122 protein-coding genes and 4 pseudogenes (1 of these 126 running past the window's edge) are annotated in these 109,508 nt (G+C 62.0%); 78 read left to right on the top strand and 48 right to left on the bottom strand.

Going from position 1 to position 109,508, the window contains the following annotated elements; translation table 11 throughout:
• On the top strand, positions 1-656 hold the 3' portion of the coding sequence (locus ACMGDM_RS16935; RefSeq protein ID WP_496047873.1) for an EAL domain-containing protein. The gene continues 97 nt to the left of window position 1, outside the view; 656 of the gene's 753 nt are visible here — the last part of the coding sequence; its start codon lies beyond the left edge, outside the window; it ends in the stop codon at positions 654-656.
• A 53-nt stretch (positions 657-709) separates the two neighbouring features.
• Here the strand turns inward: ACMGDM_RS16935 and ACMGDM_RS16930 are convergent, their stop codons facing one another.
• Positions 710-1,096, bottom strand: a complete 387-nt coding sequence (locus ACMGDM_RS16930; protein WP_436805301.1) for a type II toxin-antitoxin system VapC family toxin — start codon at positions 1,094-1,096, stop codon at positions 710-712.
• Entirely contained in the window at positions 1,093-1,371 is a 279-nt protein-coding gene (locus ACMGDM_RS16925) for an AbrB/MazE/SpoVT family DNA-binding domain-containing protein (RefSeq protein ID WP_436805370.1), read from the bottom strand. The genes ACMGDM_RS16930 and ACMGDM_RS16925 overlap by 4 nt, the downstream gene beginning before the upstream one ends.
• 246 nt (positions 1,372-1,617) lie before the next feature.
• Here ACMGDM_RS16925 and ACMGDM_RS16920 point away from each other — a divergent pair, with 246 nt between their 5' ends.
• From ACMGDM_RS16920 to ACMGDM_RS16905, 4 genes are all read left to right on the top strand, one after another.
• The gene (locus ACMGDM_RS16920; protein ID WP_436805300.1) at positions 1,618-2,235 is read left to right on the top strand and encodes a recombinase family protein; all 618 of its coding nucleotides are present in this window, start codon (positions 1,618-1,620) and stop codon (positions 2,233-2,235) included.
• Between the two features lie 787 nt (positions 2,236-3,022).
• Positions 3,023-3,982: an ABC-three component system protein gene (locus tag ACMGDM_RS16915; RefSeq protein ID WP_436805299.1), complete on the top strand. Its 960-nt coding sequence runs from the start codon at positions 3,023-3,025 to the stop codon at positions 3,980-3,982.
• Between the two features lie 40 nt (positions 3,983-4,022).
• Positions 4,023-4,217 carry an ABC-three component system middle component 8 gene (locus tag ACMGDM_RS16910; protein WP_436805298.1) on the top strand — a complete coding sequence of 65 codons (195 nt, stop codon included), beginning with the start codon at positions 4,023-4,025 and terminating at the stop codon, positions 4,215-4,217.
• Positions 4,204-6,000: a DUF2326 domain-containing protein gene (locus ACMGDM_RS16905; protein ID WP_436805297.1), complete on the top strand. Its 1,797-nt coding sequence runs from the start codon at positions 4,204-4,206 to the stop codon at positions 5,998-6,000. Before ACMGDM_RS16910 ends, ACMGDM_RS16905 begins: the two co-directional genes overlap by 14 nt.
• 32 nt (positions 6,001-6,032) lie before the next feature.
• On the opposite strand, the gene ACMGDM_RS16900 is transcribed toward ACMGDM_RS16905, so the two are convergent.
• Complete coding sequence (locus ACMGDM_RS16900; RefSeq protein ID WP_436805296.1) at positions 6,033-7,244, bottom strand: hypothetical protein; 1,212 nt, start codon at positions 7,242-7,244, stop codon at positions 6,033-6,035.
• Between the two features lie 422 nt (positions 7,245-7,666).
• On the opposite strand from ACMGDM_RS16900, the gene ACMGDM_RS16895 reads away from it, so the two are divergent.
• Positions 7,667-8,158 carry a hypothetical protein gene (locus tag ACMGDM_RS16895; protein ID WP_436805295.1) on the top strand — a complete coding sequence of 164 codons (492 nt, stop codon included), beginning with the start codon at positions 7,667-7,669 and terminating at the stop codon, positions 8,156-8,158.
• 158 nt (positions 8,159-8,316) lie between these two features.
• On the opposite strand, the gene ACMGDM_RS16890 is transcribed toward ACMGDM_RS16895, so the two are convergent.
• Entirely contained in the window at positions 8,317-9,018 is a 702-nt protein-coding gene (locus ACMGDM_RS16890; RefSeq protein WP_436805294.1) for an SOS response-associated peptidase, read from the bottom strand.
• Between ACMGDM_RS16890 and ACMGDM_RS16885 the strand changes: the two genes are divergently transcribed.
• Positions 9,017-10,051: an IS110 family RNA-guided transposase gene (locus ACMGDM_RS16885; protein ID WP_436805293.1), complete on the top strand. Its 1,035-nt coding sequence runs from the start codon at positions 9,017-9,019 to the stop codon at positions 10,049-10,051. The genes ACMGDM_RS16890 and ACMGDM_RS16885 overlap by 2 nt on opposite strands.
• A gap of 298 nt (positions 10,052-10,349) precedes the next feature.
• Here ACMGDM_RS16885 and ACMGDM_RS16880 read toward each other — a convergent pair whose 3' ends face one another.
• Positions 10,350-10,733, bottom strand: a complete 384-nt coding sequence (locus ACMGDM_RS16880; RefSeq protein WP_436805292.1) for a hypothetical protein — start codon at positions 10,731-10,733, stop codon at positions 10,350-10,352.
• A gap of 437 nt (positions 10,734-11,170) precedes the next feature.
• The gene (locus tag ACMGDM_RS16875; RefSeq protein WP_183925468.1) at positions 11,171-11,440 is read right to left on the bottom strand and encodes an HU family DNA-binding protein; all 270 of its coding nucleotides are present in this window, start codon (positions 11,438-11,440) and stop codon (positions 11,171-11,173) included.
• A 270-nt stretch (positions 11,441-11,710) separates the two neighbouring features.
• Between ACMGDM_RS16875 and ACMGDM_RS16870 the strand changes: the two genes are divergently transcribed.
• Positions 11,711-11,965: a hypothetical protein gene (locus tag ACMGDM_RS16870; protein ID WP_436805291.1), complete on the top strand. Its 255-nt coding sequence runs from the start codon at positions 11,711-11,713 to the stop codon at positions 11,963-11,965.
• A gap of 78 nt (positions 11,966-12,043) precedes the next feature.
• Here the strand turns inward: ACMGDM_RS16870 and ACMGDM_RS16865 are convergent, their stop codons facing one another.
• From ACMGDM_RS16865 to ACMGDM_RS16850, 4 genes and pseudogenes are all read right to left on the bottom strand, one after another.
• Positions 12,044-16,507 (bottom strand): SPM autocatalytic domain-containing protein, encoded by a 4,464-nt coding sequence (locus tag ACMGDM_RS16865; protein WP_436805290.1) that lies wholly within the window; start codon positions 16,505-16,507, stop codon positions 12,044-12,046.
• A 1,039-nt stretch (positions 16,508-17,546) separates the two neighbouring features.
• Positions 17,547-18,029: pseudogene (locus ACMGDM_RS16860) on the bottom strand (type IV conjugative transfer system protein TraE); the annotation flags it as partial.
• Between the two features lies 1 nt (position 18,030).
• Entirely contained in the window at positions 18,031-18,321 is a 291-nt protein-coding gene (gene traL, locus ACMGDM_RS16855) for a type IV conjugative transfer system protein TraL (RefSeq protein ID WP_183926451.1), read from the bottom strand.
• Between the two features lie 59 nt (positions 18,322-18,380).
• Positions 18,381-18,701, bottom strand: a complete 321-nt coding sequence (locus ACMGDM_RS16850) for a TrbC/VirB2 family protein (protein ID WP_436805289.1) — start codon at positions 18,699-18,701, stop codon at positions 18,381-18,383.
• 405 nt (positions 18,702-19,106) lie between these two features.
• Here ACMGDM_RS16850 and ACMGDM_RS16845 point away from each other — a divergent pair, with 405 nt between their 5' ends.
• From ACMGDM_RS16845 to ACMGDM_RS16830, 4 genes are all read left to right on the top strand, one after another.
• A complete protein-coding gene (locus ACMGDM_RS16845) occupies positions 19,107-19,568 on the top strand; it encodes a hypothetical protein (RefSeq protein WP_436805288.1) in 462 nt (153 codons plus the stop codon).
• A 107-nt stretch (positions 19,569-19,675) separates the two neighbouring features.
• On the top strand, positions 19,676-20,173 hold the full coding sequence (locus ACMGDM_RS16840) for a hypothetical protein (RefSeq protein WP_436805287.1): 498 nt from the start codon (positions 19,676-19,678) through the stop codon (positions 20,171-20,173).
• Positions 20,174-21,030: 857 nt separating this feature from the next.
• Positions 21,031-22,386, top strand: a complete 1,356-nt coding sequence (gene repC, locus ACMGDM_RS16835) for a plasmid replication protein RepC (protein WP_436805286.1) — start codon at positions 21,031-21,033, stop codon at positions 22,384-22,386.
• A gap of 476 nt (positions 22,387-22,862) precedes the next feature.
• A complete protein-coding gene (locus ACMGDM_RS16830; protein ID WP_183945741.1) occupies positions 22,863-23,756 on the top strand; it encodes a replication initiator protein A in 894 nt (297 codons plus the stop codon).
• A 10-nt stretch (positions 23,757-23,766) separates the two neighbouring features.
• Here the strand turns inward: ACMGDM_RS16830 and ACMGDM_RS16825 are convergent, their stop codons facing one another.
• A complete protein-coding gene (locus ACMGDM_RS16825) occupies positions 23,767-24,771 on the bottom strand; it encodes a lytic transglycosylase domain-containing protein (RefSeq protein WP_436805285.1) in 1,005 nt (334 codons plus the stop codon).
• Between ACMGDM_RS16825 and ACMGDM_RS16820 the strand changes: the two genes are divergently transcribed.
• Positions 24,770-26,062 (top strand): DUF8535 domain-containing protein, encoded by a 1,293-nt coding sequence (locus ACMGDM_RS16820; protein ID WP_436805284.1) that lies wholly within the window; start codon positions 24,770-24,772, stop codon positions 26,060-26,062. The genes ACMGDM_RS16825 and ACMGDM_RS16820 overlap by 2 nt on opposite strands.
• A 4-nt stretch (positions 26,063-26,066) precedes the next feature.
• Here ACMGDM_RS16820 and ACMGDM_RS16815 read toward each other — a convergent pair whose 3' ends face one another.
• Positions 26,067-26,336: a hypothetical protein gene (locus ACMGDM_RS16815; RefSeq protein WP_436805283.1), complete on the bottom strand. Its 270-nt coding sequence runs from the start codon at positions 26,334-26,336 to the stop codon at positions 26,067-26,069.
• A 236-nt stretch (positions 26,337-26,572) separates the two neighbouring features.
• On the opposite strand from ACMGDM_RS16815, the gene ACMGDM_RS16810 reads away from it, so the two are divergent.
• The 3 genes and pseudogenes from ACMGDM_RS16810 (at position 26,573) to ACMGDM_RS16800 (ending at position 31,916) form a co-directional block, all read left to right on the top strand.
• Complete coding sequence (locus ACMGDM_RS16810; protein ID WP_436805282.1) at positions 26,573-26,794, top strand: hypothetical protein; 222 nt, start codon at positions 26,573-26,575, stop codon at positions 26,792-26,794.
• Positions 26,795-27,087: 293 nt separating this feature from the next.
• Positions 27,088-27,666 carry a DUF7146 domain-containing protein gene (locus ACMGDM_RS16805; RefSeq protein WP_436805369.1) on the top strand — a complete coding sequence of 193 codons (579 nt, stop codon included), beginning with the start codon at positions 27,088-27,090 and terminating at the stop codon, positions 27,664-27,666.
• Positions 27,667-27,701: 35 nt separating this feature from the next.
• A pseudogene (locus ACMGDM_RS16800) lies at positions 27,702-31,916 on the top strand (strawberry notch-like NTP hydrolase domain-containing protein).
• Between the two features lie 646 nt (positions 31,917-32,562).
• On the opposite strand, the gene ACMGDM_RS16795 reads toward ACMGDM_RS16800, so the two are convergent.
• Both ACMGDM_RS16795 and ACMGDM_RS16790 read right to left on the bottom strand, forming a co-directional pair.
• Positions 32,563-32,883, bottom strand: coding sequence for a hypothetical protein (locus tag ACMGDM_RS16795; RefSeq protein ID WP_436805281.1), 321 nt, complete (start codon positions 32,881-32,883; stop codon positions 32,563-32,565).
• Between the two features lie 254 nt (positions 32,884-33,137).
• Complete coding sequence (locus ACMGDM_RS16790) at positions 33,138-33,635, bottom strand: Ros/MucR family transcriptional regulator (RefSeq protein WP_436805280.1); 498 nt, start codon at positions 33,633-33,635, stop codon at positions 33,138-33,140.
• 188 nt (positions 33,636-33,823) lie between these two features.
• Between ACMGDM_RS16790 and ACMGDM_RS16785 the strand changes: the two genes are divergently transcribed.
• From ACMGDM_RS16785 to ACMGDM_RS16755, 7 genes are all read left to right on the top strand, one after another.
• A complete protein-coding gene (locus ACMGDM_RS16785; protein ID WP_436805279.1) occupies positions 33,824-34,003 on the top strand; it encodes a hypothetical protein in 180 nt (59 codons plus the stop codon).
• On the top strand, positions 33,927-34,319 hold the full coding sequence (locus tag ACMGDM_RS16780; RefSeq protein WP_436805278.1) for a zincin-like metallopeptidase domain-containing protein: 393 nt from the start codon (positions 33,927-33,929) through the stop codon (positions 34,317-34,319). Before ACMGDM_RS16785 ends, ACMGDM_RS16780 begins: the two co-directional genes overlap by 77 nt.
• Positions 34,320-34,333: 14 nt before the next feature.
• Positions 34,334-34,972 (top strand): DUF6927 domain-containing protein, encoded by a 639-nt coding sequence (locus ACMGDM_RS16775; RefSeq protein ID WP_436805277.1) that lies wholly within the window; start codon positions 34,334-34,336, stop codon positions 34,970-34,972.
• A 73-nt stretch (positions 34,973-35,045) separates the two neighbouring features.
• Positions 35,046-35,171, top strand: coding sequence for a hypothetical protein (locus tag ACMGDM_RS16770; protein WP_436805276.1), 126 nt, complete (start codon positions 35,046-35,048; stop codon positions 35,169-35,171).
• Complete coding sequence (locus tag ACMGDM_RS16765; protein WP_436805275.1) at positions 35,162-35,695, top strand: thermonuclease family protein; 534 nt, start codon at positions 35,162-35,164, stop codon at positions 35,693-35,695. The genes ACMGDM_RS16770 and ACMGDM_RS16765 overlap by 10 nt, the downstream gene beginning before the upstream one ends.
• Positions 35,696-35,802: 107 nt before the next feature.
• Complete coding sequence (locus ACMGDM_RS16760) at positions 35,803-36,060, top strand: type II toxin-antitoxin system ParD family antitoxin (protein WP_436805274.1); 258 nt, start codon at positions 35,803-35,805, stop codon at positions 36,058-36,060.
• 205 nt (positions 36,061-36,265) lie between these two features.
• Positions 36,266-36,502, top strand: coding sequence for a hypothetical protein (locus tag ACMGDM_RS16755; protein WP_436805273.1), 237 nt, complete (start codon positions 36,266-36,268; stop codon positions 36,500-36,502).
• Between the two features lie 112 nt (positions 36,503-36,614).
• Here ACMGDM_RS16755 and ACMGDM_RS16750 read toward each other — a convergent pair whose 3' ends face one another.
• The gene (locus tag ACMGDM_RS16750; RefSeq protein ID WP_436805272.1) at positions 36,615-37,175 is read right to left on the bottom strand and encodes a hypothetical protein; all 561 of its coding nucleotides are present in this window, start codon (positions 37,173-37,175) and stop codon (positions 36,615-36,617) included.
• A gap of 265 nt (positions 37,176-37,440) precedes the next feature.
• Here ACMGDM_RS16750 and ACMGDM_RS16745 point away from each other — a divergent pair, with 265 nt between their 5' ends.
• Together ACMGDM_RS16745 and ACMGDM_RS16740 are read left to right on the top strand one after the other, a co-directional pair.
• Positions 37,441-37,782, top strand: coding sequence for a hypothetical protein (locus ACMGDM_RS16745; protein WP_436805271.1), 342 nt, complete (start codon positions 37,441-37,443; stop codon positions 37,780-37,782).
• A gap of 62 nt (positions 37,783-37,844) precedes the next feature.
• Positions 37,845-38,390, top strand: coding sequence for a hypothetical protein (locus ACMGDM_RS16740; RefSeq protein WP_436805270.1), 546 nt, complete (start codon positions 37,845-37,847; stop codon positions 38,388-38,390).
• 10 nt (positions 38,391-38,400) lie between these two features.
• Here the strand turns inward: ACMGDM_RS16740 and ACMGDM_RS16735 are convergent, their stop codons facing one another.
• From ACMGDM_RS16735 to ACMGDM_RS16720, 4 genes are all read right to left on the bottom strand, one after another.
• Positions 38,401-38,607 carry a hypothetical protein gene (locus tag ACMGDM_RS16735; protein ID WP_436805269.1) on the bottom strand — a complete coding sequence of 69 codons (207 nt, stop codon included), beginning with the start codon at positions 38,605-38,607 and terminating at the stop codon, positions 38,401-38,403.
• Between the two features lie 132 nt (positions 38,608-38,739).
• Positions 38,740-39,708: a magnesium/cobalt transporter CorA gene (corA, locus tag ACMGDM_RS16730; protein ID WP_436805268.1), complete on the bottom strand. Its 969-nt coding sequence runs from the start codon at positions 39,706-39,708 to the stop codon at positions 38,740-38,742.
• A gap of 45 nt (positions 39,709-39,753) precedes the next feature.
• Positions 39,754-40,032: a metal/formaldehyde-sensitive transcriptional repressor gene (locus ACMGDM_RS16725; RefSeq protein WP_436805267.1), complete on the bottom strand. Its 279-nt coding sequence runs from the start codon at positions 40,030-40,032 to the stop codon at positions 39,754-39,756.
• An 846-nt stretch (positions 40,033-40,878) separates the two neighbouring features.
• On the bottom strand, positions 40,879-41,040 hold the full coding sequence (locus tag ACMGDM_RS16720; RefSeq protein WP_436805266.1) for a hypothetical protein: 162 nt from the start codon (positions 41,038-41,040) through the stop codon (positions 40,879-40,881).
• 67 nt (positions 41,041-41,107) lie between these two features.
• Here ACMGDM_RS16720 and ACMGDM_RS16715 point away from each other — a divergent pair, with 67 nt between their 5' ends.
• The 12 genes from ACMGDM_RS16715 (at position 41,108) to ACMGDM_RS16660 (ending at position 46,804) form a co-directional block, all read left to right on the top strand.
• Positions 41,108-41,410 carry a hypothetical protein gene (locus tag ACMGDM_RS16715; protein WP_436805265.1) on the top strand — a complete coding sequence of 101 codons (303 nt, stop codon included), beginning with the start codon at positions 41,108-41,110 and terminating at the stop codon, positions 41,408-41,410.
• A 151-nt stretch (positions 41,411-41,561) separates the two neighbouring features.
• The gene (locus ACMGDM_RS16710; protein ID WP_436805264.1) at positions 41,562-41,924 is read left to right on the top strand and encodes a hypothetical protein; all 363 of its coding nucleotides are present in this window, start codon (positions 41,562-41,564) and stop codon (positions 41,922-41,924) included.
• A 24-nt stretch (positions 41,925-41,948) separates the two neighbouring features.
• Complete coding sequence (locus ACMGDM_RS16705; RefSeq protein WP_436805263.1) at positions 41,949-43,025, top strand: M4 family metallopeptidase; 1,077 nt, start codon at positions 41,949-41,951, stop codon at positions 43,023-43,025.
• Complete coding sequence (locus tag ACMGDM_RS16700; protein WP_436805262.1) at positions 43,025-43,363, top strand: protealysin inhibitor emfourin; 339 nt, start codon at positions 43,025-43,027, stop codon at positions 43,361-43,363. The genes ACMGDM_RS16705 and ACMGDM_RS16700 overlap by 1 nt, the downstream gene beginning before the upstream one ends.
• Before the next feature lie 101 nt (positions 43,364-43,464).
• Positions 43,465-43,737, top strand: a complete 273-nt coding sequence (locus ACMGDM_RS16695; RefSeq protein WP_436805261.1) for an antitoxin — start codon at positions 43,465-43,467, stop codon at positions 43,735-43,737.
• A 14-nt stretch (positions 43,738-43,751) separates the two neighbouring features.
• On the top strand, positions 43,752-44,141 hold the full coding sequence (locus ACMGDM_RS16690) for a type II toxin-antitoxin system VapC family toxin (RefSeq protein ID WP_436805260.1): 390 nt from the start codon (positions 43,752-43,754) through the stop codon (positions 44,139-44,141).
• A gap of 589 nt (positions 44,142-44,730) precedes the next feature.
• Positions 44,731-45,195 (top strand): Rrf2 family transcriptional regulator, encoded by a 465-nt coding sequence (locus tag ACMGDM_RS16685; protein WP_436805259.1) that lies wholly within the window; start codon positions 44,731-44,733, stop codon positions 45,193-45,195.
• Positions 45,185-45,358, top strand: a complete 174-nt coding sequence (locus tag ACMGDM_RS16680) for an FAD-binding protein (RefSeq protein WP_436805258.1) — start codon at positions 45,185-45,187, stop codon at positions 45,356-45,358. The genes ACMGDM_RS16685 and ACMGDM_RS16680 overlap by 11 nt, the downstream gene beginning before the upstream one ends.
• The gene (locus ACMGDM_RS16675; RefSeq protein WP_436805257.1) at positions 45,355-45,765 is read left to right on the top strand and encodes an NAD(P)/FAD-dependent oxidoreductase; all 411 of its coding nucleotides are present in this window, start codon (positions 45,355-45,357) and stop codon (positions 45,763-45,765) included. Before ACMGDM_RS16680 ends, ACMGDM_RS16675 begins: the two co-directional genes overlap by 4 nt.
• Positions 45,747-46,091, top strand: coding sequence for an FAD-dependent oxidoreductase (locus tag ACMGDM_RS16670; RefSeq protein ID WP_436805256.1), 345 nt, complete (start codon positions 45,747-45,749; stop codon positions 46,089-46,091). Before ACMGDM_RS16675 ends, ACMGDM_RS16670 begins: the two co-directional genes overlap by 19 nt.
• Before the next feature lie 14 nt (positions 46,092-46,105).
• Positions 46,106-46,582: a class I SAM-dependent methyltransferase gene (locus tag ACMGDM_RS16665; protein WP_436805255.1), complete on the top strand. Its 477-nt coding sequence runs from the start codon at positions 46,106-46,108 to the stop codon at positions 46,580-46,582.
• Between the two features lie 72 nt (positions 46,583-46,654).
• Positions 46,655-46,804, top strand: a complete 150-nt coding sequence (locus tag ACMGDM_RS16660) for a hypothetical protein (protein WP_436805254.1) — start codon at positions 46,655-46,657, stop codon at positions 46,802-46,804.
• A gap of 181 nt (positions 46,805-46,985) precedes the next feature.
• On the opposite strand, the gene ACMGDM_RS16655 is transcribed toward ACMGDM_RS16660, so the two are convergent.
• On the bottom strand, positions 46,986-47,351 hold the full coding sequence (locus ACMGDM_RS16655; RefSeq protein ID WP_436805253.1) for a cupin domain-containing protein: 366 nt from the start codon (positions 47,349-47,351) through the stop codon (positions 46,986-46,988).
• Between the two features lie 615 nt (positions 47,352-47,966).
• On the opposite strand from ACMGDM_RS16655, the gene ACMGDM_RS16650 reads away from it, so the two are divergent.
• The 3 genes from ACMGDM_RS16650 to ACMGDM_RS16640 are packed head-to-tail and all read left to right on the top strand — an operon-like array spanning position 47,967 to position 53,187.
• Entirely contained in the window at positions 47,967-50,939 is a 2,973-nt protein-coding gene (locus tag ACMGDM_RS16650) for a TonB-dependent receptor (RefSeq protein WP_436805252.1), read from the top strand.
• Positions 50,939-51,979 (top strand): phytase, encoded by a 1,041-nt coding sequence (locus tag ACMGDM_RS16645; RefSeq protein ID WP_436805251.1) that lies wholly within the window; start codon positions 50,939-50,941, stop codon positions 51,977-51,979. The genes ACMGDM_RS16650 and ACMGDM_RS16645 overlap by 1 nt, the downstream gene beginning before the upstream one ends.
• A 32-nt stretch (positions 51,980-52,011) precedes the next feature.
• Positions 52,012-53,187: an alkaline phosphatase gene (locus ACMGDM_RS16640; RefSeq protein WP_436805250.1), complete on the top strand. Its 1,176-nt coding sequence runs from the start codon at positions 52,012-52,014 to the stop codon at positions 53,185-53,187.
• A 108-nt stretch (positions 53,188-53,295) separates the two neighbouring features.
• Here the strand turns inward: ACMGDM_RS16640 and ACMGDM_RS16635 are convergent, their stop codons facing one another.
• Positions 53,296-54,246 (bottom strand): LysR family transcriptional regulator, encoded by a 951-nt coding sequence (locus ACMGDM_RS16635; RefSeq protein WP_436805249.1) that lies wholly within the window; start codon positions 54,244-54,246, stop codon positions 53,296-53,298.
• A 91-nt stretch (positions 54,247-54,337) separates the two neighbouring features.
• Between ACMGDM_RS16635 and ACMGDM_RS16630 the strand changes: the two genes are divergently transcribed.
• The 5 genes from ACMGDM_RS16630 (at position 54,338) to ACMGDM_RS16610 (ending at position 57,567) form a co-directional block, all read left to right on the top strand.
• A complete protein-coding gene (locus ACMGDM_RS16630; RefSeq protein WP_436805248.1) occupies positions 54,338-54,787 on the top strand; it encodes a DoxX family protein in 450 nt (149 codons plus the stop codon).
• A 43-nt stretch (positions 54,788-54,830) separates the two neighbouring features.
• Complete coding sequence (locus ACMGDM_RS16625; protein ID WP_436805247.1) at positions 54,831-55,511, top strand: FMN-dependent NADH-azoreductase; 681 nt, start codon at positions 54,831-54,833, stop codon at positions 55,509-55,511.
• Between the two features lie 130 nt (positions 55,512-55,641).
• Positions 55,642-56,349: a pirin family protein gene (locus ACMGDM_RS16620; protein ID WP_436805246.1), complete on the top strand. Its 708-nt coding sequence runs from the start codon at positions 55,642-55,644 to the stop codon at positions 56,347-56,349.
• Between the two features lie 49 nt (positions 56,350-56,398).
• Positions 56,399-56,776: a nuclear transport factor 2 family protein gene (locus ACMGDM_RS16615; RefSeq protein ID WP_436805245.1), complete on the top strand. Its 378-nt coding sequence runs from the start codon at positions 56,399-56,401 to the stop codon at positions 56,774-56,776.
• Positions 56,777-57,072: 296 nt separating this feature from the next.
• Complete coding sequence (locus tag ACMGDM_RS16610) at positions 57,073-57,567, top strand: cupin domain-containing protein (RefSeq protein ID WP_436805244.1); 495 nt, start codon at positions 57,073-57,075, stop codon at positions 57,565-57,567.
• 212 nt (positions 57,568-57,779) lie between these two features.
• Here the strand turns inward: ACMGDM_RS16610 and ACMGDM_RS16605 are convergent, their stop codons facing one another.
• Positions 57,780-58,658 carry a LysR family transcriptional regulator gene (locus ACMGDM_RS16605; RefSeq protein WP_436805243.1) on the bottom strand — a complete coding sequence of 293 codons (879 nt, stop codon included), beginning with the start codon at positions 58,656-58,658 and terminating at the stop codon, positions 57,780-57,782.
• Between the two features lie 108 nt (positions 58,659-58,766).
• Between ACMGDM_RS16605 and ACMGDM_RS16600 the strand changes: the two genes are divergently transcribed.
• On the top strand, positions 58,767-59,858 hold the full coding sequence (locus tag ACMGDM_RS16600) for a YeiH family protein (RefSeq protein ID WP_436805242.1): 1,092 nt from the start codon (positions 58,767-58,769) through the stop codon (positions 59,856-59,858).
• Positions 59,859-59,973: 115 nt separating this feature from the next.
• On the opposite strand, the gene ACMGDM_RS16595 is transcribed toward ACMGDM_RS16600, so the two are convergent.
• Positions 59,974-60,573: a TetR/AcrR family transcriptional regulator gene (locus tag ACMGDM_RS16595; protein ID WP_436805241.1), complete on the bottom strand. Its 600-nt coding sequence runs from the start codon at positions 60,571-60,573 to the stop codon at positions 59,974-59,976.
• A gap of 80 nt (positions 60,574-60,653) precedes the next feature.
• Between ACMGDM_RS16595 and ACMGDM_RS16590 the strand changes: the two genes are divergently transcribed.
• Positions 60,654-61,601, top strand: a complete 948-nt coding sequence (locus ACMGDM_RS16590) for an alpha/beta fold hydrolase (protein WP_436805240.1) — start codon at positions 60,654-60,656, stop codon at positions 61,599-61,601.
• A 257-nt stretch (positions 61,602-61,858) separates the two neighbouring features.
• Here the strand turns inward: ACMGDM_RS16590 and ACMGDM_RS16585 are convergent, their stop codons facing one another.
• The gene (locus ACMGDM_RS16585) at positions 61,859-62,719 is read right to left on the bottom strand and encodes a GNAT family N-acetyltransferase (protein WP_436805239.1); all 861 of its coding nucleotides are present in this window, start codon (positions 62,717-62,719) and stop codon (positions 61,859-61,861) included.
• A gap of 474 nt (positions 62,720-63,193) precedes the next feature.
• Between ACMGDM_RS16585 and ACMGDM_RS16580 the strand changes: the two genes are divergently transcribed.
• From ACMGDM_RS16580 to ACMGDM_RS16570, 3 genes are all read left to right on the top strand, one after another.
• Positions 63,194-63,538 carry a hypothetical protein gene (locus tag ACMGDM_RS16580; protein ID WP_436805238.1) on the top strand — a complete coding sequence of 115 codons (345 nt, stop codon included), beginning with the start codon at positions 63,194-63,196 and terminating at the stop codon, positions 63,536-63,538.
• A gap of 304 nt (positions 63,539-63,842) precedes the next feature.
• Positions 63,843-64,910 (top strand): hypothetical protein, encoded by a 1,068-nt coding sequence (locus ACMGDM_RS16575; RefSeq protein ID WP_436805237.1) that lies wholly within the window; start codon positions 63,843-63,845, stop codon positions 64,908-64,910.
• A 113-nt stretch (positions 64,911-65,023) separates the two neighbouring features.
• Complete coding sequence (locus ACMGDM_RS16570; protein ID WP_436805236.1) at positions 65,024-65,491, top strand: hypothetical protein; 468 nt, start codon at positions 65,024-65,026, stop codon at positions 65,489-65,491.
• A 38-nt stretch (positions 65,492-65,529) separates the two neighbouring features.
• On the opposite strand, the gene ACMGDM_RS16565 is transcribed toward ACMGDM_RS16570, so the two are convergent.
• Complete coding sequence (locus tag ACMGDM_RS16565) at positions 65,530-65,727, bottom strand: hypothetical protein (RefSeq protein WP_436805235.1); 198 nt, start codon at positions 65,725-65,727, stop codon at positions 65,530-65,532.
• A gap of 204 nt (positions 65,728-65,931) precedes the next feature.
• Positions 65,932-66,141, bottom strand: coding sequence for a hypothetical protein (locus tag ACMGDM_RS16560; RefSeq protein WP_436805234.1), 210 nt, complete (start codon positions 66,139-66,141; stop codon positions 65,932-65,934).
• 28 nt (positions 66,142-66,169) lie between these two features.
• Between ACMGDM_RS16560 and ACMGDM_RS16555 the strand changes: the two genes are divergently transcribed.
• The gene (locus ACMGDM_RS16555; RefSeq protein WP_436805233.1) at positions 66,170-66,526 is read left to right on the top strand and encodes a DUF3768 domain-containing protein; all 357 of its coding nucleotides are present in this window, start codon (positions 66,170-66,172) and stop codon (positions 66,524-66,526) included.
• Positions 66,527-66,546: 20 nt separating this feature from the next.
• Here ACMGDM_RS16555 and ACMGDM_RS16550 read toward each other — a convergent pair whose 3' ends face one another.
• Together ACMGDM_RS16550 and ACMGDM_RS16545 are read right to left on the bottom strand one after the other, a co-directional pair.
• Positions 66,547-66,825 (bottom strand): hypothetical protein, encoded by a 279-nt coding sequence (locus tag ACMGDM_RS16550; RefSeq protein WP_436805232.1) that lies wholly within the window; start codon positions 66,823-66,825, stop codon positions 66,547-66,549.
• A 50-nt stretch (positions 66,826-66,875) separates the two neighbouring features.
• On the bottom strand, positions 66,876-67,595 hold the full coding sequence (locus tag ACMGDM_RS16545) for a CPBP family intramembrane glutamic endopeptidase (RefSeq protein ID WP_436805231.1): 720 nt from the start codon (positions 67,593-67,595) through the stop codon (positions 66,876-66,878).
• A 39-nt stretch (positions 67,596-67,634) separates the two neighbouring features.
• On the opposite strand from ACMGDM_RS16545, the gene ACMGDM_RS16540 reads away from it, so the two are divergent.
• The 8 genes and pseudogenes from ACMGDM_RS16540 (at position 67,635) to ACMGDM_RS16505 (ending at position 72,295) form a co-directional block, all read left to right on the top strand.
• Complete coding sequence (locus ACMGDM_RS16540) at positions 67,635-67,883, top strand: hypothetical protein (protein WP_436805230.1); 249 nt, start codon at positions 67,635-67,637, stop codon at positions 67,881-67,883.
• Positions 67,884-67,966: 83 nt separating this feature from the next.
• A complete protein-coding gene (locus ACMGDM_RS16535) occupies positions 67,967-68,278 on the top strand; it encodes a hypothetical protein (protein ID WP_436805229.1) in 312 nt (103 codons plus the stop codon).
• Positions 68,275-68,865 carry a hypothetical protein gene (locus ACMGDM_RS16530; RefSeq protein WP_436805228.1) on the top strand — a complete coding sequence of 197 codons (591 nt, stop codon included), beginning with the start codon at positions 68,275-68,277 and terminating at the stop codon, positions 68,863-68,865. The genes ACMGDM_RS16535 and ACMGDM_RS16530 overlap by 4 nt, the downstream gene beginning before the upstream one ends.
• Entirely contained in the window at positions 68,862-69,404 is a 543-nt protein-coding gene (locus tag ACMGDM_RS16525; RefSeq protein ID WP_436805227.1) for a hypothetical protein, read from the top strand. Before ACMGDM_RS16530 ends, ACMGDM_RS16525 begins: the two co-directional genes overlap by 4 nt.
• A gap of 31 nt (positions 69,405-69,435) precedes the next feature.
• Positions 69,436-69,693 carry a type II toxin-antitoxin system Phd/YefM family antitoxin gene (locus ACMGDM_RS16520; RefSeq protein ID WP_436805226.1) on the top strand — a complete coding sequence of 86 codons (258 nt, stop codon included), beginning with the start codon at positions 69,436-69,438 and terminating at the stop codon, positions 69,691-69,693.
• 2 nt (positions 69,694-69,695) lie between these two features.
• Entirely contained in the window at positions 69,696-70,133 is a 438-nt protein-coding gene (locus ACMGDM_RS16515) for a hypothetical protein (protein WP_436805225.1), read from the top strand.
• Between the two features lie 594 nt (positions 70,134-70,727).
• Positions 70,728-70,955: pseudogene (locus tag ACMGDM_RS16510) on the top strand (IS3 family transposase); the annotation flags it as partial.
• Positions 70,956-71,785: 830 nt separating this feature from the next.
• Entirely contained in the window at positions 71,786-72,295 is a 510-nt protein-coding gene (locus tag ACMGDM_RS16505; protein ID WP_436805224.1) for a VOC family protein, read from the top strand.
• 174 nt (positions 72,296-72,469) lie between these two features.
• Here the strand turns inward: ACMGDM_RS16505 and ACMGDM_RS16500 are convergent, their stop codons facing one another.
• Positions 72,470-72,793 (bottom strand): hypothetical protein, encoded by a 324-nt coding sequence (locus tag ACMGDM_RS16500; RefSeq protein ID WP_436805375.1) that lies wholly within the window; start codon positions 72,791-72,793, stop codon positions 72,470-72,472.
• Between ACMGDM_RS16500 and ACMGDM_RS16495 the strand changes: the two are divergent.
• Positions 72,725-72,984, top strand: a pseudogene (locus ACMGDM_RS16495) (transposase); the annotation flags it as partial. The gene ACMGDM_RS16500 and the pseudogene ACMGDM_RS16495 overlap by 69 nt on opposite strands.
• 714 nt (positions 72,985-73,698) lie before the next feature.
• Here the strand turns inward: ACMGDM_RS16495 and ACMGDM_RS16490 are convergent.
• The 4 genes from ACMGDM_RS16490 to ACMGDM_RS16475 all read right to left on the bottom strand — a co-directional run bounded on the left by ACMGDM_RS16490 (position 73,699) and on the right by ACMGDM_RS16475 (position 77,337).
• Positions 73,699-74,772 (bottom strand): ISNCY family transposase, encoded by a 1,074-nt coding sequence (locus ACMGDM_RS16490; RefSeq protein ID WP_436805223.1) that lies wholly within the window; start codon positions 74,770-74,772, stop codon positions 73,699-73,701.
• Positions 74,773-75,563: 791 nt separating this feature from the next.
• Positions 75,564-75,974 carry a cupin domain-containing protein gene (locus ACMGDM_RS16485; protein WP_436805222.1) on the bottom strand — a complete coding sequence of 137 codons (411 nt, stop codon included), beginning with the start codon at positions 75,972-75,974 and terminating at the stop codon, positions 75,564-75,566.
• 77 nt (positions 75,975-76,051) lie between these two features.
• Positions 76,052-76,531: a hypothetical protein gene (locus tag ACMGDM_RS16480; protein WP_436805221.1), complete on the bottom strand. Its 480-nt coding sequence runs from the start codon at positions 76,529-76,531 to the stop codon at positions 76,052-76,054.
• A gap of 680 nt (positions 76,532-77,211) precedes the next feature.
• Positions 77,212-77,337 carry a hypothetical protein gene (locus ACMGDM_RS16475; RefSeq protein WP_436805220.1) on the bottom strand — a complete coding sequence of 42 codons (126 nt, stop codon included), beginning with the start codon at positions 77,335-77,337 and terminating at the stop codon, positions 77,212-77,214.
• Between the two features lie 319 nt (positions 77,338-77,656).
• On the opposite strand from ACMGDM_RS16475, the gene ACMGDM_RS16470 reads away from it, so the two are divergent.
• The gene (locus ACMGDM_RS16470) at positions 77,657-78,268 is read left to right on the top strand and encodes an AlbA family DNA-binding domain-containing protein (protein WP_436805219.1); all 612 of its coding nucleotides are present in this window, start codon (positions 77,657-77,659) and stop codon (positions 78,266-78,268) included.
• Between the two features lie 453 nt (positions 78,269-78,721).
• On the opposite strand, the gene ACMGDM_RS16465 is transcribed toward ACMGDM_RS16470, so the two are convergent.
• Both ACMGDM_RS16465 and ACMGDM_RS16460 read right to left on the bottom strand, forming a co-directional pair.
• A complete protein-coding gene (locus tag ACMGDM_RS16465) occupies positions 78,722-79,084 on the bottom strand; it encodes a hypothetical protein (RefSeq protein ID WP_436805203.1) in 363 nt (120 codons plus the stop codon).
• Between the two features lie 161 nt (positions 79,085-79,245).
• Positions 79,246-79,485, bottom strand: coding sequence for a hypothetical protein (locus tag ACMGDM_RS16460; protein WP_436805218.1), 240 nt, complete (start codon positions 79,483-79,485; stop codon positions 79,246-79,248).
• Positions 79,486-79,642: 157 nt separating this feature from the next.
• Between ACMGDM_RS16460 and ACMGDM_RS16455 the strand changes: the two genes are divergently transcribed.
• From ACMGDM_RS16455 to ACMGDM_RS16445, 3 genes are all read left to right on the top strand, one after another.
• The gene (locus ACMGDM_RS16455; RefSeq protein WP_436805217.1) at positions 79,643-80,386 is read left to right on the top strand and encodes a PEPxxWA-CTERM sorting domain-containing protein; all 744 of its coding nucleotides are present in this window, start codon (positions 79,643-79,645) and stop codon (positions 80,384-80,386) included.
• 97 nt (positions 80,387-80,483) lie between these two features.
• The gene (locus ACMGDM_RS16450) at positions 80,484-81,113 is read left to right on the top strand and encodes an SOS response-associated peptidase family protein (RefSeq protein WP_436805216.1); all 630 of its coding nucleotides are present in this window, start codon (positions 80,484-80,486) and stop codon (positions 81,111-81,113) included.
• A 13-nt stretch (positions 81,114-81,126) separates the two neighbouring features.
• Positions 81,127-81,321, top strand: coding sequence for a helix-turn-helix transcriptional regulator (locus ACMGDM_RS16445; RefSeq protein ID WP_436805215.1), 195 nt, complete (start codon positions 81,127-81,129; stop codon positions 81,319-81,321).
• A gap of 258 nt (positions 81,322-81,579) precedes the next feature.
• Here the strand turns inward: ACMGDM_RS16445 and ACMGDM_RS16440 are convergent, their stop codons facing one another.
• The 3 genes from ACMGDM_RS16440 to ACMGDM_RS16430 form a co-directional block, all read right to left on the bottom strand.
• Positions 81,580-82,335: an SDR family NAD(P)-dependent oxidoreductase gene (locus tag ACMGDM_RS16440; RefSeq protein ID WP_436805214.1), complete on the bottom strand. Its 756-nt coding sequence runs from the start codon at positions 82,333-82,335 to the stop codon at positions 81,580-81,582.
• A 101-nt stretch (positions 82,336-82,436) separates the two neighbouring features.
• Positions 82,437-82,655 carry a tautomerase family protein gene (locus ACMGDM_RS16435; RefSeq protein ID WP_436805213.1) on the bottom strand — a complete coding sequence of 73 codons (219 nt, stop codon included), beginning with the start codon at positions 82,653-82,655 and terminating at the stop codon, positions 82,437-82,439.
• 4 nt (positions 82,656-82,659) lie between these two features.
• Complete coding sequence (locus ACMGDM_RS16430) at positions 82,660-83,070, bottom strand: (R)-mandelonitrile lyase (protein WP_436805212.1); 411 nt, start codon at positions 83,068-83,070, stop codon at positions 82,660-82,662.
• A gap of 216 nt (positions 83,071-83,286) precedes the next feature.
• Here ACMGDM_RS16430 and ACMGDM_RS16425 point away from each other — a divergent pair, with 216 nt between their 5' ends.
• Positions 83,287-84,195, top strand: coding sequence for a LysR family transcriptional regulator (locus tag ACMGDM_RS16425; RefSeq protein ID WP_436805211.1), 909 nt, complete (start codon positions 83,287-83,289; stop codon positions 84,193-84,195).
• Positions 84,196-84,663: 468 nt separating this feature from the next.
• On the opposite strand, the gene ACMGDM_RS16420 is transcribed toward ACMGDM_RS16425, so the two are convergent.
• Entirely contained in the window at positions 84,664-85,407 is a 744-nt protein-coding gene (locus ACMGDM_RS16420) for a Crp/Fnr family transcriptional regulator (protein WP_436805210.1), read from the bottom strand.
• A 408-nt stretch (positions 85,408-85,815) separates the two neighbouring features.
• On the opposite strand from ACMGDM_RS16420, the gene ACMGDM_RS16415 reads away from it, so the two are divergent.
• Complete coding sequence (locus ACMGDM_RS16415) at positions 85,816-87,342, top strand: ATPase domain-containing protein (RefSeq protein ID WP_436805368.1); 1,527 nt, start codon at positions 85,816-85,818, stop codon at positions 87,340-87,342.
• Complete coding sequence (locus tag ACMGDM_RS16410; RefSeq protein WP_436805209.1) at positions 87,329-89,023, top strand: ATP-binding protein; 1,695 nt, start codon at positions 87,329-87,331, stop codon at positions 89,021-89,023. Before ACMGDM_RS16415 ends, ACMGDM_RS16410 begins: the two co-directional genes overlap by 14 nt.
• A gap of 112 nt (positions 89,024-89,135) precedes the next feature.
• On the opposite strand, the gene ACMGDM_RS16405 is transcribed toward ACMGDM_RS16410, so the two are convergent.
• Both ACMGDM_RS16405 and ACMGDM_RS16400 read right to left on the bottom strand, forming a co-directional pair.
• Entirely contained in the window at positions 89,136-91,988 is a 2,853-nt protein-coding gene (locus ACMGDM_RS16405) for a PAS domain-containing protein (RefSeq protein WP_436805208.1), read from the bottom strand.
• A gap of 247 nt (positions 91,989-92,235) precedes the next feature.
• Positions 92,236-93,243, bottom strand: a complete 1,008-nt coding sequence (locus tag ACMGDM_RS16400) for an IS30 family transposase (protein WP_436805207.1) — start codon at positions 93,241-93,243, stop codon at positions 92,236-92,238.
• Positions 93,244-93,569: 326 nt separating this feature from the next.
• Here ACMGDM_RS16400 and ACMGDM_RS16395 point away from each other — a divergent pair, with 326 nt between their 5' ends.
• Together ACMGDM_RS16395 and ACMGDM_RS16390 are read left to right on the top strand one after the other, a co-directional pair.
• Positions 93,570-93,959, top strand: a complete 390-nt coding sequence (locus tag ACMGDM_RS16395; RefSeq protein WP_436805206.1) for a hypothetical protein — start codon at positions 93,570-93,572, stop codon at positions 93,957-93,959.
• A gap of 74 nt (positions 93,960-94,033) precedes the next feature.
• Positions 94,034-94,786: a hypothetical protein gene (locus ACMGDM_RS16390; protein ID WP_436805205.1), complete on the top strand. Its 753-nt coding sequence runs from the start codon at positions 94,034-94,036 to the stop codon at positions 94,784-94,786.
• A 1,198-nt stretch (positions 94,787-95,984) separates the two neighbouring features.
• Here the strand turns inward: ACMGDM_RS16390 and ACMGDM_RS16385 are convergent.
• The 6 genes from ACMGDM_RS16385 to ACMGDM_RS16360 form a co-directional block, all read right to left on the bottom strand.
• Positions 95,985-96,992: an IS30 family transposase gene (locus ACMGDM_RS16385; protein ID WP_436805204.1), complete on the bottom strand. Its 1,008-nt coding sequence runs from the start codon at positions 96,990-96,992 to the stop codon at positions 95,985-95,987.
• An 867-nt stretch (positions 96,993-97,859) separates the two neighbouring features.
• The gene (locus tag ACMGDM_RS16380) at positions 97,860-98,222 is read right to left on the bottom strand and encodes a hypothetical protein (protein ID WP_436805203.1); all 363 of its coding nucleotides are present in this window, start codon (positions 98,220-98,222) and stop codon (positions 97,860-97,862) included.
• A 100-nt stretch (positions 98,223-98,322) separates the two neighbouring features.
• Entirely contained in the window at positions 98,323-98,805 is a 483-nt protein-coding gene (locus ACMGDM_RS16375; protein WP_436805202.1) for a HEAT repeat domain-containing protein, read from the bottom strand.
• Positions 98,806-99,621: 816 nt separating this feature from the next.
• The gene (locus tag ACMGDM_RS16370; protein ID WP_436805201.1) at positions 99,622-100,221 is read right to left on the bottom strand and encodes a hypothetical protein; all 600 of its coding nucleotides are present in this window, start codon (positions 100,219-100,221) and stop codon (positions 99,622-99,624) included.
• 494 nt (positions 100,222-100,715) lie between these two features.
• Positions 100,716-102,134, bottom strand: a complete 1,419-nt coding sequence (locus ACMGDM_RS16365; RefSeq protein ID WP_436805200.1) for an ISNCY family transposase — start codon at positions 102,132-102,134, stop codon at positions 100,716-100,718.
• Between the two features lie 176 nt (positions 102,135-102,310).
• On the bottom strand, positions 102,311-103,006 hold the full coding sequence (locus ACMGDM_RS16360) for a DUF1003 domain-containing protein (protein ID WP_436805199.1): 696 nt from the start codon (positions 103,004-103,006) through the stop codon (positions 102,311-102,313).
• Between the two features lie 148 nt (positions 103,007-103,154).
• Here ACMGDM_RS16360 and ACMGDM_RS16355 point away from each other — a divergent pair, with 148 nt between their 5' ends.
• Positions 103,155-103,343: a hypothetical protein gene (locus ACMGDM_RS16355; RefSeq protein ID WP_436805198.1), complete on the top strand. Its 189-nt coding sequence runs from the start codon at positions 103,155-103,157 to the stop codon at positions 103,341-103,343.
• A gap of 10 nt (positions 103,344-103,353) precedes the next feature.
• Here the strand turns inward: ACMGDM_RS16355 and ACMGDM_RS16350 are convergent, their stop codons facing one another.
• Positions 103,354-103,818, bottom strand: coding sequence for a hypothetical protein (locus ACMGDM_RS16350; RefSeq protein ID WP_436805197.1), 465 nt, complete (start codon positions 103,816-103,818; stop codon positions 103,354-103,356).
• 165 nt (positions 103,819-103,983) lie between these two features.
• Between ACMGDM_RS16350 and ACMGDM_RS16345 the strand changes: the two genes are divergently transcribed.
• From ACMGDM_RS16345 to ACMGDM_RS16310, 8 genes are all read left to right on the top strand, one after another.
• Positions 103,984-104,307 (top strand): hypothetical protein, encoded by a 324-nt coding sequence (locus tag ACMGDM_RS16345; protein WP_436805196.1) that lies wholly within the window; start codon positions 103,984-103,986, stop codon positions 104,305-104,307.
• Positions 104,308-104,398: 91 nt separating this feature from the next.
• Positions 104,399-104,806: a response regulator gene (locus tag ACMGDM_RS16340; RefSeq protein ID WP_436805195.1), complete on the top strand. Its 408-nt coding sequence runs from the start codon at positions 104,399-104,401 to the stop codon at positions 104,804-104,806.
• Positions 104,807-104,878: 72 nt separating this feature from the next.
• Positions 104,879-105,112: a hypothetical protein gene (locus ACMGDM_RS16335; protein ID WP_436805194.1), complete on the top strand. Its 234-nt coding sequence runs from the start codon at positions 104,879-104,881 to the stop codon at positions 105,110-105,112.
• A 102-nt stretch (positions 105,113-105,214) separates the two neighbouring features.
• A complete protein-coding gene (locus ACMGDM_RS16330; protein WP_436805193.1) occupies positions 105,215-105,397 on the top strand; it encodes a hypothetical protein in 183 nt (60 codons plus the stop codon).
• Positions 105,398-105,629: 232 nt separating this feature from the next.
• Positions 105,630-105,932, top strand: coding sequence for a hypothetical protein (locus ACMGDM_RS16325; RefSeq protein ID WP_436805192.1), 303 nt, complete (start codon positions 105,630-105,632; stop codon positions 105,930-105,932).
• 8 nt (positions 105,933-105,940) lie between these two features.
• Complete coding sequence (locus tag ACMGDM_RS16320) at positions 105,941-106,762, top strand: hypothetical protein (protein ID WP_436805191.1); 822 nt, start codon at positions 105,941-105,943, stop codon at positions 106,760-106,762.
• Positions 106,763-107,662: 900 nt separating this feature from the next.
• Entirely contained in the window at positions 107,663-108,124 is a 462-nt protein-coding gene (locus tag ACMGDM_RS16315) for a DUF736 domain-containing protein (RefSeq protein ID WP_436805190.1), read from the top strand.
• A 78-nt stretch (positions 108,125-108,202) separates the two neighbouring features.
• Entirely contained in the window at positions 108,203-109,312 is a 1,110-nt protein-coding gene (locus tag ACMGDM_RS16310; RefSeq protein ID WP_436805189.1) for a DUF2493 domain-containing protein, read from the top strand.
• Positions 109,313-109,508: the final 196 nt, after the last annotated feature.

Genomic DNA, 109,508 nt, shown 5'->3' with positions numbered 1-109,508 from the left:
GACGAGCGTTCGCCTATGAGGCGTTGATCCGCGGAGTAGACGGCTCGGGCGCTCTCTCGGTCCTGGCCCGTGTGAATGAGACCAACCGCTACGCCTTCGATCAGGCGTGCCGCGTCAAGGCAATCGAGGGTGCGCTGAACGCAGGGCTGCTCGACGCCGACGCGCGTCTATCCATCAACTTTCTTCCGAATGCGGTCTACTCACCGCTCGCGTGTATTCAGCTGACGCTACGCACTGCCGAGCAGGCGGGGCTGCCGCGTGACCGGCTGATCTTCGAGTTCACCGAGAACCAGGAGATGGGCTCGCCCCAGCACGTCATGAGCATCATCGAGACATACAAGAGCGTTGGGTTCTCGGTCGCGATCGACGATTTCGGCGCAGGTCACTCCGGCCTCGATATGTTCGCCCGGTTCGCTCCGGACGAGGTCAAGCTGGACATGAGCCTGATCCGCGGGATCGACACGGACCTGCGTCGCCGCGCCATCGTGCGATCGATGGTGAGAATGTGCGAGGAACTCGACACTCTCCTCATCGCGGAAGGGATTGAAACGGAGGCGGAGGCCCGTGCGCTTCGCCAACTAGGCGTACGCTTCCATCAGGGCTTCTGGTACGCTAGGCCCGAGATCGCCCGCCTGCCTGAGATCACGAAGACGTAAGGCGTCCCCTAGCGAGCACACACGAAGGCGGCAACATAGCGCACGACCGATCGCTAGCGGATGTGCTCGACCTTGAGTCCCTTGACCTTCACCTTCTTCCACTCGCGATCCGCGGTGAGGGCAGGCACGCCCAGTTGCATCGCCAGTGCGAGGCACGACCGATCGCCGAGCCCACGTCCGAACTCCCGTGTATAAGCGTGGAGCTCGGCAGCCGCGAAAGCGGCTCCCACATCATGGGACCGAACGTCTAGACGAAGCTCGTCGAGCAGCTCCCGGATAGTGCCGGCATCTAAGCCGCTCAGCAGCAGCTCCTTGACCACCTCCTGGAGATTGACAGCCGAGATTGCAGCCCGACCAACATGAGGGCTGACCTTGTCAGCGCCGGGTTCGTCCCGAACCAGCGCCAGCACGGCTGACGCATCGAACACCACGGATGTCATGCCGGATCTAGGTGCGGGTCCGACGAGCCAGCCTCACTTGCCTCTGTGGCAGCCTCTGCCTTGCGATCAGCAAGGAAGTCATCGATCGTACGGGGCTGCTTGGCATGCTCCCGGTAGAGCGCCTGCGCGCGTGACACCCCGTGGCCGATAGGAGACAATCGGACCTGGTCGTTCTCGACCGTCAATATGACCTTTGTGTCTCCATGCAAGCCCATCGCCTGGCGGACTGATGCTGGCAGAACCATACGGCCGTTTCCAGCCACCCTTATGTCCATGGACTGTGAGGCCACGTGCATGCTCCTTCTAAGCGCTACGCTGACTACATATGACATCGTCGTCGTGGTGGCTCAAGCGCAGGAGTGACACTCTTTCCAATCAAGCGCATCGCGAGCGTTCATCTGAGCATACCCTGGCGGTACACCGCCGCTAGAACAGCTTTGCCGTTCAATCAGGGTTGTTCGCAGCTATATTGGACAGTTGGCCGAGCGGGTCTAGAAGCTGGTCGAACAGAAAGGGGTATCATGACGCTGTTCGGCTACGCGCGGGTCTCAACGATCGATCAGGACCTCGGCATCCAGGTTGCGGCGCTGCGCGAAGCGGGATGCCAGACGATCCGATCGGAGAAAAAGTCCGGCGTCGAGCGTGGGTCACGACCCGAGCTCCAGATCCTGCTCGACTTCCTCCGCGATGGCGACACGCTCGTGGTGACGCGCATCGACCGGCTCGCCCGCTCGATGAAGGACCTGCAGGATATTGTTCACGAGCTGAAGGGCAGGGGAGTGTCGCTGAAGGCGACAGAGCAGCCGATCGACACCGGGACGGCAGCTGGGAAGGCCTTCCTCGACATGCTCGGAGTCTTCGCCGAGTTTGAGACGAACTTGCGCAAGGAGCGCCAGGCGGAGGGCATACAGGCAGCGAAGGCGAGAGGCGCCTACAAGGGAGGCAAGCCGCGCATCGATCCGGAGGCCGTGCGCAGACTGGCTGCTGAGGGCGTTCGACCGTCGCACATTGCGCGTCAGCTCGGGATATCCCGCGGAACCGTGTACCGCTTCATGCGAAGCCAACCGCCGCAGCGATCGAGCGCGGGCGAGGCGCCGGCGGCCGGTGCAGGGGAGGGGACGGCTGCCGATCCGTCCTGAGCACGCCTTCCTCTACCCAATGGACTGGCGGCACATATGGCGCGTCATAGCGTAGGCCGCGTCCGCAGACTCCAGCATCCCTGTTGCTTCGTCCGTCCCAGGCGGCGATCATCATTCCGGCGAGTTTATCGCGGGAGGTGTTGTGGCACGCACGTGAACTCAGAAGGTGAAGACACCGAGTCAGAGAGCGCGGAGGTTCACTTTTTGGCCGCCCTTCTGGACGAGCTTATGCGAAAGGTTCTCGCCGCTGGCGTACTGACGCAGGCCGATCTGAACGACGTGGAAGCGGCCGCAGCTAAGAGGGTCGGGGGAGCCCCGCGCGCTTGGTGAGGCTGCCGACCACCAAACTGTGGCAGGAAACCGGAACGGCCGCTTTCGGATAGCGAGGCTGCAAAACGCTGATTCGTTCACGTGATTGAGCAAGAGGCCTGACTGCTGGTTGCTGGTGAAGAGCGGCTCGCCGCATCGACGCGCGGCTGGCACGTAGCCGCCGTCCAATCATGACCGTCCGGCTAATCAGCGCGAGGTCACGAGCGGGGCCAACTTATCTATGTCAGCGCAGTCCTCCTCGCTCACCTCGAAGCGGCCGTGTCTGGGCCTCACGCCGCGTCTAGCCTGCTCCACCCGTCCAGCGAGGCTGGTGTGGGCCGAGCGGCGCTACACTCGCCTGATTTCCACGCTTGGCGCAGCGTGAGGTTCAGATAGAAGGACGATCTATGGATAGCGCGGGCCATCATTTCTGCAAGGCGGGCGAGCTTGAGAAGCCGCACCGGCTGTACGCGTCGGTATGATGTACCGTTATGAGGATCTGGGCGACGATCAATTCGAGGCGTTGATCGTCTTCTTGTGTCGCTACCTGCTCGGCGCCGGCGTCAAGGGCTTCGCGAAGGGCCCGGACGGCGGCCGTGACGCGAAGTTCGTCGGCACTGCGCAGCTTATGCCGAGCACCGCGGCTCCCTGGACAGGCACGGTCATCGTCCAAGCAAAGCATACCAACGGCTACAACAAGAGCTTCTCAGAAACGGAATTCTATAGCTTGAAATCCGAGAAGACGGTGATCGGCGAGGAGGTGCTGCGCGTCAAAAAGCTGCGTAATGCCAAGCAGCTCGACCATTACATGCTGTTCTCAAACCGACGGCTCGCCGGCAATGCCGAGCAGACGATCACCACCTACCTCGCGAAGAATACCGGCCTACCCGAGGGCTCGATCTATCTCTGCGGCATCGAGCAGCTCGAGTCCTGGCTGAAGCAATTCCCGGAGGTCGCCAAGCTCGCCAAGCTCGATCCTATCGATTCTCCGCTTATAGTCTCGCCCGACGAGTTGGCCGAAGTCGTCGAGGCATTCGTAGCTCATAGTGCGCTTGTCACCGAGGCGGTTGACGCGCCACCCGAAGCGCGAACGCCCTATGAGGTGAAGAACGTCCTCAACCAGATGACACCGGAATACGCGAAGCTGCAGCGGAGGCTGTATCTGAAGGACACCGCCCAGATCCGCGCCTTCCTCGCCGCGCCGGAAAACCTGCACATCCTCAAGCGGTACGAGGCGGCAGTCGAAGAATTCGAGCTCAAGATTATCGCGAAGCGGAAAGACCATCAGAACTTCGACGCGGTGATGAACTACCTCGTCGATCTGCTGTTCGACCGCGACCCGGTGCTCCGCCAGCACAAGCGGCTGACGCGCGCGGTCGTCTTCTACATGTACTGGAATTGCGACATTGGGCTGGGAGCAGACGATGTTGAGGCCTAGCAAACATGCCCACCCCGATCGGACGGTCGTCAACGTCGCCATGCTTTTGCTCAAACGGCTGAAGGACAAGCGGCTGGCGGACTACAGCTCGCTGCTCGCCTATGCGCGCAAGGCCGTCTCGGGGGGCGACGTGCTGTTCCTGCCCTCGCTCAACTTCCTGTTCCTGCTCGGGCTGGTCATCTACCATCCGAAAACAGACTCGTTCGAATATGTTGGCCTGAATGAAGCCGTCTAAGCTCTACACCGATCAACCGGATCGCTTCGCGGCGATCGAGTTTACGCCCGAGCTCAACGTGGTGCTCGCCGAGATCCGCCTGCCGGAGAACCAAAACCGCGATACGCACAACCTGGGCAAGACGACGCTAGGTCGGCTGCTCGATTTCGGCTACCTCGCTGGCAGGGACCCCAAATTCTTCCTGTACCGGCATGAGGACCGCTTCGCAGATTTCGTGTTCTTCCTCGAGATCGAACTGCTCGACGGCACCTACGTGACCGTGCGTCGCGGTGTCGCCGACCAAAGCCGGATCGCCTTCAAGAAGCACGCCGCTCGCCACCAGGATTTTTCCGACCTCGCCGAGCGCGAGTGGGATCATGTGAATGTGCCATTCGAGCGGGCAAGGGAGCTTCTCGACAGCTATCTGGACTGGCGGGCGCTCAAGCCATGGCGCTACCGCAAAGGCCTCGGCTATTTCCTTCGATCGCAAGAGGATTTCGGCGACGTCTTCCAACTACGACGATTCGCGAACTCGCATGCCGACTGGAAGCCGTTCCTGGCCCACATCCTCGGGTTCGATGCGGCGCTGATCAGCCAACATTACGCCAAAGAGTCAGAACTGATGGACCTGGAAGCGAAGTCCGTCACCATCCGGCAGGAGCTCGGTGGCGGAGATATCGAGGATGCGGGCAAGATCGATGGCATCCTTCTGTTGAAAACGCAGGAGGTCGAGAAGAAGCAGGCGCTGCTCGATGGCTTCGATTTCCGTAGCGAAGACAAATCCGAAACCAAGATGCTCGTCGACAAAGTGGACGAGCGGATCGCCGTGCTGAACGCGCGCCGCTATTCGCTGATGGCCAACCGCAAGAAGATCGTGGCTTCGCTGCAGGACGACCAGATTCTCTTCAACCCCGACGAGGCCGCCGAGTTGTTTGAGGAGGCAGGCGTGCTCTTCGGCGGGCAGATCAAGCGCGACTTCCAGCAGCTGATCGAATTCAACAAGGCGATCACCGAGGAGCGCCAAGGCTATTTGGTCGAGGAGCGCGCCGACATCGACGCCGAGCTGAAGGCGGTGAACGCCGAACTCAACACCGCCGGCAAACGCCGGGCCGAGATGCTTGCCTTCCTGAGCGAGACGGACACCTTCGCCAAATACCGCCGCTTCACCAGCGAGCTGGTTACCTTGCGCGCGGACATCCAGTCGCTCCAGCGTCAACGGGATTTCGTCCACCGCCTGCAGCAGCTGCGCACCGATATTCGTTCGCTGCAGGAGGAAAAGATCCACCTGCAGAGCGCTATCGAGGCCGATGTCGAGACAAAGAGCGCGAGTCCTGACAGCCTGTTCTCAGCGATCCGGCTCTACTTCAACGAGATCGTCGAGGAGGTCATTGATAGTAAGGCCCTGCTCAACGTCTCAGTCAACCGGCTGGGGCATCTCGAGTTCAAGGCCGAACTACTCGACGAGGCTGGAAACGCCACCAGCGCCGATCGCGGCCACAGCTACCGAAAGCTGCTCTGCGTCGCGTTCGATCTGGCGCTAATCCGAGCGCACCTGGGCGAGGCCTTCCCACGCTTCGCCTATCATGACGGAGTGCTGGAATCGCTCGACGACCGCAAGAAGGAGCTGCTGATCTCCGTGCTGCGGCGCTACACCGGGATGGGGATCCAATCGATCGCCACGCTGATCGATTCCGATCTGCCGAAGCGCCCGGCCGACCAGCCATTCTTCGAAAAGGAGGAAATTGTGCTGCTGCTCCATGATGAGGGCGAAAGCGGCCGGCTGTTCAAAATGGCGCCCTGGTAACGGGCGATCACCGTTCGCCTGCTGACGCGAGTTCAGATTGGCAGCCGTGCGCCAAACTTGTTCGCGATCAGTATTTCCAGCCTGAAGACCAACATCAGCTGGATGAACAGCCGGGAGCTGCGCGCCAGATAGGCCGCGTAGCTGATGTTCTCGGCGTCGGCCTGTGCACCCTTGCCGGCGCGATACTCAATCAGGCCCGATGCCCGGTCGAATGTCATGCCACCGTGGTGCGACGCATTGCGCAGCCGATTGTCGAACTCGGCTGCGACCGCCGAAAGCGCCGGATTGTCGCCGAAGGCGCGCGTGCGGCCGGCTTTGTCGGTCGACCGGTACTTCTCGAATGTGATCGATGCCAGTTGGTCGAACGGGCGGTCCTCGATCAAATTGTTAATCGCGGTCAGGATCTCCACGTTGTCGCCAAAGGCTTCGAAAGCATTGCCGTAAAACATTCGCGTCAGGTCGAAGTTCGACGACGCGGCGACGTGGCCGTTGTCAACGGGAATGTCGGAGGCGACGAGCTGATGGACCTGCGAGAATTCGGAAAAGGCCCCGAGATAAGCCTTGCATATCTCGAAGTAGCGGCGGCTATGCGCCGTGCTGAGTTCGGTATCGTAAAACGCGACAAAGCGCCGAAAGTCGGCCTTCTGGACCGCCACGCGAAGCTGCTCAAACAATCCTTCCCAGAGCCGTTCGAAATAAGGACGCGTCAGGTCGCCGATAAACTGGAAAAGCCAGTCCTGGATGGACGTCGGTGTGTCCTCATAGCCGGCGGTGCTGACGAAGGAGTCAATCCGCTTTTGCGCCAGTTCCGCCTTGCCGTTTCGGGATAGGGACCAAGCCGCACGCAACGGCGGCCATTCCTCGGTGACACGAGCGCGCTCCGGCAATTCAGGGCGAGGTGGAAGCTCCCCTGGCAGCCCTACCCTTGCGCGTGCCTCGAGCATGGCGCCCACGAGCTTGCTACCAAGCTCGACGCTAGGAAAGGCATCGGCGCGTCCGATGTCCTCCTTTGTGAATACGAAGCTCGGGTGAAGATTGACGACGGGCCCACTATCATCATGCGTGGCCCTAGTGGCATTCGGACCAAACGTCATGCCAACCTTGTCTTCGAGCGTGATCCCCATTTCCTGCCCGCAATTCCGGCACTCGAAATGGTGCGCCTGGATCGGCTCACCACTCATCCCGATGCGCAGCACGTGGACGGTTCCGCACTCATCGCATGAAGCATATTCTCGAACGATCATGCTTCAGCCGATAAATGGTGCAGACTGCAAGGTCACTAGCTTGATGGAACTGCCTTCACGCGGGTGAACGGACGACCGCAGTTCGGCGAGGCAATTATGGGTTTGGCGTCCGGGATTGGGCGTGAGCGGCCGTTTGCCGACGGTCCGAGCTCGTTGCTGTCGCAGCGGGTCCATGGGCGCAAGAGGCACGAGGTCAGCGTTGTCGTCACACGGCGCTGCTCAGCGCACCAAGCTGAGGCAGGCACCCATTGATGACGCACCGGCGGGAACGGACGCATTGATCGGTACATCGTCCTCGCGCTACTCGCCGGAGGAGTTCGTCGGGCCCATCTTGCCCGCAAGCTCACGATTTCCCGTGCCAACGTCTACGGCTTTGACCAGGAGAGCGGCGATCGGCTTCTCGCGAGTTAGGATCAGGATCGATGACGTGGTATCAATCGCTAATAGTTGCCGTCCTCAGCGGCGTGTCCGCAAGCCTCGCGACTATGTGGCTTTCCTTAAAGCGATTTTACAGGGAGCGGTGGTGGCAAAGACGTTTCGACGGCTGTGCAGCGGTCATAGAGGCGATCCACGATATGCAGCGCCTATCGGAGATACACTGGCGTGAGACCTTCCTAAAATCCAGATATGATGAAGATTGGCGAAAACGGGCTTCAGATCGCGGCGCTGACGCTTCTCGCTTATTGAGACGCTACGCCGACCTTGGCGAACTAGCCTTGCCTCCTGAGGTCGCGAGATTGCTTTCGTCCTACGTCGCAGAGACAGATCGAAGCCGTGAGCAGAGCCATCCGGACTCTTACGAAGAGATGATTGAGGAGGACAAGGATCGCGAGGAACGTCTGCTTCTAGCAATTGTGCCTGCAGCGATGAAGGGGCTGGGCCTTTCACGGTGGCAGCTGTTCGGAGACGAGTGAACGTCACCTTCCCGTTTGCGAAGGTAGCGTCTTGGTATCCTTGGTCACGCCCTTAGCCGGATGGATCTCGTTATGTTCCTGCGCGCCCGCGTCTTAGGGAACCGGTCAGTGGTGAAATCGACGGAGGGACCATAAGCACGTTAGCCAACCTCCTGACGCTAATCACACGAGATAGTCATCAACTGAGAAGGATAAGGGGAGACAAGCTTGCTGAGCTCCTCCCAGGGTGCGGTCAACCAGCGATCGTAATCGTCGTCGTGCAGGATCACCGGCATGGCTTTAGGGTGGATAGGGGCCACGATCGCGTTCGGCTCAGTCGTCAGAAATCCATAGGCGTTGCCGCGCTCAGTTGGCCGCCAGATGCCCGCGAACGCGAAGATCGGGCGGCTCGGCACGTCGAACCAGTGCAGCGGCTTCTTGCCGTCCTCCCCGGGCGCGATCCCGTACTCGGAGAACGACGTGACCGGCACGAGGCAGCGACGCGCCGGCGTGGTCAACATCGATCGCCAGAAGCTCGAATTGAGGTTCCGGACGTTGGTCACGTACTTCGTCAGCTTCACCGCTGGATCGCGTTTGCTGGGCACCTGGGTCGGTACGCCCCACTCCATGCGCTCGAGGCGGCGATCGTCGCCGTCCTTCACGATCACAGCACCGTAGAAGGGCGTCTTGTTGCCCGTCGGGAAGATGTCACCGACGGGGAAAGTTTCATCGGGTTCATAGGGCGGCCGGATGCCGAACGTCGCCATCACCTCGGCCTGCTTGGCCGTGAGCCGATAGATGGGATGATTGCGGTCCACACTCTTCGACGCGCACCGTTGATCTGGGCCGGCATGGGGCCGGCAGACGCGGAGTGGTGCCATGTTGCAGTATGTTGGGCTCGACGTCTCGCTGGCCGAGGTGGCGATCTGTGTGGTCGACGAGGATGGAACGATCGAGTTTGAAGGCACGGCGCCTTCCGAACCCGACGCCATCGCCGACTGGCTGCTCGAACGCGACGTTCATCCTGAGAAGGTCGGCCTGGAGATCGGTGGCTTGGCGCGCTGGCTGTACGCCGAGCTGACCGCCCGTGGGCTGCCCATGATCTGCATCGACCCGCGCCGACTTCGCGCGCTGACCAAGACCATGCCGGTGAAGACCGATCGAAATGACGCGCGTGCCATCGCTCAGGTGATCCGCGTCGGCTGGTATCGCCCGGTCCACATCAAGAGCCCGGTAGATCAGGAGCTGCGGATGCTGCTCGCCAACCGCAAGACCCTTCTGGTCAAGTACGGCGACATCGAGAACGAGGTTCGCGGTACACTCCGCGCCTTCGGGCTGAAGCTGTCAGGGCGGATCGCGTCGCGGCAGTTCGAGCAGCGTGCCATGGAGCTGGTCGAGAACCGACCGAGGCTCGCGGCCATGGTGAGGCCCATGCTCATCGCGCGATCCGCGCTTCGCGAGCAGTCCGCCGTGCTGCACAAGATGCTGCTCGATGCGGTCGCCCGTGACGACACCTGCCGACGCCTCATGACCGTGCCGGGCGTTGGCGCGGTCACGGCTGTCACCTTTCTCGCTGTCATTGACGACCCAAGCCGCTTCCAGCACCCGCGCGACGTAGGTGCTCACCTCGGCATGACGCCGAGGAAGTATGCCAGCGGCGAGACGGATCGGAACGGCTCGATCTCCAAAACAGGCGACGCACTGATGCGCACGACGCTTTACCAGGCGTCGCTGGCGCTGCTTACGCGATCGAAGCGGCGGTCGACGCTGAAGGCGTGGGGCATGGCCGTCGCGAAGCGGCGCGGGCTGCGCAGGGCCATCGTGGCAGTCGCGCGCAAGCTGGCGATCGTCATGCATCGCATTTGGACGGACGGCACTGAGTTCCGGTGGACGCGTGAGGAAGCCGTCGCATGACGGGCTGACCTCCACACCACCTTCACCAGCTCCGCCGCAAGGCGGGGGCAGCCGAGAGAACGAGGTCGAGGCGACTGCGCTGTAATCGGAGTGCCACCAGAGCCCGTCCAAGATAGATAGCAGCCCTCGATCAGCCATCGAACGACCCATAATGAGGCGGCTTCGCGCCGACCTCGAACACAAGCTCGAACCTCGGAATGCCCAACCATCGCGCTGAGATCAGGTCCTCACCTGGTCACGCCGTTGTGCGCGTGCGGTCTAAGATGACAAGGAATGGTGGACTGCGAATAGTCAGCTTTTAGCTGCAAGTCCTTTCCTTGGGACATTCCGTTAACGAGATCAAGCGATCGACAATGATCTCCTGTCCCGACATCCCCATGTGGCCATAGTTTCCGGGGAACATAGTCTTGCGGCCAATAAACTCGATGAGCGCCGTTCTTCCGCCCTGCTGCCATTTGTGACCTAGTTTAGCGCGCTCGACATCAAGCCAGATTGTAGCTGCAATAGCTCGGTCCGCTTCCTTCCTCCATTCGGAGGTTCCTGGGCTACTGCTTGGCCATTCGGGCGCCTCCGTTCCCTCCGGTATGAACTGCTGGCCCTCAAACGCGTCGATCCAAGTGCCACGGTAGCGGCGTGCAGGTTCCATCTTGTAGCATTGATCTGTAGGCAGCGATCCGATCACTCCGGTATCGATATGATACGTGCAGGGTGCTTTCCGTATCAAACGGCCGTCGTGACGGTAACAACCACGGCCCACGTCAGCCTCGGCGCATGCCTTCGTGAGCAGGCGTGCGCGCTGCTGGTCTTCTGCGCGTGCAAACACTTCGGGCTTTGGGAGAGTAAACTGCCCAAGTGCGGGAGGGCTGATCGCCAATGTCGCACAGCCCAAAGCTATACTAAGGCGAGTTCCTAACATGCCCGTCTCCCCCTACTGGGCGCTCTCGTAGACAGGTGCCTGCTCCTGCAGTTTACAGGCATGCTGCCGTTGGCGCCAACGCCCCAAGTGGGCGCCTATCGACAGGCCGCTTTTCGCTTGTGGCGGGGACCGCAATCACACAACCGATTGCACATCCGCGCCTCCTAAAGGCGCCGGCGAGCTAACCCGCCGGCGCGTATGCGTCAGAGCTTGTCCTTCAGGCCCTTCGCGGCCGTGAACGCGACCTTCTTGGACGCCGCGATGGTCATGGTCTCGCCGGTCGCTGGGTTGCGGCCCTCGCGCTCCGGACGATCCTTGACGGTGAACTTGCCGAACCCATTGATCGAGACCTCTTCGCCCTTCGCGGCCGCAGCCGCGATCTGGTCGAACACCGCGGTAATCGTCTTCTTCGCGTCCGCCTCGCTCGTACCCGTCGCAGCCGCGACGCCCTTGGCCAGCTCACCAACGTTCATGGTAATCGTACCTCCCTGAAAAACGAAGCGAACCATACTCATGCCGGATGTTGAGGCAACGATCGTGCTGGACGATGCCAGCACCAACGCGATCCGGCTGATGCTCTCGAAGCTGGAAGAGCACGACGTCGCGGCCATTTTCGAGATGGTCGAGGCACCGGTCCGATCGGCGGCCTACCGAAGAGGCGATGAAGGATCGCAATGTGGATCTATAATCACTAGCTCGATCCAGAGCGGCAGGGGAGGGGGCGCTCGGTCGGACGGAGAGCTATGATGGTAGATCGTAGGAAGCGGCCGCAGGGCGGCGCCGAGGTCCTCGTCTTCCTTGACCATCACCGGCTTGCTCACACCCCAGACCATTATGCCTTCGCCCACGAGTACCTGAGCGGCGAGGACACGCAGCTGCGGGAGCGGATCGACGGCGGTGTCCGCCTGACCGAAGAGCAGGTCCTGCAGCTACGGCCTGCCGCGCCCGCGAACGTTCTCTGGATATACAACAAAGAGGAAAAAAGAGGGCGGGCTTAGGCCCGCCCCAAAGCAGTCTACGTTATAGCTAGATCTAAGCGCGGCGGTTTACGCACCTATGTTGAACGAGTGGGGTTGTCAGATGAACGGCTGGATATCCCAACCGCTGGGAACGGAGAAGGAAAAGCTGTCATCCACTTGAAATGAGACCTGATCGGACCTCCAAAGTTCATAGCTTCCGCCGCCAGATTGAACGATGATATCCGCTAAGCGATCTCCATCGTAATAGCCGACCTGAGCGACGCGGCCACCTTCTACTGCCTTGGAGAAGGATTGATCAACGACGAACCCACTAGCTTGAGATCGCGCGACGGTTATTGAGCCGCCAGCCTCAAGAAGCAGATCATCCTTCCTGTCACCGTCGAAATCGCCTACTCCAAGGACCTTGCTGCTGAAAGAAAGGTCTGTGACAATCGCGCCTTGCTTATAACTTACATCGTTTCCCGAAAACCAAACCTGGATGCCACCAAGTGAGTTCTGCCAAACAATGTCCGCCCTATCGTCGGAATTGAAGTCGCCTTCAGCGGCAAACCTCCACTCAGGAGCAACAAGAGCTTGATTGCTATCATCAGGCGTAAAGCTTTTTCCGTTGCCGAGCCATGAGGCAAATCGCCCGTCTTGGTTCCGCCAAGCGAGATCCGAGAGGCCGTCACCATTAAAATCCGCCGAGCCAATCAAGTTCCAATCTAAGGATACATTGGCATAAAAGTTACTGTCGTTCGAGCTAAAGCCTATTCCGGTGGACAGCCAGTTTGCTGTGTGTCCCTCCGTTGAGCGCCAAAGAATGTCGCCTTTACCATCGCCATTGAAGTCGGCAACGTCTATAACCTGCCAGCTAGAAACAACATTAGTATAAAAAGCCGCATCATTGATCACGTAGCCGCTTCCGCTCGACGTCCATTTCGTAACGTCGCCAGCGAAGTTTCTCCAAAGAATATCGCTTTTGCCGTCGCCATCAAAGTCGTTCGAGGGATTTTGAGGGCGCGACAAGGCTAGGAGATCGGTACCTGCCCAGATTGTTCCATCGGCGAAGCGCACCTGCTCAATGGCGAAGGTGGGTTCGCTGAGCATGTTCGTGATGGTGATCTGGTCCGTGGTGCCGCGGATGCGCAGCGCGAGGTCACTGGCCGACAGCTGCACGACCTCGATGTCGTCGGGGCTGATGCCCTCGCCGAACTCGATGCGGTCGTTGCCGCCATGGATCAGATCCTGGAACTGGTTTCGACCGCCATAATCCTCGAGGCGGTCCTGTCCGTCGCCGCGGGCAAAGCGGTAGACATCGTCACCAGCGCCACCACCAAGGATGTCGTTGCCCGTCCCGCCGGTCAGGATATCTGCTCCAGGGTTGGCATATAGCGTATCATCGCCGGTCCCGCCGGAGAGGATATCCGCGTCGCCGCTGCCGAACATCGTGTCGTTGCCCGCTCCGCCGTCGATGTTCGAGGCGGTATAGCCGGAGTAGACCAGGTCGTTGTCACCGGTCGTCGTCTGTGAGCGCACGACAACATCACGGTAGCTCCACGTGGTTCCATCGGCGAAGCGCACCTGCTCAATGGCGAAGGTGGGTTCGCTGAGCATGTTCGTGATGGTGATCTGGTCCGTGGTGCCGCGGATGCGCAGCGCGAGGTCACTGGCCGACAGCTGCACGACCTCGATGTCGTCGGGGCTGATGCCCTCGCCGAACTCGATGCGGTCGTTGCCGCCATGGATCAGATCCTGGAACTGGTTTCGACCGCCATAATCCTCGAGGCGGTCCTGTCCGTCGCCGCGGGCAAAGCGGTAGACATCGTCACCAGCGCCGCCACCAAGGATGTCGTTGCCGCGGCCGCCTGTCACGACATCATTACCGCCTCGGGCGTCAATTATGTCAGGAGTGTCAGCGGCGATCAGCACGTCCGAATAATGACTACCCCATACGTTCCCACCCAGGTGGGCCTCAGCCTCGGCCGCCGCAGACAGGATTTGAGCCAAGGATGATTTAGTTCCATTGGCAAAAAGAAACTCCGAAATCATCATTGACCTGTCATCGAAGGCCGCCTTTGTTTTGATAGAACCAGATTTACCCAAAACGTAGATAGTTAGGTCTCTACCCGAACTTCTATCAATGCTAAAATGCAAGTCATCCCTGCGAACGTCATCTGAAAACCGGAGTTGGTTGTATCCGCTGCCTTGACCGAGCAGCTCGTCGGTCCCCTCGCTATGAGACCAGAAGTAAAGATCATTTCCGTCGGACTCGACGAAAACATCAGTGCCTTCGTTTCCAGAGAGGATATCGTCACCTAGACCTCCATCGATGATGTCGTCTCCGGCTCCGCCCTCTACGAAGTCATCTCCGCCACCGGCGACGATATGGTCATTGCCACCCAAGCCCGAGATTGCCTGCCCGCCATTCCAGCCTACTACCCGATCATCATCCGAAGTTGCTTCGCTCGCCAGGGCGAGCGTTCGGATGTCCTTACTGATTAAAACTGTCCCATCCGCAAACGAAATCTTCTCAACCACCGGATGTCCGGCGCTATCAAATGCATTAGCTATAAGTACGGAGCCATACTTGCCCGCTAGTAACAAAGTGTTTTCAGTTCTAATGTACTTAATTGCGATTTCGGAGAAACTGGTGTCCCAAAAGGCAAGTTCGTCTGAACCGCCGTTATCCACTAAGATGGAATTACCGTTGAGCTTGTCGACCACAATTATTGAATCGGAGCTGTTAGCTAAGATTCGATCCGAGCCCCCGCCTGTTACCACCATTGCCGACCCCGAGAGCGACAGCGCATCGTCAGCCGCGGTGCCATTAAGCGCATGCCTCATGGTGTCGATTGAAAACGCCTTGTTGCCCGTAGCGATACGGAAGGCTTGCCGAAGCATCGACTCGCGATCCGGATCAGGGGACATCTGGTCCGATAATTGCCACAGCCAAACATCATTGTCGTACTGCGCTTGTAGTCTCTCCCACGAAAGCTCAATAGGTGTTGACCGGAGGTCACCGAGTTTTTCGGCTAGCAACGTCGAGAGGTCACCTGAGTATGCGCCGTCAAGTACGTTGTAGCTTACCTTGGACAGGCCCTTTGCAAGCGGTCCGATCGCGTCGATAGCATCCGCGAAATCGTCCGCATGTTTAGTCGCGATACCAGCGATCTCCTGCTCGGTCGCGCTGGATACGTTCGGACCAAAGGTGGCAATCAAATCTTGGGCGATTGTCACCGCGGTAGCTCGCGCTGGCGCGATGCCAACTTGCATTAAGAATTGCATTGCAAGCTTTGCAACAAACAAGTCGCAAAGATAAAGAAAGTTTGGCTCTGTAAGGTCGGCGCGAGTCAGCTCCTCTCCAATAAAGCGCTCTACCGTGTTGACCATCAACGCAGCGTCATCTTCGCCTTGAGCGCCAGCCCACCCGGCCAAGAAGAGCGCGAACGGAGACAAGACGAACGGTGCGTGTGGATCGCTAGAACGGCCTCCAGCGACAAGCTCGGTTAGCGTCTCGGCGCGGCCGAACTGTGCAGCAGCCGCTTTCAGAGCACTCAAATTGGATTCGCTCCGTGCTGCCCATTCCCACAAGGATGGAACCCGACCCGACCCGGGAAGGTCTGGAAGCGCCAGCATCTCGTTCGACACAATTGTTCCGGGTGGCAAAGGAGAACCGACCGTTGCGTCTGTCGCTAAGGCCACGCTATAGGCGTCGCTAACCCGGCCAGTGTTGAATAAAATCTCGCCCTTGTTTATAACAAGGCTGTCACCGACAGAAGCATTAACAGGAGACACAGCTACGCTAACAGATCTAACGCCGACTTTCTCTAGAGAAAGCAACTCGCTGTCGGCGGCAACGCCATCTGCGTTCGCATCAATCCAGACACGAAGATCAGAGAATACCTGATCATTTGAGTCGATTTTGCCGTCGCCATTTTGATCAAATGTGGACAAGCTCGCGAAAGCATCTGAAGGGCCTGCGCCAAAGAGGTCGACCGCGCTTGCGATCACGCCATCCTTATCGAGATCCGCAACTAAGATACCGTCGGATGGTTCAAACCAGCTTACCTTCTCACGGACGCCATCGTTCCCGAAGTCATAATAGGCATTAGAAAAGTTAAGTGATGTCAGATTTGCGCCGTTCCCGTTTAGATCTATAACAATCGGGTCGCGCAACCTAGCAAAGTACTTTCTTAGGTCACCCAAGTCCAGTCGTCCCCCAAACCGGATTCCCGATGAGAGGTTGTCCTGTCCTAACGGAAAGTTTAAATCCAGATCGGCCTGTCCAACGGGACCATGAGAAGAGTGCCATCCGCCTCCGATGAAAGCCTTGCCCTTGCCGACATTGTATGGTGTTTTGACGTTGAGGCCTACGCCGCCCAGCATGTTCCAATTGCCTTTGAGATCCTGACCGTACCTCAAGGTGAAACCATCAATTGATACAGAGGCTCCTACGCCGCCGCTTAGGTCGCCGCTGGGATTATTTTCATTGAACCCAATGCTAAACGAGAAGAGGCCGATACCAATCTCGTACTTGCGGCTGCTGAAGTTCTCTCTCAATCCCCAGTAAGTAGTCATATCTTTTCCCCCGTTAGGCCAATACAACGCTTTAGCATGTTCGTGTTTGTAGCTGCAGGTAGCTCCAGCTGATCCGCTGTGATTCCTTCGGAAGCGGAGGTTAATCCAGCACTAAAAATGCAATCTAAGACGTCGTTTGATCGAGCCTTAAATCGAACACCTTTGATATCACTTCGATATGCGTATCGGATGACCGAGCCTGTCTTAACCAGAATACGGGTATTGGTAACTATGTACTCGGAGCGTGCTATTGTTTTCAAGCGCCATAGGAGAGAGTACAATGTAATAGAGGCAAGGAGAGCAAAGAAGGCGTAAAATCCAGAGCCTGGAGTGGAGCCTGAGTATAGCGAGGTAAGCACACCTAAAACTAAAAACAGTGCTACAGGAGTGATCGATTGGATAAGACAGTACTTGGTGTATTCGTGCCTGTCCGGATGGCATCGCCACTCTATAGACTCATCACTGTGAAGGAATGAGTCATGGGGAGCGCCTAACCGTTCCGTCTGTATCTTCGACATGATGGCCTGCTAACTCTTGCTTAATAATAATTAACAATATTCTCATTCATGGCTGTTTTTAGGGTGGCGTAAGCGTTCCTCGTGCCAGCAATCAAGATGCATCTGCACTCGCTGTAGCTTTTTGTTTCCTGTGTTGTAGATTTGCAAGGTGGCTGGTCGTGTGGAGAAGCCGCCAATGGTCAGGATCCATCGACGTGATGCGAGAGTCGTGGGTTGCCGAGAGGCATCTGCTTGGTTAACTGCGGGAACCCCTGCTAGATCACTTAGCGATTAGGTATCCCGCATCCCTTTGACGGATAAGGCGTAACGATGTCGTGCTGGATGGCGGCATCATCGCAGCCCTCCGACACATGCTCTCGAAGCTCGCCAACGAGGACATCGCGTATGTGCTTGAAATCGCCGCAGGGTAGGGATCGATCAGCTCTCTCGCGATTGAGCGGGTGAGGCTGCGCAATACGCCGATCGGGATCGTTAATGCCGCTGAGCCTCTCGCCCTCGTCGCGGCGCGGTTGCGATAAGCCGAACTTTGCCGGCTTGACCGACACGACCTTCTGGCCGACCACCGTGCTGAGCTTGCCCGTAACAGTCGACTTCAGGTGCTTGGCGTCGATCTCCATGCCCTCGAGCGTGAAGAACTGGCTCATGCTGGAGCCGCGCTGCTCACTGACGATCTTGAGGAGGTCGGCCTTGATGGCGCCCTGCGCCTTGGGAGAGACGATCGCGAGGACCGACTTCATCCAATAATCGAGGCTGCCCGGCGACCGGTTGAGCGTCAGCACCGCGGTGTCGCGGGTGACCAGCTCGAGATACTCGCGCGACACGCCCGAGCTGGAGACCGTCACCGGCGATCCGAGGACCGGCTGCAGGACAATCTCGCGACTGCGCGTCGCCGACATGAGTAGCAGAAGCGCGACGGCGCCGGCCAGCACGAGGGCGGTCATGCCGAGGAGATTGCGCTGGCGAAGGACGCGCTGGCTCTGCGCGTGCTGGTAGGAGAAATCCATGTCAGCCCACCATCAGTCGGAGGTAGGAAGGTGGCGTGGCCTTGAGCGACGGGAACCCGCCGGGCAGGTGCCAGTACGCCAGGTGGATCAGCCACGAAGTCGCCCGTCCCGCCTTTGCACGGCGCAGTGCCCACCATCCCAAGATGGCCAAGCCAATCCCGATGACGATGTGTTGGGACAGGATCCCCCAGGTGAAGGGGATGACCATCGCGAGGAACTCGTCCAGCGTCCAAAAGCCGATGAGCTCAGGATCGTCGAGGTGCGATGGGATCACGTACTTGTCGGCTGACATCACGCCACCTTCAGTGACGGCGCCGGCGGAGCTGCTATCTCCGCCGGCCCCGGGTCGAGTCAGATTGTGGCGGTGACGGTCGAGGTGACGATCGGAACGCCAGTGCCGGCGCCGACGCCCACGCCGACCGGGATTGCGACCTGGCCGAGCGAGAAGCGGCCCGAGGCGAGGCCGACGACACCACCGGCCAGCGACAGGACGGTGATGATCTTGCCGCCCGAACCCTCGAGAAAGCCGGTGAAGGCATCCAGCGCGGTGTTGAACGTGCCGTCGGCACCGGCGAAGGCCGGCGAGGCCATCACGGCCGCCGCGGCCGCGACGCCGAGAGTGGCCAGCGCGGCCGTCTCGGCGCGACGTCCCATCTTGAGAAGGGTCTTCATAACAGAGTCTCCTTTGACTGAGCGCATTTCAGCGCGCCCAAAGGAAGGCTGGCTTGGCGTTAGGCAGGCTCGCAACAACGAACGCCGCGGAACCCTGTCGTGGCCGGTTTATTGAACTGCTCGGCTCAAATTTCCTCCTTCGCTTTGAGGCGCTGACCCATATCTGGGTCAGGATAGCCCGGATGTGGGTCAGCGTGGCTCACATGTGGGCCAAATTGGCTCGGATCTGAGCCACGCCCATCGGGACGCGATTAAGGGTGGAATCAGCTCGTTGCCTCACGTGAAATCGACAGGAGACATGCGTGGGAGGCTGCGCAACGCCGTTGATGAGCGTAGGGGGTACTTTCAGGGGGCCAGCTCGGGATCGGAACCTGAGCAGCTTGGGAAAAGGGATGAGGCGCGAAGATGTCGGCCGGGGAAAGAGAGTGCAAATTCAAGGTTTCCGACTACTACTTCCGGCTGACGACCGAAGGTGTGCGCCTTTTCTCTAACAAAACCTGCGTTCATCAAACCTTTAGGCAGGTAGTGGACGAGCGTGCCGAGTGCGCCAAGTCATTGCCGGATTTTTACACGGCTGAAGATATGAAAGAGCACTTGGCCATCATACCATCCGAGGGAAACATCGAGTTCGAGTTCACTATCTTTGAGACCAGTGCTGCCTCGATTGAATCGGCAGCTGAAATCCTTAAGGAAGCTCTTGGTGCTTCAGTGGCCTTCAGTGATACCGTATCCTTACTCCTGTACGACCTGGTTGTGGAGGAAAACAAGACAGAGGTGCTCACAAAACTCGGCCTTACCGCCGAAGCCGCTTCGCGATACAAGAAATCGCTCAAGAGAACCAAAACGAATGTTTTTCCGATCCGGTAGCTAAGAGCGCTAAGCGCCTGAATAGGTTAAAATGACGTTTGCGGCAGGTTTGCAAACCCGGCTGATGTGGTTATCCCTGTACGCGGTCATCCGGGAGGGATAGGCAAATGGAGGTACTTCAGCACGAAGTCGACCCGCCGTCGAGTAGACCCTACACGATCGCGGACTTCATTGTCTCGAAAATGAACACTATTGGCGTCAGTCAACGAAGTTTGGCAGCGCGCACCGGGTACAGCCGCAGCCGTATTAACCGCATTTTGAGGGAAGGGGATCGGCTCCCAATCACTATGGTCGAGGCTCAAGCGATCCTCGCCTCGCTCGGCGTCGGCGAGCTTGAAGCTGCGCTTGCACAGGAAGTGATCCGGGACAAGGCTCCGGTCACAAGCCGAGAAATGGAGGTAGTCGTAAGCCTCATCGCCGTTGTATTCGGCGGCCTCGCGACGAAAATAGCCTCGCTTGTGGACGTCGTCGAAGGGCTGGAGTTTGGTGATATTCGCCGCGAGCATGGCTTGAAGGTGCAGAAGGCCATCTTCGAGATGCTGAAGGACCTCTACACTGACCTCATGCAGCGCAAAGACGACCGCATTGATCATACCAGATACTAGTCCAACATCTTAAGTTGGCCAGAGAATGCCGCGCTAGCAGAGTTTCTTTTCTGAACTCATCGGCACGATAATAGCGGGTCGAGGGGTACGCTGCTCGCCTTATTGAGGCCAGCGCAGACCGTACATGCGAAAAGCACCGGCGCATAGCGATTGGCCGTCTCTCGTGTTGGAGCCAAACCGGTTTCCTCCGCTGGTTAGGATATCCGGCGCAGCGTCCCAGAACCGGCGTGATTAGGTGACCTACGCGGAGTTCGATAGATCGGGTTCCTCAGAACGCGGCGGCGTTCAGCAAGGCGAGTCCCGGGAGCGTAGCCAACAGAGTTCCCAAAAGCACGACGAGCACTCGCATCCCAGCTGTCGACGCCGAGCAGGGTTCCCAAAAGCACGAGGCCGAATCGAAGCGCCATGCGACTCGGTGCGGGGCACAGTTCCTAAAGGCACGAGTCGGCGACTGGACTGGGTTCCCAAAAGCACGTGTGCCCGTCGAGACGCGGTTCCTGAAAGCACGAGCCGCTCCCGGACAGGGTTCTCAAAAGCACGAACAAAAGTAGCACACGGTTCCTAAAAGCACGAAACTCGCTTGGCGACGGCCAAGTGCGCTGCCGCTAACTTCGACTTCCGCGAGATTTCCCGCGATCAGCACCTCGCTGCCGTCCGCTTGGCCGGTAAAACCGAAGATAAAGAGGAGACCCGTGCAAACAAGAAAGGCCCGACACTAGGCGGGCTTTCCGAGAAGTCGCTAGGAGGCGTGTGGCAACTCTTCCTTAGCCGGCTGCTCCCGACATCGCAACGCCACCGCGCGCCGGTTCGCGCCACCGCTTTGCTTGTCCGCACGGGCTCCCGTCAGGGAGAACCGAATGACCGCTTGCGCCCAACGCCCAGGGGCGGGCCTGCGCCGCTTCGATCAGCACAACGCCGCCGCGTTGGCCGTTGCTGACCAATTTTCTGGCCTAGAAAAGGACACCACGCCGGCGCACGTCCTTTCTGCGATGAAACGGGCCGCCGTCTATCTTGGCTTCCCAAATCGCGTTGTTCAGGTAATCGACCTGATGTTCAGCTGGTCGATGCCTCAGGACTGGCGTGCCGGGCACATTCCAACCGTCTGGCCGCGCAACGATAAGCTGTCACACTTGCTCGGCATCTCAGTTCGCCAGGTCCAAAAAATCCTCAACAAGGCGCAAGAGCTCGGTCTCGTCACCTTTCGAGACAGCCCCAACGGCAACCGCGGCGGTCACCGCGACCGGAATGGTAACATCGTCTGGGCTTACGGCATCATCCTCAGCCCGTTGGGAGCCCGGTATCGCGAGTTTCTCGAAGTCGCCGCCCGAGGCGCTGCCGAGGACAAGCGCATTGACGAGCTCGCCCGACGCCTAGCTTCGGCCCGACGCGGCATTCGTTCGATAGCGCAGACCGCGCTCGACGTGGCGTATCGCGGCTTCAGACCGGAGGACGAGATCGCGCTGGCACGCATGGCGGCCGAACGGATCAGAGGCAGCCGTGACATTCCGATGATCGAAGCTTGCGTCCAGCAGCTTGAGGAACGTCGGCGTGCTCTCGAGACTGCTCTCCACGAGGCTCTAGCCGGACAAACGACGTCTCCGAATCCGGATAAAAATTCATGGCCGGATGATCCGGATGACACCCTTTCTACAACTACAACCCAACTCCAATCTGCTATCGCAGACCACAGTAACGGCTTAGCGATGAAGAGTAGTGAAGATTACGACGTCCGCCTCGCCCAGCCTCAGACCGAAGTGGAAAGCGACCTCGAGAAACACGGTGTCGATCCGATCTTCATCCGGGAGGCGGCGCCCGAGCTACTCCAATCGCTCGATTACGCGCCGGCGACGTGGGGCAACGTGATCGCGCTGGCCGAGCGTCTAAGCGGTCAGCACCGGATCGCCTCATCGGCATGGCGTGACGCCTGCCGCGTGATGGGGCAGCGCGGCGCAGCGGCCGCGGTGATCGCGACCGTCGAAAAGTACCGGTCCGGGGAGGTGTTGCAACCCGGCGCGTACCTGCGCGGCATGACCAAGAAGGCGACGAACGCCGAACTCCGGCTAGGGAAGACCATGTTCGGCCTGAAAGACCGAACACGAAGCGACGGTATGCGCTCGCTTGCCGCCGGCGCTCCCGAAGGAAGCATCGGACTGATCGCGAATCGGTTGCTCCGCCGCGCGACGGAAGCTCGCCGACCGGATTCGTCGCGGTAACGTGAACACAGTCCGGGACGGCCGCGATAGGGTTCCTAAAAGCACGAGCCACCAGCAGTTCTCGAGCGTCTGGGAGCGCTGCAGCCCTCGCGATATTGCCGTTCCTCACGGAAAACGGCCAAATTCCCTCGTGCTTTTGGGAACCGTGTCTGCCCGCCGAGGAGACGGCCCCCCGACACGCCGCGGCCAATCACCGGACGCCTAAAACGATCGGCCGATCCGCAGGTCGCGCGGGGAGGCATCGTTGTTGGAGAAGCGGCCGATTTCCACGGGTTAGGGCCCGATGTGTGGTACGGTTCCTAAAAGCACGAGCCTGCGTTAGAAATGCGCATTTAAGGCTCCTTACGCTGGAGAACCCGTCGATTTCGCCCCGCAAGGGCTCGAATCTTCGTGCTTTTAGGAACCCTGTGGCCTCGACCCTCCCCTCAGGCGCAGCTTCGGGCTATAACCACGACCGTCGACATGCGAGGAATGCTATGGGCGCGCTCACCACAGCCGATAATGCACAACTCAACCTGCTCGACCTAGACAGCCCGCTTCAGGGCAAGGTCCGGGGCGAGCGAAGCATCATGGATTATCCGCTCTTCTCGCTTGCGAAGAAGCCGCAGACCGAGCCGCAGGTTCACGAGATCGAGGGTATAAGCATCGAAATTCGGCCTAGCGGTGGCGGTATCGCGACCATGTACGACAAAGAGATTGTTCTTTACGCGATCTCGCACATCAACGCTCGCCATCGGCGCGGCGAGCGGGTCGACAACGCGGTCGTCTTTGCGGCGCACGACTTTTTCCGAGCAACCGGAGTGTCGCGTCCCTCAAAGCGGGATTATGACCGCTTTCAAGAGGCACTGGGTCGACTGCAAGGCACCCAGATCAAGACGAACATTCGAACTGGCAATGCTGGCAGTAAGGGCTGGTTTTCCTGGTTCTCGGAAGCGGTTTCGACGACCCGTCGGATGCCCGACGGCTCGGACCAACTGGAGTTCGTTAAAGTCATCCTCTGCGAGTGGCTTTATCGCGCGATCACGAGAGACCGCGAGATTTATCAGTACCACGACGACTATTTCCGCCTGAGCCTCTATGAACGCCGGCTCTATGAGCTTGCACACTGCTACGCCCGAGAGGACGAGCATGAAATGCCTATCGAGCGTTTCGCTCAGAAGATTGGATCCAGCGCGACAATCAAGAAGCTGAAGAACACCTTAAAGGAGATTGAGGCTGAGGATCGCATCCCTGAGTATCGTGTTGAGCTCCGTGACATCATCGAGGACGAGCCCGCGATCGATAGCCTTGGCCGAAAGCGAAAGAAGGTCCGTAGCGTTGTTGTGATGCGGCCTCGTAAAGGCGACAGCACGCGTATGCTCGCAGCGTAAGTTGGGAAACTCAGAATTGTGAAACCGAGATCGATCGGCGAGGTGACTGCGAGAGGGGTGAGCGGAGCACAGGGGATCCCGGCGAGGCGGTCAGCCGCGACCAGTTGGCAATGATCTCGGTGACATAGGCCTGGGTTTCTGAAACCCGGGGCACCAGGCCGTCACGTACGCGACCAGGACCGGCATTGTAGGCGGCGAGGGCTAGTTGGACCCGGCCGAACTTGTCGAGTTGCTGCCGCAAATAGCGGGCCCCGCCGCGCATGTTCTGGTACGGATCAAGGCGATCTACCCCGAGGCCAGCCGCTGTACCGGGCATCAACTGCGCGAAGCCGAACGCGTTTTTCGGTGAGACGGCGAGCGGATTGTAACGGCTCTCCCGAATGATCATCGCATCGAACAAGCCCGTCGGGATACCATGCTCGCACGCGATCGAGCTCATCATGCCGTAATAGGCCGCGCGTCGACCTTCGGCCTCTCGAGACAGGAATCCCGACGGTCGGTAAGCCAGTGGCGCGCAACCTGGAACGAAGGCGGGTGCGGCGACCGTCTGGATGTTCGCTCGCATCCAGCCAGGCACTGTAATCGAGGATGAGGTAGGGATGGCAGCAAACGTGGCCTGAGACACAGGAGCGGCTTCTACGAGACCCGCCAGCTCGCGCTTCATACGAAACTCGACGTACCGTCGACTGAGATCGTGGACGGCGAACTCGGCAGGAAGGGCCGCATCTACCCCGGCGTCCGACGATGGAGCGGCGACGCCGTCGCTCTCGACAGTCGGTAAAGCAGTCATCGAAATCAACTCGACACGTCTGGACGACTGCTGCTTCCGGTTCGCTGCCTGCGCCGTGCCGGTCAGCACCACACCTATTAGGGCCGCTCGAACGATCGTTCGCCGCACAATATCCTCCTGAAATCGTCGCTTCAAAGGAGTGGGCAGAAGCTGTTCGAGCTTGTCAAGACGGCCAACGGAGCCGAAACTGCCCTCTAAACCGTGCCGGAAGGTCTCTTCGAGCATGTGGTTGATCCATCGCGATACTGACGGACAGGGCCCAAATCGCATCCCACTTCCGCCTCAACTCCGCGAGGCGCTGCTGCGATGGTACGTGGGAGAGGGCTCGTTCCACGATGAGCAGGCCGGTATCACGCTGGTCCAGAACGCACGCATCGGCCATCGCTGGATTGCTTGCAGCTGCCTCGGCGCAGACAAGCGCCCGCCGATCCTCACTCCCGCGTTCCTGTCGGAGGCCGAAACCTACTATCTGCGGCGCCTGACGAGCGAGAAGCGGCCGGAACATCGTCCGGAGTGCCCCTTTTTCCGCGACCAGGTGACCAACCGCATCAGCGAGGTGCGCTCCCACAACACGCCAAAGGATCCACCGGCGGGATTCTTTGAGGTGCTGCGGCCAGCACCGGAGAAGCTCGCCCAGCGTCCCGAGGAAGACAGCAACGACGACCGGACACGCAACGCCTCGACCCCGCGGCTTGCTCGTCTCCTCTGGCGGCTGATGGACACCGCCGGCTCGAACAGCGTGCCTCCGCTAGGCGCCGGCCCTGACTGGTCGATCAAGGAAGGGTTCGCCGCCATCATGCGGGCGGCGGGAAAGATCGAGATTGCGCCCGGGATCGAGCTGGCACGCGCGCTATGGACCCACGCCCGCCCGCTCGAGGCAAATGTCGTTTATGCGACGCTGCGTAGCCTGGCGCCGAATTGGCCTAAGGCGCACGCGCCGCAGGGTTTCGTGCTCCTCTACGCGCCAGCCGTCCAAGGTCACGAGATCCACGTCCCAGACGGATTGCCAGTCCACATTGCGAACCGCGTCCAGTCGCCCTTGATCCGCGGCAACCGCATCAGCGGGCCTTTCCTCGTCCTGGTTGTCGCCGGCGAATACCCGGAGGCGCATGGTTACGCACCGCTCCGCGCCTATGCGCAGCCGATCTACAGCGGGCGCCTGTTCGTACCGGTCGAGTCCGACTTCGAGCGGAAGGTGCTGAAGCGGATCCTCGAGACGCAGCGGATGCTCCGCCGCAACGGCATCGACCTCGCGATCGGCAAGCCGCTTTTCGACACGATGACGCCGGACGGCCCGTGTCGGCCTGACTTCGTGCTTGAAGGGCGATCGCGGATGACGGGCGAGTTGCGCACGATCGTGGTGGAGGCAATGGGCTTCGACACCGATGAGTATCACGCCGCGAAGGCAATCACGCATCCGCGGATGCGCCACATGGGCGAGCTGCTAAGCCTCACTCCCGCTGACATTGAGGATGACGCAGCGCCGGCCCGGATTGCCGCGGTACTCGCGCTTTAGCGGATCAGGACCAACTCATGGTCGCGGCGAAGGAACCGACGATCCCGAGTGTCACTGGCGTCGATAACAGATACAGCTTCTGCCATCGCCACCAAGCCTTCGGAAGAAGAAGGGCGGCGCCACGAACAGTACGGGCATCCTGCCAGACCTTGTCGTTCCAGAGCCCCTGCAAGGTCACTGTGACCGACAGCACCATCGCGATGGCGCAGCAGATGCCGGCCGCCAGGTAGATTGCGATCCAATTGGCAATCTCGTCGGCCGAAAACTGCGACATCCACACCTCTTTTGAAAGCGCGCGTCGACAAACAGGCGCCGGTCGATTTTAGTTCCAAGGCAGCTTACGAGCACAGGCTTTAGCACCCGGTAAACGGACCGGCACTAAGTAACCCCCAATCCTACAGGGGTAGAAGTGGAGCGAAGAGGGAGGGGAGGAGCGGGCTGCTCGGGTGGCCTTGCTCTCCCTTCAATACGGGCTGCGTCACCGCCGCCCAGGCACGGGGTCTCTCCACCATGCAACGTATCGTGCTTGTCATCCGCGACCGTGGCCGAAAGAACATCGTCGCCTTCCATCCGACCGAACAGGCCGCACGTGAGGCGCTCGCGGACTACGTCCGTGAGCAAACACCCGAGGCATCGAACAGCGACAACGACGCTGAGCTGATCGCAGCCTATTTCGCTGACGAGTCCGTCGCCGCCTATACCATCGCCGGCGTTTCCGCCGCGAAGCGCTGATGGAGGCAAGCCATGGCCATCATTGCCAACCGTCCGTCGCAGAAGCTGGTGGATCTCGTCGGGGCGCTCGGAGGATCCTGGCACGGTAACGTGGCAACGTGCCGTTGCCCTGCGCACGCAGATGGAACACCCAGCCTCTCGCTCCGGCAGGGCGATCGCGGGCTGCTCGTCACCTGCTTCGCCGGTTGCGACCCGATCGATGTGCTGCGTGAGCTCGACCGCATCCCGCTTGGTCGGCGCTATGTGGCCCCGGAACCGGCCCGGGCGACGGGTACTGCGAACATCGACAGGCTCTGGAACGAGGCTCGGCCTGTGCCAGGGACCTGCGCGGAGCTTATCTTGCCTCGCGCTTCCTTCTGCCGCTGCCGACCGACGTCCGCTTCCATCCGCGATGCCCGCTCGGCCCCAAGCCCCGGACCGTGTTCAAGCCCGCCCTCCCTGTGGCGGTTCGTGAAGCGCAGCGCCTAGTCGCGTTTCAGCGGATCTTCCTTGATCCCGCCACTGCGGCCTACACCGAAAAGGCGACGCTTGGGACGCTCGGCACCGGCGCATGGCGCGGGGGTGGTCTGGGTCCCACTATCGGGCTTGCTGAAGGTTTCGAGACCGCCCGCGCCTGGTCGCTGCTGCGCGGGCTGCCGTGTTGGGCGTCGCTCGGCTCGCGCCGCCTAGACGTACTGACGATCCCGTCCACGGTGACGAAGCTGATCCTCGCAGGCGACAACGACCTGGCCGGACGGCGCGCGGTCGCGCGTAGCGCACCCCGTTATGTGACTGACGAGCGCGTCATCGAAGCAGACTTTCCTCCCGCGCCGTTCAACGATTGGGCCGAGGCGCTCGAGGCGGGAGAAAGGGGAGGGGGAGGAGGGCGGTGAGCTGCCGGATGGCAGCCTGACCGAGGGAGCCTTCCATGTCCGACCTTCTCGATCTGCCGCCGGTGAGCGATCGCCCGGCCGCGCTGACGATCGCCGAGCTGCTCGCCGGCGAAATGCCGATTACGCGGCGAGACCTTAACACCGCCATGACCGCGGCCCTCGGGGGGAGCGACGCGGACGGCCGCTGGACCCAGCGCGCCAGCTTCGAGATGCTCGAGCATGCGCTCGCGCTGCACGTTGCGCGCCAGCCATACCCGCTCGCGACCCTCGCCGGCGTGCCGCATGCCGCAGCTCTGATGGAGCGGCTGCCGACGCAGACGGTCCGTAGCGAAGAGCAGATCGAGCTTCAGCAATTCTCGACTCCGATCGATATCGGCGCGCTCGCGGCAGTGATGGCGTCGATAGGGCCGGACGACATCGTGCTCGAGCCGAGCGCGGGTAACGGGCTGCTTGCGGTGCAGGTGCCGTCTCACGCCGGGCTGCAGCTCAACGAGATCGATCCCAAGCGCCGCGAGCGGCTGGCGCACGTTTTTCCGCAAGCCATCATCACCGGCCACGACGGCGCTGCCCTCGTCAGTCTGCACGCTGCGCTGGAGCGCCCAACCGTCGTGCTGATGAACCCTCCATTCTCGCGCAGCGTCGGCCGCGGCGCTGACAACCTGGCCGCGTTGCGGCATCTGCAGGCCGCCATCCGCCGGGTCGCGAAGGGCGGCCGCGTTGTGGCGATCATGCCGGATTGGTTCGCACCGAGCGCTCAGCTCAAGGCTGCCTATGAGGCGGTGCTGACAGGCTGCACGGTGCGTACCTCGCTGCGGCTCGAGAGCTGCTATCGCAAGCACGGCACCAATATCGCGGTCAGGCTCTACGTCATCGACAAGGTCGCGGGCGGTACGTCGCACACGGTAATCCAGCGACGCGCCGTTCTGGACTTTCTCGACGCGATCACCGTGCCGGCCCGAGCCGAGCTCGTGATCGATACGCCCGTGGCGAGGCCGGCGCCGACCGTCGTCACCCTGTTCGGCTCCGCACGCGCAGCGACGCCAGCTGTCGCTCGCACCTACCATGCTCCCGTTCGCAACGCGGTACTGCCGGTCGGCTATACGACGCTGGCCGCGCCGGCGCCGCTGGCCGATCAGGTTGGTGTCTACCTCCCATACCCTCCGAGCCGAATCGTCTTCGAGGCGGCGGGCGAGCACCCGACGGCGCTGGTGGAGTCGGTCGCGATGGGCTCGATCCCGGCGCCGATCCCGTCCCACATTCCGCACCTACCCGAGCGCACTGTGTCCGAGCGCCTGCTCTCCTCCTCGCAGCTGGAGACGGTGATCCACGCCGGACATGCCTGGAACCAGCTGCTGCCGGGCACCTTCAAGCCCGCCAAGGAAGGTGTCCGCCTCACCATCGACGAGCAGGGCCGCCGCTACCGCAAGGGCTTCTTCCTTGGCGACGGCACCGGCGCCGGCAAGGGCCGTCAGGTCGCCGCCTGCATCCTCGACAACTGGCTGCAGGGCCGGCGTCGCCACATCTGGGTGACGAAGAACGAGCCGCTGCTCGAAGACGCGCGGCGCGACTGGTCGGCGCTCGGCGGTCTCGCCGGTGACGTGCAGCCGGTCTCCAACTGGAAGATCGACGAGCCGATCCGCCTCATCGAAGGCGTGCTGTTCGTCACCTATCCGACGCTGCGCTCGATGCGGACCGACAACAGCCGGTTGCAGCAAATCCTCGACTGGGCCGGGCCCGACTTCGACGGCGTTATCGCGTTCGACGAGGCGCACGAGATGGGTGGCGTGGCGGGCGGCGAGGGCGCGCTCGGCAAGAAGGACGGGTCGCAGCAGGGCATTTGCGGGGTTCTCCTGCAGAACCACCTTTCCGACGCGCGCGTGCTCTACGCCTCTGCGACAGGCGCCTCGGACGTCAACAACCTCGCGTACGCGGTTCGGCTCGGCCTGTGGGGACCGGAGACGGCGTTCGCCAACCGCGAAGCGTTCATCTCCGAGATCCGCAAAGGCGGGATCGCTGCGATGGAGCTGGTCGCGCGTGACCTTAAGGCGCTCGGGCTCTACACCGCGCGCGCGCTCAGCTTCGCCGGCGTCGAGTACGACGTGCTGAAGCACGAGCTGACCCCCCAGCAGATCGAGATCTACGACACCTACGCGAACGCCTGGAGCGTGATCCTTCAGAACATGGAGGAGGCGCTTAAGCTCACCGACGTCGTCGACGCACTCGAGGGCGGCACGCTGAATAGCGGTGCCAAGGCGGCGCGATCGCGGCTGCAATCGTGCAAGCAGCGCTTCTTCGGCCAGGTTCTGCTCGCAATGAAGCTGCCGACGGTCATTGCCGCGATCGAACAGCACCTGAAGGCTGACCAGTCAGTCGTGCTGCAGCTGGTGACGACGGCCGAGGCGATCCTCGACCGCAGGCTCGGGCAAATAACGGCCGACGAGCGCGCCGATCCGACGATCGACCTGTCACTGACCGAATATATTGCCGACTACCTGCAGCGCGCGTTCCCTACGCGCCAGATGGAGACGTACAGCGACGACACCGGAGCCGTACGTTCGCGCCCCATGACCGACGAGGCGAGACACCCCGTCTACAACCCGGACGCAATTGCGGCGCGCGACGTCATGCTCGAGCACATCTGCGGCTTGCCTCCGATCAAATCGGCGCTCGACGCGCTGATCGAGCATTTCGGCACCGACGACGTCGCAGAGGTGACCGGTCGCTCCGAGCGGCTCGCGCCGACATCCGACGGACGCCAGAAGGTCGAGACTCGTTCAGCGCGCTCGAGCCAGGTCGAGGCCGCGGCGTTCATGGCGGGCACCAAGCGCGTGCTCGTCTTGTCCGACGCAGGCGGGACCGGGCGCTCGTACCACGCCAGCCTGGACGCCAAGAACCAGCAGCAGCGCGTCCACTTCCTGCTCGAGCCGGGCTGGCGCGCCGATCGCGCGATCCAGGGGCTCGGCCGTACCCATCGAACCCATCAGGCCTCCATGCCGCTGTTCCCATCGGTGACCACCGACTGCAAGGGCGAGCTGCGCTTCACCTCGACGATCGCCCGCCGGCTCGACAGCCTTGGTGCGCTCACCCACGGGCAGCGCCAGACCGGCGGGCAGAACCTGTTCGACCCGGCCGACAACCTCGAGAGCGAATATGCCAAGGACGCGCTGGTCACCTGGTTCAACCTGCTCGATCAGGGAAAGCTCACCAGCACCACGATGGATGACTTCTGCGCGCGTACCGGGCTGGAGCTCTACGACTACGACGGCAACATGAAGGAAGAGCTGCCGCCTATCCAGCGCTGGCTTAACCGCCTGGTGGCGCTGCCGATTGGGCTGCAGAATGTCATTCTCGACGAGTTCCTGTCGCTGGTCGAGACGCGCGTCGCCGCAGCGCGCAAGGCGGGCACGCTCGATGTAGGGGTCGAGACGATCGCGGCCGATACTGCGACCGTGGTCGACGACACGTTACTGCGAACGGACCCGCTGTCGGGCGCGACATCGCACCTCCTCACCATCGAGATCGCGCGCAAGAAGACGCCGATCCCGCTCGAGGACATCCTCTTCACGGCAAAGTAGGCACGGGACTCCGCCTTTGTCATGAATGCCCGCTCGGGCAAGGTCGCGCTGCAGCTGCGCGCGCGGCCGTGGATGGATCAGCAGGGCGAAGCCATACCGCGACTTGAGCTGCAGCGACCGTGCCGGCGCGAATATATCGGGGAGGCGGACCTACTCGAGTCCGCCTGGGACAAGATCGATCGCGCCACGTTCGAGGCGAAATGGGCCGAGGAGGTCGCTGAGCTTGCAGGTCAGACCGAGATCGAGACCATCCGTCTCGCGACGGGGCTGCTCCTGCTGATCTGGTCGGCGCTGCCGTCAGACCACCTCGCGGTGAACCGCATCGTCGACGCGCAGGGCAACTCCTGGCTCGGCCGTCTCGTGTTCGACCAGCACGTCGCCCAACTCTACACCAAGCTCGGCATCGCCAAGAGCGAGGACCTGCCGGTCGACGCCATCGCGCACTCGGTCATGTCCGGCCGCAGCGTCGATGTCACGCGACCTTTCCCCATGACGATCCGGCGCGCGTTCGTGAACGGCACCCAGCGCATCGAGATCGAGCGCGCACCGGCGCAGCAGCTCGCCTATCTGAAGTCGCTGGGCTGCTTCACCGAGATCATCGCCTATCGCACGCGCGTCTTCGTGCCGGTCAGCGAGGCGAACGCAATCCTCGAGCGGCTGCTCAAGATGGTGTGATTTGGAAGAAAGCGGACCTAGCCGTCTCCGACTAGCGGCATAGCTCCGGCGAATGACAATCCGCATCGTCGCTCAACAGATTGGTTCGCCCGCGTGAGCAAGGGAAGCACTCTGCGCTGCTCATCCGCTGATACTTTCGTCCCGATCTTGCCCCATTCGTGCCAGTAGTGAGTTATCCCGTCTTGCTGCGCGGCAACGTCAAGCGAGTAATACCCGCGTGCTGACGGGTCGGAGTATCCAAACTGTGTGACCACGCTTCCGCTCAAAAAGCCCCGCGGGCCAAATCCGTCAGCTTGGTAAGTGCCTCGTCGCACCTCCGGGACAACAGCCCGCAGCGCTGCTTCTATGCAGTTGTGATCGACCCTGCCGCGGAAGTCCTTCTCGAACGCAACATGGACCGCCGGGTCGCCTATATAGCACCCCCCAAGCGGGAGCGCGGTCGCCAACGTGGCTAAGAGACGGCGCATAACCTGACTGGATCAGGAATTGCGAAAGTCCGCAAGTGGGTGCTTTCGGCCTGGCCGCTTCTGGGCGTCAGCGGTTGCGGCGCAGATAGCAGAGCAAGGCATTGATCGCCGCCCTCGCTGTAACGCCAACGATGCCCGAGATGGCTGCGGCTGCTGCAATTATCTTCCAGCTGGGCCGCTTAGCAGCGTCCCTGGGACGTCATCTGGGCCCGCAACTCACGCCCCTTTCTGCCGATCCATGCCTGCGCTGCCTGGTTGCCAGAGCGGCGACGAACCTCCAAAAACTCGGCATAGATCGCGTTCTTCTCGGCGTCTGACAGCGCGTCGATCGAGCATTCGTCGAGAGGTGCAGCTCTAGATGACGCTCCGCGCTCACGCAATGTGGTGCCGAGCGTGTCTGTGCCGGTAATCGTCGGCAAGGTGTTAGACCAGAAGTCCTGCGCCTGGGCAGCGGATGTGGCCATGACTAGCGCGGCAGCGAGTGCGTGAAGCTTTGTCACCCGAGAGATCTCCTAATCTCACCTAGATTGAAGGATCTGAAGAGGCCTTGGAAGGGGAAAAAAGCCCGGGGGCGACATAGAAGCGATAGGGCGAGAACTGTTCTTTTTGATTGTTCACGTCGGTTCCGCTTAGCGTCGGCTTCCAGGCATCGTGCCCACAGGGCCGGTGACAGAAATTGCGGGTAGCGGACATCGCAAGCGCGCAGTGTCCGCTACCAGCCAAACGCTTTTAGCGAGAAGCACAGGCCGAAAGATCAGGCCTGGGCGGCCTCGGACGCCTTCGCCTTGGAGCGCCGCGGCTTAGGTGCGGGCGCTTCCGGAGCCGCCTCGGCGACCTTCTGGCCGGGCTTGCGGCCGAGACCGATCTTCTTGGCCATTGTGCGGCGTGCCTCGCTGTAGGTCTCGGCCACCATCGGGTAGTCGGGCTTCAGCTTGTAGCGCTCGCGATACTCGTCAGGTGTCAGACCGTTGGTCGAAAGATGGCGGCGGAGCGTCTTGTACGGCTTGCCATCGATCATGCTGATGATGTGGTCCTTGTTCGCGAGCGACTTACGGACCGATACCGCGGGCGTGTACTCCGTCTGCGACTGCTCAGAGCTGGCCTCGGGAGCGCTGCTCAGGTTTGCCACGGCATCGTGCATCGTCTTCAGAAACGCCGGCACATCGTCGGCCGAGGTGCGCGTATTCGGGTTCGACAGCCACGCGATCGTCAGCTCGGTCGCCAGTTCGACGGGGTTCGATTCTTCGGTCATATTAGATCCCGGTAGTCAGGGGGGACAGTCGCGGACGCGACGCATCGTCATACCTAAAAGCGCGTCCGCAGCAACACTGAACGGGCAAGCACATGTCACGTTCCGAGGCGGCTCCGAGCAATGGAGAGAAGGGGAGGGGAGCTGGTGTCCGGAAGAACGTCGGATGCGCAAGCTAAGGGTGATTTCCCATGATCCAGTCCGTCAAGCTGTCGAAGCTGGTCCTTCCCGACGTCAACGTGCGCAAGCGTCGCGCCGACAAGGCCGAGAGCTTCGCGATCAGCATCGCCGCCAATGGCATCCTGCAGAACCTCATCGCACGCCGGCAGCTTCAAGTCGGCCGACGCGCACGCGTCCATCCTCACGCATGAGCATGCCCATTGGACCGGGCACTCGTCGCGACTGGATCGGACCTTCGGCAAGAAGTTCGGTGACAAGGCGTACTGCGTCGAGGAGCTCGTCGCCGAGCTGACCGGCGCGATGGTCTGCAGCGATCTTGGCCTGCCGTCCGAGATACATGACAGCCATGCCAACTACGTCGCCGACTGGCTGCGGGTGCTGCGCGCCGACAAGAGCGCGATCTTCGTCGCCGCCACCAAGGCAGAGCAGGCCTTCGCCTATCTGCGTGCATTTCGGCCGAGGCCGAGACCCGCGACGTGGAGAAGCTCGCGGCATGATCCACGATAATAGGAGAGCCCGACATGGGTTGGCTTTCAATGCCTCGCAGCAGCATGGGCAGGCACGCCACGCCCAAGGCCTATCTGGACGACCAATACACCTACTCGCGCGAGCAGGATGGTGGCGGCACGCGCGGTGCGCGCGTCATCGCAAGCGCGTGCCTCGGAAACCGCGCCTGGTATGCCGCTGTCGAGCTGCTCGAGAACGGTGTCGCCACCTCCGTCATCGCCGTCATCTATGAGGTGCGGTGGACGCCGAACGCCGCGGACGGATACGTCTTCGTCTATAAGGACATAACCGAGAACGCGGGGCCGTGCTCGGACGAATGCCCGGAACGCATCCTTCGCGTCCTGCCGGCAACCGACAACGAGGGGGCGCTGGACTGGCGTCGACGCTGTCTCGCGCGGCTGCGCCAGCGCGCGCGGCGGATCGACGATGGCATGCGCGTCCGCTTCCCCGTGCCGATCCGCTTCGAGGATGGGCATTCCGGCACCGAGTTCATCGTTGTGAAGCGGGGCAGCCGGATCACCGTTCGCTGCGCCTCAGGCTTCGGCCACTACCGTATCCGCAACTTCCGCGACCTGCCGTGGGCCGTCGTGCCGGTGACGAAGGTCCACCCAACGGTCTTCGCGAAGCCGTCCGCATCTGCAATGCCCGCCTGATGGAGCCTGAGATGGATAACGCGCCCCTTCCCCGTTTCGTTGGCGACTGTGCAGCGCCCTCCACGCTCGCCGCGTGGCACAGCGCATGCAGGCCGAAGGCCTAGACGTCGTACTGCTGCTCACCGGCGACCGGATGCAGCCGTGGCGCGTGATCGAGCGCGCGGACGCACCGAGCGAGGAGGTGCGGACATGCGCCTGATCCTTGCGCTCGCCCTCATCGCGGCTGCCTGCAGCGGTGCGGCTCGATCCGACCAGAGTAGCGCGATCACTGCCGATGGCCGCGCGACCGACGGCGACACGGTGTCGATCGACATCCGCCTGTTCGGCGCGGACGCCTTCGAGAAGCGTCAGATGTGCCGCACGACGTCAGGCTGCTGGCCCTGCGGCAAGGCCGCCCAGGATTATGCGTCCAAGCTGCTCAAGGCGAATCCCGCCACGATTCGGTTGACGGGCAAGCAGAGCTACGGGCGCCTGATCGGCACCGTCGACGTAGGCGGGCAGGACCTTGGCGAGGCGATGATCGCGGCGGGGCTTGCTGTCCCAGCCACCAGCTACCTCAAAGGCGATCCTACGCGCGCGCAGCGGTACGTCGCCGCCTACGAGACGGCGGAGCGCCGGCAGCTCGGCGCGCACGCCGGCTACTACATCGACCCCGCAAAGTGGCGGCGCGGCGAGCGCCTATCGTGCGAGGAGGGTAACGCACGCGAGCCGGCCTCGCGTTAACCCGGTTAATTAGGTAATCCGGTAAATGGCAGAGATGGTTTGCCTAGTTGCGCGACAAACGCCCGAAAAGCTGATAACTGTTGATAACGCATCGTGGAGACGGGCAGATGATCAGCGCGGAGCTTGGCCAGCAGCTGGAGGCGTTCGTCGCGCGCCTCGTTGAAACGGGCCGCTACAACTCGAAAAGCGAGGTACTGCGCGAGGGCGTCCGGCTCGTGCAGGATCGTGAGGCGCGGCTCGCAACGCTCGATGCTGCGATAAGCCGAGGTCTCGACGACGCCGATCATGGCCGGACGCAGGATGCAGCTGCGGTGTTCGACCGGTTGGAGGAGCGATTCGCACGGACGACTGAAGCGCAGCGATGAACGTCCGACTGACGGACGAGGCAGAGCGAGCTCTCATAGCTCGGGCACACGCCTGACTTCGATCCCGTTAACGCCTACGAGGTGTTCGCGTACAAGTTGGCGATCATCGGCCGCTACGGGCAACCGCTCGCCGGATGCCGGCTGAGGCCCTTCGCCAATCGCCATGACTTCGGCGTTTACCGCACGCTGTCGCTCCGCATCGACGATGCCTGCTCACGCCGAGGCGCTCGGCAGGGCCTGGCGCGACTATCCCGACCTGCCGCCCAGCTCGCAGATCGCGACGCGCGCGGCCGCGCGCGTAATCGCCATCCGCCTTGTCTTCGAGGAGATGCGCCTCGAGGCCGAGGCCGAGCGCCGTGCCACCAACATCGCCTTCACCGAAAACAAAAGCGAACGAACGAGACTGGCTATTCTGAACGGCCGCAATCGCGCTTCTACCTAGCGGGCGCGCTGGCCGCCTACCGCTACGACGGGCACCTCAACTACCAGATCCAGCTCACCCGCCGGCGCGAGGTGCTGCCGATCACGCGCGACTATATGATGCCGCGCGGCGGTCAGCCCGCGATCGCCGCGTCGGGCTTGTAGCCGGCGGTGGCAATGACGCTGCCGTCGGGGTTGCGGCCCTCGCGGTAGAAGGCGCTGACCTTCTGCCGCTCGGCCCAGGTGAGGCTGTCCCAGTCCTCGCGGTCGTTGCTGGGATGGCGGCCGGGAAGGCGCTGGCGCTGCGCCGGCTCGGGGCTTCGCGACGGCCGCGCGCGCTCGGCCTGGCGCGCGCGCAGCGCGTCGTCGAGCTCACCCGCCTCGACCGCCTGCTCGAGCGCATCGAGGAAGGCGGCGAACACGCCCTCGGGCAGATGGTTGGTGGCGGCGCCGTTGAGCGGCAGCACGTCGCCGCCGATCTTGACGGTGAGCGCGACCACGCCGTTCTGCAGCTGCCACCAGCGGCTGCCGACGCGCGCGCCGTCGCCCGCGCGCGCGGCGAACTGCTCGCGTGCGCGGCGGATGCCGTCGAGCAGCGGGCGGCGCGCCTTGGCGAGATCCTCCGCTTTGGCGGCGAAGGCCTCGGCCAAACCGTTATTGTCGATGAAGCCGGCGAGTGAGTCCAAGATTGCCAAGTGCGCCTCCGTGCCCCGGAGCGCCAGCTAGGCTGCGAACCTTACCGAGAGGTCAACGGATCGGGGGTCATGCGCGCCGTTGCGACGAGCCGTGACACGGCTACGACTTGGACGTCGCCAACCGCTACGCTGATGGATTGTACGCGGCGCATGTCGGGTGGCCCCATCATTACTCCGACAAGAGCCCCTGCAATGCGCCGCTCGATACCCGCCGCGCCGGGTCGACGATAGCGACAGCCCGGGCCGGATCTAAGCGACCGGCTTCATGGAGCGGAGTGGCGAACGGTGGATCGTCAACGTTGGCAACTCCAGCCAGGCCTTCGACGAGCTCTTCGATGCGGAAGCGCACCTCTGGAGCGTCCATGCATCCACCGAGAGCCGACCCGAGGTGCGCCAGCCGCTGCGGTTGCCGCCTCCGCCTTCCGCCATCCACTTCACCGTCGACGAGATCACGGTAACTGCGGACGCGATCGATCGTCGGCTGGCCGAGCGAGCCAAACGGCTGAAAACCGTCTCGGAGCTTGAGTCGGAAGGGCTCTTTCTGGCCGAGAGCGTGCGTCGGCTGAAAGCCGCCAGGGTCAAGCTGACCGAGGCCGCTCAGCCCTAAGTGACGAAAGAGGAGAGGGGAGCAGGTGGTCGCGGGATTGGACCCGCGAGAAGGAGACCGCCATGCTCCCCGCCTCGATCGCACCCACCGCCGCGCCAAGCGCGGTCGCTACGGTGCAGGAGCTGTTCGCCGACAGCATGACCGACGTCCTACTCGAGCTTCTACAGGCCGCTCGCGCCACAGGCGCTGCCCGCGCCGACGTCGCGGTGATCGGCGCAGGCGGCGAGCAGCTGCTACAGCTCAGCGACGATGGCCAAGGGCTCGACGAGCCCGGCGCGATCTTTGCTCACCCACTGCCGCGCTTCGGCATCTTCAGCCTCGCCGGGCGCGACGTGATCGTCCGCTCCTGGTCACGTGCCGCGCATCAGGGTTGGAGCGCACACATCACCGCCGCGGCGTGGACCGGCAGACGACCGATCGCGATCTCACCCGACCCGATCGGTCGTGGCACCTCAATCACCTTCCGCATGCCGGCGATCGCCGAAGCCGTTGTCCGGGCTTCGCTGGCCGAGGCCGCGTGGCTTGCCGGCGTCGTCGTTACCTTCGATGGCCGAGAGATGTGGAGATGCCACGCTCCCGCCGCGCCAAGCCGGCGAACCCCCGGCTGATCAATTGGCACTACTTATCCGTAATCCAGACCTGGTTCACGGTGACGAGTCTGCTTGTCGTCAGGCCCACGAGCGTGAGCCCCATCAAAGTCAGCAGGATGCTGGAGGCGAGCGCGAGCAGCGGGCCCACCGGTATCACGCCGCGACGGTAGAGCAGCACCATTCCCTCGAAGGCAGCCGCGCCGACCAGCGCCATGAGGATCGCGAAGACCTCCATGCCACTCAACGACCGAACGGAGCCGACATGGACACCGTCGTTCGACCCTCGCGCACGGAGATCATCGCTACGCTCAACGATCGTTGCCGGTAGGGGATCGGTGAGAAAGGGCCCAAAAACGTGCGCCTAGGTTCAAAGCCATCCCACACGCTTGAACCTCACATACAGCGCTGTGCACACAACCGCGATCACGCCAAGCACGACGAAGTAGCCGTATTGCGTCTTCAGCTCGGGCATGTGCTCGAAATTCATGCCGTATATGCCTGCAATGGCGGTCGGTACTGCGAGGATCGCTGCCCAAGCTGCAAGTTGGCGGGTGATAGCGCCGGTGCGCTGCTGCTCCAACAGATTGCTGAACTCGAAGACCGAGATGACGATCTGCACAAGCCCGTCGACCATCGTCTGCACACGGCGGACGTGATCGAGAACGTCGCTGAAATACGGTCGCGTTTCGGGATCGATGCACGGCAGGTCGAGCCGGACGAGCTTGCCCGCCACTTCAGCCATCGGCCCGAGCACGCGCTGAAATTTGGTGAGCTGGCGGCGTAGCGTAAAGATGCGGGTGATCTCGTCCCGTCCAAGAAAGGCGTCGAGCGTCTTTTGCTCCATCGCGAGCACGCTGTCTTCAATCTGCTCGACGATCGGCAGATATCCGTCGACGATATAATCGAGAATCGCGTGAAGGACGTAATCTACGCCGTGCATCAACAGCGTCGGTGCGGCTTCCAGTTGCTCGCGCAGTGCCTTGTGCGTCCGGGCCGACCCATGTCGGACGCTGATGATGTGGCTATGGCCAACGAAGATAGCCGTCTCGCCATAGTCGATATGGTCACCATCTAGCGTCGCGGTGCGCGCGACGACAAAAATCTGGTCTCCATAAACATCAATCTTGGGTAGCTGATTGGCGTTGACCGCATCCTCGATTGCGAGAGGATGAAGGTCATATTGTTCTTTCAGTGTCCGCATCTCCTCGTCGGTTGGATCGCAGATGCCGATCCAGACGAACTCGGACTTGTCGCTGGGACAATCGACCTTCTCGTCAATCGCGACCTCGCGGACCCGCTTGCCGTTGCGGTAGAGATAGGCGGCAACAACCGTCATGTTGACCTCGGTTTGTGATTTGGGGCGTGAAAACGGGAGCGGCTGTCACGTTAGATAGGCGTGAACAATTTCGACCAGTTCCTCCGCGGCCTGGGTGCGCGGATCATTCTTCGGCGCGGCGGGGTCGATCATGCGTTCACGGACATGATCCTCGATCACCTCGGCGATGACACCGTCGAGCGCGCCGCGGCAGGATGTGGCCTGCTGGAGAACGCGCGCGCATTCCTTATCCTCCTCGATCGCGCGTTCCAGCGCTTCGATCTGGCCCTTGAGCCGCTTGAGGCGATTCAGCAGCTTCTTTTTCTCTTTTTCGACCTGGCTCACGGCCGGAGCGAACACCTGCCGATTTATACTCCCCTAGGGTATAGCGAGCGGGTGCCGAAAGGCCAAGGATGGCGGATCGCTGCCGGTTGCTCGGTGGGAGCGACGAACAGGAAGGCCTTAAAACCCGATCTAACCCCTTGTCCGGCGATGGCGACAGTCGAGGCTTGACCTCGCTGACGAACATGGTTGGCAGCACGAGTTCGGGAAGACGGGCGGGCAGCGCTGACGCGCACCTGATCTTGCCTTCGTCCTCGGGCTCGACGATAGCGACCGAGAGGGAAGACCTATGATTGATTCGCATGTCCGCGCCGCAGGGCGCATCCATGCCTTTCGCGTCTTTCTTACAGCGGTACCGCTACCTCGGGGTCAGCTGCTGCGCGGCTCGGCAGCAGCCTCCGCACAGTAATGATGCGGGTTCGTCAATCTTCACCCTGGTGGGAGCCGATGCTGCCGGGCGGCTTTTGGCTCTCAGCAGCGAGTTGCCTGCTCGGCGCTGCGCGAGGCCTTCGCCGCCTCGGTATCCGCCGATCGCGCCTAACGTTCAAACTGCTGCGCTGGTCCGCACGGCTGTCGCGCGCTGGGTTCAATTCATGGCGCTTCTGGGGAGGGAAATGGCGGTGAGCGAGCTTATGACGATAACGCCAAGGTGCCCGCCTTCCCCGCATCCTGGGGCTGACGCGCCCCAATCAAGACGATTTCGTTGCATCTGGGCTGCTGGCGAGTCTGGCGGTGCTCGTCGTGCGTGGCGTGGAGAGTGCGGTGGAGCCGCTATCGCGGCTGCGGTCGAGCCGGTGACACTCCCTCCGGCCTATCTGCTCGGAGCGCGGCGCTGGCGTATCGGCGCGTCTAGATGACGACGTTGCCGGCTGGTCGAGCGTGATAGGTCAGTTTATCCTCAACCTTCTTGGCGTATCGGCGAAGCTCTAGAGCAGTCTCGTCGTTTGTGATCGTAGACGCTACCCTGACGGCTATCTCAAGCTCGTCCTTCAGCTTCTCTCGCTCGTTCACGCGCGCACCTTCGATCAGCTGGCGTCGCGAACTTGACGGGGCCATCTTACCGAAAGGTTAACGCCCGGTGGTTTTCGCGACGGAGCCCACTCGCGAAATCCCGACGACGAATCTGGCGGCCAATCCCGGCGTTTCTCCGCTGTCCTACATGGAACGTTTATGGAACATGGGCTGTCGCAACGACACTTGGAGTCGCGACATGACCGGCCAGATCGATGGTCCCATGCTGATGGGCATCGCTGCAATCATCTCGAGCACCGCCAGCCTGATCACTGCCTTTCGTGCGCTTTCGCGTGCCAAGGAGGCGGAGGAGCGTGGGACCGCGGGCGCGTGTGAGGAGAGAAGGGGGAAGGGGTGTTGGCGGACGTGAGCTCGGAAAAACAGAAAGAGGAGATGGCTCCGTGCCCCAAAACACCCGCTTCTTCGCCCCCGGCAGGACAGTTCGCACCAGTGGCCTGCGTGGATCGCTTCGGCTCCGCGTCAAAGGCGGACCTCGGCAAGGTATCCGGCCAGGCCCCTCGATGCAGGCTCCCGAGCCGTACTACACCAGCCTGGTCAAGCTCTTCCCAGTCGAGGCCGTGACGCTCTACCCGCTGGCGATCGGGATCGCGGGCAGCGACGTCGCCCTTCGGCTGATCCTCATCGCCGTCATCGCCCTGTTCGTGATCGCGCTGCGCTGGTTCGGAACACAGGAGGAGAGTGGGGGAGGAGCAGACAGGCTGGCGATCATCGTCTCAGTCATGTCGTTCCTGCTCTACGCCGCAGCGCTCGGCGGCTTCGGCCACCTGCCCGGCGGTCCCGAACAGACCCGGCAGCTGCTCGCCTTCCTGACCATCATGTGGGTCGCGCTCGTGCCTTCCGTGCTGCGTCGCGCCCGCCGCTAGCCCCCTCACCAAGGAGCTACTGTCATGTGCAAGTCTTCCCGCCACTCGCTCGGCTGCATCCTCCCACCGTACATCCTCTCGAGCATCGCCGAGAACGGCTCGCCCGAGCTGCGGGTCAAGGCGATCCAGCACCTGCTGATCGATCCTTCGATCCGCTTGATCCGCGCCAGCACCGCAGGGCCGGTGATGGGCGCCACGGCACGCCTTCGCGCTGCGGCCGGCAACATCCTTGTCCCGAGCCCGCAGCGCACCATCCGCGATGCCCGCAACGCGCCTCAGGCGCCGGGCGCTACGATCGTCCGTCGCGAAGGTGAGGGACCAACCGGCGATCTCGCGGTCGACGAGGCCTATGACGGTCTGGGGGCGACGTTCGCGCTGTTCTGGGATGCCTTTCAGCGCAACTCGATCGATGACGCCGGCCTGGCGCTCGATGCAACGGTCCACTATGATCGCGACTACGACAATGCGTTTTGGGACGGTACGCAGATGGTCTTCGGCGACGGGGACGAGCAGCTGTTCAACCGCTTCACCATCGCGGTCGACATCATCGGCCACGAGCTCACTCACGGCGTCACCGAGAAGGAGGCAGGCCTCGCTTACTTCAACCAGTCCGGCGCCCTAAACGAGAGCATCTCGGACGTGTTCGGCAGCCTGGTGAAGCAGAAGCTGCTCGGCCAGAGCGCTGCGGAAGCCGACTGGCTGATCGGCGCCGGGCTCTTCACCGAGGCTGTGAACGGCGTCGCTTTGCGCTCGATGAAGGCGCCGGGAAGCGCCTACGACGACAAGATCCTCGGCAAGGACCCGCAGCCTGCACACATGGACGCCTTCGTTCGGACCAACCAGGACAATGGCGGCGTCCACATCAACTCGGGCATTCCTAACCGCGCCTTCTATCTCGCGGCGACTGCCATCGGCGGCAAAGCGTGGGAGGGTGCTGGCCGGGTCTGGTACAATGCGCTGCTCGATCCCGAGGTGAAGGCGAACACCGACTTTGCCGATTTCGCCCGCGTCACTATCTCTGTTGCCGGTCGCCTTTTCGGCCGCGACAGCGTCGAGGCAAACGCGGTCTCGGAGGCGTGGGCAGCGGTTGGAGTGGTGTGATGGACAACGGCGAGGCCAGCAGCGATCCTTCAACGGGTGAGGCCCGGATGACGATTGAAGGCGGTCTCGCCTACTTCCCTGGTCTGGCCCAGCAGCGCGTGCTTTCGTTCGACAGACTGACTGCGCCAGAGCGCCAGGAGATCGCCACCCTCGCCGAGGACGCGCATTTCTTCGACTGCACGCCTGACGGACGCCGACCAGGGCCGGATGCGCGCACTTATACCCTCGGCCTTACCATCAACGGGCGCAGCCGTGATCTTTGTGTTGCAGAGCCGATTAGCGATCCCTCGCTAGCTCGCCTCGTGACAACCGTACGGCGGCTTGCTTCACAAGGTTGACCACCAGAAGTCGGGTCAGGCCAGGGTGCGCTACGCCTGACCTAGGATTGTCTTCAACCGACATGTGATGTATATGCCAGCCATATACAAGGAGAGCTCCCATGGCTCATGCTGCTCCGATTTCCGACGGTCGTGAGGCGAAGCTCTTCCGGAACAATCGCAGTCAAGCGGTGCGCATCCCGGTGGAATTCGAGCTCCCGGGTACGCGCGTGTTGATCCGCAAAGAGGGCGGCAGGCTCATCATAGAGCCGGAGCCGAAGCCTGACCTGATTGACGTCCTTCGTGGGCTTTCGCCATTGAAGGCTGGGGATGACTTCCCGAGTCCGAGCGATCTCGACGCTACGCTGAGGCCGCTAAGGTCGATCGATCTATGAGCTCGTCGCGCTACATGCTCGACACGAACATCGTGTCGGACCTGATGCGCAATCCGCAAGGCCAGGTTTTCGATCGCATCCTGCGGATCGGTAGCGACCGGATCTGCGTCAGCGTCATCACGGCGGCAGAAATCCGCTATGACTGCGCCAAGAAGGGCTCGACCCGCTTGCTCGACCAGGCCGAAGCAATCCTAAGCGCTATCGAAGTTGTGCCCTTCGACGTTCCCGCGGATGCCGAATATGGTGGCATCAGATCGGAGCTGGAGGCTGCAGGCAAGACAATCGGCCCCAACGACCTGCTGATCGCCGCGCATGCCTATGCGCTTGGCCTGGTCCTCGTGACTAACAACGTTGACGAATTCAGACGCGTTCGCGGTCTTACTGTTGAAAATTGGCTCGACTAAGCAGGTGTCAGCCGCCGCCTACGTTGACGTGGGCTGTGACATTTATAACTTGCAGGCGGGTGACATTTGTACGTTGCGTCTACACAATAGCGTCACGCTCTGTTGCCGCCAGTTAGAAAAGACACATTCTCCGCCAGATAGAAATGGCACTCGTGGTGGCAGCGGGGGCAGCGTGGAGCCCCCCACGCAGCGCAGCGCTGCCCCCGCTGGGGCGATGGGCTCGCGGCTCTTGCGCTCTCGGACCCGCTGCGCCAGCAGCGGGCTCGGTCACCCCGGTGGATGGCCGATTACGCCCAATCGTCGTCATTTAGCTGGCACCGACGCCTTCCCGAAACCGGTCGTTCGTTCATGTGACCCGCAGAGGCCGACATTGAGGACTTTCCAGTCTGTCGGCTTTTGGCGATGGGGACCCAGGTAGCTGCCGCCTCGCGCACCATGTGGGTCCCGGAACCGCCGTCAGTGCATTTCCGCTCAATCAGCTGCGTTTGTCGCAAATGTCCTAAGTTTCGGCTGTAGCGAATGTCGTCGCTTTCGCGACACAGGCTCTCAACGGGTTGACTTCTCTCCGTTACGCAACATATTGGGTTGCATGAGACGAGACAGCAAACTGTCTGGCGTGTTGCACGTCCTCCTCCACATGGCCGAGGTGGAAGGGCCGGTGACATCGGAAAGAATGGCAAAGGCCATGCAGACCAATCCGGTGGTCATCCGCCGGATTATGGCTGGTCTGCGCGATGCCGGCTTCGTCCGTTCGGAGAAGGGGCATGGCGGCGGGTGGACCATAGCCCGCGAGCTTGCGCTGATCACATTGCGCGATGTCTATGCCGCGCTTGGGAGTCCCGAGTTGTTCGCGCTGGGCAACCGCACAGAGGCGCCCGGATGTCTCGTGGAGCAGGCAGTCAATGCCGCGCTGGACGGCGCCTTTCGGGATGCCGAGGCGCTGCTGCTCGACCGCTTCGGTGCGGTGACGCTCGCCGAGCTGGGCGCCGACTTTCACGCTCGCATGGTCGCGAGCGGAAAATTCATCGATCTGGAGACTGTTCATGCAGCATGATGCGATCGTCATCGGCGGCAGCTTTGCCGGTTTGTCTGCCGCAATTCACATCGCCCGCGCGCGCCGCTCCGTCTGCGTGATCGACGTCGGAGCACCGCGCAACCGGTTCGCCGATGCCTCGCACGGCTTCTCGGCCAGGATGGCGCGGAGCCGCGTGCCATGATCGCCAGAGCGCTGGTTCAGCTTCAGCGCTATCCCACCGTACGGACCTTGGCAGGCGAAGTGGTCGGCGCGTCGGCCGTCTCCGGCGGGTTCGAGGTAGAGCTTGCTGACGGCGAGACGCTTACCGCGGCCAAGCTGGTGCTGGCGTTCGGCATCTCCGACGTGCTGCCGGAGCTGCCCGGCCTCGTGGAGCGCTGGGGCAAGAGCGTGCTGCACTGCCCTTACTGCCACGGCTTTCAATATGGCGGCCAACGACTAGGCGTTCTCCAGACGATGCCAATGTCAGCACATCAGGCGCTGCTCATCGCCGACTGGGGACCAACGACCCTGTTCTCAACGGCGGCGATACGCCGTATGCCGATGTCCAGGCGAAGCTGGCGCGTCGTGGCGTGGCGATCGAACCGGTGAAGATCAGGGCACTTCGCGGTGAGGGCACAGCCTTGTCATCGCTCACGCTCGCGGACGGAAGGGAAATCCCGATTGATGCGCTTTATCTCGCACCGCACTCCCGGCTCAACAGCCCGATCGCCGAGCAGCTCGGCTGCGCGCTGGATGAGGGCCCGTTCGGCCCAGTGATCCGGACCGACGCCGCCAAGCTGACCAGCGTGACGGGCGTCTATGCTGCCGGCGATGCCGCGCGCGCACCGCACAACGCCAGTTGGGCGGTAGCGGACGGCGTGACCGCTGGTGTCTCGCTTCACCAGTCCTTGGTGTTCGAGCCGCTCGCAGCCTGACCGAAGGCAGAGGCATGATCCAGAACAGTCCGTTTACGAACCCGGCCGCCGTCGCATCCTACGCCCTGGAAACCCCGCGCAAGGTGCCGGGGCTGGCCGACCTCCATCACATGGCGATGCTGCTCCTTGTCGAGCAGGCGCAGGGCGCGGCGCATATGCTGGTTGTAGGTGCCGGAGGCGGGCTGGAGCTTAAGGCCATGGCTGAGGCGCGGCCAGACTGGTGCTTTACCGGCGTCGACCCCTCCGATGCCATGCTGGACCTTGCGCGAGACGCCGTCATACCGTTTGCGGATCGTGTCGACCTCCTGATGGGCACAGTCGATCGGGCGCCGGAGGGTCCTTTCGACGGTGCCACATGCCTTCTCGTGCTGCACTTTCTGGACCGCAGCGAGCGGTTGCGGACGCTGCGGGAGATACTGCGTCGCCTTAAACCGGGCGCGCGCCTGGTGGTGGCCCATCATGCACCGCCCGGGGACGAACCCGTAAACTGAATGGTGCGCTCGGTTGCCTTTGCTGATCGGACCGATCCCGACTGGGCGAGGGCCAAGGCCGTGGGAGAGATAATGGCCGATCGTCTGCCGCTGCTAACCCCGAACGACGAAGAAGCGCTTCTTTACGAGGCAGGCTTTGTTGATGTCAGGCTGTTCTACGCCGCGCTTTCCTTTCGCGGTTGGGTCGTCACAGCGGGTACGCTTGTTCGCTCTCCCGAGTGACCCGCGCGTTTAGAGTACAACATCAATGTCTGCGCCTGCCTTAGCAGCGGTGTGTCGCAAATTCGCTGAATTTCGGACGCCGCATATATTGCCACTTCCGCAACAGCGGAGCTGTTGAAGTAGTGGACAGCGGAATGACTGCCTCCGGGAGCCACTGTGAGAAAGGCAGCCGTACGCCTGTTTAACTGAGCTGCTCCTCCAAGCTGCGGGTGCGGGATGTCATTTCCTCGCCGGTATGCTTTGTCGAAGCGGACTCGATCAGCAGCACCCAGCATTCTTCTTGCGCGACAGGATTGTGGCGCACGCCGCTGGGTACGGTAAGGAAATCGCCCCTCTCCAGATCGACGGTTTCATTCTCGAACTCGATCCGCAGCGATCCTTTGACGATGTAGAAGAGCTCATCCTGCCCCTCGTGCGCGTGCCAGACGAGTTCGCCCTTCAGCTTCGCGGCTTTTAGAAGCTGATCGTTGACCTGCCCGATCACCTTCGGCGACCAGTAGTCAGTCACACGATCAAACGCGGCAGTGAGCGTGATTGGCGATAGCACCTGAACCTCCAGATAATCCGCGGCCGAATTAGATCCCGCTCTCGATCAAATCATCATACACGCCGGCCGTATGGCGGCAATTTGACGGCCGCCTCGGTGATAGCGCCGTCCGCAAGTGGGCGACTGCCGACCGGCCGCTTGGCTGCCACAGCCATGTCGCCAATATCCGGATTTTCGGACGTCGCGTATGTCGCCGCTTTTGCGACATCGGCATGTCCAAACCTGGTCGTTAGGCGACATGCGGTACCTGGCGCACTGAGGTGAGAGTTAGCCCTAAGTTCAATATGAGGGACTTCTCGTCCGGCACATGATCCACAATTGTCGCAGGCTTCGATAGCTCGCACGTCGGGCACAATCGCCCTAATTCCACGACATCAGCATTGCCGCCCCAAACTGGGCTCGTGCACTGGGTAGAGGTCATCAAACACCTGTAACACGTCCTTCACCAAACCGTCATCCCCACGACACCTCGCGCCCGTAACCGCCGCTGCAGCGAACATGCCGGGAGCGGCTGTCGCTTCCAAGGGGACCACCATCGTGTTTAAGACTCTCTCGTGCCGCACCCGCGGCCGGTCGTTCACGCGCGCAATGCTTGCAGGTTGCGGATACGCGGCAATGATGACCGGCTCAGCCGCTGCGCAGACCCCCGTCGCGCTCAGCACCGCACCGTCTGCTGCAGCAGGTAGTGTTACCGGCACCGTCACGCAGGCTAATGGTGAGTATCTGGACGGCGCGTCGGTCGCCATCCCGGCGCTGGATCGTGCCACGGCGGCCGATCGGTCGGGCCGGTTCACGATCTCCGACCTGCCCGCCGGGACGCATGAGGTCGTGGTCCGCTATGTTGGCTTCCCAGACCAGCGCCGGACGATCACCGTCGTCGGAGAACCGGTAACGCTCGACGTGCGCTTTGCTGCGGTGCCCGATGCCGGCAGCACTGCGGATGCGAGCGACATCGTCGTTAACGGCGCGCGCCCGATCGCGGAGTCGGAGGCGGCCGCGCTTCAGATTCAGCGTACCAGCCCGTCGCTGGTGTCGGTGGTCGCGTCGGATTCGGTCGGACGCTTGCCCGACCAGAACATCGCCCAGGCGGTCAGCCGGCTACCCGGCGTCGCGGTGCAGCGCGACCAGGGACAGGCGCGCTACATCAACCTGCGCGGCGCCCCGATCAACTGGACGACCCTGTCGTTCGACGGCATCAACGTCGTCAGCCCGGAAGGCCGTGACGCGCGGTTCGATTCCATCCCGTCGGCGATCGCGTCGCAGATCATCGTCCGCAAGGCGGTGACCCCCGACATGACCGGCGAAACGATCGCGGGCAATGTCGACATCATCACGCGGTCGGCGTTCGACTATCCCGGCTTCAAGGTGCAGGCGAAGGCCGGCGCGGGCCATGTCGAACTGGGCGGCAAAACCGAATATGAAGGCTCGCTGGTCGTTTCGGACCGTATCGACACGGGCATCGGCGAATTCGGCGTCGTGTCCTCGGGCAGCTACTATCGTCGCGGCATGGTCACCGACAATTTCGAGACCGACTTCGAGGCGGTGGGTGAGGATCGCCGTCCCGGCTTCGAGAACCGGATCTGGGGTCGCGAGACCGAGAACAAGCTCTATCGCCTGACGCGCAAGAACTATGCGCTGTCGACCAGGCTCGATTGGCGGCCTAACGACGGTGACTCCAAGCTGTTCTTCGAGACGATCTACTCGGCGTTTCAGGACGACGAGCAGCGCAGCAACTACATCTTCGATCTCGACGATCAGCAATCGCGGACGCCGACGGGGGCCGCAGCCTGTGCGGTCAACCCGACCCCTGCGGCCAACACCACCGGCTATGCCGATGTGTGCACCGGCAACACGCCGCTGCGCGGCACCGTGTACGGCGTCGACCTGAACTCCAATTTTCTCGTACGCGCGTACAAGCAGTCGGTGTTCACCAACACGATCGGCGGCGATCACGCCTTCGGCGGCTGGAAGGTCGCCTGGCGCGGCAACTACACCAAGTCGATCGACGACCGCAGCGCCCCGGCGCAGCTCAACTATGACAGCCCCAGCTTCGGCACCAACGGCGCGAACGCCGCCAACCGCCTGACCGTCGACTACGACTTCACCGATCCGCAGCTTGCCAAGGTTGCGCTGTATCGCACGCTTCGCGCGGCGAACGGCACGCTGAGCCGCGGGACCCGGGTGACCGCGATCGAGGATTTCCCACGTGCCCTCAGTCGGCTGCGCGTGCTGGACGCCAAAGACGTGACGAAGGCGTACACGGCCAAGCTCGACGTCTCGCGCGAGATGCAGTTCGGCAGCGTGCCGGTAACGATCGCGGCGGGCCTGCGCTACGACGATCGCACCAAGACCTCCAACGAGTATCTCCTCGACATCAGCACGCCGGCTGCGTTCACCGCGGCGGGCATTCCCACCGACTTCGGCGCCATCGCGATCCCGGGCGGGTTCCAGGGCAAGATCCCGCTCGGCTACGCCTTCCAATATTTCGGTCGCGACAAGGTGCTGGAGCTCGCCGATCGGGCGCAAACTGTCGCGCCGCAGGCCTTCGTCCAGGCAAACTTCTACGATGTGACCGAGAAGGTCTATTCGGGTTACGCGATGGCGACCGCGACGATGAACTGGGGCAGCATCATCGGGGGCGCGCGGGTCGAGCACATCCGCAACGACAGCAGCGCGTTTTCCTCGGTCGGGCTCCTCGACATCGGGTCGAACCAGACGCTCGTCTATCCGAGCTTCCACTTTAACTGGGACGTTAACGACCGGATGAAGACGCGCCTGTCGTTCAATACCGGCGCGGCACGCCCCGATTACGATCAGCTTCGCCCCAATCTGTCGTTCAGCGACGCCAATCTGACGATCTCGGGCGGCAACCCCGAAGCCAAGCCCGAAAAGGCGCGCGGCGTCGATCTGTACGTCGAATATTACACGATGCCGCGCGGCTTCCTGTCGGTGGGCGTGTTCTACAAGGACGTGCGCGACGTCCTGTTTGACACGTCCAGCACCTTCAACAGCACCATCCTCAACAGCAACGGGGTGGATCGCTCACAATATCAATATACTACGATTGCCAACGGCGGCGACGGCTACATCTACGGACTGGAGGCGGCGATCCAGCAGCAGCTGGAGCCGTTCGTGACCGATCTCGGCTTGCCTGACTGGATGGGCGGGTTCGGCGTGCAGCTTAATGCGACGCTCAACAAGAGCAGCTCGGAGACCCCGGACGGTCGCAAGATTCGTCTGCCCGGCGCGTCGGACGGAGTGTACAATTTGATCGGTTATTACGAGAAATACGGATTCTCGGCGCGCGTCTCCTATCAGAACCGCTCGCCCTGGATCGACTCGATCGGTGCGTTCGGGCTCGTCAACGGCGTCAATCGCGGCATCGACGGCGGCGACGCCTATTGGGCGCGGGATGACGAACTCGACGCCAGCGTTCGCTTCGCGATCACCCCCAATGTCGAGATCTACGGCGATTTCGCCAACCTGCTCAACGGCCCCGGCCGCCGTTATGCGGGCGGCAGCCAGTACACGATCGAACATGAGACGTTCGGCCGGCGCTACACGGGCGGCGTTCGAGTCAGCTTCTGATGCGCCCGGTTCTTGCCGCAGCATTATTGTTGTCCGGCTGTGGTGCGACGACGGTGGTGGGATCGCCCGCTGCCGATCGCATCACGGCGGCGCCCGACGTTCCCGCGATCGCGGAGACCGATCCGGTCGCCAGCGCCGACGATGCGGCCGACGATCCGGCGATCTGGCGCAACCGGCGTTCGCCAGCCAAGAGCCTGATCGTCGCCACCGACAAACAGGCAGGGGTCCACGTCTATGACCTCGCAGGCAAGCGGCTCAGTTACACGCCCGCGCCGCGGCTCAACAATGTCGACCTGCGCGATACCGGTGGGCGCATCACCGTGGTCGCCAGCGACCGCGCCGATGTGGCGCAGGCGCATGTCTCACTGTTCAATCTCGATCCGGTGACCGCGAAGCTGCGCCCGTTGGGTCGTTTCCCCGTAGGTCCGGGCGAGGCTTACGGCATGTGCCTGTGGACCCGGCCGCGTGACAGCGGCTTGTTCGGCTTCGTCGTGCTGAAGGACGGTCGCATCGACCAGATCGCGATCGATCGGACAGACGCAGCGCCACAGGTGCGCACCGTTCGCTCGATGAAGCTCGCCAGCCAGTCCGAGGGCTGCGTCGTCGATGACCGAACCGGCTTGCTCTATGTCGCGGAGGAGGATGTCGGGTTGTGGCGCTTCGCCGCCGATCCCGCGGCGTCCACCACGGCCACCCCAGTCGCGCGCGTCGATGGCGCTACGCTGGTTGCCGATGCCGAAGGTCTGGCGCTTGCGCCGGAGGGCCGCACCGGCGGCTACCTCGTCGTCTCCAGCCAAGGCGACAACGCCTATGCGCTCTACCAGCTGCCGGGCGTGACCTATGCCGGCCGCTTCCGCATCGGCGGTGGAACCGTCGATGCCACCAGCGAGACCGACGGCATCGACCTAGTGCCTGGCAGCTTCGGGCCGGCTTACCCGCGCGGTCTGATGGTCGCTCAGGACGGGAACAATGCGCCCGCCACCCAGAACTTCAAATATGTCAGCTGGGCCGCCGTGCGTAAGGCGCTGCGACTACGCTAGCTTCTGTTCCGGCGACATGCGCTTGCCGTTCGATGATGAACAAGGATCGTTCCATGACGAAGATAAGAAGCAGCCTGTCCGGGCGCCGTCTTTCCATCGCCGGGTGCGTCGTTGCCGCTCTCTTCGCAGCACCCACCGCTTCTGCGAAGCCCGCGCGTAACGCCGCCGCGCCGCGACCGCGCAATGTCATCGTCTTCCTGGGTGACGCGGGCGGGCTGCCGACGCTCAGCGCGGGCGGCATCATGGCTCACAACCGGCCGCAGTCGCTGTTCATCCATTCGATGCCCCATGTCGGCCTGTCCGACACCTCGTCGCTCAATCGGTGGGTTAGCGATTCCGCTGCCGGCATGACGGCGATCATGACGGGGTACAAGACCAACAATGGCGTTGTCTCGATGGTCCCCGGGAGCGCCGGCGCTGCGCCGAGGCCGGTGAAGACCTTCATGGAATATGCCGAACAGCGCGGGCTTGCGACGGGAGTCGTCACCAACAAGCCGATCTGGGACGCGACACCCGCCGCCTGCTACGCGCACGTGCCCTCCCGCAAGGACAAGGACGCGATCTTTGCACAGATGCTCGCCCCCCGCTTTGGCAACGGCGTCGATATCCTGATCGGCAAGGGCCGCAAGGACGCCGTCGCGTCCTTCGCCAAGCGCCAGACCAATGCGGAACAGGCGTTCGCCGCCGCAGGCTATAGCTATGGCGACGATCCCGCGCTCGTTCGTCAGGCGCCACGCGCCGCCGTGCTACGCGACACGGACTTTGCACCACTGCCCGCGGTCGACGCGACCATCCGCCAACTCGCGCGCAATCCCAAGGGCTATGTGTTGATGGTCGAGTGGGACATGCACACCGACGATCCGCAGGCGGGGCTCCGCCACGTCGTCGAGATGGACGACATGATCCGCCGCGTCACCGACATTGCTGGAAAGGACACGTTGATCCTGTTCACCGCCGACCATAGTTTCGGCCTGCGAATGGGCGGCGGCGACCGCGGCCAGCCACTCGCCGAACAATTTGCCGCTGCCGGTGCCAAGCCGGGTGCAACCATTAGCAACAACCCGATCATCAGCATCGAGGACGGCCACACAGGCGAGGAGGTAATCGCGAGCGCTTCGGGTCCTGGCGCCGAGCAGGTCCACGGATTTTTCGCGAACACGCGCATTTTCGACATGTTGATGAAGGCAGTCGGGTGGGCTCGCGATTGACGTACCCGTATTAGGGTGAGCACGGCTTTGTCGCAGAACTACTGAGTTTCGGACGTCTCGAATGTGGTGCGTTTTGCGACAGTCGAGTGAGTGACTAGACGTAAACAGTCAGTATCGCCGCGCTGGCAAATGCAAGTTCGGCCGTCGAGCAGAAACACCCTCGCCAAGTCGGGCGGCGAAGAACTCGGCGACGGCCTCGACCTTTGCAGGGCGCGCCTGAGCGCTCGGCGTGACGAAGGAGACAACGCCGCTGGTAAGGGTCCAGTCGGGCAGCATCACCTCGAGGCGGCCGTCGGCCAGGTAATCCGCAACGATGAAGTCGGGCAGTTCCGCCACGCCGCCTCCGTCCAGCAGCGTCGGCAAAAGCGCGTCGGCATTTGTGACGCGCAAGGGTCCGGCGGGTACCACCTGGGCTTCCTCCCCGTCAGGCCCGGTGAACCGCCAGACGCCTTGCCGCGCCCGATACGCGTAGCCGAGGCAGTGCTCCGGCTTAAGGTCGTGCGGATGCATCAGGGAACCATGCCGCGCGAGGTAGGACGGCGCGGCCACCACGAGCAGCGCGACCGGTAACAGCCGGCGGGCGACCAGTGAAGAGTCGGGCAGTGTTCCGATCCGAAGGGCGGCATCAAAGCCTTCGCCGACCAGATCCACCGTCGCGTCGGACAGGTGAAGGTCGACTGTGATCTCCGGATAGAGCCGGAACAGTTCCGGCAGCAGGGGTGCGACCCATCGCAGCCCAAACGACATCGGGACCGCCAGACGCACTGTGCCGCGTGGAGTTCTGGAAAGTTCGCGTGCCGCGTCCTCCGCTGCCTCAGCTTCCCGATATGCTCGCGTGGCGCTCTCTACCACGCGCTGGCCAAACTCGGTCAGGGCGAGCTGCCGCGAGGTCCGGTTGAACAATCGTCCGCCGAGCCGCCCTTCCAGACGGCTAACGGCTCGCGAGACAGTTGCTACCGAGATGCCGGTGGCGCGAGCGGCCCCGGCATAGGAGCGTTCCTCGGCGACCTTTGCGAACAGGGCCAGGCCCTCGAAATCCGGTAGCTTGGACATTTTCATTTCCGCAACGATGACTTGCAAACGTTGCTCTCACGCATAGCTCGCTCGATGTCTACCTGTAGGTCACCAACCCGGATCCAGGAGACCCCCAATGACCGCAACCGCCTTTCTCGCTTCCACCGCCCGTGCCGACGTCGAAACCGCGACGTCGACGACACCGCGCTTTGTGCCGGCATTCGGGCGGGTGTTGATGGGCACGATCTTCCTTGCCAGTGGTCTAGGCAAGCTCGCAGCACCTGCAGCTACCCTCGGCTATATCGAATCTGCCGGACTCCCGCTGCCGATAGTGGCGCTTGCCGCATCAGCGGCAGTGGAAGTCGGCGGCTCGCTCCTGTTGATCGCTGGCTGGCGCACCCGCGTCGTTGCCCTGGTGCTGGCGCTGTTCTCGGTCGTTACCGCATTCGCCTTCCACACGGCGTTCACAGACCAGAACCAGATGATCCATTTTCTGAAGAACCTGGCGATGGCAGGTGGCATGTTGCAGGTGGTGGCTTTCGGCGCAGGCAGCCTCAGCCTCGACAACCGGGCTGGCCGCGCCTGACCTGCCGGGCAGCCAGCGTGCCCCGCTACGGCGCGGGCTGCCCTTGCCATCCGACTTCGTTCCCTCCGCCATCGAGCCCGCGCAGGAGCAACATCCACCGGAGATCTGTCCAAGAATCATCCTGCATCTCGACTCCAGCCTCTTGGCCGGCCATTCCGCGACCCGTCTCCTTTCCGCGCAGATCGTCGCGCGTCAGCAGTCTCTGCACTCCGATGCCACGGTCATCTACCGCGATCTGGCAGTTGACGCACCGGTTCCGCTGACGAGCAAGCACATCGCGGTGCTGCGTGGCGGTGCTTTCGCCACGTCCGAACTGCAAACCGATCTCGCGTCAGGTGCCGCTTATATCGACGACCTGTACGCAGCGGACATCATCGTCATCGGTGCGCCGATGTACAATTTTTCCGTGCCAGCGCAGCTCAAGGCGTGGATCGACCGGGTCTCCGTCGCGGGCCGGACCTTTCAGTACACAGCTGCCGGCCCCGTGGGCCTGCTGCCGAAGGGGAAAAGGGCCTTCATCGCCTCGGCTCGCGGCGGCGTTTACAGCGGCGAAAGTGCGGCAGCCTCCATGGACCATCAGGAATCCTACCTTCAAGCGGTGCTCGGCTTCATGGGTGTGAGTGACATCTCCGTCGTGCGTGCCGAGGGCCTGAACATGGGAGACGAGGTCAGGTCGGCCGCCCTGGCCAAAGCGGCCGCGCAGATCACCGCGCTGGTTGACTGAAGGGCTCCGACCCTCGCCACGTCGGACACATCCGCCCGACGCTCCGCTCCGTCGGTCGACGCCGACGGACCATAAAGACCAATCAATCTCCGGCGCACCTCTCAGGTCGCCGCAACTGGAGTGAGCGACGATGCTGCAGCACGGACCCTTAGACGAGATCGGCGGGGATGACCTCGGCTGGCTCAAGGCAAAGCATCATTTCGCGATCGGCGGGCATGGCAACCCCGCGCACCGCGCAGTTGGCAACCTGTTTGTCCTGAACGACGACGAGATCGCCGCGGGAACCGGATTTCCGCTGCATGGCCATGCCGATATCGAGATCATCAGCTACGTCCGTGACGGCGTGGTCACGCACGAGGACAGCCTTGGTAACAAGGGCCACACCCGGGCCGGCGACGTGCAAGTGATGAGTGCCGGTACCGGCATCCGTCACGCCGAGTATAACGAGCAGGACGTTCCCGCACGCATGTTCCAGATCTGGCTTCGCCCGCGTGTGAAGGGCGGCCAGCCGCGATGGGATACTCGCGCCTTTCCCAAAGCAGACCGTGCGGGCAGCTTTGTGCCGCTGGCGAGCGGCTACGATGCACCAGATACGCTGCCGTTGCGCGCCGACGCGGAGATCCACGGCGCGTTGCTCAAGGCTAGCGAGGCGATTACGTTTGACTTCCCCGCCGGCCATAGCGGCTATCTCGTGCCAGCCACCGGTGCCGTACGTGTCAGCGGCAATCATGTCGCGGCGCGTGAGGGGCTGGTGATCACCGACGAAATCTCGGTCACGATCGAGGCGGTCGAAGACGCGGAACTGGTGCTGATCGTGACGGCAGCTCCGACAACCTAAAGCAGCGCCTTAAGCCGATCTGAGCCGTAATCATGAACCAAATCTATGGATGACGACCATGTCGCACAGCGTCGCTACCTTACTGACCCGCAACCTTCACGACGTCTTCGGCGAAAATGATGCTGCCCGGCGCCGGGTAGCGATCGAGGACATTTTTCACGAGGACGCCGTGTTTTACGAGCTTCAGGGCGTTTATCGAGGCTGGGACGAAATCGACCGGGTTGCGGGGAAGATACGATCAACCCATCCCGACTTCGAGTACACCGAGACACACGCAACCGAGGATCTCCACGGCATCGCCGGCCGTACCCGCTGGGTGTCCGGACGGCCGAACGAGGCTCCGGCTTACGCCGGCACTGACTTCATCGTCATCCGGGATGGCCGCATTGCGGCAGTCTATCTCTTTTTTGATGACCTGCCTCTCTGAGACCACGACCAGGTCGCCCGGAGGGGCGACGAGGTAGCCGTGGTGGACGAGGCGCTACTCACGATCACCACCAGGACAAACACAAGGTCGTCTTCGTCGAGGTGACCTCGGGTCGTCGTGGTGGTCCGTAGGCGGGGCCCTGCCACTAAGAGGCGCGCGCGTGCCCAATGACCTGATCTCCGCTCACTCGCGCTTGAGGCGAACTGGGCTGGTTAGAACCTGCGGCAGAGGCACGAGAGTACGCCGATCGCCGGTCGCACCAAGCGATCATCCATTTACAAGGACACACCAAAATCATGAACTCTTTGGAAACCACACCCCTTGTTCGAATTCCTCGAGGAGATGGCGAGCATTTCGACATCGCTGGGGCCAAGTTGACTTGGAAGGTCAAAAGCGACGTGACGCAGGGCCGCTTCTGCTTCTTTGAACAGGTACTGCAGCCAGGAGATGCCGTGCCGCTCCATGTTCATGGATACACCGAGACCTTCTACATTCTGGCAGGCACCGTCACTTTCCTTGATGCCACAAACAAGGGATCCCGCGTGCGCTCAAGCACCGGCGATGTCGTGGTGGTGCAGCCAGGCGCCTTCCACGGCTTCGGGAACGAGAGCGACGAAGAGGCTCGCCTTCTAAGCATCAGTGTACCCGAGCATCAGCGCTTCTTCGATGCAGTCGCGAGCGCCGACCGCGACCTCCCTTTTGCGACCATGACGCCGGAAATGGCGATGCAGCGCGTGGCCGCCATCGGGGATGAGTACGATTCAGTGTTCGCCCGACCCGACGCGGGCTGACGCTCGCAGCGACGGGTTCTCACGCGAAGTCTGTTCGAGGACCCCTCACTCCAATAGGGCCGTTTTCCAAAACCTGTTCCGATTGGCTTCTCCCAAACAGGCAGCGACCGAGAATGAGAAAAGTAGGCGTGTCGCTAAATTTCTGATTTTCCGATGTGGCGCATATCCAGCATTCTGCGACGTCAGACATTCGGCGTGAAGGTAGCCGCAATCTACGGCCGCTCCTTACCGATCATGTTCAGCAAGGCATCTGACGCTTTCGTGCGATACCGTTCCTTGTGGCGCAACCCGAAGAAAGGGCGGGGGGCAAATGCGATGGGGGCGGCGTGCAACGTGCCCGTCTTGATCGCCGGTGCGACCACCAGCGACGACAGGACAGCGACACCGGCACCTGCTTCCACCGCGGTACGAACGCTCTCGTTGGACGGCATCACCAATGCCACGTCGAGCGTGGCGGTATCGACGCTCAAGGCGAGCAGGTAGCTGTCAAGGGTCGAGCGCGTGCCCGATCCGGGTTCGCGCTGCACCCAGCGTGCGCCCTGCAACCAAGCTGCATCGATGCGCGAATCGCCGAACGGTTTGGCCGCAACGAGCAGCAGCCGATCCTCGCCGATCGGCCAGTGCGCCAGTACCGGGTCATCGATCTCGCCCTCGACGATGCCCAAGTCGGCCTCGCCATCGTGGACGCGGGCCGCGGCCTGTTCGGTGTTGCCGATCGCCAACTCGATGCCGATCGCCGGGTGGCGCTCGTGGAAGGCAGCCAGGATCGGCGGCAGCCAGTAGGCGGCGATGGTTTGGCTGGCGACGACGCGCAGTGTGCCACGCTTCAGCCCACCCATCTCCTCCAGCACGTTCTCCGCCGCGCCGGCACGCGCGAGCACGCCGCGAGCTTCGGTCAGGAATAGCCGCCCCGCCTCGGTCAGCGTGATGCCACGTCCTACCCGGTGGAACAGCTTGATCGCATGTCGTTCCTCCAGTGCGGCTATCGCTGCCGAGGCGGCCGACTGCGTTACGTTGAGCGCACGAGCTGCAGCCGTCATATGTTCGCGCTCGGCCACGCCGACGAAGATGCGAAGCTGCTCTAGCGTCATGCGGCATCAATAGCGCGATCGATCACGATTGGCGATCGGAACAACAAGGATGCTGCGTTGGAACGATCAATCAGGCGAGCATAGGTCAAGCGGCGGAAGGAAACCGCTGTGGTCATTCTCGCCCATCACCAGCTTACATTGTCGACTAGCCGAGGCAGCAAGAGTTCTGCTGTTCTGCCAGGGATCGGGCTCTGCCTCGCCGTCACCGGGGCAGCCTATGCCCTGGAGGCGGGCGAACGAGCGCTGGCCGGCAAGGCATGGCTGGAGGCGCTGGTGCTCGCCATTCTGATCGGCACGGCGGTGCGCAGCCTGTGGACGCCGGGTGACCGCTGGCACGATGGCATCGCGTGGAGTGCCAAGTACCTGCTGGAGGGGGCCGTCGTGCTGCTCGGCGTGTCGGTGAGCGCCGCGACCATCCTGGCGGCCGGGCTGCCTCTGCTCGCCGGGATCGCCGGCGTGGTGGCGAGCGCGATCCTGCTCAGCTTCGGCATCGGTCGGCTGCTCGGGCTGCCGACCCGCATGGCGCTGCTGGTCGCGTGCGGTAACTCGATCTGCGGCAACTCGGCTATCGCCGCAGTCGCGCCCGTGATTGGGGCGGACAGCGACGACGTGGCCGCCTCCATCGCCTTCACGGCCGTCTTGGGTGTGGTGGTCGTGCTCGGCCTGCCGATACTGGGGATCGCGCTCGGTTTGAGCGGGCTTGCGTTCGGCGCGCTGGCCGGGCTCACAGTATATGCGGTTCCGCAGGTGATCGCGGCCGCCTCGCCGCTGGGAGCCACCGCCGTGCAGATGGGTACGCTGGTCAAGCTGGTGCGCGTGCTCATGCTCGGGCCGGTGTGCCTGATCCTGTCGCTGGTGGCGCCGCGCCTTGCGCCGCAGGTCGTGTCCGATGGCGAGGTCGTCGCCGACGAGCCAGCTTCCAAACGGCTCGATCTCGCTCACCTCGTGCCGTGGTTCATCATCGGCTTTCTGGCGCTGGTGGCCTGCCGCTCACTAGGATTGGTGCCGGTCACTGCCATCGCGCCGATCAGTCGGATCGCTACGCTGCTCACCGTCGTATCCATGGCCGCGCTTGGGCTCGGCGTGGACGTCCGCACGGTCGCCAAGGCGGGCGGCAGGGTGACAGCCACAGTGGTTCTGTCCCTGCTCGGTCTGGGCGCGATCAGCCTGTCCCTGCTGACGGTGCTGCACATCGCATAGTCGATCAGTTTGGGGCGGCTGTCGCGAAGATGCTGAGTTTGGGACGTCGCGTATGTCGCAGCTTTTGCGACAATATGATGCACCAGCGGACTATCCGGCTAGCACGTCGACAGGGTCACGAAGCGTGCGTGATCCGTCTGGCAACGATGCCGGCGATGGCCTCGTCGGCGATGCGCGACAGTTCTTCCGCTGTCGCGCCGTCGCGCGCCTGCACTGACATGCCTTGCTGAATGGCGGAGAGATACGCCGCCATCCGCTCCGCCTCGGACCGGTCGAGCCACTGGCACAAACCGTCCGCGATCCGGTCGCGCAACGCGCGCCGACGTTCGCCCAGTTCGCGCGCGAGGTCCTGCTGTTCGACCGCGCCTTCCACCAGGCCGGTCGAGATCATGCAACCGCGCTCCTCCGCCGTCACTGCCAAGATCGCCGCATCGAGTAGCCCTGTCAGCGCCTGTTCCAACGTCTCGGCGCCTTCCATGCCGTCCAGAGCACCAGGTAGCCCTGCGTAGAGGTCGAGCGCTTCGCGGTAGAGGCCCGCCTTGCTCCCGAACGCTGCGTACAGGCTCGGCGGCGCGATCCCGATCGCGCTCGTCAGGTCGGCGATCGACACGCCCTCATACCCGCGGCCTCGGAACAGGCGCATCGCGGTCTCGACTGCCTGACTGCGGTCGAAGCTGCGCGGGCCTGCGGAGCGGCGTTGGCGTGGCTTATCCATAGCGGTCACTAAAACACAGCTTGACGCGGAAAGGCAATGCTCTAACCTGTATCGATCGCTAAAGGTAAGGATCGTATCGCATGACCCGCCCGCCATTCCCAACCATCACCGCGTTCGGCTCCGTCCACGGCGTTCCGAGCCTGCCGCCGGGCTTCACCGACGTTTTCGAGAGCTACCGGGTGCCGACAGGAGAGATCGAGCTTCACGCGGTGATTGGCGGGGAAGGACCGCCGCTGCTGCTGCTCGGCGGTTGGCCGCAGAACTGGTACATTTGGCGTGACGTGATGCTGCCGCTGGCCGAGCGCTTCACGCTGGTCGTGCCCGACCCGCGCGGGCTCGGCATCTCGGACAAGCCCGAGGACGGCTATGACAAGGGGACGCTGGGCCGCGACCTCTTCGGGCTGATGACGGCGCTCGGTCATGAGCATTTCGCGATGGTCGGTCACGACTGCGGCATGTGGGTCGGTTACGCGATGGCAGCGGACCGCCCAGAACGGATCGCGCGGATCGCACTGGGCGAGGCGATCATTCCCGGCGTCGCCGTCTCCCCGCCGCTGATCCCTGACGAGCGGCCGCTCAACGACTTCCTGTGGCACAACAACTTCTGCCGCGTGCGGGGAGTCACAGAAGAGCTGGTGGCCGGTCGCGAAGAGATATTCTTCGATTATCAGTTCACCAAGATCCCCGTGCCCAATCCAATCCCGGCCGATATCCGCACCTTCTACATCAATCTCATCAAGCGCGATCGGCGGACGTTACGGGCAAGCTTCGATTACTACCGCGCGATCGACGACGACATCCCAGCCAATCGCGAGCGGATGAAAACCCGTCTGACGATGCCGGTGCTCGGCTTCGCCGGCGCACTGGCGTGCGCTGGCGCGGTGGAAGAGCAGCTTCGCCGGGTCGCCGACGATGTTCGCTGTGCTGTCATTCTCGGTTGCGGGCATTTCGTGCCAGAGGAAACGCCGGACGCGCTGCTGGTGCTGTTGACGCCCTTCCTCGAGCCTTATCGCGCTCTGGCCGACTGATCTGCATGCACGTGCGTGACGTCCTTCGATCTATGATGGTGAACGGGCGTCACGCAGACGCGACAGGTCGACCTCCTTGCCCAGCTCACCCGTGACCCTTGGGGACGCCTGGCCGCTCTCTGCCATCGACTGCATCTGTCGCGGATGTGCTGACTTTCGGACGTCGCGAATGTCGTCGCTTTTTGCAACACACCCTTTGCAACATACCTATAGTCCCGCAAGCGATGGTGTTTGGGGAACCGTATAATGGCGTCAGGTTAGCTCTCTCGTTTGAGGTTGGGACGGACATAGAGCCGTTCGAAGCCGGCGCGCGACATGTTCCGGAACGATGGAAAGTCCGCTTCTTGGCTGTCGCCAGGCTGTCCTGTCTCGCTGGTTGCCACGCGAGCACCCATCTCGGCGGCGGCCATAATTCGACGGTGCAGAAGGCTGCGTTGTACGCCTTGGTTGCGGAAGACTGGGAGTGTGCCAGCGATGCCAAGCCAGGCGGCATCATCGCGGACGTACATGGTGCCGCCACCAGCGACGGTTCCGTCCACGACCGCGAGGAAGCAATGCCACGACGGCCGGTCGACGAGTGCGGCGAACCAGTCGGCACACGAGGCCGGCAGACCAAAACCTCCAGCCACCGCGCTGCCGAACAAAGCGGCCGATACAGCATTCACCCGTGCGACCTCGACCGACCCGCGCAGGGGTTCGGATGCTCCATCCGTTCTGGCGAACTTGGCCCAGCCAGTTCCCGCCGTGGTCAACGACTCTTGGGCAATGAAGGCTTGCACCACGTCAGCCGTTATAAAGGGCGCGAGCTGCAAGGCCCAGCCGGTCGCGTTTGCATCTAGCCAGGCCACCACGTCGTCCAGATCGTCGCGCGACAGCTCGCCTTCGATCCCGATCGCCATGGCACGATTCAGCTCGGTGATAGGGATAGCCCGACAACCCAAAAGCCCCATACCTGCCACCGTCGTGCTAGCCAGACCGAGACCCTCTCGCACATGGTCGGGCGCCGCAGCGAACAGGTCGAGCCAGGCATCGCGCTCGATCAGTTCTGCACTACGTTCGATTGCGCCAACTTCACGCTGATTGGCGCCTGTGACGAGCGCGACGTGTTGGTTCTGCATCTGATCTCCGAATACGAACTACATTCCTGTTTCTCTCTCTCTTTGTAGGTGCCCGACAGATTGCAGGAAATGCCAGAATTCTGATTGCGCTCGCCGCTGCGGTGGATCGAGCGTTATGCAAGCTGACCGATCTGCCTTCCCAGAAACGAAGGTCGATCGAGAACGACGGTGCGCTGTGATGTTGGATGAGGGTCACAAGGCCAGGCTCTCCCAAATCCTGTCCCCGATTGCCTTTTCCCGAAATGGTGTCGGATCTACGGAGAAATGGGACGCTTCAACCTGTCGGAAAACACCTGTTTGCCGTCGTTTAACGGCGCCACCAAGCAACCGCTCGTTTCCCTTGCGCAGCATAGGCGGCAATCCTGGCTGAGGTGCTGTGGCATGCGCGCCTCCTGCCGCGCCCCAGCTGCTCTGCCAAGCGAGAGAGGAGGGGGGGAGAGGTGCCGATCCATGCGGATCAAAGGAGACCCTCCCATGTCCGACATCATCGACCTCGGCGGTGCACCCGCCGAAGAGGACTGCGCGCAGTTGGGCCGCACGCCCGACTTTGACGCCGTGAACGCCTATGAAGTGTTCGCCTATAAGCTAGCGATCATCGCTCGGTACGGCCAGCCGCCCGCCGGTTGCCGCCTCAAGCCGCTCGCCAATCGTCACGACTTCGGCGTTTACCGCACGCTGTCGCTCCGGATCGACGACGAAGCGGACGAGGCTGTCCAGACGTACGCTGAAGCCGTCGAGAACGGCTTGGCGCGCTGGCTCGACGGCGGCTTCGCTCCCCCGATCAACTACGAGGGCAGCGTCGCCACCCGCGCGGCGTAGCCGCACTGATCCGAGCCATGGAAGAGGAGAGGGGAGGGAGCGGGCACGCCGGAATGAGCCGGTGGGGAGCTACCTCATGCCTGATCTTGTGCCCGCGTCAGCCAATCACCTCATGCGCCCGATCCTCTGGACGTTCGGAGAGGGTCCGACCTTCCCGGGCTACACCGACGACACTCATTGGAACGGCTTCCTCAACGTGTCCGTCAGCATGGCGACATGGCCCTATGTCCTGCGGACGCTCATCGCCGGCGCCGACGGCGACGCGGACTCGATCGCGGCATATCGCGAGATGGCGGGTGGCAGCATGGTCTCGCTGGCCGACCGTTTCACCACCGAGGCCGTGGACCGGAACTGGTCCTGGCAATTCCCCGACTATCCGGTCGCAACCATGATGCCGATCCCGGAGCGCTGGTCGGAGATGAGCTGGCACCACGACACCGCGCCCAGCTTCGGCCCCTGTGTCGGACCGATGGGCGAAGCCGCGCAGGTCTGGGTCGACTATGCCGATCCGTCGAAACGCGAGTTTCCGGAAGCGCCTCGCTTCAGCTTCAGCCGGCGCGATGCGGTGGGTGAGCTGACCACGATCTACGCCGGCGCAGATTGGGACGAGGTGCTGATGCTGGCCGCGGTCGAGGCGCTCGCGTGCGCCTTCGCGCGCGGACTCGCCCTCGAGCTCACGCCTGCGCAGTGGCAGGACATGCGACTGCGCAACCAGGTGGCACCGGAGGGCACTTGTGCCTCGCACGATTTCGTCGATGCCAACATGGTGATGCTCGCCGCCTGGGAGGCCGAGCGCGGCCATCCTCTGCTGCCAACCCCCGAGCCGACGACCTTCGAGAACGATCTCGCGCGCGTGAGCGCTGCGTGGAAGATCTCGACAGCGCACTATCTCACGGCGTCCCATGAGGGTGAGCGGTTCGACGCCTGGCGCCTCACAGCCCGCGACGTCGACGGACTCGCTGCAGCCGGTGAGGAGCTGGGCAGGGTCGACGATAGCGACAGCCCGGGACGGATCTACGCGACCGGCTTCATGGAGCAGAGTGGCAAACATTGGATCGTCAACGTCGGCAACTCCAGCCAGGCCTTCGACGAGCTCTTCGATGCGGAAGCGCACCTCTGGAGTGTCCATGCATCTACCGAGAGCCGACCCGAGGTGCGCCAGCCGCTGCGGTTGCCGCCTCCGCCTTCCGCCATCCACTTCACCGTCGACGAGATCACGGTAACTGCGGACGCGATCGATCGTCGGCTGGCCGAGCGAGCCAAACGGCTGAAAACCGTCTCGGAGCTTGAGTCGGAAGGGCTCTTTCTGGCCGAGAGCGTGCGTCGGCTGAAAGCCGCCAGGGTCAAGCTGACCGAGGCCGCTCAGCCCTAAGTGACGAAAGAGGAGAGGGGAGCAGGTGGTCGCGGGATTGGACCCGCGAGAAGGAGACCGCCATGCTCCCCGCCTCGATCGCACCCACCGCCGCGCCAAGCGCGGTCGCTACGGTGCAGGAGCTGTTCGCCGACAGCATGACAGACGTCCTGCTCGAGCTTCTACAGGCCGCCCGTGCCACAGGCGCTGCCCGCGTCGACGTCGCGGTGATCGGCGCAGCCGGCGAGCAGCTGCTACAGCTCAGCGACGATGGCCATGGACTCGACGAGCCCGGTGCGATCTTCGCTCACCCGCTGCCGCGCTTTGGCATCTTCAGTCTCGCCGGGCGCGACGTGATCGTCCGCTCCTGGTCACGTGCCGCACATCAGGGTTGGAGCGCACACATCACCGCCGCGGCATGGACGGGCAGGCGGCCGATCGCGATCTCACCGGATCCGATCCTCCGCGGCACCGCCATCACGTTTCGCACGCCGGCGGTCGCCGAAGCCGTGGTCCGGGCTTCGCTGGCCGAGGCCGCGTGCCTCGCCGGCGTGGTCGTCACCTTCAATGGTCGAGGGATCTGGCTTGGCGGATGTAGGTAGTTGGTGCCCACATCCGCCCGAGTCCGTTTAGTTCGGAGCTACGCGAAGTCGCCCAGGTGCTTCGTCTCGGCGTCAGGCAGGTCAGAGGAGTCACCCTCGGTGCGACCGTCACCCTCGAGATCTTCCGCGGTGAGATCCTGCTGATCCTTGCCGAGAATGTCGCGGTCTTCACCGTTCGTGCCCGGGTTGTTGGTCCCGCCGTTTTCAGCGTCGTCGTGCTCAGCCTGCCTGGTCATAAGAGTCTTCCTTCGATGTTTGAAGTAGAACGACTACTATCGCCTAAAGACCCTCGGTCTAAGCTGCGCCTTGAATAAATATCGCGGGCGAAAGTTAGCCGTGGATGGCCCGGCGTTAAACCGCTCGAGCCAGCTCTGCATCGTCGGGCAATTAGCACGAGACTGATGACCCTAAGGATGGGCGAACCCCTCGCCGCGTAAACGTCATTGAACGCTCGACGAAGGCGCCTGGTTGACGATGACGAGCTGCTCCGGCGCGAGGCCCACGATCGTCAGGCCAGCCATCGTGAGGAATATGCTGGTCGCCAAAGCGATGAGCGGACCGGCTGGGATCACCTGACGTCGGTAGAGCAGGGCCATGCCCTCGAATGTGGCCGCGCCGAGCAGCGCGATGATGATCGCGAAGATCTGCATTCCACCCATTTACCCGAAGGGACCTGAGATGGACACCGCCGTTCAACCCACACGCACCGAGATCATCGGCGCGCTCAATGATCGCTGCCGGTACGGGCTCGACCGCCGCGCGCGCATCGTGGTCACGCGCTCGTGTCTCGCGACCTTCGCCGAGGTCGGGGTGCCCGCGATCGTCGCCCAGATCGAAATCAAGGCAGCGTTACGCGCGCATGCATTTCCGGAGCAGGATCGCGAACGGGAACGCGGCAGCTTCGAGTTGCGCGGCCACACCGTCTACTTCGCAATCGACTATTACGATCTCGCGCTTGAGTATGGCTCAGAAGATCCGGCCAACCCGAGCATCACACGGCGCGTGCTCACGATCATGATGCGCGAAGATTTATAGCCAACCCGGTAAGCCGCCGATCACTCTACCTTTTCCGCAATGTCAGCGATGTCCTTATTGGACAATCCTTCGTTCTCGTCGCGTAGATAGCGAAGCAGATCGTCCACTTCGGCAGGGCCGAAGCTCATATCCAACGCGTCCATCTTGATGGCAGTCGAAAACCGTTCGTCGTGTGGCATCGCCTCAACGAGTGCCGCGCACTCGCTCAACGTCCCGTTCAAGAGGACGGTGGATGTCGGCTTGCCATCGTCGTCGATCGCATAGGTCGTCGCTGGTTCGCTCAGCGGATAGGTCGTCATGTCGTAGTCCCCTGGTTTGCGCAGAAAACGTTCGCGGCGACGTGTCGGGCTCAGCTGGCTGGGGTCGCGTACCACATGCCGAAGGCGTTGCTCGCGACGTGAACAAAGAGCCCGGGCACAATCGAGCGCGTGCGCAGCGCGCAGATGCCAGTCCCGAGGCCGAGGCACAGCGAGGCGACCAGGTTCGCCGGCTCGAAGTGCAGCGTCACGAAGAGGAAGGCCGACACCAGCACCGCAGCGACGCGCCAACCTCGATCGACGAGCGTGCCGAGCAGGTAGCCGCGATAAAGCACCTCTTCCACCATCGGCGCGACGATGACCGTGGCAATCAGGAGCGCCAGACCTGCGGGTCCGGACAGCGACGCGACGAGGGCTCGGCCAACCTCAAGGTTGCTGCTGGCGCCCGACTGCCAGACGGTTGCTCCCTGCAGCGCGAGAATCCCGAGCGGGATCTGCGCGACGGCAAGGCCAATGACCATCGCGGACGCGGTTCGCTGGTCCCATCCCGGTGCCGTAAGCAGCACGGCGCGTGCACGACCTGCGCGCCGCGCGTCCAGTGCAACAAGCCCGAGGATAACCAAAGCCGCCAGTACGATCGTCGCAGCGGTGAGCGCGGCCGATGCAGGGTCGAACCCAATGGCAGGTCCAACGATGTAGTGGATCACGGTCAGCGCCGCTTGATGCGCGATCAGGAGCCCGGCCACGATCCACAGCGACGGTGCGAGCGAACGCAGCGTGGCGGGTACGCCAAGCGGCGGTGCAGCAGCCAAGTCCGGCATATCTCGCCTCACAGGATCAGGAGATCGTCAGTGCGCAGCATCAAGTCTCACGGCACCCGAGGCCGTCAATCCCGCGAGCAAGGAAGCTTGGATCTCACGGCGTTACTCCGTCCAGGTCCAAAGAACGTGCAGTGGGAAGCTGACAAAGCCGGCTGGCGCGCTTTCGTCTTCGGCAACACCATGAGCGGCTTCCCCGCCGGCAATCGCCTCGATCGAGCATGGCGTCGCGGCTACGAGGCCGGCCAGCGCAGCGACAACGCTGCAGGGCTGATGCTGTAGCTGACCACGGCTCGACACAACGAGCCCGGGTAGAGAGGGAAGGCGGGGAGGCAGTCGGATCATCGGGATCCGGGAGCCTCACCATGAACGCATTCAGCCACGCGACCGCCGAAGTGGTGATCCGCCACGGCCACATGGCGTGCGGCCTCGGCGCCGGCGCCGCCGGCATGAACGCGGCCAATCCGCGCGTCGGGCCGCTGCGCGGTCGCTTCGAGTGCGCGGGCGGCATCGGCGTCGACGAAGGCGCGATCCGCAATTTCCAGCGCCTGCGCGAGCTACGCGCTGATGCGCAGGTGCGGGCTGACGACTGCTGGCGCCGGCACAAGGCGCCGATGGCCGCCTACTGGAAGGTTGTGTCGGTCTATGCCGGTCACGTCGCCCGCGTGCTGCGATGAGGTACGATCCTCGCATCGCGACGGTGTCCGGCGACGAGTTCGAGGAGCTGCTCGCGCTTGCGCGGCTGGCCGACGAGCCGCCCAGGCCGATGACCGATGATGATCGCTGGCGTGCCGACTATGCCGAGGCGCAGCGTCGATGCCGGGTCATCGGCTATCAGCAGGATCTCTTCTCCTCGACGACGATGACACACTATCGTCGCAACGCGGCCGCGCCCGAGTGGGCGCAGGCCCCGCGCGAAACGATCGAGCAGAAGCTCGAGCACATCAAGGGCGACCCGTTCGCCACCTTCGGTCCGCCACGGTCGGACCGGCCATCGATTCTGACACGCGCCGAAAGGGACGCGATCGTCCGCAAGGCCGGAAACTGGCTCAGCCTGCGCCGGCGCGTGCGGCTGGTTGACGCGCCGGGCTCGGTGGATCCCGCCTTCGGCATCCAACGGTTCCTTGGCCGCGAGGGTGTCGTGTGGCGGCTGTGCGGCGCGCCCTTCGACGACCATTGCTACGTCTTCTTCGACGCTGCGGGCGCGGAGCGCACCGCCAAGATCGAGCTCGCAGAGCTGCGCGATCTGGAGCCGATAGAATGAGCTGGCGCGAACCCGACCTCTTCTATGGGGACAAGCAACCGCCGCGCACCATTGCGCCGATAAAGGCTTACCGGCCTGCGGTGCGCAAGGCCGCAAAGCCTTTCGCATGTGATAGCATGGGTGCCTGGGTCCGGCTCATGCACCGGTTGTTCGCCCTCGAGGCTCCGAGCAGCGATCATTATAGTCGGACGCGCGAGACAGCGCGGGCACTGACCGTGGGACGCGTCCGCGAATGCCGTCACGACGATGATCTAGCCCGCTGCGAGGCGATGCTGGTGGAAGCGCGGGCGGGGTGGCTCTACGGTCTCGATCGTGCCTTCACGCCCGCGGAGCGCGGCGTCTTGTTGGTCGAGGTGCGAAATCGACGCCAGCTGCTGGCCCTCGGCCGTCTGGAGCCGAAGCCGAAGGGCGCGCGCATGGACCCACGATGCCTGCCCAAGGACGCTCTTGAGCGCCTGATCCGGTCACATACCGACGTCGCTCTCGTCGATCGGCTGCGTTGTGAGCGAGCGCGACGAACGATTGAAAGAGAAGGGTGAGATCCGTATTATACGGATGAGGAGATTGGCCATGGCACAGACCGCGACATCCGGTGAGGTATCGAAGGCGTTCGGCCGCTTCAGCCGGCGCGCGCTGGTCGAGCCACTCACCATCACCAACCGCGGCGACGAGGCTTTGGTCCTCATGTCGATGCAGGAATATACGCGGCTGAAGAGCCGGGATCGTGTGGCGATGTCGCTTGATGAGGTCACCCAGGAAATGCGCGACGCGGTCGCCGCCTCGAGGGCACCTGAGGAGTCCAAGGCCTTCAACCACGAAGTGGATTGAGGGTGGACGTACCGACGCCGCGTCCCGGCCAGGTCATCCGTTACGAGTACCTCTGGAAGCGTGAGGCCGACCGTGGCGCCGAGGACGGTCGCAAGGAGCGTCCGTGCGCGCTGCTGCTGGCGCAACAGATGCGCGATGGCAGAACCGAGGTCTTCGTCCTTCCCATCACCCATAGCCCGCCTCTGGAGGCGGATTACGCGATTGAGATCCCGGCCGACGTAAAGCGACGTCTTATGCTCGACGATGATCGGTCGTGGATCGTTCTGTCGGAGCTGAACCGTACGCCGTGGCCGAACCAGGACACTCGCGTTGTACCCGGCTCCAAGCCAGCGACGGTCGTCTATGGACAGCTGCCAGAGACGCTCTACAACAAGGTGCGGGATCGCTGGCTTGAGCTGGTCGACAAGAACCTAGTCAAGGTTGTTGGGCGCACAGAATAGCGTCACGCTCTGTTGCCGCCAGTTAGAAAAGACACTTTCTCCGCTAGATAGACATGACACTCGTTGTGGCAGCGGGGGCAGCGTGGAGCCCCAAGCAGCGCAGCGCTGCCCCCGCTGATGCGGTAAACCCTCGGCTCTTGCGCCCTTGAACCCGCTGCGCCAGCAGCGGGCTCGGTCTCGCCGGTGGATGGTCGCAAACGCCCACTAGCGAATATTGGCGGGAGGCCCCGGTGAGCAGCCCTCTAAAGGCAAGGAGGGCACAAGTACAAACTTGGAACGGACGCAGCGCTACCGCGCAGCCTTTTCGACGAGAATGTCCTGTAGCGTGCCTCTCGGCCAGGGACCGATGTCGACATAGGAATGGCTACGCGCCGACCTACGAACGATCAACGTAATGAAGATAGTACCCCGACCGGTCGTCGCACCGAGAATGTCGGTCCACGCCCATCTCCGAGTTTGATAGACATCCGGCACCTCAATTCCAGCTTCGTCCAGGATCAGCAAGCTGGGGTGCCGATAGTGTTTGAGGCTGCGGATCACGCCACGAAGCGACGCTACACCGATCAGAAAGAATACAACCGACACGAACGTTTCAGACGGAACCGAACCATCAACGAGGCGACCGTCAAACGCTTCCACTACGAGAGCCACGACCAGCTGCGAACGCACCTCGACGACTTCATGGCCGCCTACAACTTTGCCCGCCGGCTCAAGACGCTCAGCGGGCTCACACCCTACGAATATATCGCCAAGATCTGGACGTCAGAGCCAGACCGGTTCATCGTCGACCCGATCCACCAGATGCCGGGACTGAACACCTAAACATCAACAAGGCGATCGCGGCGCCGGGAGGATTGTGTCTCCTGTAGCTATTTTGCCGGGAAATGCAGCAGTCGGTAACCAATAGGATGTTAAATCACGCTTGAAACTGCGGGCAGTTATACAGCATGATAACGGGCGTTCGGAGTAGCTATAGGAAGGCTCCAAGCCTAGCAGTAGGCAAGGCGGGGCTGGCACTGTCGTGCATAACAAGCGTGGGCGTACCGCTGTACAACCTTTTTGTGGTAGTTCATTATACATCCATTCACGAGTCTGTTCGTGTTCTGATTGCTGCGGCTATCGCGGTGCTATCGGCAACCGCATCTATCGCAGCTGGAGCATCCCTTCGCCAGTGTCTAAGCAAGACGGAGAGCCTCAGCAAGGTCGTAGCTATTTACGTTGCCCTCTTTGTCCTTTTCATATGCCAGGCGGTGGCATTGCCGGCGGTTAAGGATCTTTGGTTCCAATCTCCTATCCTGCTGGTAGCGGCCGGGCTGCTTATTGGCGTTCAAGCGACAGTGACATCGTATCTTAAGAAAATAGCGTGGGATCGGGCCGTTTCTATTCTGGAGCTGCAGGCTTCAGCAGGATCAGATCCTCGTTAGTGGCAGGCGGACTTGGATGGAAACGTTCGGCCGCTTTTCATTTCTAGCCGTCTTAAATGATTTGCGTAGAACACGTAAAGAATATCGCCGGTGAGCTAAGTCAGCAGCTTAAGAAGCGACAAAAAGGCGAGCCGGCCGGAGCCTTGTACGGGCTCTCTCTGCCATGTTTGCGGGGGAGCTCAATGCAATGGCTTTTATGCCGTGCAGTCGCTAGCGAAATAACCTCAATTGGAGATAAAGAAAGTGCGACTAAACGCCTGCAGGGTTATGGGTTTCCAGATCGTGAACCATGTTGGAATCGTTGTAAGCGATCTTCATCGATCGATTCGTTTCTACGAAGCGCTAACCGGGGTGGCGGTTGCGAGAGAAGACGTAGTTGGAGGCTCGCGTTTGGCGGCGCTTCGTGGCTTGCCCAATCTGAGGCTCGGCTTTGCCATGGTCCATTTAGGTAACATAAACATTGAGCTAGTTCAGTACGTCGATCCTGTAGCCGATCAGGCTCGCTACTCAGCCGCTGACATTAGCTCTATGCATCTTGCTTTCGAGGTCGAAGATCTACCATTGGTGTGTGATAGAATGGAGAAATCTGGAATTCCAATAGCGGCGGGTCCCATAACGTTGACAAAGGACGACCTGCTGGCGTATGGGACCGGAACAAAAGTCGCTTACTTCGATGATCCGGATGGAACCCATCTCGAAGTTGTGGAGCCAAGGGGCATATTCCGTAGACGAGATTAAGTATTCCATCGCCCTTGATGGTAAGGGAGTTTACGGCTTTTCGAGTCATGGTGGACGTCGCGCTACGGGTTTTGATAGATTGGTCCGGCTTTTTGGTGGTGGCATTTTTGCTCAGGCTATCAACTGACTGCCATTACTCCTCTGCTCGCGGACCTGCTCTTGCGGGTGCCTGGGTCAGGCGGCCATCGGCGAATGCACGGCGAGCGGTCGGTGAACGTCGCGCGGGTCCGCTGGCGTGCAGGCGAAACGCGCATTGTGCGGAGCGACATAGGAGGTGAGAAAGGCATTGGCGTCGTCAAGAGACGAGATGCCGGCCAGTCGCATCGCCTTGACCAACCGCTCCTGCAGCGTGCCATTCGCGCGTACTGCTAGGTGTTTGATCCGGCGGTTTGATGGTGCGATCCTTTCGCTGGAATGGAAGGAAGCCGTATGGGACAGGTACGTCATGGGTGCGCCACGACCACGCACGCCGTCCGAGCAGCAATACAGCGATCGCAAGCTTCGCTCGCGACGCTGAGCCGGGAGCTGGGGATCAATCCCTAGACGGTGGCCAAGTGGGGCAAGAGGGCAACGGTTGAGGATCTGAAGACCGGGCCGAAGGCCCCTCATTCAACGACCCTGACCGAGGCGGAGAGGCAATGGTCGTGGCGTTCCGGCGGCACACGCTGCTGCCGCTCGACGACACGCTCGGCGTGCGGCATTCCTGTGATTCTCTTGTAACCATATTGAAGCGCGGCGACACTTTCCCGAGACCTCCGCATCTGCTTCTACCCGGAACGACGGTTGTAGGATGTTTAGTGATGGTGACTCGTTTCATTACCGGCATGACGGCAATGAAGGAATCTGAGATTGCTAACGATGCCAACCAGACGACGCTGACGCTTCGGGTTAACGCCCAGCCTTTGGCGGTCTGCACCAGCCACGGGGGCATTCATGCCGAGCAATATGCCTGCGATTTCTTGAAAGCCGCGTTCACCGGCGCTCCCATCGCGTCCGCGAAGCTTGCCGAGGCGGAGCAGGGCGGGACAACCAAACACACCGATGCCGCGATCTACGACATCTTCATCACCAGGTCGCCATGCACAAGCTGCGCGAACCGCATTCTGGAGGTTCAGAATTTGCTTCCGGAAAACAGGATGATCAGGATCTTCTGCGCAACTGTCTATAAGGGGCCAAAAAGCGCCGAATCTCAAGCGAACATCATTCGCTTACGAAACAGCGGCGTGCCGGTTTATCTCTGGAACGCCGCAGCTATGGCGATGGCTGGCGACAGCGACAGCCTAGCTTTGCTGAAGGTCGCTCATCGCGTGAGCTTCCTCGACACTAAGGACGTTGGCGGTCCGGCGGATCACAAGCTTGATTCCCGCTTGTCCAACAGATTTTCGGATTTGGGCCTGCTGCCGTTATATACAGGAAAGGAGTATCATGGTGCCTGACACGAAAAAAACGAAGGCAACGGTCGAACATGCGATAGGGCAGGACCGTGCCCTCGTGCTGGATCTCGAGCCGGCCGTCCGGGTACTCGCACACGTCCACCTTCTTGCGCGCTCGTGAATGGCTAGCGGCCGGTGCAGATCGCGCGGGTCGAACGGTGCCTTGGCGAACCGACGATTGTGCTTTGCCATGTAGGAGGGGAGGAAGGCGTTGGCTTGATCGATGGTGGAGATGCGGTGTAGCCGCATCGCCTTGACCAAGCGGTCCTGCAGCGTCGCATTGACCCGCTCGACGCGTCCCTTCGCCTGGGGCGAGTTCGCACAGATGAGCTCGATGTTGAGCCGATCCAGCGCACGACCCAGGTGGGTCATGCCGTCGCCCTTCGCCGAGGCCGTGTTGTTGCGGAAAGCGCTGTGCTTGTCGGTGTAGAAGGCCACCGGCTTGCCGTGCCGCTCGAGGTAGGTCCTCGTCGCGCGCATGTAGGAGAAGGTGCTCTCGCTCTCGACCATCTCGACGTGCATAAGCTCGCTGGTGGCATCGTCGATGAAGACCAGGAGCGTGCATTGCGGACCGCGGCCCTCGAACCACCAGTGCTCGGAGCCGTCGACCTGGATGAGTTCGCCGCGGCAGTCGCGCCGGTAGCGAGGCTGGTATGGGCGAGGGCGCTTGGCCGCACGGTCCCGCCACAGCCCGGCCTCCAGCATGATGCGCCGCAGGGTCTCGCACGACAGGCCGATGCCGTGGCGCTCGGCGAGGTACTCGTGCGCCAGCGTCGGTCCGAAGTCGGCATAGTGCTCGCGCACCAGCGTGACCACCTCGGCACGGAAGGCATCGCTGTAGCGCCGGTTGCTCGGGCGTCCTCGCTTGTGCGACACCAGGCCGCCCGCGCCGTCCTGTCGCAGGCGGTCGAGGAGCCGGTACACCTGCCGCCTCGCGAGGCCGAGCAGCTCCATCGCGTCCGCGACCCGGATCTCGCCGCGGTCGAGCCGCATCAGCGTGTCGAAGCGGGTAATCTCAGCAGCACTCATCGCCAGCACCGTCATACAATGCCCGTCCTCGTTGCCGAGAACGGCTATGACACCGGCGACCCGCCGATAGCACCGCAGAGTGCCATTTCTATCTAGCGAGCTGGTGCCATTTGTACGTTGCGTCTACATAGCGCTGCGGTTTCAAGCCGAAGTGCGACACGCCTCGTGGCAGCGGGGGCAGCGTGGAGCCCCCCAAGCAGCGCAGCGCTGCCCCCGCTGTGGCACTGTCTTCGCGGCTCTTGCGCCCTTGGACCCGCTGCGTCAGCAGCGGGCTCGGTCACGCCGATGGACGGCCGCGAACGCCCAATTGCAGACATAGCGGTTAGTCGGTACGATCGCGAGATGCGCATCAGCTTCTTAGGGCTTAAGAACGATCTATGGTTGGCGAAGAGATTTTATAATCGAGCAGGACTTATCATCGAGGCGAGAGCTATGCCCCGCGCGCCGTTTGGTATGGCGCACTACTTTATCGTTTTTCCCACCGACTTTTCCCGCACAGATGCTGAACGGTTGATCCGCCTAATCCGTGAGACGAAGGTCTTTAACCTACGGCGCTTCCGGTATGCTCTCCTCGGCGATCTCTGGATGCGGGCAGGGCGAGAAATGCTTTGGAGTCGCCGTCTGCAAAGTCGGAACAGGTCGAAGCCAATCGTCCGCTAACCTGCCAATCTCAGACGTTTGCGGCGCATCCGGCCGGCGCCGCGGGTGAATGACCGAGATTGGCAGGATAGCGGAAGGGCCGCTTACACGTGCCGTACAGCGTAAGCGGCCACTCGTTGAGTTCGGTTTGTGCCTACTCTCGTTCGTCAGCGTCGACCGACTTCAGGCGCAAGCGTCACGAGCGGCTTGCCCTTTTCCACTATGTAGGTCGCGAGCTCGGCGCCATTGGTGGTGCCAGGGTTATGCGCCTTGTGTGCTACTCCTGCTGGTATAAACAAAACCTCGCCAGCTTTGAAGGTCGCCGCGCTCTGGCCCTCCAGCTGGTATTCCAACGTTCCTTCGATTACGTAGATGACCTCCTCGCCCGGATGTCGGTGCCAAGGCGCCGTTGCTCCCGGTGCGATGTCGATGCGCGCCTGCACTGTTTCCCGATTAACGATCGACAGGTCGTGTCGCTGAAGGTCCGTTCGCTTTACGCTCTGCTGACCCTGCGCAGCTGCAGCCAACGCACAAAAAGCGAGTGACGACCCAATTGCGATTACGTACTTGTAGCCCATGCTCTTACTCCTTCATGTTGAAACAATGCCTCAAGCTTTTGCAGTAAAGCAGGCAATGCGCGAGCCGCTTCAATCAGTCACCAACTGTTTAACGCGATAAGGCAGAGCCATGTCGTCATGGTCGGTAGGACGAAGATAAAGAGCTTCATCTTCGAATTCGGAAGTGATGGACCGACGACGGCATGAAGCGCCAGTAAGCTGCCAAGGATGACGCCGACTACGAGTGAAAAAGCAGGCATCCTTAACGAGCTGCCGACAATCCAGATGGAGGCCGGGATATGGACTCCCATACGAAGCGCCCACACGTCGCCTTCCTTCAAATCATTTATGGACGCAACATCGATCAACGCGTCGCAAAACACCCATACATAACCTGCAACCCTCACGAACTCCGGCGCAGGCAGCGCCTGGATGACGGGGGCCAGCGCCAGGTGGTACAGGATTCCGGCACAATTACCGAGCCAAAGATGGCCGGTTTTCTTGGCCGCAAACATGGCGATCCATCCTGCACAGGACAGGAGCGCGAACAGACCAATATGGTCTTGAGGTAGAAACATCGAAAGCCCTCTTCTCCACTGTGACCAACACGAGAAGGAGATGCGGCACTCCGGCCGCCTATGTGGCGACGGGCAGAAGACGCAGCTCCACCTCGCGTCGTGGTCCACGGCCCGAAGGCTGGATTGAAGGTTTCCGTCGTGACGGAAACTGACCGGGGCTCACCAAAACCGGTCCACCATTTTCGACAGGAGTAAGGTGCCACGAGCGAGGCGGATGCACAAGCCTAGACCTTTGCGTGTCCGCTTTCGAGGCACGCTCCCCCGCTCGGCCGTGTCTGAGTTTGGGCGTTAGCTGACGTTCCCCAGCGCCGCCCCAGACCTCGCCGCCCTACCCAGCGAGGTCGGTCAATCTCGTTCTCCGGGGCAACCCCATAGGTCGCTCGCCCTATGTGGCGGTAACGGCCAATTCGCTGAGGCGCATGCATGCAGCCATCGCAGCGGGCCTGACAGAGGTCCGCGGCTACACCGGTAAGCCAGCGATCACCTTCACCGCTCACCCCTCGTGGCCGTCGCGCTAACTAGCGGGTCACCTCCTGTCTGGCCTGCTCCTCCCAGTTCACCCGGTGGAGCCACCAGTTTCGATTGGATTGATCGATGAAGGTCCTCAATCCGGCCGAGAGAGCTGCTACGAGAATGAGGGTCGCCGTGATCTTGTCTGCCGGCCAATCGTGGATCAGCCATTAGAGGGCTCCCGCCGCAAGAAGGTCCCACAGGTTCACGCGCCCACTGTCGCGCTCGTAATCCTTCATCACGACCGAACGCACGTTCGCCGTCGAGCCATGCTCATGCAGGTTGCGGTGCTTCATGGCTGTGTCCCCCTGATTCAACCGACCTGATTTAACAGGCTGCGCCCCCGGCACGCCAGCCGTAGCGCCGCGAAGTCACTTCGGGGATAGTTCGGGATTCTCGGTTCCGCTCGTTCCCGTTTCGCTCCCTCTTGCTCCCTGAAACGGGGTGTGTAGAGGGAGAAAGAACGGCGGTTTTCCGAGGCTTTCCTCGCGCCGGGCGCTTAGCTCAGCTGGTAGAGCGGCTCGTTTACACCCAGCCATCCAAGTCTTAGCGTGGTCATTGAGCTTACCTTGGAGTCCGCCTGTGCGCCCAGTATCTGAATGGACGGAAGCCGACTTGCAGGAGCTTGTCAGCCAAGAGGTTCAGGAAAGCATCACGCTCGATTATAAAAGGTCGGCGGCATTGTCGAAGGACAATGGTGCTAGAAACGAGCTAGTTAAGGATGTGAGCGCTTTCGCAAACTCCGCAGGCGGAATGATAATATACGAGATCGAAGAAGAAGGGATTCTTCCTAAAAAAGTTGACGGTGGAGTAGATGAGGCGATCACACGAGAGTGGATTGAGCAAGTTTTAAATTCACGCATTCAACCCAAGGTGTCCGGCCTTCTTGTGAAAGCTATTCCGCTTGCCAGTGGCGGAAACGCTTTCGTTATTGAGATACCACAAGCCACATCCTACGCTCCACACCAAGCGGGCGACAGAAAGTACTACAAGCGCTTCAATTTTGCTTCAGAACCGATGGAAGACTACGAGGTCAAGGATGCCTTACGAAGGGCTAGTAGAAGCGACTTGTATCTAAGGGTTATGTCTTTTCCATCGGCGCTATGGCCGGGCCGGCTCCGGGTCGCCGTATACATAGCCAATAGGAGCGACGAGCCAGCGCTTTACACCGGAGTAACACTCAACATCGATCAACGCCTTGCTTCTGAAAACGAGCCATTTACCTAATGGGCGGTCAACAGAAACTTGCTAGCTACAATTGAGGGATCCGACGCGGAACTTCATATAACGATGCTTAGCCGTAACTTCATGGCGCCTAACCATATGCCGATCTTCAAGGAAAAAAAGTGGAAAATTCTGGATTTCGTGCTGAACACTAATCAAGCTGGCCAGTATCTATTTGGTTACAGGATAGTATGTCCGGGCTTCATCAAGGAGGACACTGGAGTGGTAAATCTCGGTCCTACGAGCCTTCATGCCGGTGGCACTTTGGCCGACGTCTTTCAAAATGAGGCGTTGTACTAACCTATCTAGGAAGCCGCTAAGAGCTGCAGTGACGTTCAAAATCCGCTGTCGCATAGCGCGGTAACGGCCAATTCGCTGAGGCTAACCAAGCGTCCGAGATTGGCAGGGAAGCGGTCCGACCGGTTTCGGGAGCGAAGCCATCGAAAGCGGACACTTTCACCCGTAGCTTTGTGAGCAGCGATCCAGCAGGGCCGGTAAGCCGACGTCATCACCCGCGGTTTCACCGATCGCAGCGAGATAGCGAAGTATGACGGCCCTCAACGCGTCGGGCTGCGGCGCATCACCCGTCTGACGAATGGACACACTCGTCCCATCGGTGCTGACTGTATGCGGTTCTCCGGCCGGTCCGAAGGCGGCGCTGTAGACCCCCTCAGCGACGTCTATCGGCTCCATCCACCGCTCTGCATCTTCTAAGGAGGCAAAGAAGATAGCCGGCTCATCTGCCGCGACGATGAGGTTTATCGGGGCCATCGACCCGATATGCCATGCAGCAAGGATGTCCGCTATCGGCATTCGCATCGGGTCTGCTGGACGTCCGGCTCTGGGCAAGCCCGCTTCATCCGAAGGCGGCTGCTTATGGGCGTTAGCTGACGTTCCCCAGCGCCGCCCCAGACCTCGCCGCCCTACCCAGCGAGGTCGGTCAATCTCGTTCTCCGGGGCAACCCCATAGGTCGCTCGCCCTATGTGGCGGTAACGGCCAATTCGCTGAGGCGCATGCCGCGGCGCTCGACCTCAGCCGCCAGCGCGTCGATCGACAAACCAGAACCACCCTTCAGCCGCCGACGATCCATTTCGTCGGCGATCGCTTCAGAACTTCCGTCGCCGGGAGCCCAAGCGCCATCTTCCCATTCAGTTAGCAGCTCCTGGTCGGTCCAGGAGGCGAGCGCTTCGGTCGTGAGCGGGGGCGGTCCGTCGGTCATGAGACGAGGCTAGGCTTAGTGGTTGATTGCGCAAGCCTGGCTGCGCATGGTTTCACCGCCGCACATAGAGGGCCTGCACGTAGGCGGCTTTACACGATGCGATATGCATGAGACGCTTAACCATCAGGGGAGCGTGACAATGCGATATTTCCCATGGATGGCCGCAGCGGTCATTTTCGGCACCCCGGCGCAGGCCGCTACCGTCATCAGCCTGACCGTCGACGGCACCTACACAGGGCGTCGGGATTTCGTGAGCGGCACCGTGGAGACTTTCGCTCCGCGAGCATTCACTATCGTCGCCACGCTGCCGCTGCCGGCAGTGACGGACCCGCCCGGCTCGACGCCGCCTGAGGTTTATACCGATTACGATGCGACTCAGCTCGGCATAGCGACGCCCTTCGTCGCGGAGGTCGGTCCAGACCCGATTGGGAACGGTCTCGCTGACCTGCCTGGCCAGGCCTACGCGCAGGCGATCGTCCAAACTTTTGGCCACGATGGTTACTCATCGCAATTCACTTTGTCGCAGAACCTCGACCACAGCGACAACGTCAACGGCTGGGCGTACTCGGTAAGGCTGTCGCTCTGCTGCGACACGCCGGCCTCGCTGCGGGACAGCGATCTGAGCATGACGCCGTCACGTCTCACCGACTTTCTGGCACTTCAGGTCGGCAAGCCCGTAGATTTTAGCACGGGCTGGTACGGCTATCGCTATGTCAAAGACGGCGACTTTTACCGGACCGACTATACCGCGGGATCGGGGCCGACCGGCATCAAGGCGGTGCTGACCTCCTTCAACCTGATCTCGAGCGTGCCCGAGCCGGCAACCTGGACAATGATGATCCTTGGTTTCGCGATGACGGGGGTCGCGATGCGCGGCGCACGACGTCGAAAAACGGCCTGAACGCTAAGCGGGAGGCGTCATCAGAGCCGGAAAAAGAGCTGCGACCGTCCACGCTGTGACGCCTTGCAACACGACGGCGGCCCTTTAGGCTCGAGGCATGTGCAACCGAGCTCGACTTCAACACGAACCTGAAACGCTGTTTGGCGCTACTGGCTGGCTCGGTGAGCGGCCGCGTGACAACCGGTTCGATCCTCGCGAGTTGAGGCCAAAGGGGCGCGCGTATGTGGTTCGCGAAGAGGAGGGCCTGCGTGGCATCGACGTCATGGCCTGGGATGTGCTTGGCGGCCAGGCTGCGTGGCCGATAACCAACGTCCGCAACCTCGCTCTACCGCAATGGCGCCGCCTGGCGGATGACCCGGCAAACCGCTGCCTCGTGCCGCTGACCGAATTCTGCGAATGGACGCCTGAAAAGCACGACCTCGGTGACGGTAAGCCTGCGCTCAAAGGCGAAATGTGGTTCGCGTGCACTGATCAGCCCGTCTTCGCGGTTGCAGGCTTCTGGCAGCACACCAAGGGAGGACGCGGCTTCACGATGGCGACGTGCGATCCTAACGAGCTCGTCGCGCCTATTCACCCGAAGGCGATGATCACCATTCTGAAGCCCGAGGATCAGGAACGGTGGCTCAGCTGCGATTACGCCGACGTCGTGCGGCTTCAGCAGCCGTATCCGTCCGATCAAATGACGGTTCGCGGGCCAGTGTTCCCCACCCGGCGCGACGAGCGCTGAGGCAGCTGGCGAGATGATGGCGTTGCAACCCGAAGAACTCAAAACTCTGCGCAAGGCGGCGGGCCTGACGCAGGATCAGCTAGCAGCCGCGATCGGCATGAGCAGGGTGTCGATCGGGCTCATGGAGCGCGGGCAAGCGCCGATCGAGCGGCGGACAGAGCTGGCGGTGCGCTACCTGTTCGAGCATGCGGAGGCGGCGGCTAAATAACACCGACGCGCGCCGCGCGGTGGAGACGCTGCTCTGAGGCGAGGTGTGCCGGTAACGGCCAATTCGCTGAGCTCCACTGAGCGTCCGAGATTGGAGAGGTTTGCGGACCTGCCGCTTTCGGGTGAGGCAGCGCGCATAGCTGACGCTGGCTAGCGCCGCCCGCCGTCCCGATTGGGATGGTGTTTTGGGACCCGCAGGTTCATTGATCCACAGACGGCTTTCCGGCGCAACTTCCGCGAGAAAGCCGTCCTTGATTGTTTAGAGCGACCAGCCCCCATCAACCGACACCGCCGCGCCGGTGACGAATGCACCCAGATCGGCGCTCATCCAAAGAACGGCGTCGGCGATCTCCTCCGGCTTGCCCAAGCGCCCGACCGGCTCAAGATCGATCGCCTTCTGAATGTCGCCGTCCGTGAACCGATCCATCATCGGCGTCTCGATATTGCCCGGCAGCACCGCGTTCACGCGGATGTTCTGCTTGGCGTAATCGAGGGCCGCGGCCTTGGTCAGACCGATGATCGCGTGCTTGGAGGCGGTGTAGGACGCGCCGCCCGCCACACCGCGTACGCCTGCACCCGACGACGTGTTGACGATCACGCCGTTACCCTGCCGCACCATCTGCGCCAGCTCATGCTTCATGCACACGAACGTGCCGCGAAGGTTAATGTCGAGGATACGGTCCCACTCGGCGAGTTCGATCTCGTGGACGGGCGCGGCCTTGTTCTCGACGCCGGCATTGTTGAACGCGATATCGAGCTGGCCGAAGCTCTCGACCACTCGGCTCACCGCCGCTTCGACCTGCTCGGGCTGTGACACGTCGCAGGCGATGACCAGGACCTCCGCCCCCGCCTTCCTCACCGCATCGGCCGTTTCAACCAAAGCGCCTTCTGTACGATCCAGCACGGCGACACGCGCGCCCTCGGCTGCAAAGGCGATGGCCGTGGCGCGGCCGATCCCGCTGGCAGCGCCGGTGATGAAGGCGACCTTGCCGGCGAAACGCTGATTATCAGACATGAAATACCTTTCCGGTTTGATGGGGAGCGCAGGGCGATCAGGCGTTCGCGCTCGATCGAGTCACCTGTCGCGGCTTGGCGAACACGGGGAAGGCGCTGGCCTTAGCCGGGCTGCTTCGTCAGGGTGGTCCATTTCCCGGCGATGTCGGGCTCGTACACCTCGGCCGTCCAATCGGCGGGAGCGACCTCCTCGAACCCGACCGACACCGCGTCCTCGCCATATCCAAGCGTTTCCATCACCCCGTTCGTGATGGTTTCGGTCAGACGCCCCTTCTGGTGTTCGGACTTGCCGTGCCAGAGCTTCACGATGACGTGCGGCATGGCATCACTCCGTGCCGAGCGAGCCGAAGTATTCCTCATCCGTCACCTTCTCCATCCACGTCACGGGCGTACCGTTGACCACTTCCTGAATGGCGACATGGGTCATGGCTTCATGCTGGGTCGCGCCATGCCAGTGCTTGTGCTCGGCGGGGCACCACAGGATGTCGCCTGCGTGAAACTCAAGCTTCGGCCCGCCGGCGATCTGCGTCCAGCCTACGCCTTCGGTGACGATCAGCGTCTGGCCGGCAGGATGGGTGTGCCAGGCCGTGCGCGCACCCGGTTCGAAATGGACGATGGCGCCGGACACACGCGACGGCGCCTCGCGCTGAAACTGCCCGGTGATGGTGGCCTTTCCGGTGAAATTCGCGGCGGGGCCGTTCACAATCTTCATCTCCGCCTTGCGCTCGATGCTCATGCGTGTCGCTCCTTGTTGCGCCTGTGCACCCACAGGCAGCAGCAGCGTGGCGAGGCACATTCCGGTCCTCATCATGGTTGCCGCCCTTCCGATCATCCGATCGCCACGATGACGATCGCTCCGAACCGTAATTTAGGGTGCTGACGGTGCTCGCATTACCGCCCCGGCCGGCAACGAGACGATGAACATTGCTCAACAATGAGCTAGGAGGTTGCCATGCAACCAAGCCGGGCAGACCTCGCCGACTTCGCCTATTTTCTGGCAATCGCCAAGCATGGGAGCTTCCGGGGTGCAGCCACCTCGATGGGTGTCACCACTTCAGCGCTTAGCCATGCGATCACCGCGCTAGAGGCACGGCGCGGCGTTCGATTATTGAACAGGACCACGCGCAGCGTGACGCTGACCGCAGCGGGTGAGGAGCTTCAGGCACTTATCGAAAGCCCCATGCAGGCCATCGCAGCGGCGAGCGACATTCTCGAACGTTATCGCGACACGCCAGCAGGCCGCGTCAGGATCAATGTTCTGGAGGATGCGGTCGAGCTGCTGCTCAAGCCGGTAATGCCGATCTTTGTGGATCGCTACCCGGGTGTCGCGATCGACATCAGTGTCACCAATCGCATGATCGATGTCATCGGCAGCGGCTTCGATGCCGGCATCCGGTATGGCGGCACAGTGCCTGAAGACATGATCGCACAGCGGCTGTCCCCGGACTTACGCTGGATCGCGGCTGCGACACCGGCATATCTCGCCCGGTTCGGTACACCGAGCGACCCGCAAGATCTGAAAAACCATCGATGCGTTGGCATCCGCTTGGGCAACGATCAGGTCTATAACTGGGAGTTTGAGCGTGACGGCAACGAACTCGCTGTTGCAACGCCCGGTCCGCTGACGATTGATGGCAGTCACGCTGCCGTGGCGTTCGGGCTATGCGGTGCTGGCATCGTTTACGCGACGCAGGCTGCACTCGCCCCGCACCTGGAAAGCGGGGCCTTACAGCCTGTCCTGGAGGATTGGGCGAGCGCAGGCAGCGGCTTCCACGTCTACTACTCCGGACGACGGCACCTTCCGACCGGGCTGCGTCTACTGATCGATCTCATCAGAGAGGTGCAGCCGTTAAGGGATTAGCCCTTTCCCGATTGGAAAGCTGTAGCGGGAACGCCGCCCGTGAAGCGCTCTGAGGACCGTAAGCAGGTTCCGCTTTCCCGGAAACTGTTCCCGATTGCTCGTTCCCGCAATTCCCAATCGAAGACCGAGAAACGGGAAAGGTCGCGCTGAACGATCGGCCGGCTTCGGCAGCGCGGTCCGCTTCCTTGAACGGCTACGATTGGGCGTGAGCGGTCATCCACCGGCGTGACCGAGCCCGCTGCTGTCGCAGCGGGTCCAGGAGCGCAGGGCCGAGAGGTAACCGCCTCAGCGGGAGCAGCGCTGCGCTGCTTGGGGGGCTCCACGCTGCCCCCGCTGCCACAAGGCGTGTCGCACTTCGGCTTGAAACCGCAGGACCGCCGGACGGCCGCACCATCAACGGTGGTGTCCGCTTCCGCATCGGTGCCGACTGATCCTTCGTAACTGCAAGCGGCTTGTCAAAGCATAGTTCTAGGGCTGCTCTTGCTCCCTCGACAATCGAAGATATCGCGGGTTGAACCCGGCTAGACTCCTCAACTCCGGGATGTTCAGGAGTCGAAGCTCGTACCCCCTCCGCTCGACAAGCTTACTCTCTCGAAGCGCTCTCATTATGCGGTTAACGTGAACGGCCGTAAGCCCGGTAGCGTCGCCGATCTCCTCTTGCGTTAGCGGCAGCGTGAACTTCGTGTCGCCCGCCAAACCGATGAGCCGCAGCCGAAGATGTAGTTCGCACAAGAGGTGGGCGATCATCTCGATAGCCGTGCGGCGACCTGTGCTGGCAAGCCACTGCCGCATGATGCCGTTCTCGACCACCGCCGCTTGCCAGAACGCCTGCGTCAGCCGCTGTGAGGAGGCCACACACTCTTCGAAGTCAGCAGTGGAAGGCTGAGCGACCTTGCATTCGGAGAGCGCCAGGACGTTGTGATCAAGCGCAGTCGCGCGTCCGCCCGTCTCGTCGCAAATATCACCTGGTAAGACAAACCCGGTGATACGACGGGAGCCATCGGGCAGAACGCTGTAGCGCGCCGCAATACCGCTGAGGAGGATGTGAACGCAGCCGCTTTCATTTCCCGCCATGACAATGTCGCGGCGCCGCGGGATCGTTCGGAGGTTACGGCATAGCCGACGAAGCGCAAGCCCGTCCTCGGGCAACAAGGATCCTGCAGAAGCAATCTTGCGCATGAATGGCTCATACAGAACCTCGTCATTCATCATCGTACCGAGGGCAGGAGAGCGTAGCGTGCCTGCTTTAGGCCTACCAAATCGGTTCAGTACGAAAGGTTTGGGATCGAGAGCCTCAGCGGAAATCTGGTGAGCCATAGCGAGCCTTATCTCATCTCCTGGTGCTGCTTGACGCCCGCGTGCTCGTGCTCAAGCACACCATCGAAACTAAACCGCTACCGAAACAAAAAGGTCCGCTAGAATCAGTGTCTTTCGCCATCCAATCTTCTCCGCGATCACCGGCCACTTTGGGGCGGCGCGAGACGGTAACCTGCCCTCGTTTTTGGCTTCTGACACGGCTATCTGGCGGGTATGGTGAAGACCCAGGCAGCCGGACCGCAGGTCCGGCGCCGCTGTTCGCCCGACGTCGTCGATGGGGTTCAGCTCACCGACGGAGGCCTCATGACCGACCAACCCGGATCCACGCCTGATCACGACGAGGATCCGCCACGTGTCTCGACGGGCAGCGAGGGGCTCGATGACATCCTCGGCGGCGGTCTCGATCCGAGCCGCCTCTATCTTTTTGAAGGTCATCCAGGCGCCGGCAAGACGACCATCGCACTCCAGTTCCTGTTGGATGGCGTGAAGCGAGGCGAGCGCGTCCTCTACATCACGCTTTCCGAAACCGAGCGCGAGTTGCGGCTGGTGGCGAGACGGCACGGCTGGTCGCTCGACGGTGTCGATGTCTTCGAACTCGTGCCGCCTGAGACAACGCTTGACCCGGAACGGGAGCTTACGGTGTTCCATCCGGCCGAGGTGGAGCTCGGCGAAACGACGAAGCTGATCTTCGACCAGGTCGAGCGGGTTAATCCAGCCCGGGTTGTGATCGACAGCCTGGCCGAATTGCGCCTGCTGGCGCAGAACCCGCTTCGATACCGGCGCCAGGTGCTTGCGGTGAAGCACTTCTTCGCGCGGAGGCGCGCGACCGTGGTCATGCTCGACGACCTGTCATCTCAGGACAACGATCTGCAACTCCATTCGATTGCTCACGGCGTCGTGCTGCTGGATCAAAGCGCGATTGAGTACGGGGCCGAGCGGCGTCGCCTACGTGTCGTAAAGATGCGTGGTATCCAGTTCCGCGGCGGCTTCCACGACTTCACCATCGAGAAGGGCGGCCTGGCGATCTATCCCCGCCTGATAGCGGCCGAGCACCACGCACCCTTCGTTGGAGACTTCACGCCTAGCGGCAACGCGGAGCTGGACGCGCTTCTGGGCGGCGGCCTGGAGCGTGGTACCAACGCCCTGCTGATCGGGTCCGCCGGGGTCGGCAAGTCTTCCCTTGCCTTGACTTACGCGATTGCGGCGGCGCAGCGCGGCGAGCACGTCGTCTTCTTTGCCTTTGATGAAGGAAGAGGGACGGTTGAGGCTCGCGCTCGGACGCTGAGTCTCCCACTCCAGGAACACCTTGATACAGGGCTGATCCGCTTCCAGCAGATCGACCCGGCGGAGCTGTCGCCGGGTGAGTTCGCGGCAAACGTGCGGCGTAGCGTGGAGACGGACCGTGCACGTGTCATCGTGATCGACAGCCTAAACGGCTACCTGAATGCGATGCCGGACGAGCGCTTCCTCATCTTGCAAATGCACGAGCTGCTTAGCTACCTTGGTCAGCAAGGCGTGCTGACGTTGCTGGTGCTGGCGCAGCACGGGTTGGTGGGGCCGATGGATACTCCGCTCGACATCAGTTACCTCAGCGACGCGGTCCTGATGCTTCGCTATTTCGAGGCTGATGGCACGGTTCGCCGAGCGCTTTCGGTGGTGAAGAAGCGCAGCGGTAACCACGAACACACGATCCGCGAATACCGCTTGGGCGACGGCGGAATCAAGGTCGGGCCGCCGCTCAAAGGATTCCGGGGCATCTTCTCCGGCGCACCCTCGTACGAAGGCGACGCGACCCCGCTGATGCCGGTCGGGACGCATGACCGGCACTGAGGATCCGCGCCCGCGAACCTTGGTCCTCGCGCCTATCGGGCGCGATGGTGCCGCCTCGGTCGCGCTTTTGCATGCGGCGGGCCTAGCCGCGCTCGCCTGTTCGGACCTTCCCGCATTGGTCCAGAGCCTGGATAACGACGTCGGCGCGGTTTTCCTTGCGGAGGAGGCGCTGTTCGGGAAGGACTTGAAGCCGCTCGCCGAGTGGGCCGGTGCACAGCCGCCATGGTCCGACTTGCCGTTCATCATGCTCACCAGCCACCAGGAACAGCCTGCGGTAGCGTGCTGGCGGCACGAGGTTGTTTCGACACTGCGCAACGTGTCGCTCCTTGAGCGCCCGGTTCAGCCGATGACGTTAACCAGCGCGGTTCGATCCGCGCTGCGGGCGCGATCACGGCAGTTCGAGGTACGCGAGCTGCTGGATGACCGCGACCGCGCGGCGCAGGAGCTTGAACGGCTTGTCTCAGAGCGAACAGCCGCGCTGGCCGAAGCCAATGCGGAGTTGCACCGACAGATGGAGGAGCGCGCCCGGATCGAAGAAACGCTGCGGCAGGCGCAGAAGATCGAGGCGATTGGGCAGCTCACCGGGGGCGTCGCTCACGATTTCAACAATCTGCTCATGGTGATCTCCGGCGGCCTCGACATGCTCGATCGCCAGACCGACCCTTCGCGCCGCGAACGTCTCATGAATGGGATGAAGCAGGCGGCGCAGCGCGGGGCGGGGCTGACACGCCAGCTGCTCGCCTTCTCGCGTCGCCAGGAGCTCAAGCCGGAGCCCGTCGACATCGCTCGCCAGATCGGTGGCATGCGCGAGCTGCTTGACCGTAGTCTCCGCGGCGACGTTCACGTCGTCTTCGACTTCGCCGAGGACCTCTGGCCAACCGAGATAGATCCCGGAGAGCTGGAGCTTGTGGTCCTAAACCTCGCCGTAAATGCTAGGGACGCGATGCCGGACGGCGGCACCATAACTGTTCGCGGACAGAACGCGCCAAATCTAAGCGTCGGCAACAGCGTGGGTGATTTTGTCAGGCTGTCGATCGAGGACACCGGCACCGGCATGACCGCGGAGGTTAGAGACCGCGTCTTTGAACCGTTCTTCACGACTAAGGACATCGGTCGCGGCTCGGGTCTCGGGCTCGCCCAGGTTCACGGCTTCGCGACGCAGTCTGGCGGCAGGGTCGAGATCGACACGGAGGTCGGCCGCGGCACGTCCGTGACACTGCTTCTTCCTCGGTCCACGAGGACGCCCCGCCCTGACGAGCGCCAACTCATCGACCTACATGTCGAAAGGACACGGCCTGACCTTGCCGGGTCAGTTCTCCTGGTCGAGGACGACGACGAGGTGGCAACCCTGGTCGAGCAGATGCTCGATCAGCTTGGCTACGAGGTAACCCGCGCGGCTAGTGCGACCGCCGCGCTGGGAGCGCTGGCAAATGGGCGCGACGTCGACATCATGTTCTCGGACGTCATGATGCCGGGGGGCATGAGCGGAGTTGAACTCGCCCGCGAGGCGCGACGGCGACGAGGAAACCTACCGATTCTCCTGACCAGTGGCTATTCGGAGGCTGCTCGCATTGGCGCCAGCGAGCAGGGAGTGAGGATCTTGCCCAAGCCCTACCGGCTTGCGGATTTAAAAGCCGCTCTAGCTCAAGCCGTCGAGGATCTGCACACTCGTGCGGATTGAGCGCGGCGCAGGAGAGGAAGACGAACCCCCCGCACGAGGTTACTAGCTAGCACAGAGCCTCTGTCGGCTAGGGACGGCCTTTGCCGCTTCGCAGCATCCACGCTTTTCCCTATTACCGACCGCTTTCAATCAAGGCGACGCTTGCGGCAAGCTCCGTGTTGCGAAATGGCTTGGTCAAACGCGGCAGATCGGGCGCGAGTCCCTCCACCTCCGCATAACCGGAAACTATTAGCACCGGCAAAGTCGGCTGCAATTCGCGCGCAGCGCGTGCGAGATCCACCCCGCTGATGCCTGGCATGAGGTGATCGGACACGAGGACGTCAGGCTCGAAACCGGTTCGTATCAGCTGTAGCGCCTCCTCACCCGAGGTCGCTTCCACCACTTCGAAGCCGAGGTCCATAAGCATGTCTGCGGTGCTCATCCTCACAAGCTCCTCGTCGTCGACTAGCAACGCGGTTCCACGGCTGTTGCGTGCTGGCAGGGTGTGGGCGGCTATCGTCTCATCGCTGGTCGCCGCGGCGCTGATAGGCAGCCAGAGCTCGATCGAGGTGCCGCAACCTGGCGTGCTTTCGATCAACAGTCCGCCCCCGAGCTGGGCAGCGAGACCTTGAACCATGGACAAGCCTAGTCCGGTACCCTTGCCTATGCCTTTGGTGGAGAAGAAGGGCTCGGTCGCGCGCTGAAGGGTCGGCCGATCCATGCCGATGCCCGTGTCGGTGACACACAGCCGCACATAATGTCCGCGTTTGAGGTCGGCGCGGCGCTTCTCGCGAACGCTTGCTCTCGTCGCCGTTATGGTCAGCTCGCCGCCGTCCGGCATTGCGTCGCGCGCGTTCACCGCCAGGTTCAGCAAGGCCATCTCAAGCTGGTTGAGGTCGGCGAGAGCAGGCGGAAGGTCGCTGGCGATGTCAACTCGCACATCGATCGTGGGACCCAGCGTTGAGACGATCAGATCAGTCATGCCCGTCACGAGCTGCCCCACGTCTACGGCCACTGGCTGGAGAGGCTGCCGACGTGCGAACGCAAGAAGCCGCTGGACGAGCGTCTTGGCCCGTTCCGCCGATTGCAAGGCGCCATCGATCAGGCGTCGTTCGCGGTCATTGCCTATGCCCTTGCGCACGAGCATGTCGAGCGAACCGATGATGGGGGTGAGTAGGTTGTTGAAGTCGTGAGCAACCCCGCCCGTGAGGGTACCCATGGCTTCCATCTTCTGGCTATGTCGAAGCGCCTCCTGAGCAGTCGCGAGTTCCGCTTCGGCAAGCAATCGTTCCGAGATGTCTGTCGCTTGGTGGAAGGCTCCTATGACGCGACCGCCCTCATCCTTGAGCGGCGTGTAACTGATCTCCCAGCATGGCGTCCCGAACTCCGGCCGACCAAACTCCTCCTGCACTGTGAACCGTTCGCCTGACAGCGCACGGCCCATCAGTGCGCGCATGCGCGGGCGCTGCTCAGGCGCAAACAACTCCGGGAAAACGTCACCAACGCGAGTGTTGAAACCATTGACGCGGCGAAATTCGTCATTGTGCGCCTTGTTGAAGGCGATCAGTCGGTAGTTCGTGTCGAACGCACAGATTGGCGCTGCAGTAGCTTCGATGATTTCCCGGTAACGCCGCACTTCCGCCGCGCGACTTATCTCGGCTGTGACATCGCGTCCGGTCGCGTAAGTCATGTCTCCAGCCTGCGCGGCTACCCAGGAAATCCAGCGAAGGGTTCCGTCCTTGTGCAGGTATCCGTTAACCACCGACGGCTCGCCACCAGCGGCGGCCAGCTCATAGGCTTTGGTCGTTTCGGCATGATCGTCGGGAATGACAAATTCGTTGACGTGGTGACCGATCAGTTCCTCCGGTGCATAGCCAAGTAGCTTGGTCCATGCCGGGTTTACGCGACGAAACACACCGTTGAAGTCGATCACGAGCATCAGGTCGGGAGACGTGTCCCACATGCGGTCGCGCTCTGCTGTTCGTTCAACTACCTGAGCCTCAAGGGTCTCATTCAAACGTTCCAGCTCGCGCTCAGCACGTCGCCGCTCAATCGCGGACCTCGTCCGGTCAGCCACCTCACGAACAAAAGCAAGCTCCCCGTGGAGCCACTGACGAGGTGTACCGGTGAGAAGGAACAGGATCGCTACCAGCCTGCCATCTTCAACAACGGGAAGGTTGACGAACGCGCGTACACCCACGCCTTCAAGCGCGTGCGCCGTGCGCGCGGTGCGCGGGTCGTCTCTAACATTCTCGATGACGACGGGCTCGCCTCGCTTCAACTCGTCAACATAGCTGCCGAAGCTGCGAAAACGATGAAGGCCGGCTAAACTTGTGGCACCGGAGGGTGTCCAATCACGGCTGATTAGGACGGTTTCCGCTGTTGCATCGACGTCGGCATAGCCTGATCTGTCGACCTCTAACGTTCGACCAAGCACCTCGGCGGCAGCGAACGATATGGCCGCTGGATCATCAAGCGAACGGACGCGATCGGCCAATTCGACGAGCGCGGCGGATCGAAGGAGTGACGCCTCCGTCTCCAGATGGCGGCCAATCAACTCCGCAAAAAGCTCGAAGGTCGCGCTGATCGCCGGGTCGCGAGGTCTTGCGGGCTCGGGGTCCAAGGCGCATAGAGTGCCGAAAAACTCGCCACGCCGGAGTATCGGTGCAGAGATGTAACTTTGGAAGCCATACTGCTTTGGGGTTTGGTGATTGCGGAATTCCGGATCTTCAGAAACGTGATCAATGGCGATCGTTCGCCTGCATATGCCGACCTCGTGACATAAGGTCGAGCGAACATCTAGCTCGCCACCTGGTTCGAGCCCGAATGCGATCTCATCGCGCACAGCGCAGGCCAGCCACCGGTCTGCAGTCACGCGGGCGACAGCCGCGAAGCGCATCCCGGTCAGACGGCAAGCCGCCTCCAGGATCTTGTCGATGGTGTCTAACCGGCTAACGGCGGCAGCGTCATGCTGGAGTGAGTTCACGTCGTCCTCTTGACCCCAGTGGGCACACCGTGTCCTCTCGATATGTCTAGGCTATATGGCGCATCGGGTAAACTCGTTCTCGGCTCATGCAGGTCGCCGCGATACAGCCACACTGGACAGGAAGCAGATTAATCAGGCGCTGTTATCATTAGTGGCGACCGGGTTGGCTGAACGGATGGCTGCTTACAAGACGCCTAGAAGCTGCGTTGAATGTCGGCAAATGGGCGTTTGCGGACATGCCGGATCGTCAGGGTTCCGCTTTAAGCACGAGGGCGACCTGCTCGGCCAGGACCTCGCCCGGCGTTCGGTACGCAAGGCACTTGCGTGGCGTTCGGTTGAGGCGGTCTACCAACTGCTCGAGCTCGGCTCGCGGTACCTGTGCGATGTCCGTATCCGACGGCAGGAAGCGCCGTACCCTGCCGTTGCTGTTCTCCACGCTCCCCTTCTGCCATGGCGCTGACGGCTGGCAGAAGTACGCGGTCATGCCCAGGCTCTCCCGTAGGCGCCCGTAGCCGGCGAACTCCGTGCCCCGGTCGAGTGTGATGGTGCGACGGAGGGAAGGGGGGAGGGTGCCGAGGTGTCGCTCGATGCCTTCCATGATGCCGGCCGAGTGGCGGCTGCTGTTGGGCGTAAGCACGGTGAAGCGGCTTCGGCGTTCAACCAGCGAGGTGAGGTTGGCTTTGCCGTGATGCACCTTGAACGCGATGAGGTCACCTTCCCAATGGCCAAAGTCGGTCCGCTCAGCGATGTCGGGTGGCCGGGCCGCGATGGTGTGGGCGAGTGGGATGTTCAGGCCGCGTGGCTTTCGAGCATAGCGACGTCGGCGTTTCCGCCTGCCGGTCGGCAGCAGGCGTGCCAGCTTGGCCGCCTGACCGTCGGGCCCATACACGAACTGGTAGATCGTCTCATGGCTCACCCGCAGCGGGCCCACGGTACGGTGCCGAAGGTAGCCGGCGATCTGCTCGGGCGACCAGGCGGCTTCCAGCCGGTCGACGACGTAGCTGGCGAGCTCGGGATAGCGGCCGATCTTGGCGCCTCTCAATCGTCGCCGAGCCGCCATGGAGTGCGCCGTAAGAGGAAAGTACCCGCGGAACATCGGCTCTTTTTCGAACCGGTGATTGCGCTTCAGCTCGCGGTAGATCGTGGACGGGTGGCGCCCGAGCTCGGCCGCGGCCTGGCGCGGACTTCTGCCGGCGCTGGTGAGCTGATATAGCTTGCGGCGTTCATCGAGATCCAGATGTGTGTAGCGGCCCATGCGCAACCCTCAGCCGGGTGGAACCCGCACTTAAGCTAGGTTTTCGCACTTCGATCTAGAATGCACCATCGCTTTGGTCGCACTCGGGGTAAATACGACCGCGCTCTGGGTGCTTTTCCGCTTTCACTGGTCAGAAGAGCCCTGATCCGAGCTAGGATCATAGCGACGAGCGATTACGACATTAGGCTGCCGATCGTGCTTGCCGAGATCGAGAGCTACCGCTGCCAACGACCGTTTCCGGCCAAAATCGGCCAATCCAGAGCCTTACTGACGTTTCCGTTTGCGGACATTCCGATATGACGTATCGTCGTCCTGTGCAAAGAGTAATGACCTTAATCGCGCTCGCAATCGCTTGGGCCCTCACCTCGGCTGCGATCAGGCCGAGCAACTACATGACGCCTTCTTACGCACTTGCGCACGCTGACGAGCTCGATGGCAAAAAAGTAACGGTCGGCGGCGTCGTCGATATCGGGACCAACTCACGTTGCTTATATGACTCTCTCCGGGCCGCGCGGGGGAAAAGCGGCGTTGGGTCACAGGTGATTACGCTTTCAGGAGGCGACAATCTGCTTCGGAGGCGGGATGAACTAAACCACCGCTTCGCCATCGCCACGGGAACCTTCAAGAAAGTTTTCAATGGGCCAGACGTAGTTGACCTCTATCAATGCGATGCCGCAGGCATCGAGCAGGATACAATCCAGCTCCTTCGCCGCTGAACGGCTCTATCAGCCTCCCCACTCACGAAAGAGGCCGGTCCGCAAACCTCCCAGCTCGGCCGCTGAACTCTTAATTGGCCGAGGACGCACGTAAGTCGCTAGGCCTAACGCTTGAAGGGAAACGCGCCGTGTCGATTGCTATTTCCTTTTTGCTCGCCTTGGACCCTGTTTTGGCGGCGGTAGAAGCTCAAGGATTTGGTCCGGCCGAGTCGCTCTTCTCGCCGGTTTCTTTCACAACTCAGGCGATCACTAAGAAGCTCGTGTTTTCCGAACCGGACCCCGACGCTTTTCGACAGACAACGGTATTCGAGATTGACACGGCCGACGACGTGTTGAGCGATTTTGTCGCCACAGATGTGCGTATGGGCGAATACGTCCGACGGGACGGCAGCATAGTCCGCGTCAGAGTATCACCAGTGCTATTTGCCAAGCAACGTGTCACATCTGTCGAAAGAAGCGTCTCACCGTTGCAGAACGGAAGCTCTTTCCCGCACGAGCAAGCGTTGAAAGCCGCGCCACAGATCCGCGGTTTTAAATACATCAGATCGATAAAGGTTGTCGGTTGTCAACGCATTGGGCTGTGGGCAAGTGGAACAACACCTGTCTCCACGCGCGTGGTGCTCTTTGATCAATGCGCGGATAGCGTCACGGCACCAGCATCAACGCTGCTTGGTGAAATCCCGTTTAAGGCGGACCTCATCGAGGTTTCGGTTGGGATAGATAGCCCACTTTGGGGCGTGTCAGTCATGCGATCGGAGACACGAGACAGCCCGTTCATGCTTGCCAATTTCCTGTGGTTTCGTCGGCCGGCGACTACCCAGCAGTGAACGGCTTGGCGTCGACCGCCGTAGCTTAAAATTGTTACGACGTCCCGTAGATACCCTCATGGAGGGACGATTGCGTTGGTGCCGTCTGACCTTAGCTCCAGCAATGGCTAATCTTTACATTTTCAAACCACCCGCTTCGGGATTACAGTGGCAGCTATGGCGATCCCGCTCCCGAAAGCTGCCATTCCGCTGTCCTGCCAATCTCGGCCATTCGCCCGGGACGACGGTCGGACGCACCTCGAACGTCTGAGATTGGCAGGATAGCAGACGTTGCGCCAAGTCGCCGAGCCGGTAATCTATATGCATGGAATCTGACGAGCTGCGCAGACGCCTCGCGGTCATCTTGGCCGTCGAAAAGCGAAAGCCCACGGACTGGCTCGAAGTGGAACGGCTAGCAAGCGAGCTTCAGGGCGAAGTCCTAATAGACGCCACACCGGAAGCTGTCCACCGTTTCCTTGACGACGCTGACATCCGTTCCCGCGATCACGCATACGCGGCTCGTCAACGCCGTGATGTACGTCGGTATGTCGAGCACGGAGATGACGACGGTACGCCTGTTCCGTGGTGGGGATGCGCTTTAGTATTCCTAGCCGCCGCGGGTGTGACCAAGTGGCTTTTCCTATAGTGAGCGAGCGTTCACGAGAGGGCGTTAGCGGACGTCAGCGCCGGATGACCTCGGCTGAGGCTCCCTCCGCCGCGACGTCCGCTTGTGGGAGGAAAGCAGAAGTTGGCGTCGAGCCGGTCTCAAATCCCTCCCGTCAACCAGACTAATTGGTAAGGGAATAACACCAGCGAGCACAGGCTCACTGCGATAAGGAGCCAGCCGGACCGCTCTACGCGCCGGTTGAAGATTACACCGCCGACAATCAGTGCGAGAACGATCAACAATGGTATCGCTATTGCCCGAGCTTGATCAAGCGTGCCCATACAATCGGCCGCGCACCGGGAGTTCCTCACCAAAGTGTCGATAGTTATAGCTGTAAGCCACACCCATGGTAGGCTTACCGCTAGCGTTAAAAAGTTCCCCGAGCGCATCATTGGTAGATTACGAGCCCTCGCCGACATTTTCAACGAGCTGCCGGCGGTACCGTGTGGTTTCGAGCGTACAAGCCTGGACAGGCGCTCTGAGGGCCGAGGTTGTGTCTCCGTGCCCGCCTGCGAGTGACAGAGTCTGGGCGCTTGCGGACATGCCGGATCGTCAGGGTTCCGCTTTAAGCACGAGGGCGACCTGCTCGGCCAAGACCTCGTCCGGCGTTCGGTACCCAAGGCACTTGCGTGGCGTTCGGTTGAGGCGGTCTACCAACTGCTCGAGCTCGGCTCGCGGTACCTGTGCGATGTCCGTGTCGGAGGGAAGAAAGCGCCGTATCCTGCCGTTGCTGTTCTCCACGCTGCCCTTCTGCCATGGCGCTGACGGCTGGCAGAAGTACGCGGTCATGCCCAGGCGCTCCCGTAGGCGCCCATAGCCGGCGAATTCGGTGCCCCGGTCGAGCGTGATGGTGCGACGGAGAGAAGGGGGGAGGGTGCCGAGGTGGCGCTCGATGCCTTCCATGATGCCGGCCGAGTGACGGCTGCTGTTGGGCGTCAGCACGGTGAAGCGGCTTCGACGCTCAACCAATGAGGTGAGGTTGGCCTTACCGTGATGCAGCTTGAACGCGATGAGGTCGCCTTCCCAATGGCCAAAGTCGGCCCGCTCAGCGATGTTTGGCGGTCGAGCCGCGATGGTGTGGGCGGGCGGAATGTTCAGGCCGCGTGGCTTTCGAGCATAGCGACGTCGGCGCTTCCGCCTGCCGGTGGGTAGCAGGCGTGCCAGCTTGGCCGCCTGGCCGTCGCGCCCGTACACGAACTGGTAGATCGTCTCATGGCTCACCCGCAGCGGGCCAGAGGTACGGTGCCGCAGGTAGCCGGCGATCTGCTCGGGCGACCACGCGGCTTCCAGCCGGTCGACGACGTACCTGGCGAGCTCGGGATATCGGCTGATTTTCGCGCCTCTCAACCGTCGCTCAGCCGCCATGGAGTGCGCTGTGAGTGGGAAATACCCCCGGAACATCGGCTCTTCGTCGAACCGGTGATTGCGCTTCAGCTCGCGGTAGATCGTCGACGGGTGGCGCCCGAGCTCGGCCGCGGCCTGGCGCGGACTTCTGCCGGCGCTGATGAGCTGATACAGCCTGCGGCGTTCGTTCAGATCCAGATGCGTGTAGCGGCCCATGCGCAACCCTCAGCCGGGTGGAACCCGCACGTAAGCTAGGTTCTCGCACTTCGATTTAGAATGCACCCGCTTACACGCTCTGTTGCCGCCAGTTAGAAAAGACACATTCTCCGCCAATTAGAAATGACACTCGCTCGTGGCAGCGGGGGCAGCGTGGAGCCTCCCAAGCAGCGCAGCGCTGCCCCCGCTGATGCGGTGGCCTCTCGGTTCTGGCGCGCTCGGACCCGCTGCGACAGCAGCGGGCTTGGTCACTTAGGTTCACAGCCGCCGCCTCTGCGCCGATAGTCGCCCGGCTCGCGGTTGCAGCCGACGTAAACACCCGTCAAAAGAGACGTATGAGCAGCGAAACTCGCATGATGGCCGCAGGAAGCGGCCTCTTGGTCATTTCTTTCATCGTTTTTCGGCTGACGAATGCGCACCTACTCGCATGGGTGCTGTTGGCTGTTGCGATGCCGCTAATCTTCGAAGTGGCTGCTTGGGGGCAAGCCGAGGTGATCGCCAGCCTGCTTTATAGCGAAAAGCCTGAAATATTTCGGGAGGCTTATAGGTTTCGCAACGCAGCTCCTCGAATTACGCTTCTCTACGTGTGGTTGTTTAGGGTTATTTCCGCTCGGGAGACCATAGGGCTCCCTGAGCAGGGATGGGTTGCTATAGCTTTGTTGAGTCCCATCGCAGCCTGGGCCGCACTCGCGGCACGATCACATTACCGATGCATTCGGGACTTTATGGCGGCTCGTTGAGGTTCGAAGCGCCGACAGCAACCCAATTTTGAACGGTTAGAATCAGCGAGTATGGCCGTCCGCGTCTGAGATAGCAGGGAAGCGGTCAGACCGGTTTCGGGAGCGAAGCCATCGAAAGCGGACACTTTCACCCGTAGCTTTGTGAGCAGCGATCCAGCAGGGCCGGTAAGCCGACGTCATCACCCGCGGTTTCACCGATCGCAGCGAGATAGCGAAGTATGACGGCCCTCAACGCGTCGGGCTGCGGCGCATCACCCGTCTGACGAATGGACACACTCGTCCCATCGGTGCTGACTGTATGCGGTTCTCCGGCCGGTCCGAAGGCGGCGCTGTAGACCCCCTCAGCGACGTCTATCGGCTCCATCCACCGCTCTGCATCTTCTAAGGAGGCAAAGAAGATAGCCGGCTCATCTGCCGCGACGATGAGGTTTATCGGGGCCATCGACCCGATATGCCATGCAGCAAGGATGTCCGCTATCGGCATTCGCATCGGGTCTGCTGGACGCCCGGCTCTGGGCAAGCCCGCTCAAGTCCGAAAGCGCCCATTTGCAGTCGTCAGCTGGCTCAAATGGCTTGCCCGATAGCTGCCGTTACAAGTACCACGGATGCGGCTGACCGGTCCGACAGGCTTGCAATGCATCCGCTATGATCTTGTCGTCGCATTTAGTGGCGAAGTTGGTCAATTGCTTCACCAAGGAGGCATCGGCCACGATCGCCGCCGCTTCGAAGATGTCCATACCGACAGATGGAGCGGCAAGCGCTCGCTGAATGTAGGGCAACGCCGCGACTGCGTCTATCCGAGCCAGCCCCCTGATCGCTTCAGCACGTACATTTTCGTCAGGATCATCGGCGCAAATCGTCAGGGCGGCTCGGACAACTGGGGTGTCTAGCTTCAGGTTAGCGATAATGAAAGCGGCCCAATCCCGATTTGAAGTATCTTTGTCAGTCATCAAAGCGATAACTTTGCTGAGGTTTTCTGCCGCGTACTCGCTACCCGTCAGCGGGGCATCTTCGTTGATGACCCACGTCAAGAAGGCGGAGGATGGGCCGTATTGTTCTTCGTCCATGAACATGCCTTGTCATCGCCGGGTTAACGGCAGCTTTCCCAAAAAGACTGTCAAAAGCCGCCTGTCCGCTTTCCTGCCAATCTCGGCCATTCACCCAAGGCGATTGTCGGACGCGCCTCGAACGTCTGAGATTGGCAGGTTAGCGGAACGGCCGCTTTGGGCATTGCCGCGATGCCGGCTATGTGATCGAGTCCAATTAGTCCGAGGCGAGAGATCGAGGTCGATGGCGCTACCGTTCATCATATACGTGATCGGCATGTTATCTGCTTATTCTCTAATAGTCGCCTATTTCGCCTATTGTACACCATCCTATGTTGGAATGGTATACGTCCTACTTATTCCGATCATCGAGGAAAAACTAAAATTACTATGTTCAAGAGGGGCGGCTGGGAGACAGGGACCGTCTTAGGCGCCGCTCTCGCGTTCTCGATGTTTGAGCAGACTTTTAGGTGCCTTGATAGAGCGAGAATTGACTACATCAACGCGTTTGTCATGGAAGACCTCGGGTACTACGCTACTCCAACGCTAATGCATATTTTCGACGCCGGTTTAGCTCGAAGCCTTGTCGATAAGACATCAGCCGGAACGGCATTTCTGGCTTGCGTGGTGGTTCATTACACATACAACCTTTCTGTAGCTTATCTACTATAAGATCTCACCAATCTTTCTGCAGGTGTTCTTTTTCGCCTTGCCACTCCTTCCCCACGCAGATCACCGGTGCGGGTCTTGCAAGCCTTAGGGGCGCCCTTAGGCTTAGCGGATGGCAGATATTAGTGGGCGGAGGGCGCCGTTATCTGTCGCCTTTTGGCAGGGAAGCGGACATCAGCGCGCTATGGGGGACGATCCCGCGCCGCGGCGGTATGAGACTCGCCCCGCTCGTTTGAGTTCGAGCCACTTGCCTTCAAGCCCAGACAAAACCCAATTAGCCCTTCGTCGCACACCTGCATCATCAGATCGTTCTAAGGCTTCAAGATCATGTCTGAAGCCCTCGCTCTCCACTCGAGGGGCTGCGTGACAGTAATGCAGGAACTCTCTTCTTTCCTCAAAGCGGAGCACAGCAGCGATAATGCTTTGACGCAGCCGCTGCGCCTCAGCAGCGGAAAGATCTCGCTTCTTAAGCTGCCTTAGAACCTTCTCCTTTAGGTAGCCCGATCGATAAAAAACCGGATCAGCTTCGATAAAGTCGAGCATCATATTTGTGCTAAGCTCCGATGCTGGCAGCTCGCCATCAGCAACCTGCCGGAGCGCCTCTGGATAAGCACGTGCTTGCGTCGCGCGAAAGACCTCGATGGCCGTAAGCCAACGCTGAGTTCGAGGGTCGTCCTTATTGTTTCTGTCAACAATGCGCGCGAATGCCGCGTGTAGCTCATTGTGCGCGGCGTTCACCTCCCTTGCATGTTTTTGAAAATCGAAACCGCGCATTCCATGCTCGTCCATATTGAAGCAGAGAAGCTTAGCTTGCTTGCATTATCGATGTCTGAAAAAAATGGGCGATCTTGGTCAAATCACCTGTGTGGCGGTTATCCCGAACATTCCAAAGCTCCAAAAAGATAAAAGACACGTCGTTGAAATGGCAACTCCGACCAAGCGTCGAATATCACGGTGCCTTAACAGCAAGAGTAGCGAAAGCCAAAAGGCGACGAGTCCAGCAAAGATAGGATTTAATTCAGGAGCATAGGCCGATGAAGCGAGGCTAATGATTACTCCCGCATAACCTATAAATACCAAGAATGCCGACCTGCTAAACGCGTCCGAAAGGCCATCGCTTGCGACCCCTAGTATTATCCCTCCGGCATATATGATCGTCGACGATGCGGCGGCTGCGATCAGCCAATCGCTCAGGGTGGTTCGGGCGCCGGTCATTATTTACGTGTAGCACCATCGTGTGAGTGACCGGAAGTGGGCGGTTTTGGACGCTAGTGGGCGTATTCGCCGAGGCCCCGCGCGACGAGCTCCTCATTGGAGAGGCGTGGACCGCGCTTGAGCCTTCTGTTGCCCAGCGTTCGGCGGTCCAGCTTCTGACCGGATGAAGTTGGGGAGGGCGCCTTGAACACGCCGGCGGGCTGCGCCGTGCGCGCGGGCTCGTTGTTGTTGCGCTTGGCATGGTGTGGCTGAGCCTGCTGTATCACGCGGGCGAGCGCCAGCGCGGCGTCCAGGTGCTTATTGTCGACCACGGCAGCCTGGTTCACCCGGCGCATCTTGTCGAACATGCGATAGGGCAGGACCGTGCCCTCATGCTGGATCTCTAGCCGACCGTCCGGGTACTCGCATACGTCGACCTTCTTGCGCGCGAGCGCCTGCGCCGCAGACGAGGGCTCCAGGATGAACATGGCCTTGTTGTAGTGCAGGGTGAGGGCACCGGTGACGGTGCGCTGCTCGCGCCAGACCAGCTCCGCCTCAAGGTCGTCGTGGATGGCCAGCGGGCGGTGCAGATCGCGCGGGTCGAACGGTGCCTTGGCGAACCGACGATTGTGCTGCGCCATGTAGGAGGGGAGGAAGGCGTTGGCTTGGTCGATGGTGGAGATGCGGTGTAGCCGCATCGCCTTGACCAGGCGGTCCTGCAGCGTGGCGTTGACCCGCTCGACGCGTCCCTTCGCCTGCGGCGAGTTCGCGCAGATCAGCTCGATGTTGAGCCGGTCCAACGCCCGGCCGAGGTGGGTCATGCCGTCGCCCTTTGCCGAGGCCGTGTTGTTGCGAAAGGCGCTGTGCTTGTCGGTGTAGAAGGCCACTGGCTTGCCGTGCCGCTCCAGGTACGTCCGGGTGGCACGCATGTAGGAGAAGGTGCTTTCGCTCTCGACCATCTCGAGGTGCATGAGCTCACTGGTGGCATCGTCGATGAAGACCAGGAGCGTGCACTGCGGACCGCGGCCCTCGAACCACCAGTGCCTGGAGCCGTCGACCTGGATGAGCTCGCCACGGCAGTCGCGTCGGTAGCGGGGCTGGTACGGGCGAGGGCGCTTGGCCGCACGGTCCTGCCACAGCCCGGCCTCAAGCATGATGCGCCGCAGGGTCTCGCACGACAGGCCGATGCCGTGGCGTTCGGCGAGGTACTCGCGTGCCAGCGTCGGTCCGAAGTCGGCATAGTGCTCGCGCACCAGCGTGACCACCTCGGCGCGGAAGGCATCGCTGTAGCGCCGGTAGCTCGGCCGTCCTCGCTTGCGCGACACCAGGCCACCGGCGCCGTCCTCTCGCAGGCGGCCCAGCAGCCGGTACACCTGCCGCCTCGCAAGGCCGAGCAGCTCCATCGCGTCCGCGACCCGGATCTCGCCGCGATCGAGCCGCATCAGCGTGTCGAAGCGGGTGATCTCAGCAGCACTCATCGCCAGCACCGTCATACAAGCGCGTCCTCGTTGCCGAGAACGGCTATGACACCGGCGACCCGCCGATAGCACCGCAGAGTGCCATTTCTATCTAGCGGGCTGGTGCCATTTGTACTTAGCGCTTACACGCTCGCAGGCCGATAATACATGTTATGTTAAGGGGCGATCTCGCGCGTTTCCTCTAACCGATATTACTCGTTGTCCTGATGGCGAGCAATCTCGTCTAAGATCGCCTCTGGCGCGACGTCTCGCTTTACCTCGTCCATGTCGCCCGGTAGCTCGTTGGACAGGTTCAAGTGATTGGCGATGGCCTCGACGAGCTTCGCTAGTCTGGTCAGTTCATGCTCGGCCAGCAGGTTGATGTGCAAGTCCAGATCGGCTCTTTTATCCGCTCTTTCCGCCATGCGGTTCTGACTTATCAGAACGAACGTGGAGAGAAAGATCGCCTCTACGGACGCCTCGGACGCCAGGATCACGAAGCTTGGATCGAAGGGTGTTAGGCCTGGCAGTAGGCCGGAGTTGACGATGATCCATCCACTGTAGATCACAAGGTGCAGATACACGAAGCGCATGCTGCCGGTGAAGTTCGTGATGGCTTGAGCGATCCGGTCCTGACGTGAGGCGCTCGCCTCTTCGGTCCTCCGTCGCGTCTCAAGAGCTTCGATGTTTCGCGTAAGCGCTTCACTAAGGGCATTCGGCCCAGGTGGCGGTAGCGTCGGACTTCTCATGTTCACCTGCCAATCGACCGGAGCTGTGCAGGAGTTTTCGCTCGCGCGCCTCAACGCATGTGTGCGTCGGCCGCTTAACCGGCAACCAAGATCGAACTGGATTAGCTCAAACGAAAACAGGGCCGAAGCCGATAGCAGCGGCCCCGACCCCGTCGTCAAAGGATCCTCCGTGGAAACGGCGGATGGACTGGATGAACGCAGGCGCGTCAAATCCGGTCCGCTCCCTTTGCTATACCGATCTCGGTCAACAATCCATGAACGCCGGCGCACGCCGGCGACCCATCGTCGCACCACCAAGGATTACGCCATGAGCATCACCGCACCGGCCGCGCGCACGCTGGCATCGTTCGACAATGCCTATACCGTCGCTGTGCAGTTGCGCGAGACCACTGGCTTCGACCAGTTTGTCGTGCGCACCGGCAACCCGATCCAGCCGTTCCGCGTCTCGCGTCGACGGCCGCAGGCGCCCGAGACGATGCTCGCCCAGGTCGCCTGACAGCCCGCGATCAGTCGGCCGCGGAGACCCGCGCCATGAGCTGCGCCGCGGTCACGCCCTCGCACAGGGCCTCGTCGGTCACGTAACGGATCGCCAGCTTCTCCTCGCTGACCACGCGAGCCATGCGCGCGCGGCGGTACGTCAGGCTCTTGAGCCACGCGAGGTCCTCGAGCGCGAGCTCGAGCGGCGTCGTGTCCAGCAGGTGCCAGATCCGCATCTGATACGGGCTCTGGTCTTTCAGGATGTCGGCCAGTTCCTCGTAGCCGTGGCCTTGCTCGATGCCGTTGCTGAGATCCATGGCGAGTGCGGCGAACGCCTCCTCGAGCTGGCACACCGACAGGTACGCCACGTCGAGGCCGATGCCCACCGTCGCGCCGGCCATGACCCGACGATCGACTGACAGCTCGCGATCGTTCAGCGCATCCTTCAGCGGCAGATCGTAGTCGTAGCCGCGCATCGCGTCCTTCAACTTCATGGCCGTCCTCCTGTGGCGCGCATTGAACATAACGTGAACGGGGTGCGCAAGTCCTTTTCTCATCATTCGTACAGGTGTTCGTGCCTGCAACGGCTTTCCGGCTGCACAGCTTGACCCTCGTGGAAGCATCGCAGCAATGTCAGGCCAACAAACAGGGATGTCAGCATGACGAACATCTTGATCGCCGGCACGCTGATCGCGCTCGTGGTCGCCATCTGGAACGCAGTCGCTGCCTGGCGGCATGCCTCACAACCCCATGACTGGCGGGTCGACCGTAGCGGTCTGCCGCAGCCGGCGAACGGCGGCCAGCTGCTCATCCTCGGCGTCGCGGCCTCGATCTCGATGATCGTGCTGCTGCTTACGCAGGCGACCGCCAAGGCCGTCCTCGCGGTGCTGTTCGGTTGGTCGATCGCCTTCGCGGTACTAGCCGTACGGAACCGGCGTCGATCGCAAGCCTGGTTCAACGGCCGCGACGGCTTCGGCCGCTAAGCAGGCGACACGGCGGCTCACTGCGGGACAGCAACGGCGGTTATAATCGGACGTTTGTGCGACCTAGCGAGCAATCGAGGGTTGATGACCTATGTCCGCGTCCACGATCCCCTACGCACTCGTCGTCGACGACGACGCGATCATCCTCATGGACGCCTGCGGCATCCTTGAGGACGCCGGCTTCCGGACGCACGAGGCAGACAACGGTGACGCTGCGATCATCATGCTCCCGGAGTATGCGCACACAATCACCCTCCTCTTCTCCGACGTCGACATGCCCGGTGATACCGATGGCTTCGCCCTCGCCCGGCACGTCGCCGAGCTCTACCCGTGGATCGAGATCGTGATCGCGAGCGGCCGCGTGAAGCCGGAGGACGGCGACATGCCCGAAAAAGCGACCTTCCTGAGCAAGCCCTTCTCCGCGCCCATGGTTCACCAGCACCTTCGCGACATATTGCCGGACGGGAAGAAGCCGGAGGCGCTGCGAAACGCTGTCTGATCGGAGCCAACCCAGCTTGGCTTCGATGCCGTTTCCCGTATGTCCGGATCGACCCTATCGGGAGTGACGATCATGGCCGGGCCTGACAGAGCACCTCTCGTTATCCCCAAGACCACGCGCCGCGACTACCTCAACGCCTTCATGCATCTAGTCGAGACGGCCTATTGGTTCGCCGTTGTCGCCCTACTCATCTACGCAGACGTCGACCTCTGGGTGTGGGGAGCCTCCGCCATCGTCATCATGCCGGTGTACGTCTTCGGCTTGGGCTACCTACGCGCGCGCCTCGGCGTTCTCCGGCGCAGCTGAGCCATGACACGGACGCGCCCCACCAACCTTTGGATTGCCGTCGCTTGCGGGTGCGTCGGCGCAGTCGCCGCCTGGAGTTACGCCGAGCTCCTGCCCGTCTCCTTGACCGAGCAGCGCGCCGCGCAGGTGCTGGCGCGCGCCGGCCCCAACGGAGCCGCTGCCTACAAGGCAGCGTGGAACGACGGCCGTCTAACCCGCAGCGACATGATCCAGCTGCGCGACCAGGCCGGCCGCGACGTCGACGCTTGGATCGCTGCCTCGCGATCGGCGCGCGCCGTTAACTAATCTCCGCAGATACCGCTTTCGCACTTGCGAACAGGCCTTCGCAGATGCAGCATACTCGAGCCTTTCAGGCATCCTCTCCAAAAAAAATCTCGGGTCGGCTCCGCCGGCCCTTTTTTTTCTCCTGATTGCAACCGGGGCCACGCTGCGAAAAGCTCAATCGCACACGCCAGCGCCGCGCCCGGGTTCCTTGCCCGCCCAGCACACGCTATCGATCATCTGGGAGGACGGGAGCATGAACCAACATCGTGATGACGCCCGCCGAGATCCTGTGGTCGACCTCGAGCGCAGCCTGCGGCGCATCATCGATCGCTACACCTGGAAGCGCATGTTCCTCTTCGGCGCTCTCCTCGTCTGGCTCCTGACGTCCCACGGCACGCTCGTCGACTACGTCGTCGGCCGATCCTACATAGGCGTCTGGCTACTGGCGGCGATCGGATGCTGGACCGCGTCGGGTTGGCTCCTCGACCTCCCTCGCCTGCTCTTCCCCGACGTGGAGGCGTTCCGACACCTGCGCCGATTGGCGCCGCGGCGCTGACGCGATCAATGGCCGACGGCAAGCGGAAGAAGGAAAGGTTCAAGGCTGAGCACCCGTGGTGCTGCTTCTGCGGAGGCGAGCGTCCAGCCACAACGATCGACCATATTCCGGCACGTACCTGTTTCCGAAGCCGCGAGTACCCGGATGGCTTCGAGTTTCCGGCATGCGCACCCTGCCAAGACGCTAGCCGTAAAGACGAGATCGTCTTCGCTTTCTACACGCGCGCGCTCGACCACAACGACGACAATCTCGCCGCGCGTGACTTTGATCGCCTTATCAACGGCCTGATGAACAACATGCCAGAGCTCGCGCCACGCGGGATGGCCTCGAGGAATGCCAAGCGAGAAACGTTGCGACGGATGGGCCTCCAAATGAGCCCGGGTTACACGCTCGACCAAGCGCCCATTATCTCATTTGATCCGGCACTTCATCAGCATATCGTTCGCTACGCCCGTAAGATCGCGTGCGCGCTCTACTACAGAGAACAAGGGCGGCCCGCTCTGTTAACGCATCGTACGCTCGCGACATGGGGTCAGGAGAGCGATCCGACATTTCTCCAGCGGCATGCTGGCTTCTATAACATGACCCCTTTGCAGACGATCGGACGCCGACCAAATGTCGATATCGGCGATCAATTCCGCTGCCAGTGCAACAAGGCAGACGAGCCCGACGTCTTCGCTGCCGTCGCCTCATTCGGTCGCGGCGGAATGACGCTCTCGATGATCGTTGTCTCGCAGGATGTTGCCGAGCAGCTCGATCGTCAACGTGAACTAGATGGCTCGCCCGAGGTCGAACCATGGTTGCCCGTAGCGGACACCTATTCCAGCTAGTGGCTCGCCCTCAGTGAGGCGTGAAATTGCCGTCACCAAGCCTGACACGCGGAATTTCTCACCCGTTCGAAGGTTCGTCGCTCCGGTGGAAGGGTCGGCGATCATCCTCATATGGTACGTGCTGGCGGGGCCACCCCGCCCGATGGGCGGGGCCGGGCTCTAGTCGGCTAATGCCGACCGGAGCCCCGCTGAAGCGGGTCTCCGCGGCAAGCGGTCACGATCCCTTGTCCGGGTCCCAAGACGCCTCCACGGCGCTCCTGCGGCGTCTGACGCTGATGCGCAGCGCTGCCCCCTGCCCTCTCCTCACTCGCCACGTCCGGCCCGGCGGGCACCGCAGGCAGCCTGCGGCTGGGGAATCATGCGCTTGCGCGCATGATGATTGTTTGTTGGGCCAATGATCTCATCGCACCCTTCGCCGTCTCTCAGTGTCTCTGCGTGCCAGACCCGGCCAACGGGGTCGGGTCAAAGGAGAATTGCCAGCAGAGCTGGCAATGCTTTTGTTTGTTTGAAGACGCCTCAACAAGAATAACGGTTTCTACCGCTAAAGCGGCAGACACTCCGTGATTCGTGTTGACCCCGCCGGCCGCGCCTGCCTCTTGAGCCCCTGCGAGGACGGCTCCGGGTGCGATGAGATCGCAGGCCGGGGCTACGCCCCCAAGCATCGTTCCTGTTCATCTGAATTGCTCGCTAACTCGATCAATGCGTATTTGATTTGATTACTTACGCTCCCTAGTCGGGAACTATTTGTGCTCGGACTCACCAGGTACGATGACTAAGGTGTCAAGAAATCAATGCGCTTCAATACTTGGAAGGGAGGGGGTAAAATAAAGATGTCGGGAGGGGAAGGCCCCAAGCCCAGACAACAGGGGGGCAGGCCCCCGCCTAGATGGAGTAAGTGCTATGAACATCGGTCAGTTCGCCGTCGTCAAGGGTCAGCTTCTCGGTTCGATCGCTACCGCCACCATCGACCTGCCGCGCCTCGACCTGCGCGCGACCAACAGCACCAACGAGCGCGCGCCCGCGTTCGAGATCATGGTGCTGAACGTCGCCAAACGCTGGGTGCAGATCGGCGCGCTGTGGGAGCTTAAGAGCAACAGCACCGGCGAGGTCTTCTTTCAGGGCAAGCTCGACGACCCCAGCCTGAACGAGCCGCTGCAGATCATGCTCTTCGGCAACATGGAGGAAGGTTACCGCGTCGTGTGGAACCGCCCCGAGCCGCGCCAGTCCAATCTGGACGGCAGCCGCAGCAACCGCCGCGCCGCCCGTACCACCAACGCCGACGAGTTCGCGGGCAACGCCACCGACGATGGCCAGATCACCGACGAGCAGGTGAACGACCCGGATTACGTCCCGCAGATGTAACCACCACCGAGACGGGCGGGGAGAGCGCTGGAACGCTCCCCCGACCCTAGCCGCCACGCCCTGCCAAAGGATCGAACCATGACCAAGCCGACGACCTCCACCCGCTTTACCAGCTTCGCCGCGATGGGCGAAGCCCTCAACCCCGCCGCTCGCAACGACGCGCAGGATTGCAGCGCGCAGGACGACAGCACCGAGCACGACCAGAGCGCGACCGACGCGACCGACGATGCCGCCGAGAGCCACGCCGAGGCGACCGCCACCACCAAGTTTCAGGACGCGTTCGGCGACGTCGGCGCGCTGTCCATCGTGGAAATGGGCGGCGAGCGGCAGGAACTGGACATGCCCGAGCCGATCGAGGCGCAGCACGATTGCGCGGCGATCATGGCAACGCTGTTCGACCTGTTCCGCGACACCCGCCTAGAGGCGAGCGCGCAGGCCATCGCGTGGGGCTTCGTCAATTCCTTCCACTACGAGGCGCAGAAGCTCGAGCGCGAGGAGGACCGGCTTTGCGCCGAGATTCCCGACATGACGCGGCGCATGGACCCTTCCGAAATCTTCGCGGTAGAGATGGAGGAGTTGCAGCTTCGCGCCCAGACCAAGACCGAGCAGCGCGCCGCTATCGAGTGCATGCGCGACTATGCCGCCGACTGCTACCGCGCGCAGTCCGGCCACCCATGGTCCCCGGCGCGCGGATCGAAGGTATTGAGCGGAGGCACCGCAAGCCAGATCGCCGCAATCGACTTCCTGAAAGCACGCGCGAACGACCACCGCGAGAAGCGCAACGCCACCGGCCCGCTTGTCGTCTTCTCGGGCGGTCAGGAGTGGCACGACTGGCAGCAGCTTTGGGCCAAACTCGACCAGATCAAGGCGCGCGTGCCGCACATGACCCTGTGCACCACCGCGCAGCGCAAAGGCGCGGACGCCATCGCCGCCTCTTGGGCCGCGGGCCGTGACGTTACCCTGATCGCCTTCACCCCGAACACCGCCCGCTATGGCAAGCGCGCCGGGTTCGTCCGCAACGAGCAGCTGGCCAACCTCAACCCGGTTGAGGCGGTTGTCTGTCAGGGTTCCGGCCTTCAATCCAACCTGTTGCAGGTGCTGAAAACCGCCCGCGTCCCCACCCACGCTTTCCGGATCGACGGACAGGCCCCCGCCCCCGTCGCAACCCAGCGCGCCGCGTTTGGTTGATCCATCGGGCGGCGCGCTCCCCCTCGCGCCGCCCTCCCCTTTCCTTGGCAGGGAACCACTAGGCCAGCGTCGGGCGAGCCCCGGCGCTGGCCTCTTTTCGCCAGCGTCGCTTAGTGGGGGGTTGCGCGACCCGATTGTTATAGATCTAAACGGGAACGGCGCAAATCTGACATCACTTAACTTTTCTAATGCCTAT

The sequence above is a fragment of the Sphingomonas larreae genome, from assembly GCF_051400595.1.
In the GTDB taxonomy this organism is placed as follows: Bacteria; Pseudomonadota; Alphaproteobacteria; order Sphingomonadales; family Sphingomonadaceae; genus Sphingomonas.
This window is presented reverse-complemented; position numbering and strand designations above follow the sequence as displayed.

Coding starts and splice junctions, on each gene's coding strand:
- ACMGDM_RS16930 (WP_436805301.1), bottom strand. CDS start 1,096: ATGACATCCGTGGTGTTCGATGCGTCAGCCGTGCTGGCGCTGGTTCGG.
- ACMGDM_RS16925 (WP_436805370.1), bottom strand. CDS start 1,371: ATGGACATAAGGGTGGCTGGAAACGGCCGTATGGTTCTGCCAGCATCA.
- ACMGDM_RS16920 (WP_436805300.1), top strand. CDS start 1,618: ATGACGCTGTTCGGCTACGCGCGGGTCTCAACGATCGATCAGGACCTC.
- ACMGDM_RS16915 (WP_436805299.1), top strand. CDS start 3,023: ATGATGTACCGTTATGAGGATCTGGGCGACGATCAATTCGAGGCGTTG.
- ACMGDM_RS16910 (WP_436805298.1), top strand. CDS start 4,023: ATGCTTTTGCTCAAACGGCTGAAGGACAAGCGGCTGGCGGACTACAGC.
- ACMGDM_RS16905 (WP_436805297.1), top strand. CDS start 4,204: ATGAAGCCGTCTAAGCTCTACACCGATCAACCGGATCGCTTCGCGGCG.
- ACMGDM_RS16900 (WP_436805296.1), bottom strand. CDS start 7,244: ATGATCGTTCGAGAATATGCTTCATGCGATGAGTGCGGAACCGTCCAC.
- ACMGDM_RS16895 (WP_436805295.1), top strand. CDS start 7,667: ATGACGTGGTATCAATCGCTAATAGTTGCCGTCCTCAGCGGCGTGTCC.
- ACMGDM_RS16885 (WP_436805293.1), top strand. CDS start 9,017: ATGTTGCAGTATGTTGGGCTCGACGTCTCGCTGGCCGAGGTGGCGATC.
- ACMGDM_RS16890 (WP_436805294.1), bottom strand. CDS start 9,018: ATGGCACCACTCCGCGTCTGCCGGCCCCATGCCGGCCCAGATCAACGG.
- ACMGDM_RS16875 (WP_183925468.1), bottom strand. CDS start 11,440: ATGAACGTTGGTGAGCTGGCCAAGGGCGTCGCGGCTGCGACGGGTACG.
- ACMGDM_RS16870 (WP_436805291.1), top strand. CDS start 11,711: ATGATGGTAGATCGTAGGAAGCGGCCGCAGGGCGGCGCCGAGGTCCTC.
- ACMGDM_RS16865 (WP_436805290.1), bottom strand. CDS start 16,507: ATGACTACTTACTGGGGATTGAGAGAGAACTTCAGCAGCCGCAAGTAC.
- traL (WP_183926451.1), bottom strand. CDS start 18,321: ATGTCAGCCGACAAGTACGTGATCCCATCGCACCTCGACGATCCTGAG.
- ACMGDM_RS16850 (WP_436805289.1), bottom strand. CDS start 18,701: ATGAAGACCCTTCTCAAGATGGGACGTCGCGCCGAGACGGCCGCGCTG.
- ACMGDM_RS16845 (WP_436805288.1), top strand. CDS start 19,107: ATGTCGGCCGGGGAAAGAGAGTGCAAATTCAAGGTTTCCGACTACTAC.
- ACMGDM_RS16840 (WP_436805287.1), top strand. CDS start 19,676: ATGGAGGTACTTCAGCACGAAGTCGACCCGCCGTCGAGTAGACCCTAC.
- repC (WP_436805286.1), top strand. CDS start 21,031: ATGACCGCTTGCGCCCAACGCCCAGGGGCGGGCCTGCGCCGCTTCGAT.
- ACMGDM_RS16830 (WP_183945741.1), top strand. CDS start 22,863: ATGGGCGCGCTCACCACAGCCGATAATGCACAACTCAACCTGCTCGAC.
- ACMGDM_RS16820 (WP_436805284.1), top strand. CDS start 24,770: ATGTGGTTGATCCATCGCGATACTGACGGACAGGGCCCAAATCGCATC.
- ACMGDM_RS16825 (WP_436805285.1), bottom strand. CDS start 24,771: ATGCTCGAAGAGACCTTCCGGCACGGTTTAGAGGGCAGTTTCGGCTCC.
- ACMGDM_RS16815 (WP_436805283.1), bottom strand. CDS start 26,336: ATGTCGCAGTTTTCGGCCGACGAGATTGCCAATTGGATCGCAATCTAC.
- ACMGDM_RS16810 (WP_436805282.1), top strand. CDS start 26,573: ATGCAACGTATCGTGCTTGTCATCCGCGACCGTGGCCGAAAGAACATC.
- ACMGDM_RS16790 (WP_436805280.1), bottom strand. CDS start 33,635: ATGACCGAAGAATCGAACCCCGTCGAACTGGCGACCGAGCTGACGATC.
- ACMGDM_RS16785 (WP_436805279.1), top strand. CDS start 33,824: ATGATCCAGTCCGTCAAGCTGTCGAAGCTGGTCCTTCCCGACGTCAAC.
- ACMGDM_RS16780 (WP_436805278.1), top strand. CDS start 33,927: ATGGCATCCTGCAGAACCTCATCGCACGCCGGCAGCTTCAAGTCGGCC.
- ACMGDM_RS16775 (WP_436805277.1), top strand. CDS start 34,334: ATGGGTTGGCTTTCAATGCCTCGCAGCAGCATGGGCAGGCACGCCACG.
- ACMGDM_RS16765 (WP_436805275.1), top strand. CDS start 35,162: ATGCGCCTGATCCTTGCGCTCGCCCTCATCGCGGCTGCCTGCAGCGGT.
- ACMGDM_RS16760 (WP_436805274.1), top strand. CDS start 35,803: ATGATCAGCGCGGAGCTTGGCCAGCAGCTGGAGGCGTTCGTCGCGCGC.
- ACMGDM_RS16755 (WP_436805273.1), top strand. CDS start 36,266: ATGCCTGCTCACGCCGAGGCGCTCGGCAGGGCCTGGCGCGACTATCCC.
- ACMGDM_RS16745 (WP_436805271.1), top strand. CDS start 37,441: ATGGAGCGGAGTGGCGAACGGTGGATCGTCAACGTTGGCAACTCCAGC.
- ACMGDM_RS16740 (WP_436805270.1), top strand. CDS start 37,845: ATGCTCCCCGCCTCGATCGCACCCACCGCCGCGCCAAGCGCGGTCGCT.
- ACMGDM_RS16735 (WP_436805269.1), bottom strand. CDS start 38,607: ATGGAGGTCTTCGCGATCCTCATGGCGCTGGTCGGCGCGGCTGCCTTC.
- corA (WP_436805268.1), bottom strand. CDS start 39,708: ATGACGGTTGTTGCCGCCTATCTCTACCGCAACGGCAAGCGGGTCCGC.
- ACMGDM_RS16710 (WP_436805264.1), top strand. CDS start 41,562: ATGCAGGCTCCCGAGCCGTACTACACCAGCCTGGTCAAGCTCTTCCCA.
- ACMGDM_RS16705 (WP_436805263.1), top strand. CDS start 41,949: ATGTGCAAGTCTTCCCGCCACTCGCTCGGCTGCATCCTCCCACCGTAC.
- ACMGDM_RS16700 (WP_436805262.1), top strand. CDS start 43,025: ATGGACAACGGCGAGGCCAGCAGCGATCCTTCAACGGGTGAGGCCCGG.
- ACMGDM_RS16695 (WP_436805261.1), top strand. CDS start 43,465: ATGGCTCATGCTGCTCCGATTTCCGACGGTCGTGAGGCGAAGCTCTTC.
- ACMGDM_RS16690 (WP_436805260.1), top strand. CDS start 43,752: ATGCTCGACACGAACATCGTGTCGGACCTGATGCGCAATCCGCAAGGC.
- ACMGDM_RS16685 (WP_436805259.1), top strand. CDS start 44,731: ATGAGACGAGACAGCAAACTGTCTGGCGTGTTGCACGTCCTCCTCCAC.
- ACMGDM_RS16680 (WP_436805258.1), top strand. CDS start 45,185: ATGCAGCATGATGCGATCGTCATCGGCGGCAGCTTTGCCGGTTTGTCT.
- ACMGDM_RS16675 (WP_436805257.1), top strand. CDS start 45,355: ATGATCGCCAGAGCGCTGGTTCAGCTTCAGCGCTATCCCACCGTACGG.
- ACMGDM_RS16665 (WP_436805255.1), top strand. CDS start 46,106: ATGATCCAGAACAGTCCGTTTACGAACCCGGCCGCCGTCGCATCCTAC.
- ACMGDM_RS16660 (WP_436805254.1), top strand. CDS start 46,655: ATGGCCGATCGTCTGCCGCTGCTAACCCCGAACGACGAAGAAGCGCTT.
- ACMGDM_RS16650 (WP_436805252.1), top strand. CDS start 47,967: ATGATGACCGGCTCAGCCGCTGCGCAGACCCCCGTCGCGCTCAGCACC.
- ACMGDM_RS16645 (WP_436805251.1), top strand. CDS start 50,939: ATGCGCCCGGTTCTTGCCGCAGCATTATTGTTGTCCGGCTGTGGTGCG.
- ACMGDM_RS16640 (WP_436805250.1), top strand. CDS start 52,012: ATGATGAACAAGGATCGTTCCATGACGAAGATAAGAAGCAGCCTGTCC.
- ACMGDM_RS16635 (WP_436805249.1), bottom strand. CDS start 54,246: ATGAAAATGTCCAAGCTACCGGATTTCGAGGGCCTGGCCCTGTTCGCA.
- ACMGDM_RS16630 (WP_436805248.1), top strand. CDS start 54,338: ATGACCGCAACCGCCTTTCTCGCTTCCACCGCCCGTGCCGACGTCGAA.
- ACMGDM_RS16620 (WP_436805246.1), top strand. CDS start 55,642: ATGCTGCAGCACGGACCCTTAGACGAGATCGGCGGGGATGACCTCGGC.
- ACMGDM_RS16615 (WP_436805245.1), top strand. CDS start 56,399: ATGACGACCATGTCGCACAGCGTCGCTACCTTACTGACCCGCAACCTT.
- ACMGDM_RS16610 (WP_436805244.1), top strand. CDS start 57,073: ATGAACTCTTTGGAAACCACACCCCTTGTTCGAATTCCTCGAGGAGAT.
- ACMGDM_RS16605 (WP_436805243.1), bottom strand. CDS start 58,658: ATGACGCTAGAGCAGCTTCGCATCTTCGTCGGCGTGGCCGAGCGCGAA.
- ACMGDM_RS16595 (WP_436805241.1), bottom strand. CDS start 60,573: ATGGATAAGCCACGCCAACGCCGCTCCGCAGGCCCGCGCAGCTTCGAC.
- ACMGDM_RS16590 (WP_436805240.1), top strand. CDS start 60,654: ATGACCCGCCCGCCATTCCCAACCATCACCGCGTTCGGCTCCGTCCAC.
- ACMGDM_RS16585 (WP_436805239.1), bottom strand. CDS start 62,719: ATGCAGAACCAACACGTCGCGCTCGTCACAGGCGCCAATCAGCGTGAA.
- ACMGDM_RS16580 (WP_436805238.1), top strand. CDS start 63,194: ATGTCCGACATCATCGACCTCGGCGGTGCACCCGCCGAAGAGGACTGC.
- ACMGDM_RS16575 (WP_436805237.1), top strand. CDS start 63,843: ATGGTCTCGCTGGCCGACCGTTTCACCACCGAGGCCGTGGACCGGAAC.
- ACMGDM_RS16565 (WP_436805235.1), bottom strand. CDS start 65,727: ATGACCAGGCAGGCTGAGCACGACGACGCTGAAAACGGCGGGACCAAC.
- ACMGDM_RS16560 (WP_436805234.1), bottom strand. CDS start 66,141: ATGCAGATCTTCGCGATCATCATCGCGCTGCTCGGCGCGGCCACATTC.
- ACMGDM_RS16555 (WP_436805233.1), top strand. CDS start 66,170: ATGGACACCGCCGTTCAACCCACACGCACCGAGATCATCGGCGCGCTC.
- ACMGDM_RS16550 (WP_436805232.1), bottom strand. CDS start 66,825: ATGACGACCTATCCGCTGAGCGAACCAGCGACGACCTATGCGATCGAC.
- ACMGDM_RS16535 (WP_436805229.1), top strand. CDS start 67,967: ATGAACGCATTCAGCCACGCGACCGCCGAAGTGGTGATCCGCCACGGC.
- ACMGDM_RS16530 (WP_436805228.1), top strand. CDS start 68,275: ATGAGGTACGATCCTCGCATCGCGACGGTGTCCGGCGACGAGTTCGAG.
- ACMGDM_RS16525 (WP_436805227.1), top strand. CDS start 68,862: ATGAGCTGGCGCGAACCCGACCTCTTCTATGGGGACAAGCAACCGCCG.
- ACMGDM_RS16520 (WP_436805226.1), top strand. CDS start 69,436: ATGGCACAGACCGCGACATCCGGTGAGGTATCGAAGGCGTTCGGCCGC.
- ACMGDM_RS16490 (WP_436805223.1), bottom strand. CDS start 74,772: ATGACGGTGCTGGCGATGAGTGCTGCTGAGATTACCCGCTTCGACACG.
- ACMGDM_RS16485 (WP_436805222.1), bottom strand. CDS start 75,974: ATGGGCTACAAGTACGTAATCGCAATTGGGTCGTCACTCGCTTTTTGT.
- ACMGDM_RS16480 (WP_436805221.1), bottom strand. CDS start 76,531: ATGTTTCTACCTCAAGACCATATTGGTCTGTTCGCGCTCCTGTCCTGT.
- ACMGDM_RS16475 (WP_436805220.1), bottom strand. CDS start 77,337: ATGAAGCACCGCAACCTGCATGAGCATGGCTCGACGGCGAACGTGCGT.
- ACMGDM_RS16465 (WP_436805203.1), bottom strand. CDS start 79,084: ATGCGAATGCCGATAGCGGACATCCTTGCTGCATGGCATATCGGGTCG.
- ACMGDM_RS16460 (WP_436805218.1), bottom strand. CDS start 79,485: ATGACCGACGGACCGCCCCCGCTCACGACCGAAGCGCTCGCCTCCTGG.
- ACMGDM_RS16455 (WP_436805217.1), top strand. CDS start 79,643: ATGGCCGCAGCGGTCATTTTCGGCACCCCGGCGCAGGCCGCTACCGTC.
- ACMGDM_RS16450 (WP_436805216.1), top strand. CDS start 80,484: ATGTGCAACCGAGCTCGACTTCAACACGAACCTGAAACGCTGTTTGGC.
- ACMGDM_RS16445 (WP_436805215.1), top strand. CDS start 81,127: ATGATGGCGTTGCAACCCGAAGAACTCAAAACTCTGCGCAAGGCGGCG.
- ACMGDM_RS16440 (WP_436805214.1), bottom strand. CDS start 82,335: ATGTCTGATAATCAGCGTTTCGCCGGCAAGGTCGCCTTCATCACCGGC.
- ACMGDM_RS16435 (WP_436805213.1), bottom strand. CDS start 82,655: ATGCCGCACGTCATCGTGAAGCTCTGGCACGGCAAGTCCGAACACCAG.
- ACMGDM_RS16430 (WP_436805212.1), bottom strand. CDS start 83,070: ATGAGCATCGAGCGCAAGGCGGAGATGAAGATTGTGAACGGCCCCGCC.
- ACMGDM_RS16425 (WP_436805211.1), top strand. CDS start 83,287: ATGCAACCAAGCCGGGCAGACCTCGCCGACTTCGCCTATTTTCTGGCA.
- ACMGDM_RS16420 (WP_436805210.1), bottom strand. CDS start 85,407: ATGATGAATGACGAGGTTCTGTATGAGCCATTCATGCGCAAGATTGCT.
- ACMGDM_RS16415 (WP_436805368.1), top strand. CDS start 85,816: ATGACCGACCAACCCGGATCCACGCCTGATCACGACGAGGATCCGCCA.
- ACMGDM_RS16410 (WP_436805209.1), top strand. CDS start 87,329: ATGACCGGCACTGAGGATCCGCGCCCGCGAACCTTGGTCCTCGCGCCT.
- ACMGDM_RS16400 (WP_436805207.1), bottom strand. CDS start 93,243: ATGGGCCGCTACACACATCTGGATCTCGATGAACGCCGCAAGCTATAT.
- ACMGDM_RS16395 (WP_436805206.1), top strand. CDS start 93,570: ATGACCTTAATCGCGCTCGCAATCGCTTGGGCCCTCACCTCGGCTGCG.
- ACMGDM_RS16385 (WP_436805204.1), bottom strand. CDS start 96,992: ATGGGCCGCTACACGCATCTGGATCTGAACGAACGCCGCAGGCTGTAT.
- ACMGDM_RS16380 (WP_436805203.1), bottom strand. CDS start 98,222: ATGCGAATGCCGATAGCGGACATCCTTGCTGCATGGCATATCGGGTCG.
- ACMGDM_RS16375 (WP_436805202.1), bottom strand. CDS start 98,805: ATGTTCATGGACGAAGAACAATACGGCCCATCCTCCGCCTTCTTGACG.
- ACMGDM_RS16370 (WP_436805201.1), bottom strand. CDS start 100,221: ATGCGCGGTTTCGATTTTCAAAAACATGCAAGGGAGGTGAACGCCGCG.
- ACMGDM_RS16365 (WP_436805200.1), bottom strand. CDS start 102,134: ATGACGGTGCTGGCGATGAGTGCTGCTGAGATCACCCGCTTCGACACG.
- ACMGDM_RS16355 (WP_436805198.1), top strand. CDS start 103,155: ATGAGCATCACCGCACCGGCCGCGCGCACGCTGGCATCGTTCGACAAT.
- ACMGDM_RS16350 (WP_436805197.1), bottom strand. CDS start 103,818: ATGAAGTTGAAGGACGCGATGCGCGGCTACGACTACGATCTGCCGCTG.
- ACMGDM_RS16345 (WP_436805196.1), top strand. CDS start 103,984: ATGACGAACATCTTGATCGCCGGCACGCTGATCGCGCTCGTGGTCGCC.
- ACMGDM_RS16340 (WP_436805195.1), top strand. CDS start 104,399: ATGTCCGCGTCCACGATCCCCTACGCACTCGTCGTCGACGACGACGCG.
- ACMGDM_RS16335 (WP_436805194.1), top strand. CDS start 104,879: ATGGCCGGGCCTGACAGAGCACCTCTCGTTATCCCCAAGACCACGCGC.
- ACMGDM_RS16325 (WP_436805192.1), top strand. CDS start 105,630: ATGAACCAACATCGTGATGACGCCCGCCGAGATCCTGTGGTCGACCTC.
- ACMGDM_RS16320 (WP_436805191.1), top strand. CDS start 105,941: ATGGCCGACGGCAAGCGGAAGAAGGAAAGGTTCAAGGCTGAGCACCCG.
- ACMGDM_RS16315 (WP_436805190.1), top strand. CDS start 107,663: ATGAACATCGGTCAGTTCGCCGTCGTCAAGGGTCAGCTTCTCGGTTCG.
- ACMGDM_RS16310 (WP_436805189.1), top strand. CDS start 108,203: ATGACCAAGCCGACGACCTCCACCCGCTTTACCAGCTTCGCCGCGATG.